Origin of the sequence: Halopseudomonas sp., assembly GCF_047631575.1 — a bacterium.
Taxonomy (GTDB): domain Bacteria; phylum Pseudomonadota; class Gammaproteobacteria; order Pseudomonadales; family Pseudomonadaceae; genus Halopseudomonas.
Genome location: NZ_JBLIAB010000001.1, coordinates 1 through 114,565 on the forward strand (window position 1 = coordinate 1; position 114,565 = coordinate 114,565).

The 114,565-nt window shown below is 56.4% G+C and carries 108 protein-coding genes, 1 tRNA gene and 1 pseudogene (1 of these 110 cut by a window edge); 41 read left to right on the forward strand and 69 right to left on the reverse strand.

Annotation, left to right across the window (positions count from 1 at the left end; all coding sequences use genetic code 11):
* Positions 1–83 precede the first annotated feature (83 nt).
* From ACJAXR_RS00005 to alkB, 8 genes are all read left to right on the forward strand, one after another.
* Positions 84–2,228, forward strand: a complete 2,145-nt coding sequence (locus ACJAXR_RS00005) for an FAD-dependent oxidoreductase (RefSeq protein ID WP_415056202.1) — start codon at positions 84–86, stop codon at positions 2,226–2,228.
* Entirely contained in the window at positions 2,229–2,951 is a 723-nt protein-coding gene (locus tag ACJAXR_RS00010; RefSeq protein WP_415056203.1) for a TIGR04283 family arsenosugar biosynthesis glycosyltransferase, read from the forward strand.
* A gap of 7 nt (positions 2,952–2,958) precedes the next feature.
* Positions 2,959–3,576: a TIGR04282 family arsenosugar biosynthesis glycosyltransferase gene (locus ACJAXR_RS00015; RefSeq protein ID WP_415056204.1), complete on the forward strand. Its 618-nt coding sequence runs from the start codon at positions 2,959–2,961 to the stop codon at positions 3,574–3,576.
* Between the two features lie 168 nt (positions 3,577–3,744).
* A complete protein-coding gene (locus tag ACJAXR_RS00020; RefSeq protein WP_415056205.1) occupies positions 3,745–4,941 on the forward strand; it encodes an acyl-CoA dehydrogenase family protein in 1,197 nt (398 codons plus the stop codon).
* 75 nt (positions 4,942–5,016) lie between these two features.
* Positions 5,017–6,066 (forward strand): phosphotransferase, encoded by a 1,050-nt coding sequence (locus ACJAXR_RS00025; RefSeq protein ID WP_415056206.1) that lies wholly within the window; start codon positions 5,017–5,019, stop codon positions 6,064–6,066.
* A gap of 89 nt (positions 6,067–6,155) precedes the next feature.
* Positions 6,156–6,995 carry a 5'/3'-nucleotidase SurE gene (surE, locus tag ACJAXR_RS00030; protein ID WP_415056207.1) on the forward strand — a complete coding sequence of 280 codons (840 nt, stop codon included), beginning with the start codon at positions 6,156–6,158 and terminating at the stop codon, positions 6,993–6,995.
* A gap of 63 nt (positions 6,996–7,058) precedes the next feature.
* Positions 7,059–7,847 carry an SDR family NAD(P)-dependent oxidoreductase gene (locus ACJAXR_RS00035; protein ID WP_415056208.1) on the forward strand — a complete coding sequence of 263 codons (789 nt, stop codon included), beginning with the start codon at positions 7,059–7,061 and terminating at the stop codon, positions 7,845–7,847.
* A 92-nt stretch (positions 7,848–7,939) separates the two neighbouring features.
* Positions 7,940–8,596, forward strand: coding sequence for a DNA oxidative demethylase AlkB (gene alkB / locus ACJAXR_RS00040; RefSeq protein WP_415056209.1), 657 nt, complete (start codon positions 7,940–7,942; stop codon positions 8,594–8,596).
* Positions 8,597–8,806: 210 nt separating this feature from the next.
* Here the strand turns inward: alkB and ACJAXR_RS00045 are convergent, their stop codons facing one another.
* Positions 8,807–9,991 (reverse strand): acetyl-CoA C-acyltransferase, encoded by a 1,185-nt coding sequence (locus ACJAXR_RS00045; protein WP_415056210.1) that lies wholly within the window; start codon positions 9,989–9,991, stop codon positions 8,807–8,809.
* Between the two features lie 66 nt (positions 9,992–10,057).
* Positions 10,058–11,395 (reverse strand): spinster family MFS transporter, encoded by a 1,338-nt coding sequence (locus tag ACJAXR_RS00050; RefSeq protein WP_415056211.1) that lies wholly within the window; start codon positions 11,393–11,395, stop codon positions 10,058–10,060.
* Positions 11,396–11,555: 160 nt separating this feature from the next.
* On the opposite strand from ACJAXR_RS00050, the gene ACJAXR_RS00055 reads away from it, so the two are divergent.
* Positions 11,556–12,650 carry an FAD-dependent oxidoreductase gene (locus ACJAXR_RS00055; RefSeq protein ID WP_415056212.1) on the forward strand — a complete coding sequence of 365 codons (1,095 nt, stop codon included), beginning with the start codon at positions 11,556–11,558 and terminating at the stop codon, positions 12,648–12,650.
* A 32-nt stretch (positions 12,651–12,682) separates the two neighbouring features.
* Here ACJAXR_RS00055 and ACJAXR_RS00060 read toward each other — a convergent pair whose 3' ends face one another.
* The 5 genes from ACJAXR_RS00060 to smc all read right to left on the reverse strand — a co-directional run bounded on the left by ACJAXR_RS00060 (position 12,683) and on the right by smc (position 22,725).
* Complete coding sequence (locus ACJAXR_RS00060) at positions 12,683–13,618, reverse strand: tRNA dihydrouridine synthase (RefSeq protein ID WP_415056939.1); 936 nt, start codon at positions 13,616–13,618, stop codon at positions 12,683–12,685.
* Positions 13,619–13,649: 31 nt separating this feature from the next.
* Entirely contained in the window at positions 13,650–15,680 is a 2,031-nt protein-coding gene (locus ACJAXR_RS00065) for an ATP-binding protein (protein WP_415056213.1), read from the reverse strand.
* The gene (ligA, locus tag ACJAXR_RS00070) at positions 15,677–18,064 is read right to left on the reverse strand and encodes an NAD-dependent DNA ligase LigA (RefSeq protein ID WP_415056214.1); all 2,388 of its coding nucleotides are present in this window, start codon (positions 18,062–18,064) and stop codon (positions 15,677–15,679) included. The genes ACJAXR_RS00065 and ligA overlap by 4 nt, the downstream gene beginning before the upstream one ends.
* 158 nt (positions 18,065–18,222) lie before the next feature.
* Positions 18,223–19,125, reverse strand: a complete 903-nt coding sequence (gene zipA / locus ACJAXR_RS00075; RefSeq protein ID WP_415056215.1) for a cell division protein ZipA — start codon at positions 19,123–19,125, stop codon at positions 18,223–18,225.
* A 93-nt stretch (positions 19,126–19,218) separates the two neighbouring features.
* Positions 19,219–22,725, reverse strand: coding sequence for a chromosome segregation protein SMC (gene smc / locus ACJAXR_RS00080; protein ID WP_415056216.1), 3,507 nt, complete (start codon positions 22,723–22,725; stop codon positions 19,219–19,221).
* A gap of 207 nt (positions 22,726–22,932) precedes the next feature.
* Between smc and ACJAXR_RS00085 the strand changes: the two genes are divergently transcribed.
* Positions 22,933–24,246: an MFS transporter gene (locus tag ACJAXR_RS00085; protein WP_415056217.1), complete on the forward strand. Its 1,314-nt coding sequence runs from the start codon at positions 22,933–22,935 to the stop codon at positions 24,244–24,246.
* Positions 24,247–24,304: 58 nt separating this feature from the next.
* On the opposite strand, the gene ccmI is transcribed toward ACJAXR_RS00085, so the two are convergent.
* Genes ccmI through ccmA form a run of 9 tightly spaced genes read right to left on the reverse strand, consistent with a single transcriptional unit; the run spans position 24,305 to position 31,183 of the window.
* Complete coding sequence (ccmI, locus tag ACJAXR_RS00090; RefSeq protein WP_415056218.1) at positions 24,305–25,507, reverse strand: c-type cytochrome biogenesis protein CcmI; 1,203 nt, start codon at positions 25,505–25,507, stop codon at positions 24,305–24,307.
* Positions 25,500–25,976 (reverse strand): cytochrome c-type biogenesis protein, encoded by a 477-nt coding sequence (locus tag ACJAXR_RS00095; protein ID WP_415056219.1) that lies wholly within the window; start codon positions 25,974–25,976, stop codon positions 25,500–25,502. The genes ccmI and ACJAXR_RS00095 overlap by 8 nt, the downstream gene beginning before the upstream one ends.
* A complete protein-coding gene (locus ACJAXR_RS00100; protein WP_415056220.1) occupies positions 25,973–26,512 on the reverse strand; it encodes a DsbE family thiol:disulfide interchange protein in 540 nt (179 codons plus the stop codon). The genes ACJAXR_RS00095 and ACJAXR_RS00100 overlap by 4 nt, the downstream gene beginning before the upstream one ends.
* A complete protein-coding gene (locus ACJAXR_RS00105) occupies positions 26,512–28,479 on the reverse strand; it encodes a heme lyase CcmF/NrfE family subunit (RefSeq protein ID WP_415056221.1) in 1,968 nt (655 codons plus the stop codon). The genes ACJAXR_RS00100 and ACJAXR_RS00105 overlap by 1 nt, the downstream gene beginning before the upstream one ends.
* A gap of 9 nt (positions 28,480–28,488) precedes the next feature.
* Positions 28,489–28,950 (reverse strand): cytochrome c maturation protein CcmE, encoded by a 462-nt coding sequence (ccmE, locus tag ACJAXR_RS00110; RefSeq protein ID WP_415056222.1) that lies wholly within the window; start codon positions 28,948–28,950, stop codon positions 28,489–28,491.
* Entirely contained in the window at positions 28,950–29,117 is a 168-nt protein-coding gene (ccmD, locus tag ACJAXR_RS00115) for a heme exporter protein CcmD (protein WP_415056223.1), read from the reverse strand. Before ccmD ends, ccmE begins: the two co-directional genes overlap by 1 nt.
* The gene (locus ACJAXR_RS00120; protein ID WP_415056224.1) at positions 29,114–29,857 is read right to left on the reverse strand and encodes a heme ABC transporter permease; all 744 of its coding nucleotides are present in this window, start codon (positions 29,855–29,857) and stop codon (positions 29,114–29,116) included. Before ACJAXR_RS00120 ends, ccmD begins: the two co-directional genes overlap by 4 nt.
* A gap of 19 nt (positions 29,858–29,876) precedes the next feature.
* A complete protein-coding gene (gene ccmB, locus ACJAXR_RS00125) occupies positions 29,877–30,548 on the reverse strand; it encodes a heme exporter protein CcmB (RefSeq protein ID WP_415056225.1) in 672 nt (223 codons plus the stop codon).
* Positions 30,548–31,183, reverse strand: a complete 636-nt coding sequence (ccmA, locus tag ACJAXR_RS00130) for a cytochrome c biogenesis heme-transporting ATPase CcmA (protein ID WP_415056226.1) — start codon at positions 31,181–31,183, stop codon at positions 30,548–30,550. The genes ccmB and ccmA overlap by 1 nt, the downstream gene beginning before the upstream one ends.
* 264 nt (positions 31,184–31,447) lie before the next feature.
* Here ccmA and ACJAXR_RS00135 point away from each other — a divergent pair, with 264 nt between their 5' ends.
* A complete protein-coding gene (locus ACJAXR_RS00135) occupies positions 31,448–33,043 on the forward strand; it encodes a flagellar hook-length control protein FliK (protein ID WP_415056227.1) in 1,596 nt (531 codons plus the stop codon).
* Complete coding sequence (locus ACJAXR_RS00140; protein WP_415056228.1) at positions 33,043–33,330, forward strand: EscU/YscU/HrcU family type III secretion system export apparatus switch protein; 288 nt, start codon at positions 33,043–33,045, stop codon at positions 33,328–33,330. The genes ACJAXR_RS00135 and ACJAXR_RS00140 overlap by 1 nt, the downstream gene beginning before the upstream one ends.
* Positions 33,331–33,339: 9 nt before the next feature.
* Here ACJAXR_RS00140 and ACJAXR_RS00145 read toward each other — a convergent pair whose 3' ends face one another.
* The 14 genes from ACJAXR_RS00145 to flhA form a co-directional block, all read right to left on the reverse strand.
* The gene (locus ACJAXR_RS00145) at positions 33,340–33,747 is read right to left on the reverse strand and encodes a DUF2802 domain-containing protein (RefSeq protein WP_415056229.1); all 408 of its coding nucleotides are present in this window, start codon (positions 33,745–33,747) and stop codon (positions 33,340–33,342) included.
* A gap of 5 nt (positions 33,748–33,752) precedes the next feature.
* Positions 33,753–34,232: a chemotaxis protein CheW gene (locus ACJAXR_RS00150; protein WP_415056230.1), complete on the reverse strand. Its 480-nt coding sequence runs from the start codon at positions 34,230–34,232 to the stop codon at positions 33,753–33,755.
* A gap of 95 nt (positions 34,233–34,327) precedes the next feature.
* On the reverse strand, positions 34,328–35,113 hold the full coding sequence (locus ACJAXR_RS00155) for a CheW domain-containing protein (protein WP_415056231.1): 786 nt from the start codon (positions 35,111–35,113) through the stop codon (positions 34,328–34,330).
* Positions 35,114–35,211: 98 nt separating this feature from the next.
* The gene (locus tag ACJAXR_RS00160) at positions 35,212–36,006 is read right to left on the reverse strand and encodes a ParA family protein (RefSeq protein ID WP_415056232.1); all 795 of its coding nucleotides are present in this window, start codon (positions 36,004–36,006) and stop codon (positions 35,212–35,214) included.
* Positions 36,007–36,062: 56 nt separating this feature from the next.
* Positions 36,063–36,914 carry a flagellar motor protein MotD gene (gene motD / locus ACJAXR_RS00165; protein ID WP_415056233.1) on the reverse strand — a complete coding sequence of 284 codons (852 nt, stop codon included), beginning with the start codon at positions 36,912–36,914 and terminating at the stop codon, positions 36,063–36,065.
* A gap of 20 nt (positions 36,915–36,934) precedes the next feature.
* Positions 36,935–37,675: a flagellar motor protein gene (locus tag ACJAXR_RS00170; protein ID WP_415056234.1), complete on the reverse strand. Its 741-nt coding sequence runs from the start codon at positions 37,673–37,675 to the stop codon at positions 36,935–36,937.
* Positions 37,675–38,775 carry a protein-glutamate methylesterase/protein-glutamine glutaminase gene (locus tag ACJAXR_RS00175; RefSeq protein WP_415056235.1) on the reverse strand — a complete coding sequence of 367 codons (1,101 nt, stop codon included), beginning with the start codon at positions 38,773–38,775 and terminating at the stop codon, positions 37,675–37,677. The genes ACJAXR_RS00170 and ACJAXR_RS00175 overlap by 1 nt, the downstream gene beginning before the upstream one ends.
* Before the next feature lie 79 nt (positions 38,776–38,854).
* Complete coding sequence (locus ACJAXR_RS00180; protein WP_415056237.1) at positions 38,855–41,113, reverse strand: chemotaxis protein CheW; 2,259 nt, start codon at positions 41,111–41,113, stop codon at positions 38,855–38,857.
* A 27-nt stretch (positions 41,114–41,140) separates the two neighbouring features.
* Entirely contained in the window at positions 41,141–41,935 is a 795-nt protein-coding gene (locus tag ACJAXR_RS00185) for a protein phosphatase CheZ (RefSeq protein WP_415056238.1), read from the reverse strand.
* A 17-nt stretch (positions 41,936–41,952) separates the two neighbouring features.
* Positions 41,953–42,330, reverse strand: a complete 378-nt coding sequence (locus ACJAXR_RS00190) for a chemotaxis response regulator CheY (RefSeq protein ID WP_415056239.1) — start codon at positions 42,328–42,330, stop codon at positions 41,953–41,955.
* A 154-nt stretch (positions 42,331–42,484) separates the two neighbouring features.
* Positions 42,485–43,213, reverse strand: a complete 729-nt coding sequence (locus tag ACJAXR_RS00195) for an RNA polymerase sigma factor FliA (protein ID WP_415056940.1) — start codon at positions 43,211–43,213, stop codon at positions 42,485–42,487.
* 5 nt (positions 43,214–43,218) lie between these two features.
* Positions 43,219–44,046: a flagellar synthesis regulator FleN gene (fleN, locus tag ACJAXR_RS00200; protein ID WP_415056240.1), complete on the reverse strand. Its 828-nt coding sequence runs from the start codon at positions 44,044–44,046 to the stop codon at positions 43,219–43,221.
* Positions 44,047–44,076: 30 nt separating this feature from the next.
* The gene (gene flhF / locus ACJAXR_RS00205; RefSeq protein WP_415056241.1) at positions 44,077–45,441 is read right to left on the reverse strand and encodes a flagellar biosynthesis protein FlhF; all 1,365 of its coding nucleotides are present in this window, start codon (positions 45,439–45,441) and stop codon (positions 44,077–44,079) included.
* A 72-nt stretch (positions 45,442–45,513) separates the two neighbouring features.
* On the reverse strand, positions 45,514–47,616 hold the full coding sequence (gene flhA, locus ACJAXR_RS00210; RefSeq protein ID WP_415056941.1) for a flagellar biosynthesis protein FlhA: 2,103 nt from the start codon (positions 47,614–47,616) through the stop codon (positions 45,514–45,516).
* Positions 47,617–47,845: 229 nt separating this feature from the next.
* Here flhA and ACJAXR_RS00215 point away from each other — a divergent pair, with 229 nt between their 5' ends.
* Together ACJAXR_RS00215 and ACJAXR_RS00220 are read left to right on the forward strand one after the other, a co-directional pair.
* Positions 47,846–50,242, forward strand: a complete 2,397-nt coding sequence (locus tag ACJAXR_RS00215; RefSeq protein ID WP_415056242.1) for an EAL domain-containing protein — start codon at positions 47,846–47,848, stop codon at positions 50,240–50,242.
* An 81-nt stretch (positions 50,243–50,323) separates the two neighbouring features.
* Positions 50,324–51,628, forward strand: a complete 1,305-nt coding sequence (locus tag ACJAXR_RS00220) for a tetratricopeptide repeat protein (protein WP_415056243.1) — start codon at positions 50,324–50,326, stop codon at positions 51,626–51,628.
* 168 nt (positions 51,629–51,796) lie between these two features.
* Here ACJAXR_RS00220 and ACJAXR_RS00225 read toward each other — a convergent pair whose 3' ends face one another.
* The 4 genes from ACJAXR_RS00225 to ACJAXR_RS00240 are packed head-to-tail and all read right to left on the reverse strand — an operon-like array spanning position 51,797 to position 56,099.
* The gene (locus ACJAXR_RS00225) at positions 51,797–52,273 is read right to left on the reverse strand and encodes a group I truncated hemoglobin (RefSeq protein ID WP_415056244.1); all 477 of its coding nucleotides are present in this window, start codon (positions 52,271–52,273) and stop codon (positions 51,797–51,799) included.
* A gap of 7 nt (positions 52,274–52,280) precedes the next feature.
* Complete coding sequence (locus ACJAXR_RS00230; protein ID WP_415056942.1) at positions 52,281–53,129, reverse strand: DUF3034 family protein; 849 nt, start codon at positions 53,127–53,129, stop codon at positions 52,281–52,283.
* A gap of 5 nt (positions 53,130–53,134) precedes the next feature.
* Complete coding sequence (locus ACJAXR_RS00235) at positions 53,135–55,447, reverse strand: putative bifunctional diguanylate cyclase/phosphodiesterase (protein WP_415056245.1); 2,313 nt, start codon at positions 55,445–55,447, stop codon at positions 53,135–53,137.
* On the reverse strand, positions 55,437–56,099 hold the full coding sequence (locus ACJAXR_RS00240) for a methylamine utilization protein (RefSeq protein ID WP_415056246.1): 663 nt from the start codon (positions 56,097–56,099) through the stop codon (positions 55,437–55,439). The genes ACJAXR_RS00235 and ACJAXR_RS00240 overlap by 11 nt, the downstream gene beginning before the upstream one ends.
* A 128-nt stretch (positions 56,100–56,227) precedes the next feature.
* Here ACJAXR_RS00240 and ACJAXR_RS00245 point away from each other — a divergent pair, with 128 nt between their 5' ends.
* From ACJAXR_RS00245 to ACJAXR_RS00265, 5 genes are all read left to right on the forward strand, one after another.
* Complete coding sequence (locus tag ACJAXR_RS00245; RefSeq protein ID WP_415056247.1) at positions 56,228–57,229, forward strand: LLM class flavin-dependent oxidoreductase; 1,002 nt, start codon at positions 56,228–56,230, stop codon at positions 57,227–57,229.
* Positions 57,230–57,297: 68 nt separating this feature from the next.
* A tRNA-Gly gene (locus tag ACJAXR_RS00250) sits at positions 57,298–57,371 on the forward strand.
* 202 nt (positions 57,372–57,573) lie between these two features.
* A complete protein-coding gene (locus ACJAXR_RS00255; protein WP_415056248.1) occupies positions 57,574–58,854 on the forward strand; it encodes a diguanylate cyclase in 1,281 nt (426 codons plus the stop codon).
* A complete protein-coding gene (locus ACJAXR_RS00260) occupies positions 58,841–59,686 on the forward strand; it encodes a substrate-binding periplasmic protein (protein ID WP_415056249.1) in 846 nt (281 codons plus the stop codon). Before ACJAXR_RS00255 ends, ACJAXR_RS00260 begins: the two co-directional genes overlap by 14 nt.
* Positions 59,687–59,704: 18 nt before the next feature.
* A complete protein-coding gene (locus ACJAXR_RS00265) occupies positions 59,705–60,394 on the forward strand; it encodes a spermidine synthase (RefSeq protein WP_415056250.1) in 690 nt (229 codons plus the stop codon).
* A gap of 8 nt (positions 60,395–60,402) precedes the next feature.
* Here the strand turns inward: ACJAXR_RS00265 and ACJAXR_RS00270 are convergent, their stop codons facing one another.
* Positions 60,403–60,807, reverse strand: coding sequence for a GFA family protein (locus ACJAXR_RS00270; RefSeq protein WP_415056251.1), 405 nt, complete (start codon positions 60,805–60,807; stop codon positions 60,403–60,405).
* Between the two features lie 50 nt (positions 60,808–60,857).
* Entirely contained in the window at positions 60,858–62,240 is a 1,383-nt protein-coding gene (gene hemN, locus ACJAXR_RS00275; RefSeq protein ID WP_415056252.1) for an oxygen-independent coproporphyrinogen III oxidase, read from the reverse strand.
* Positions 62,241–62,583: 343 nt separating this feature from the next.
* Between hemN and ACJAXR_RS00280 the strand changes: the two genes are divergently transcribed.
* Positions 62,584–62,898 carry a c-type cytochrome gene (locus tag ACJAXR_RS00280; protein WP_415056253.1) on the forward strand — a complete coding sequence of 105 codons (315 nt, stop codon included), beginning with the start codon at positions 62,584–62,586 and terminating at the stop codon, positions 62,896–62,898.
* Positions 62,899–62,965: 67 nt separating this feature from the next.
* Here the strand turns inward: ACJAXR_RS00280 and moaA are convergent, their stop codons facing one another.
* The 4 genes from moaA to moaC form a co-directional block, all read right to left on the reverse strand.
* Complete coding sequence (gene moaA, locus ACJAXR_RS00285; RefSeq protein WP_415056254.1) at positions 62,966–63,961, reverse strand: GTP 3',8-cyclase MoaA; 996 nt, start codon at positions 63,959–63,961, stop codon at positions 62,966–62,968.
* Between the two features lie 187 nt (positions 63,962–64,148).
* Positions 64,149–64,625 carry a molybdopterin synthase catalytic subunit MoaE gene (moaE, locus tag ACJAXR_RS00290; RefSeq protein WP_415056255.1) on the reverse strand — a complete coding sequence of 159 codons (477 nt, stop codon included), beginning with the start codon at positions 64,623–64,625 and terminating at the stop codon, positions 64,149–64,151.
* A 1-nt stretch (position 64,626) separates the two neighbouring features.
* Positions 64,627–64,875, reverse strand: coding sequence for a MoaD/ThiS family protein (locus ACJAXR_RS00295; protein ID WP_415056256.1), 249 nt, complete (start codon positions 64,873–64,875; stop codon positions 64,627–64,629).
* Positions 64,872–65,348 (reverse strand): cyclic pyranopterin monophosphate synthase MoaC, encoded by a 477-nt coding sequence (moaC, locus tag ACJAXR_RS00300; RefSeq protein WP_415056257.1) that lies wholly within the window; start codon positions 65,346–65,348, stop codon positions 64,872–64,874. Before moaC ends, ACJAXR_RS00295 begins: the two co-directional genes overlap by 4 nt.
* Positions 65,349–65,599: 251 nt before the next feature.
* Here moaC and ahpC point away from each other — a divergent pair, with 251 nt between their 5' ends.
* Positions 65,600–66,163 carry an alkyl hydroperoxide reductase subunit C gene (gene ahpC / locus ACJAXR_RS00305; RefSeq protein ID WP_415056258.1) on the forward strand — a complete coding sequence of 188 codons (564 nt, stop codon included), beginning with the start codon at positions 65,600–65,602 and terminating at the stop codon, positions 66,161–66,163.
* A gap of 101 nt (positions 66,164–66,264) precedes the next feature.
* A complete protein-coding gene (ahpF, locus tag ACJAXR_RS00310; protein ID WP_415056259.1) occupies positions 66,265–67,860 on the forward strand; it encodes an alkyl hydroperoxide reductase subunit F in 1,596 nt (531 codons plus the stop codon).
* 78 nt (positions 67,861–67,938) lie between these two features.
* On the opposite strand, the gene ACJAXR_RS00315 is transcribed toward ahpF, so the two are convergent.
* From ACJAXR_RS00315 to purU, 5 genes are all read right to left on the reverse strand, one after another.
* The gene (locus ACJAXR_RS00315) at positions 67,939–69,564 is read right to left on the reverse strand and encodes a methyl-accepting chemotaxis protein (protein ID WP_415056260.1); all 1,626 of its coding nucleotides are present in this window, start codon (positions 69,562–69,564) and stop codon (positions 67,939–67,941) included.
* Between the two features lie 103 nt (positions 69,565–69,667).
* The gene (locus ACJAXR_RS00320) at positions 69,668–70,957 is read right to left on the reverse strand and encodes an HD-GYP domain-containing protein (RefSeq protein ID WP_415056261.1); all 1,290 of its coding nucleotides are present in this window, start codon (positions 70,955–70,957) and stop codon (positions 69,668–69,670) included.
* A gap of 104 nt (positions 70,958–71,061) precedes the next feature.
* Complete coding sequence (locus ACJAXR_RS00325) at positions 71,062–71,238, reverse strand: hypothetical protein (RefSeq protein ID WP_415056262.1); 177 nt, start codon at positions 71,236–71,238, stop codon at positions 71,062–71,064.
* Positions 71,235–71,651, reverse strand: coding sequence for a CBS domain-containing protein (locus tag ACJAXR_RS00330; protein ID WP_415056263.1), 417 nt, complete (start codon positions 71,649–71,651; stop codon positions 71,235–71,237). Before ACJAXR_RS00330 ends, ACJAXR_RS00325 begins: the two co-directional genes overlap by 4 nt.
* A 52-nt stretch (positions 71,652–71,703) precedes the next feature.
* The gene (purU, locus tag ACJAXR_RS00335) at positions 71,704–72,555 is read right to left on the reverse strand and encodes a formyltetrahydrofolate deformylase (protein ID WP_415056264.1); all 852 of its coding nucleotides are present in this window, start codon (positions 72,553–72,555) and stop codon (positions 71,704–71,706) included.
* Positions 72,556–72,815: 260 nt separating this feature from the next.
* Here purU and mvaT point away from each other — a divergent pair, with 260 nt between their 5' ends.
* Complete coding sequence (gene mvaT, locus ACJAXR_RS00340) at positions 72,816–73,187, forward strand: histone-like nucleoid-structuring protein MvaT (protein ID WP_415056265.1); 372 nt, start codon at positions 72,816–72,818, stop codon at positions 73,185–73,187.
* A gap of 95 nt (positions 73,188–73,282) precedes the next feature.
* Here mvaT and sbcB read toward each other — a convergent pair whose 3' ends face one another.
* The 4 genes from sbcB to ACJAXR_RS00360 all read right to left on the reverse strand — a co-directional run bounded on the left by sbcB (position 73,283) and on the right by ACJAXR_RS00360 (position 76,063).
* Complete coding sequence (sbcB, locus tag ACJAXR_RS00345) at positions 73,283–74,731, reverse strand: exodeoxyribonuclease I (protein WP_415056266.1); 1,449 nt, start codon at positions 74,729–74,731, stop codon at positions 73,283–73,285.
* 50 nt (positions 74,732–74,781) lie between these two features.
* Positions 74,782–75,168 (reverse strand): PilZ domain-containing protein, encoded by a 387-nt coding sequence (locus ACJAXR_RS00350; RefSeq protein ID WP_415056267.1) that lies wholly within the window; start codon positions 75,166–75,168, stop codon positions 74,782–74,784.
* A 1-nt stretch (position 75,169) separates the two neighbouring features.
* Positions 75,170–75,595 carry a DUF4124 domain-containing protein gene (locus tag ACJAXR_RS00355; protein ID WP_415056268.1) on the reverse strand — a complete coding sequence of 142 codons (426 nt, stop codon included), beginning with the start codon at positions 75,593–75,595 and terminating at the stop codon, positions 75,170–75,172.
* Between the two features lie 105 nt (positions 75,596–75,700).
* The gene (locus tag ACJAXR_RS00360; protein WP_415056269.1) at positions 75,701–76,063 is read right to left on the reverse strand and encodes a hypothetical protein; all 363 of its coding nucleotides are present in this window, start codon (positions 76,061–76,063) and stop codon (positions 75,701–75,703) included.
* A 192-nt stretch (positions 76,064–76,255) separates the two neighbouring features.
* Between ACJAXR_RS00360 and ACJAXR_RS00365 the strand changes: the two genes are divergently transcribed.
* Positions 76,256–77,194: a universal stress protein gene (locus ACJAXR_RS00365; protein ID WP_415056270.1), complete on the forward strand. Its 939-nt coding sequence runs from the start codon at positions 76,256–76,258 to the stop codon at positions 77,192–77,194.
* Positions 77,195–77,247: 53 nt separating this feature from the next.
* On the opposite strand, the gene ACJAXR_RS00370 is transcribed toward ACJAXR_RS00365, so the two are convergent.
* From ACJAXR_RS00370 to edd, 3 genes are read right to left on the reverse strand one after another with little or no spacing between them, the layout of a single operon-like run.
* On the reverse strand, positions 77,248–77,889 hold the full coding sequence (locus ACJAXR_RS00370) for a bifunctional 4-hydroxy-2-oxoglutarate aldolase/2-dehydro-3-deoxy-phosphogluconate aldolase (protein WP_415056271.1): 642 nt from the start codon (positions 77,887–77,889) through the stop codon (positions 77,248–77,250).
* A 10-nt stretch (positions 77,890–77,899) separates the two neighbouring features.
* Positions 77,900–78,601 (reverse strand): 6-phosphogluconolactonase, encoded by a 702-nt coding sequence (gene pgl / locus ACJAXR_RS00375; protein WP_415056272.1) that lies wholly within the window; start codon positions 78,599–78,601, stop codon positions 77,900–77,902.
* A gap of 2 nt (positions 78,602–78,603) precedes the next feature.
* The gene (edd, locus tag ACJAXR_RS00380; protein ID WP_415056273.1) at positions 78,604–80,439 is read right to left on the reverse strand and encodes a phosphogluconate dehydratase; all 1,836 of its coding nucleotides are present in this window, start codon (positions 80,437–80,439) and stop codon (positions 78,604–78,606) included.
* A gap of 130 nt (positions 80,440–80,569) precedes the next feature.
* Here edd and pyk point away from each other — a divergent pair, with 130 nt between their 5' ends.
* Positions 80,570–82,021, forward strand: coding sequence for a pyruvate kinase (gene pyk, locus ACJAXR_RS00385; RefSeq protein ID WP_415056274.1), 1,452 nt, complete (start codon positions 80,570–80,572; stop codon positions 82,019–82,021).
* Between the two features lie 123 nt (positions 82,022–82,144).
* Here pyk and ACJAXR_RS00390 read toward each other — a convergent pair whose 3' ends face one another.
* Positions 82,145–83,665: a fumarate hydratase gene (locus tag ACJAXR_RS00390; protein WP_415056275.1), complete on the reverse strand. Its 1,521-nt coding sequence runs from the start codon at positions 83,663–83,665 to the stop codon at positions 82,145–82,147.
* Positions 83,666–83,959: 294 nt separating this feature from the next.
* Here ACJAXR_RS00390 and ACJAXR_RS00395 point away from each other — a divergent pair, with 294 nt between their 5' ends.
* The 3 genes from ACJAXR_RS00395 to ACJAXR_RS00405 are packed head-to-tail and all read left to right on the forward strand — an operon-like array spanning position 83,960 to position 86,059.
* Entirely contained in the window at positions 83,960–84,334 is a 375-nt protein-coding gene (locus ACJAXR_RS00395) for a hypothetical protein (RefSeq protein ID WP_415056276.1), read from the forward strand.
* On the forward strand, positions 84,327–85,259 hold the full coding sequence (locus ACJAXR_RS00400; RefSeq protein ID WP_415056277.1) for an iron-sulfur-binding ferredoxin reductase: 933 nt from the start codon (positions 84,327–84,329) through the stop codon (positions 85,257–85,259). The genes ACJAXR_RS00395 and ACJAXR_RS00400 overlap by 8 nt, the downstream gene beginning before the upstream one ends.
* Before the next feature lie 35 nt (positions 85,260–85,294).
* Positions 85,295–86,059, forward strand: a complete 765-nt coding sequence (locus ACJAXR_RS00405; RefSeq protein ID WP_415056278.1) for an enoyl-CoA hydratase — start codon at positions 85,295–85,297, stop codon at positions 86,057–86,059.
* Between the two features lie 56 nt (positions 86,060–86,115).
* Here the strand turns inward: ACJAXR_RS00405 and ACJAXR_RS00410 are convergent, their stop codons facing one another.
* Positions 86,116–87,276 (reverse strand): phospholipase D-like domain-containing protein, encoded by a 1,161-nt coding sequence (locus tag ACJAXR_RS00410; RefSeq protein ID WP_415056279.1) that lies wholly within the window; start codon positions 87,274–87,276, stop codon positions 86,116–86,118.
* A 248-nt stretch (positions 87,277–87,524) separates the two neighbouring features.
* Here ACJAXR_RS00410 and ACJAXR_RS00415 point away from each other — a divergent pair, with 248 nt between their 5' ends.
* Together ACJAXR_RS00415 and ACJAXR_RS00420 are read left to right on the forward strand one after the other, a co-directional pair.
* Entirely contained in the window at positions 87,525–88,295 is a 771-nt protein-coding gene (locus ACJAXR_RS00415; protein ID WP_415056280.1) for a GNAT family N-acetyltransferase, read from the forward strand.
* A gap of 2 nt (positions 88,296–88,297) precedes the next feature.
* Entirely contained in the window at positions 88,298–89,158 is an 861-nt protein-coding gene (locus ACJAXR_RS00420) for a lysophospholipid acyltransferase family protein (RefSeq protein ID WP_415056281.1), read from the forward strand.
* 11 nt (positions 89,159–89,169) lie between these two features.
* Here ACJAXR_RS00420 and ACJAXR_RS00425 read toward each other — a convergent pair.
* Both ACJAXR_RS00425 and ACJAXR_RS00430 read right to left on the reverse strand, forming a co-directional pair.
* Positions 89,170–89,664, reverse strand: a pseudogene (locus ACJAXR_RS00425) (ACP phosphodiesterase); the annotation flags it as partial.
* Complete coding sequence (locus tag ACJAXR_RS00430) at positions 89,664–90,602, reverse strand: ATPase (protein ID WP_415056282.1); 939 nt, start codon at positions 90,600–90,602, stop codon at positions 89,664–89,666. The gene ACJAXR_RS00430 and the pseudogene ACJAXR_RS00425, both read right to left, overlap by 1 nt.
* 219 nt (positions 90,603–90,821) lie before the next feature.
* Between ACJAXR_RS00430 and ACJAXR_RS00435 the strand changes: the two genes are divergently transcribed.
* Positions 90,822–91,193 (forward strand): hypothetical protein, encoded by a 372-nt coding sequence (locus ACJAXR_RS00435; protein ID WP_415056283.1) that lies wholly within the window; start codon positions 90,822–90,824, stop codon positions 91,191–91,193.
* Here ACJAXR_RS00435 and ACJAXR_RS00440 read toward each other — a convergent pair.
* The gene (locus ACJAXR_RS00440; RefSeq protein WP_415056284.1) at positions 91,152–92,180 is read right to left on the reverse strand and encodes an NAD-dependent epimerase/dehydratase family protein; all 1,029 of its coding nucleotides are present in this window, start codon (positions 92,178–92,180) and stop codon (positions 91,152–91,154) included. The two genes, ACJAXR_RS00435 and ACJAXR_RS00440, sit on opposite strands and share 42 nt — an antisense overlap.
* A gap of 135 nt (positions 92,181–92,315) precedes the next feature.
* On the opposite strand from ACJAXR_RS00440, the gene ACJAXR_RS00445 reads away from it, so the two are divergent.
* Positions 92,316–93,374, forward strand: a complete 1,059-nt coding sequence (locus ACJAXR_RS00445) for a saccharopine dehydrogenase family protein (RefSeq protein ID WP_415056285.1) — start codon at positions 92,316–92,318, stop codon at positions 93,372–93,374.
* On the opposite strand, the gene ACJAXR_RS00450 is transcribed toward ACJAXR_RS00445, so the two are convergent.
* Positions 93,345–94,247, reverse strand: a complete 903-nt coding sequence (locus tag ACJAXR_RS00450; protein WP_415056286.1) for a LysR family transcriptional regulator ArgP — start codon at positions 94,245–94,247, stop codon at positions 93,345–93,347. The genes ACJAXR_RS00445 and ACJAXR_RS00450 overlap by 30 nt on opposite strands.
* A gap of 87 nt (positions 94,248–94,334) precedes the next feature.
* Here ACJAXR_RS00450 and ACJAXR_RS00455 point away from each other — a divergent pair, with 87 nt between their 5' ends.
* From ACJAXR_RS00455 to ACJAXR_RS00465, 3 genes are all read left to right on the forward strand, one after another.
* Positions 94,335–94,937 carry a LysE/ArgO family amino acid transporter gene (locus ACJAXR_RS00455; protein ID WP_415056287.1) on the forward strand — a complete coding sequence of 201 codons (603 nt, stop codon included), beginning with the start codon at positions 94,335–94,337 and terminating at the stop codon, positions 94,935–94,937.
* 220 nt (positions 94,938–95,157) lie between these two features.
* The gene (gene sodB / locus ACJAXR_RS00460) at positions 95,158–95,739 is read left to right on the forward strand and encodes a superoxide dismutase [Fe] (protein WP_415056288.1); all 582 of its coding nucleotides are present in this window, start codon (positions 95,158–95,160) and stop codon (positions 95,737–95,739) included.
* A gap of 200 nt (positions 95,740–95,939) precedes the next feature.
* Positions 95,940–98,006, forward strand: coding sequence for a putative bifunctional diguanylate cyclase/phosphodiesterase (locus ACJAXR_RS00465; protein WP_415056289.1), 2,067 nt, complete (start codon positions 95,940–95,942; stop codon positions 98,004–98,006).
* A gap of 11 nt (positions 98,007–98,017) precedes the next feature.
* Here ACJAXR_RS00465 and ACJAXR_RS00470 read toward each other — a convergent pair whose 3' ends face one another.
* The 11 genes from ACJAXR_RS00470 to ACJAXR_RS00520 form a co-directional block, all read right to left on the reverse strand.
* On the reverse strand, positions 98,018–98,944 hold the full coding sequence (locus ACJAXR_RS00470; RefSeq protein WP_415056290.1) for a GIDE domain-containing protein: 927 nt from the start codon (positions 98,942–98,944) through the stop codon (positions 98,018–98,020).
* A complete protein-coding gene (locus ACJAXR_RS00475) occupies positions 98,941–99,522 on the reverse strand; it encodes a LemA family protein (RefSeq protein ID WP_415056291.1) in 582 nt (193 codons plus the stop codon). The genes ACJAXR_RS00470 and ACJAXR_RS00475 overlap by 4 nt, the downstream gene beginning before the upstream one ends.
* Before the next feature lie 194 nt (positions 99,523–99,716).
* A complete protein-coding gene (gene rpoS / locus ACJAXR_RS00480; RefSeq protein WP_415056292.1) occupies positions 99,717–100,703 on the reverse strand; it encodes an RNA polymerase sigma factor RpoS in 987 nt (328 codons plus the stop codon).
* Between the two features lie 122 nt (positions 100,704–100,825).
* Positions 100,826–101,647 carry a peptidoglycan DD-metalloendopeptidase family protein gene (locus ACJAXR_RS00485; protein WP_415056293.1) on the reverse strand — a complete coding sequence of 274 codons (822 nt, stop codon included), beginning with the start codon at positions 101,645–101,647 and terminating at the stop codon, positions 100,826–100,828.
* Between the two features lie 49 nt (positions 101,648–101,696).
* Positions 101,697–102,578 (reverse strand): DUF368 domain-containing protein, encoded by an 882-nt coding sequence (locus tag ACJAXR_RS00490; protein ID WP_415056294.1) that lies wholly within the window; start codon positions 102,576–102,578, stop codon positions 101,697–101,699.
* A 53-nt stretch (positions 102,579–102,631) separates the two neighbouring features.
* Complete coding sequence (locus ACJAXR_RS00495; RefSeq protein ID WP_415056295.1) at positions 102,632–103,306, reverse strand: protein-L-isoaspartate(D-aspartate) O-methyltransferase; 675 nt, start codon at positions 103,304–103,306, stop codon at positions 102,632–102,634.
* Complete coding sequence (gene surE / locus ACJAXR_RS00500; protein ID WP_415056296.1) at positions 103,307–104,056, reverse strand: 5'/3'-nucleotidase SurE; 750 nt, start codon at positions 104,054–104,056, stop codon at positions 103,307–103,309.
* On the reverse strand, positions 104,056–105,132 hold the full coding sequence (truD, locus tag ACJAXR_RS00505) for a tRNA pseudouridine(13) synthase TruD (protein ID WP_415056297.1): 1,077 nt from the start codon (positions 105,130–105,132) through the stop codon (positions 104,056–104,058). Before truD ends, surE (ACJAXR_RS00500) begins: the two co-directional genes overlap by 1 nt.
* Positions 105,129–105,602 carry a 2-C-methyl-D-erythritol 2,4-cyclodiphosphate synthase gene (gene ispF / locus ACJAXR_RS00510; protein ID WP_415056298.1) on the reverse strand — a complete coding sequence of 158 codons (474 nt, stop codon included), beginning with the start codon at positions 105,600–105,602 and terminating at the stop codon, positions 105,129–105,131. Before ispF ends, truD begins: the two co-directional genes overlap by 4 nt.
* A 61-nt stretch (positions 105,603–105,663) precedes the next feature.
* On the reverse strand, positions 105,664–106,515 hold the full coding sequence (fghA, locus tag ACJAXR_RS00515) for an S-formylglutathione hydrolase (protein WP_415056299.1): 852 nt from the start codon (positions 106,513–106,515) through the stop codon (positions 105,664–105,666).
* Positions 106,516–106,540: 25 nt separating this feature from the next.
* On the reverse strand, positions 106,541–107,653 hold the full coding sequence (locus ACJAXR_RS00520; protein WP_415056300.1) for an S-(hydroxymethyl)glutathione dehydrogenase/class III alcohol dehydrogenase: 1,113 nt from the start codon (positions 107,651–107,653) through the stop codon (positions 106,541–106,543).
* 113 nt (positions 107,654–107,766) lie between these two features.
* On the opposite strand from ACJAXR_RS00520, the gene ACJAXR_RS00525 reads away from it, so the two are divergent.
* The 6 genes from ACJAXR_RS00525 to ACJAXR_RS00550 all read left to right on the forward strand — a co-directional run.
* Positions 107,767–108,672, forward strand: a complete 906-nt coding sequence (locus ACJAXR_RS00525) for a LysR substrate-binding domain-containing protein (protein WP_415056301.1) — start codon at positions 107,767–107,769, stop codon at positions 108,670–108,672.
* Between the two features lie 111 nt (positions 108,673–108,783).
* Entirely contained in the window at positions 108,784–109,464 is a 681-nt protein-coding gene (locus ACJAXR_RS00530; protein WP_415056302.1) for a VOC family protein, read from the forward strand.
* A gap of 247 nt (positions 109,465–109,711) precedes the next feature.
* Complete coding sequence (locus ACJAXR_RS00535) at positions 109,712–109,990, forward strand: hypothetical protein (protein ID WP_415056303.1); 279 nt, start codon at positions 109,712–109,714, stop codon at positions 109,988–109,990.
* Between the two features lie 92 nt (positions 109,991–110,082).
* Positions 110,083–111,291 (forward strand): efflux RND transporter periplasmic adaptor subunit, encoded by a 1,209-nt coding sequence (locus tag ACJAXR_RS00540; protein ID WP_415056304.1) that lies wholly within the window; start codon positions 110,083–110,085, stop codon positions 111,289–111,291.
* A gap of 2 nt (positions 111,292–111,293) precedes the next feature.
* Positions 111,294–113,264 carry a MacB family efflux pump subunit gene (locus ACJAXR_RS00545; RefSeq protein ID WP_415056305.1) on the forward strand — a complete coding sequence of 657 codons (1,971 nt, stop codon included), beginning with the start codon at positions 111,294–111,296 and terminating at the stop codon, positions 113,262–113,264.
* Positions 113,254–114,565: the 5' portion of an efflux transporter outer membrane subunit gene (locus ACJAXR_RS00550; protein ID WP_415056306.1), read on the forward strand. It continues 71 nt past the right edge of the window; the window shows 1,312 of its 1,383 coding nt (coding positions 1–1,312); its start codon is at positions 113,254–113,256; the stop codon falls past the right edge of the window. The genes ACJAXR_RS00545 and ACJAXR_RS00550 overlap by 11 nt, the downstream gene beginning before the upstream one ends.

Below are 114,565 nucleotides of genomic sequence, written 5' to 3' on the forward strand. Positions count from 1 at the left end.
AACCGCCAGCGCTACGAACGTCTGACCGAACTCTATCTGCGCTGAGTTCAGTCACCTTTTTTACCGTCAGGAGTACTCGCACCATGAAAGCCGGCAAGATCATTGTTCTACTCGTCATCGCCGCGTTGGTCGCGAGTTTCTTCGTGTTCGACCTCAATCAGTTCTTCAGTCTTGAGGGGATCAAGGCCCAGCAGCAGGCGCTGAACGCACAGGTCAGCGCCAACCCCTGGCTGGCCGGAGGCTTTTTCTTTGGTCTCTACATACTGGTAACGGCCCTGTCTTTACCCGGCGCGGCCCTGTTAACACTCCTCGGCGGCGCCCTGTTCGGACTGGGCTGGGGCTTGCTGATCGTGTCCTTTGCATCCACGCTGGGCGCCACTCTGGCGATGCTGATCAGCCGCTTTTTGCTGCGCGACTGGGTGCAGGCGCGTTTCGGTAGCAGGCTCAAGGCAATCAATGAGGGGGTCGAACGCGAGGGCGCCTTCTACCTGTTTGCCTTGCGTCTGGTGCCCGCATTTCCGTTTTTTCTGATCAACCTGGCGATGGGCCTGACACGCATCAAGGCCAGCACGTATTGGTGGGTGAGCCAGATTGGCATGCTGCCTGGCACTCTGGTGTACGTGAATGCCGGCCGCCAGCTGGCGGAATTGGAATCCCTTGGCGGCATCCTCTCACCTGACTTGCTCGGCGCCTTTGTGCTGCTCGGTCTGTTCCCGCTGATCGCCCGCAAGGGTCTGGATATGGTCAAGGCACGCCGCGTATACAAGGGCTGGAACAAACCTGCGCATTTTGATCGCAATCTGGTGGTCATCGGTGCCGGCAGTGGCGGCCTGGTGAGCGCCTATATTGCAGCGGCAGTGAAAGCTAACGTCAGTCTGATCGAAAAACATGCCATGGGCGGCGACTGCCTGAACACCGGCTGCGTGCCGTCAAAGGCCTTGATTCGGTCGGCAAAGCTGGCTGCCGAGATCAATCGCGCCCACGCGTTGGGCTACAACGAGGCCAGTGCCAGCGTAAACTTTACCCGGGTGATGGATCGCATCCAGCGGGTAGTTGGCGACATCGAGCCCCACGATTCCGTCGAACGCTATACCGAGCTGGGAGTGGAAGTACACAAGGGCGCTGCGACTATTACCTCGCCCTGGGAAGTCGAAGTGAACGGCCAAACACTGACCACCCGTAACATTATCATCGCCGCCGGCGCCCGCCCCTTCATGCCGCCCATTCCAGGGCTGGACAAGGCCAATGCGTATAATTCCGATACCCTCTGGGGCCTGCGCGAACAACCCAAGCGGCTGCTGATTCTGGGTGGCGGCCCCATTGGCTGCGAGCTGGCACAGGCATTCCAGCGCCTCGGCAGCCAGGTTATTCAGGTAGAGCGTGGTGTTAGGTTGCTCTCCAAGGAAGACCCCGACGCAGCCGAACTGATCATGAATACCTTGCGCGCGGAGGGCGTGGACCTGCGCCTGCAACATGACGCAGAGCGGTTCGAGCAGTTGGACGGTCAAGAACAGTTGATAACCCGCAATCTGGAGACCGACGAAGAAGTCATCATCCCGTTCGACGCGGTACTGGTCGCCGTCGGCCGCAAAGCCAATACCGATGGTTACGGTATCGAGACACTGGAACTGGTCAAACGCGGCAACGGCACCCTGGAAACCAATGAGTATCTGGCCACCCGTTACCCCAACATCTATGCCGTAGGCGATGTGACCGGGCCCTATCAGTTCACCCACGTATCCGCGCACCAGGCCTGGTATGCGGCAGTCAACGCGCTGTTCGGCACCTTCAAACGCTTCAAGGTGGATTATCGGGTGATACCGCGGGTGACTTTCACCGATCCGGAAGTCGCCAGCGTCGGCTTGACCGAGCAGGATGCAAAAGACACTGAGGTGAAGTACGAGGTCACCCGCTACAACATCGATGATCTGGACCGCGCCATTGCCGATCAGGTTGCCGAAGGATATGTGAAAGTACTCACAGTACCGGGCAAGGATACAATCCTGGGCGTGACCATTGTCGCCGCGCACGGCGGCGAACTGCTAGCCGAATACGTACTGGCGATGAAGCACAAGCTGGGCCTGAACAAGATTCTGGGCACCATCCACACCTACCCGACCATGAGCGAAGCGAACAAGTTTGCAGCAGGCGAATGGAAGCGTGCCCACCAGCCGGAAAAGTTGCTGCAATGGGTGGCACGCTTTCACCGCTGGCGCCTGGGACGCTAAATGCCCTGGCTGTCGGTGGTCATACCCGTCCGCAATGAAGCCGCGGGTATTGTGCAAGTATTGATGCCGCTGCAAGCGCTGCGCGACGAGTTGGAAATCATTCTGGTGGATGGGGGCAGCACAGAAGGCACCCTGGAACTGGCCGGACCGCTGGCAGATCACGCAATCACTTCCCTGCCCGGACGCGCCAGGCAGATGAATGCAGGAGCGGCGCAGGCGGGTGGTGAGGTGTTGCTTTTTTTGCATGCGGATACGCTGCTGCCTGCGGGGTTTGTGGGGATGATAAGAAAGGTGATGGAGCCCCGCGCTCGCGGGGATAATGACCTCCCCACCCAACACCAATGGGGCCGGTTTAACGTTGAGCTAGCACCCTCATCACCCGCCCTCAAACTAATCGCATGGATGATGAACCACCGCTCTCGCTTGACCGGCATCTGCACAGGCGATCAGGCGATTTTCGTGCGGCGTGACCTGTTTCACCAACTGGGCGGTTACGCTGATATAGCGTTGATGGAAGATATTGAATTCACCAGCCGACTTAATCGCACAGGTCCTGCAGCCTGCATTCGCCAGCCTCTGACCACCTCCAGCCGGCGCTGGCAACAAAACGGTGTGCTCCGAACCATGGCGTTCATGTGGTGGCTGCGTCTGCAGTATTGGTTGGGCGTATCACCTGCTCGGTTGGCGAAAAAGTATTACCCTGCACGTTCGAACACCCACTGAGTTTGCCATGACCGCAACCGTTTTCCGGCCACTGATCATCTTCGCCAAGGCCCCTGTTGCGGGCACGGTGAAAACGCGTCTGATCCCAGCACTGGGTCCAGAGGGTGCTTGCGAACTCTATAGCAAGCTGCTGCGCCATACGCTTGAAAACACCCGCAACTGGCCGGGCGAGCGCTATCTGTATTGTGCACCGGATACCGAGCATCCCTTTATGCGGGCGCTGGCTGATGATCACCAACTGATTCTTCGCACGCAAAAGGGCATGGATCTTGGCGAGCGTATGGCCAAGGCGCTGGCCGATTACCCAGGCGGTGCGTTGCTGATCGGTACTGACTGTCCGCTGCTCGGTTGCCAGCACCTGATCGACGCCAACCATGCTTTGGATACTCAGGATACAGCGATCATCCCCAGCGAAGACGGCGGCTATGTGTTAATTGCTCAGCGCGCGCCCCATCCTGCTCCTTTTACTGCAATGGCCTGGAGCCATGAAAACGTGCTCACCGACACCCAGCTACGACTGGCGAATGCCGGTCTGACACTCTGGCTCGGGCCCACTTTGTGGGATCTCGATGAGCCGGCTGACCTGCCTCGCTTCACTGAGTTACTTCATCCCGAGTCATTCTGAGCTGATAGTACCCCAGCGTTATCATCACACCTGTTTATGCGCATCCATTCCAATCCGGGGACATAGTTTCACTTGCTGATCCGTGACTATATGGTCGAGCGATGAAGAAGTGCTCCACTGCCTTCAACAGCCCAACCATCTTCGCACCCGACCAGACAAGGATTGACCATGTTTGAACTGAGCCCCCGTGTCCAGGATTTGAAACAACAGATCGAAAGCTTCATGGATGAGCATATCTACCCTAATGAAAAGCTGTTTTACGAGCAGGTAAAACAGAACAAGTGGGGCGCTCCACCCATCCTCGGAGAGCTCAAGGCCAAGGCAAGAAGCCAGGGTCTATGGAACCTGTTTCTGCCCCACAGCGAACGTGGCGCCGGCCTGAACAATGAAGAATACGGTCACCTGTGCGAGATAATGGGCCGCTCCTCTATCGCCCCAGAGGTGTTCAATTGCAGCGCGCCGGACACCGGCAACATGGAGACCATTGAACGCTACGGCAACGAAGAGCAAAAAGAGCAGTGGCTGAAGCCGTTGCTGGCCGGCGAGATTCGTTCGTGCTTCTCGATGACCGAACCCGACGTGGCCTCCTCCGACGCGACCAACATTCAGTGCGAAATTCGCCGCGAAGGCGATGAGTACGTGATCAACGGCACCAAGTGGTGGTCTTCCGGCGCCATGGCCGACAGCTGCAAGATCGCGATCGTAATGGGCAAAAGCAATCCCGAGGCGCCCAAGCACCTGCAACAAAGCATGATCCTGGTGCCACTGAACGCGCCCGGTGTGACTATCGTGCGCGATCTGCACGTGTTCGGCTACGACCACGCGCCCCACGGTCACGCCGAAATCAAGTATGAGAACGTACGGGTGCCCGTCTCCAGTATGTTGCTGGGCGAAGGCCGTGGTTTCGAGATTGCCCAGGGTCGTCTCGGGCCAGGCCGGATTCACCATTGCATGCGCAGCATCGGTGTTGCCGAACGCGCACTGGAAGCCATGTGCCGCCGCGCTGCCGATCGTGTTGCCTTTGGTAAGCCGCTGTACAAGCATGGCAGCACCTCGGAAAACATTGCCAAGTCCCGTTGCGAAATCGACCAGGCCCGTCTGCTGACCATTATGGCCGCACGCAGCATGGATCAGTTCGGCAACAAGGTAGCGCGTCAACAGATCGCGATGATCAAGGCTGTCGCGCCGACCATGCTATGCAACGTACTCGATCGCGCTATCCAGGTGCACGGCGCGGCCGGCGTATGCCAGGATACTTTCCTCGCCTCCGCTTACGCCAAAGCTCGCACATTGCGCCTGGCCGACGGCCCGGACGAAGTCCACCTGGGCACAATAGCCAAGCTGGAAATGAGCCGATATTTGTAAGGCTGTGAGTTCTAGGCCTGAAGATCAAAATACCGCTACTCTTCATCAACGATTCCAATAACAGGTTCCCTGCAGATGAGCGAAGCTATCCTGATTGACGTATTACCCGCACACCAGTTCGACCAAGATCGCCTCACCCAATACCTCACCGGTCGCCTGCCTGGCGCGGACGCGGGCATGAACGTCAAGCAATTCCAGGGCGGACAGTCCAATCCGACCTATCTGCTGGAAATCGGCGGCAAACGCTACGTACTGCGCAAGAAACCACCGGGCAAGTTGCTGCCCTCGGCGCACATGGTCGAACGCGAGTTTCAGGTAATCAACGCACTGGGTGCCACTGACGTGCCCGTGCCGAAGGCGGAACTCCTGTGTGAAGACCCTGACATCATCGGTACCGCGTTTTACATCATGGAATACGTGGAAGGCCGCGTACACACTCAGCCGCTGCTTGAGGCGGTCGACAAGAGCCAGCGCGAGCCAATCTACCACTCGATGATCGAGACCATGGCCAAGCTGCACAACGTGGACTGGAAAGCCGTCGGCCTGGAGAGCTACGGCAAGGCTGAGGGTTATATTCCGCGGCAGATCAAGCGCTGGAGCGGTCAATTTGAAGCCAGCCGCACGGGTGAGATGCCCGCGATGGACAAGCTGATGGCCTGGTTGCCGGACAACATGCCGGACAAGGACGAGACGACTATCGCCCATGGCGACTTCCGCGTTGGCAACCTGATCCTGCATCCCACGGAGCCCAGGGTTGTGTCTATTCTTGACTGGGAACTGGCCACCCTGGGCCACCCCCTATCTGATCTGGCCTACTGCTGCCTGCCCTACCACCTGCCGGCTGGCATGGACGGGGTCAAGGGTATGCTCGGAGAAGATCTGAAGAGCATGGGTCTACCCGAAGAGCAACAGGTACTGGATTGGTATTGCCAATACACCGGCCGCAACGAAATCCCGAATTGGAATTTCTTTGTTGCCTTCTCCCTGTTCCGCCTCGCGGCCATTGTGCAGGGCGTTTACCACCGCGCGCTGCAAGGCAACGCCAGTAATGCCGACGCGCTGGAAGTCGGTAAGCGCGCCGGCCTGCTCGCCGAGCGCGGCTGGGAAATATCCCAGGGTCGGTAGGAGCCGCGGCCCCGCGGCGAAGGGTCCAGTTAAGCACTCGGCAACGCCCAGACAGCAGATATTCGATTCACTCAACAACGGGAAACCCCATGTCCAAACCGATCAAACGCGTATTACTGACCAACGACGATGGTTGGCGCGAGCCAGGTCTGAAGGTGATGGAAGAGATCGCCCACCAGATCGCCGAGGAAGTCTGGATCATCTCGCCGGACCTGGACCAGAGCGGCGTGTCCATGTCCATCACCCTGCACTCCCCGTTGCGGGTGCACCATATGGGTGAACGGCGATTGAGTGTCAGTGGCACCCCGAGTGACTGCGTTCTGCTGGCCGTCGGCGAACTGATGCCGGAGCCGCCCGATCTGGTGCTGTCGGGCGTTAACGCCGGCGCCAACATCAGCGATTCGGTAGCCTACTCCGGCACTATAGGCGGCGCACTCACTGCGACGCTGATGGGCATCCCGGCGATTGCTCTGTCTCTGGCGTATCACAAGGGTGATGAGATGCATTGGGATAGCGTCCGTCAGTTTGGTCCGGGCGTAGTCCAGCAGTTGCTCGAAAAAGGTTGGCCCGACGATTGCGCCATGAACGTCAACTTTCCAGCCTGCCCGGCTGATCAGGTCACTGGCGTGGCAACCTGCCGAGCGCGTGCCGGCAGCATCGGAGGCATCAATATCGAATCCCGCCGTGATACCCGCGACATACCTTACTTCTGGCTCGGCTTTGAGCGCCAGACCGAGCGCATCACCGGGCTGGACACGGATGTCGGTGCACTGCGCGCTAACCGCATCAGCATATCGCCGCTGCGCTTCGAGCGGGAAATCGCCAGTTGGCAGATAGACGCCGAGGCCATGTCGAGCAAGCTAGGCATCAAGCCACGCAGCGAAACAGCGGCTGACAGCAAAGACAACGAGCCGAGTATCGACCATTAACTCAAAAAAACGTAAACCCGCCAAGGTAGGCTTGCCACGTGCAGCCCATAACAGGAGAACACCATGCAACGATTCGAGAACAAGGTAGTGCTGATCACCGGTGCCGGCAGCGGCATCGGCCGGGCCACGGCCATCCGTATGGCCACTGAGGGTGCGCGCCTGATGCTGGTTGATCGCAGCGAAGAAGGGCTGCAGCACACCCGTGACCAGCTGCCTGCTGGCGCTGAAGTACTGTTGCGTATGCTGGACGTGTCCGACGAAGCGGCGGTTGAGCTTTGCGTTGCTGAAACAATCAGCCATTACGGTCAACTTGATGTGCTGTGCAATAACGCAGGTATTGCCGGGGGCGACTACGGCACGGTGCAGGACCAGAATCTGGAAACCTGGCAGCAGATCATCAGCGTGAATCTATATGGCGTTATGCTGTTTACCAAATATGCGTCTCGCCAGATGGAAAAGCAGGGCAAGGGTGCGATTGTGAATACCGCATCGGTGGCCGGCATTCGCTCAGGCGCGGGCGGCAATGCGTATAGCGCCTCCAAAGCGGCCGTGATCAATTTCACCATGACCAGCGCCTGCGATCTGGGCAGCCACAATATTCGCGTCAATGCGGTTTGTCCGGGTCTGATCGAAACAGGCATGACCAAGCCGGTGTTTGATTATGCCCGCGCCAATGACAAGGAACAAAAGCTGGGCGCACGTTGCGAGTTACGTCGCTATGGCCGACCCGAAGAGCTTGCCGGAGCCATCGCGTTTCTCGCCAGTGACGATGCCAGCTATGTCACCGGTCAGGCCCTGGCAGTAGATGGCGGCAATACCGCATCGCTGAATTTGCCCGGCATGAAGGTCTGATAGACCGAGCCGGCTTCTTCGCGCAGGGGCCGGCGCTCCTGCCGCGATTCGGGGTAATATCTGTATAGAACCTCGCAATTTGGAGCCACCAAATGTCCCCCACTGACGATCTCTTTGCCGAAAGCCTTCCTGCTGCACCCAAGCCCATTGCCGACGGCGCCTGGTTACTGCGCGGGTTCGTGCTGAGCGAAGCGGAGCAGTTAATCAACGCCATTCAACAGGTCGCCAGCCAGGCACCCTTCCGGCACCAGACCACCCCCGGCGGGCATGTCATGTCAGCCGCCATGAGCAGTTGCGGTGATCTGGGGTGGGTAACAGATCGGCAGGGCTACCGTTACAGTTCAACCGATCCACTGACAGACCGTCCGTGGCCAGCAATGCCAGCACTGCTACGACAGATAGCCATGGAAGCCGCTGCAGCCGGCGGCTACGAGCACTTTGAACCGGACGCCTGCCTGATCAACCGCTATACCACAGGGGCACGGATGGGGCTGCACCAGGACAAGGATGAAGACGACATGGCCGCACCCATCGTCTCTGTATCCCTGGGTGCATCGATTCGCTTCTTGTTTGGCGGTACAGCCAGGACCGACAAGGCCGCAGGCTGGAAACTTGAGCACGGCGACGTTGTTGTCTGGGGCGGCGCGAGCCGTTTGTTCTTCCACGGTGTTGCCCCCCTGGGGAAACGCGCTGAGCACCCTACGACGGGGCCTATGCGATACAACCTGACATTCCGCAAGGTCCGATAACAGGTGGTTTTGTTGATGTTGCATTAAGTCAAAATGGGTTCCCGCGTGCGCGGGGATCCATTATCGGGATTGAGACAGCGGGTTTGTGCATTGTGTTTGCGGCTTTCGCGTGCGCGGGAATGACGAGCGATGAAGAGACGTCCGAGAGCTATCAAAAAACCCGGGAATGCGTGAGCAGACCCGGGTTTGTTTGTAGCCAATCGCTCAGCGTTACAGGACTTCGAACAGACCTGCAGCACCCTGGCCGCCGCCGATGCACATGGTGACGACCACGTACTTGGCGCCGCGGCGCTTGCCTTCGATCAGTATGTGACCAGTCTGACGCGATCCGGTGACGCCGTAGGGGTGGCCGATGGAGATGGAGCCGCCGTTGACGTTGAGCTTTTCCATCGGGATGCCCAGCTTGTCGCGGCAGTAGACAACCTGGGAGGCAAAGGCTTCGTTAAGTTCCCACAGGTCGATATCATCCATGGTCAGACCGTTGCGCTTGAGCAGTTGCGGTATGGCGAAGACCGGGCCAATACCCATCTCGTCGGGCTCGCAACCGGCGACACTGAAGCCGCGGAAGATACCGATAGGCTCGACGTTCTGCTGTTCTGCGGCGGTACTGTTCATGACGACGCAAACGGACGCGCCGTCAGACAGCTGGCTGGCGTTACCGGCGGTGATGAAGTGTTCTGGACCGCGGATAGGCTGCAGACCCTGAAGGCCTTCGAGGGTGGTGCTTGGGCGGTTGCACTCGTCCTTGACCAGGTTGACTTCCTTCTCGCTGACTTCGCCAGTTTCCTTGTCTTTGACCAGCATCTTGACCAGATACGGCACGATCTCGTCGTCAAACTTGCCGCTTTCCTGGCCTGCCGCAGTACGCTGCTGACTGATCAGGGAGTACTCGTCCTGGGATTCACGGCTGACGTTGTAGCGTGAAGCGACGATGTCAGCGGTTTCGATCATGGACATGTACAGATCAGGCTTGTTGTTCTTGATCCACTCGTTAGTGCCGTGGAACATATTCAGTTTTTCGTTCTGGCACAGGCTGATGGACTCGACACCGCCGGCGACGATGGCGGGGATCTTTTCGCTGACAACGCGCTGGGCGGCGATCGCGATGGACTGTAAACCGGAACTACAGAAACGGTTGATCGACATACCGGCGGTGGTCACCGGCAGGCCAGCACGGATAGCCGCCAGCCGCGCCATGTTCTTGCCCTGAGCACCTTCGTGGAACGTTGCGCCGAGGATGCAATCTTCGACCAGAGACGGATCAATGCCCGCGCGCTTGACGGCATGTTCGATGACATAGCCAGCCATGTCGACACTGTGGGTGTTATTCAGTGCGCCGCGGTAGGACTTGCCCAGTGCGGTACGCGCGGTAGATACGATAACTGCGTCAGTCATGATGAAGCTCCTGTTTCAAAATCATCAAAATAAAGCGCCCGGCCTGACCGGGCGATCATTGCTGTATCAACTTTCTATAGGCTGCCTTGCGCCCCACTGCTCGAGCGTCAACCGGCTTTCTCGATAGGGTTTGAGACCCATCCACAACAACACGATGGCAGCGGATGTCGCCACGCTGGCCACGATGAACAGAGAATAGCGTATCGCCATGTCATCGCCAAAGCCGTAATCGGTCACCAGGGCCACGGCAGTTGGGCCAATGCCCAGGCCAATCAGGGTGACGACGAACAGATAGATCGCCGAGGCCTGACCGCGCATGGCATTGGGCATGACTTCCTGTATCGCTGCCGGCGCAACGCCAAAGGGCATCGCTATGGTAAATACGTTGAAAACCATCAGTGCCCAGACCATGTTCAGATCGCCGAGCAGAAAGACCACATTGCACGGCAAGGTGAGCACCGCTGCGAGCAGACCGACGCGCATATTGGCGTCCTTGTGGCCCTTGCGTGCCCAGAAATCTGCCAGGCGTCCACCGAAGACAATACCCAAAGAGCCGGCCACCGCGACGATGGAACCATAGATAATGCCTACCTCGCCCGCGGTCAGACCGTGGGTACGAATGAAGAAGGTGGGTATCCAGGCCGATGCGCCGTAGGAAGCGAATGACAGAAAGGCAAAGCCGACGTTATGGCAGATGACCGTCTTGCGGATACTCAACAGGTAAGCGCCAACATCCTTGACCGGAACGCTGATGCCGGCGCCAATACCCTTGCGCACCGGCTCCTTGAGCGCCAGCAGGACGAAGCAGAAGGCAATGCCAGCGCCACCGATGATCAGAAAAATCATCTGCCAGGGCCGGATAGTGCCCAGCAGTGGCAAGACCGTGTCGCCCTGATTGGAAGCAAAGGTGACCACGATGCCGCCAAGCAGAAACGCGATGCCGGCGCCCAGGTAGATACCCATGGAGTAAACACTGATGGCCGTGGCGCGTTTTTCTGGCGGGAAGCTATCGGCCATGATGGAATAGGCAGCGGGCGACAGGGCGGCTTCGCCGGCACCGACACCGATGCGGAAAATCACGAAGTGCCAATATTGATTAGCCAGACCGCAGGCGGCAGTCATCAGACTCCATACGAATACCCCGGCACCGATCAAACCTTTGCGGTTTTTTGTGTCGGCGATGCGCCCCAGCGGGATACCGCAGACGACGTAGAAAATTGCAAATGACAGACCCATCAACAGGCTCATCTGGGTGTCGGAAATATTCAGATCAGCACGAATAGGTCCCACCAACAGGTTCAGAATCTGACGATCGATAAAGGACAGGATGTAACACAAGAGCAAAATAAGGACGGTAGCCCAGGCGCGACCTGAGGTGGGATAAAGGCTATTGTTATTAGGCACACTCACTCCGTTAAAGCTAGGAAACTGCAGAAAAGAGATTATCAGGTCCGCAGAGCGAAAGGCGATTTCGATTATAGCTATCATCCACGAAGATGCGTCTGCATCAACCCGGGCTATCGCGATGCTGCAAAAGCCCATTTTTTATAACCATTGGACAACCATGACCCCCTCTCGACACGCCCTTATCCTCGCTGGCGCTGGCCATGCTCACCTAGTCGCCATGCGCCGCTGGATAGACGATGGCTTCCGCCCCCCAGCAGGCACGCTATTGCTCAGCCCTACCTCGCGGGCATGGTATTCGGGGATGATGCCCGGCCTGATCGCCGGCCGCTTCAGTGAAGACGAGTGCGCGATCGATCTGGCGCCCCTTTGTAAGGCCTGTGGCGTTGATCTGATGATTGGCGAAATTGCCCAACTGGATGCGGATAACCGCACAATGACACTGGCCGACGGCCGTGGCCTGCAGTATGACTACCTCTCGCTGAACGTGGGCTCTGTCCCGCCTCAACCGGAGTTGAAAGACGCCTGTGTGCAGGTTGTTCCGGCAAAGCCCTTTGCCGGATTCACCGCGCACTGGCACGCATGGCGTGATCAAAGCGAACCGATGCAACTGGCGGTGCTGGGCGGTGGCGCAGCAGCCTTCGAGCTCGCGTTGGCCTTGCAAAAGAGTTTGCCCCGGGCGCAGCTGTCATTGATCTGTGGAGGTGAGTTGCTAAGCGGCTACGCACCAGACCTGGCTAGACGCGCACAACACTTTTTGAACAGACGGGGAATCGAGTTACGCGCTAATACTCGAATTGATCGCGTTGCTGACGGCTGGCTGATGAGCAAGGAACAACGGGTACAAACGGCCGACGCGCTGGTCATTGCCACCGGTGCGTCGCCCCAGCCATGGCAGATCGACTCGGGTCTGGCGTGTGATGCAGCGGGATTCATTCGGGTAGCCGGGACGCTTCGCAGTGAAAGCCACCCAGAGGTACTGGCGAGCGGAGACTGTGCCAGCCAGCCTGGCACACCTCACTCAGGCGTGTATGCGGTCCGCCAGGGGGCGGTGCTGAGCGAGAGTATACCGGCGCTGCTTGCGGGAACCCCGTTAGTGGCATATCAGCCCCAGCCTCGCTCGCTGGTGCTGCTGGCCACGGCCGATGGCGGCGCCCTGCTGAGCTATGATCGCTGGAGCGCCGGCGGACGCCTTTTTGGTATGTGGAAAGACCATCTGGACCTGAGCTTTATGCGCCGTCATAGGCTGGACTGATCAGCCAAAGGAGCGGGAGAGCAGTAACGCGATTATGCCGCGACTGATTCCCCTTGCAGCCGAAGACTGATCGGATCCGGACTGGTCTCGCGACGCAATTGATCGAACAGCGTCTGGGCCTGGGGGTAACTGCGAGTCAACAGCGACAACCATTGCTTGATTCGCCCCGGCGAGTGTCTGTCGATCATGCGGCCGCGGGTCTGAATGAAGAAGTCCGCAAGCCAGGGCTGCAGGTCTTGCCAACTCATCGGATTGAGCGCGGTGCCCGCCTGATGACGACGAATCTGTCGGGCCAGGTCAGGACGCACCACCAGTCCGCGGCCGATCATAACCGCCGTGCAGCCGCTGAGCTCACGAATGCGTTGGTAATCGTCCAGCGTCCAGACTTCGCCGTTGGCAATCACCGGAACCGCAACCGTCTCACGAATGCGCTCTATCCACTCCCAGTGAGCCGGTGGCTTGTAGCCGTCCATTTTCGTCCGCGCATGCACGGCAATTTCTGCCGCGCCTGATTCGGCCAAGGCCCGGGCGCAATCCAGGGTCAGACTGGTATCGCTATAGCCTAGGCGCATTTTAGCGGTGACCGGAATATGCGCTGGTGTAGCGGCGCGCACGGCGGCCACGATCTGTGCGAGCACATCGGGCTCGCGCAGCAGACTGGCGCCACCACCATGGCGATTCACCGTCTTGGCTGGGCAACCGAAATTCAGATCCACTGCCGGCGCACCCCACTCTGCCATTTGCGCGGCATTGACCCCCAACCAATACGGATCCGAACCAAGCAATTGCGGGTGAACCGGCACGCCTGCAGGGGTTTTCCAGCCGTGATGCATCTCCGGTATGAAGCGCTCCACAGTGGACATGTTGAGCGCCGTATCGGTCACACGGATGAACTCACTGACACAGCGATCGATACCACCAATGCGGGTAAGAATATCGCGCATGGGCGGATCAACCAGACCTTCCATCGGCGCCAGTACAATACCGGGCGCAAGACCATTAAACACCTGCAGTAGCCTCGCACATCGGAAATTCTACCCAGAAACAACTGCCACGGCTCAGGCCGGGCTGAAAGCCAATATGCCCGTTCATTTGTTCTGTCAGCTCCTTGCTGATCGCCAAACCCAATCCCGTGCCGGCCTGCTGACGGTTGTCACCAGCATCTGCCTGGGCAAACCGCTCAAAAATATGCGAATAAAAGCTTGATGGTATCCCGGGGCCCTGGTCGCTCACAGTAATGCGGACACTCGCTGCCGATGGCGCCATATCAATTTCAACCCGACCATTCACCGGTGAGAATTTGATGGCATTACTGAGCAAATTGGTCAAAACCTGCTGGAAACGTGATGCGTCGACATGGATATAGGCCTCGCCGGCCAGAGCAATCACAAGCCCGACCTGTTGCTGATCGGCCATACCCTGCACGTTCGCCACGGTGGCGCGGATCAGCTCGGCAACCGAATGACGCGCAGGGTACAAGGTCATACGACCGGCCATCAACTTTTCCACATCCAATAAATCGTTAACCAGTTGCGCCAACCGCTGACTGTTGCTGTAAGCAATCCCCAGCATGGGCTGCAACGTATCTGGCACGGGCCCCACAACGCCCGATTTCACAAGACTGATAGCGCCACTGATCGCAGTCAAGGGCGTGCGTAATTCGTGACTGACGGTAGAAATGAACTGATTTTTCAGTGTTTCGTTGCGCAGTCTCTCTGATATGTCCTCAGCGATACCCAAGTAACCTTGAATCTCTCCAGCAGGACTTTTGATCATGCTGAGAACGACCTGCACCGGTATCACATGTCCATCACGGCACTTGTAGTGCATCAACAGGACTTCTTCGATGCCCTGTTGCGCACGCAGCGTAAACACCTCATCACCTTTCAACGGGCGGCCTAGCTCTGTGGCCATCTGGTGCGCGCGCTTGCGCACCTCCTCGGCCAGCAAAAAACAACCCGGCCGTTGTTTACCTACGATCTCCTGCGCCTGATACCCCAACATGCGCTCGGCACCCTTGTTGAACACCGTGATGATGCCTTCGGCATCCGTTGCAATAATCGCGAAGGAGCTTGCAGCGTAGAACACAGAGTCCATGAGGTCGTGACTCTGGCGCAACTCGGCCGTGCGCACCTTGACCTGCGAATCAAGCTGGTCAAGCAAATTGCGTTGCCATATTAGTCGCAACAGCAGGCCAAGCATTATGGCTACAAACAAGACAAACAGCGTCGCAAAAGCACGGTACCAACCCAACCGTATTGGCGAGTAGGCCGGTGAGTTCACCGCCATTTGCCATTGTGCGCCCGGCACCCGTACCGGCAACAGCGCCAAAGGTTGCTCAAAATTCTCCGGGATACCGAAAAATACTTTGCCGGGCACACCGTCCTCGCCCATATGGCGGAGCGCCAGCACTGGAGCCAACTCGCCTGATGTCGAAAGCAACAGATCAAATAGGCTGTCAGCATCGATAACCGTGCTGAGCAGACCCCAATAGGTATCATTGATAAAAATCGGTGAGCGGTAAATCAGCCCCTGCCCCCCCTGAACCAATTCGAGGGGACCACTCATACGTCCCTCCCCAGTGGCCATTATTTGCTGTATGGCCGGCCACTGCTCAGGCATATCAGGATAGTTCAGACCGATAGCTGCCTCATTGCCAACCACCGGGAAAACCCAGGCAATTCGGTTATCGGGCGCAATGCCAATATTGCGAAAATGACGACCACGCTTAAACACCAGTGCGAGGATTTTCTGTATCTCAGTCGAATCCAGATTCCCTTCACGGGCCACGATATAGAATTCGACGCTGGTCGCCAAAAAAGCTTCATTATTGACTTCTGACTCCAGGAGCACGCGTAAACGATTACCGAGCTCCAGGGTTGCCCGTTGATCTTGCTGGACGAAGGTATCGCGATAGGCGCGCAGACCATATGCTGCGGGTAACAGCAGGCAGACAAACAGGACAGCTACTACCAGCCAGAAAAACCATACTCGTGGGGCCCGATGCTGCGCCATGGCCTCTGGTGTCATGGCGTGATTCCGTGACGCGACAACAGATCCAGCAGGCCTTGTTCATCCAGCACCAACACATTGAGCTGCTCCGCCTTCGCCAGCTTGCTTCCCGCGCCAGGCCCGGCTACCACACAATGGGTTTTTGCCGACACGCTACCGGCCACTTTAGCTCCCAGGCTTTCCAGATAATCCTTGGCGACATCCCGGGAAAAGGTTTCCAGGGCGCCGGTGAGCACCCAGGTCTGGCCATCCAGCGGCATCCCTGCGCTTTTCTCGGCACGCGGGCTATCCCAGTGCATACCGAAGGCCTTGAGCTGCTGCTCGATCTTCAGCACACGCTCGCGGTTCTCGGCATCGGCAATATAGTCGCGCAGCCCTGTCTGGGCCTTTTCGCTGAAGCGCTCTACCCTTTTCAATTCGAGCCAGTCGGCGGTCATGATGGTATCCAGGCTCTTGAAAAAGGTAGCCAGCCGCTGCGCCCCGGTTTTTGCGACACCGGGTATCTCCAGACGGGTAACAAATTCTGCAAGACTGACGCTGGCGGCCAGCTCCGGGTTGAGGTCACCTTCCTCCTGCAATACAAGTCCGCGCTGCAATAACTGGCCGATGACCATCTTATTGTGCGCGTCAGCAAAGAACGCGTGAATTTCATGAGCGACTTCGGCGCCTACGTCCGGCAGGTACACCAGCACCTCCGGCAAAGCCTCACTAATACGCTCCAGGGATCCCAGCGAACGAGCCAATAACTTGGCCGTTTCCTCGCCGACATCGGGTATACCCAGCGCATAAATAAACCGCGCCAAGGTGGGTTGCTTGCTGTCCTGAATGGCGCCAAGCAGGTTTTGCGTGGATATATCCGCAAACCCTTCCAGCGCCAACACCTGCTGGTAGATCAACAGATACAGATCGGCAGGCGAGCTGACGAGACCGGTATCAACCAGTTGCTCGACAATCTTCTCACCCAGCCCATCGATATCCAGTGCACGGCGGGAGACAAAATGGATGATCGCCTGTTTGAGCTGTGCCTGACAGGTCAGCCGACCGACGCAACGATAGACCGCACCCTCGCTGATGGTTTCCCGGCCTCTGCCGCGCTTGACCAGCTGCGTGCGCTCCACATCCGCGCCGCACACTGGGCAGTGCTGAGGAATTACCACAGCGCGCGCGTCGGCCGGACGACGATCGGCCACCACCTGCATGACCTGAGGGATCACATCGCCAGCACGGCGAATGATGACACTATCGCCAATCATCAGTCCCAACCGCGCGACCTCATCCATATTGTGCAAACTGGCGTTGGATACGGTGACACCGGCGACCTGAACCGGGCGCAAGCGCGCAACCGGCGTCACTGCTCCGGTGCGACCCACCTGGAATTCGACATCAAGCAGTTCGGTGATCTCTTCCATCGCCGGGAATTTATGCGCAATCGCCCAGCGCGGTTCGCGGGCGCGAAAACCCAACTCGCGCTGATAGGCCAACTGGTTGACCTTGAATACAACGCCGTCAATCTCGTAACCCAGACGGGCCCGGCGTTCGCCGATATCCCGGTAGTAGGCGAGGCACTCATCCACTCCTGCGGCGAGCTTAAGTTCCGGACTGATACTCAGACCCCATTCACGGAGCTGGTGCAGAATGTCGACCTGAGTGTCTGGCAGATCGCCATTTACTTGCCCTATGCCGTAACAGCAGAACTCCAGCGGACGTGTGCGCGTAATACTGGGATCGAGTTGCCGCAAGGAGCCGGCCGCAGCATTGCGCGGGTTGGCAAAGGTTTTGGTACCCGCTTCCCGGGCACGCTCATTCAGAGCCTCAAAGCCAGCCTTGTTGATAAAAACCTCACCGCGGATCTCGAGCACGACGGGCCAGCCTTCCCCGCGCAGCTTCAGCGGGACATTACGGATGGTGCGTACGTTGCTGGAGATGTCCTCGCCGGTACTGCCATCACCGCGTGTGGCACCGCGCACCAATTGACCATTCTCATAGAGCAGACTGACCGCCAGACCGTCCAGCTTTGGTTCGCAGCAGTACGCCACCTGTGCATCATCGCCAACACCGCCGCCAAACAAATCCCCTGCGGGCAAATCCAGCCCTTCACGTACACGCCGATCGAAGTCACGCATGCTGTGCTCGTCGAAGGCGTTACCCAGGCTGAGCATAGGTACGTCGTGGTTAACCGTTCCGAACGCGGACAAGGCCGATCCACCCACTCGCTGGGTTGGCGAATCCGCGGTGATCAGATCCGGCTGGGCCTCTTCGATAACTCTAAGCTCGTTGAACAGCCGATCGTATTCCGCATCGGGAACCGAGGGTTCATCGAGCACGTAATAGCGGTGATTGTGCAGGTCAATCTGTTCGCGCAATTCAATAACGCGGGCAGCCGGGCTTTGGGTTTGAGTCATGGCGAGTATCGGTTTGAGGTCTGGTGACGATTGTACCCAATGCCGACGAGGCCGTCAGGGGTTGCGTGTTTAAGGATGATGGGGTTAGTGGCCGAGCCTTCAGCGGAGGGGTCGGACCCTTCGCGGCGGGGCCGCCGCGAAGATCTAAAACCGGGCCTTCAACGGCGCTGGGTGTAGTGCTTGCGCTCAAACTCGGCAATACGCTGGCGGTAATGTTCGATGGTCTGGGCAGTCAGGACGCTGCGTTGTTCATCCTTGAGGTCGCCGCCAAGCTCATGGGACAGCTTGCGGGCAGCTGCAATCATTAGATCCAGGGCCTGTTTGGGGTGACGTGGGCCTGGTAGGCCCATGAAAAAGCTGACAGCGCGGACCCGATCATTATCCATCTCATCCAGATCAAACACCCCTGGCTTGAGCGCATTAGCCATGGAAAAAAGCACATCGCCGTTACCGCTCATGCTCTCGTGACGATGGAAAATATCCATGTCACCGTGGCGGAGACCGCTTTCCAGAATGCTTTGCAGCAGGGCTGAGCCGGCGAAACCTTCTTCGTCGCGCGCAATTACGTTAATCACCAGTACTTCCTGAACCTGAGCGGGAACTGCAACGGGCTCTTTGTCCGACACGTTTCGGGCCTGGGCGCCGCCGATGTCCTTTTTATCGCCAGGCGCCTTGGGTTTGCGTGCAGACTTATCCTGGGGCTGATTACCGGCCACAGGGTCGAGCAGAACGGGTACTGGATCGTCGAGATCCAGGCCCACCTGTTCAGGCTGGCGCCTGGTATGCGCATCGCGGATGTCGGCAGCTTCTGGGAGAATGGGCATATCATCGCCAAAATCGGGCTCTTCACGCTCCTGTCTTTCACGCTCTTCGCGGCCAAGTATACGTGGAGGCCCCAGCAATTCGTTGCTGTCTTCCTCTTCCGGCAAATCCTGGAGATTGCGTTCAAGCTTGAAGCGGATCCGTGATCGGCCGCCCATGCGGCGCCACCCATCAAACAGAATACCTGCGATTACCAGTAGGCCAATAATGATAAGCCACTCACGCAAACCGAAATCCATGAATATCCTGATCCTGTCTACAAATTCTGAACTGACGTCAACCGTCTGGCTGACACATGTTAACCGTTGACACTAGCATGCCCGGGCACAACTTTATAGCGTCGCCAGAGCGGCTGCTTCTTCAACATCAACTGTGACAAGCCGAGAACAACCGGGTTCATGCATTGTTACCCCGAGCAGTTGATCGGCCATCTCCATCGCTATCTTGTTATGCGTAATGTAAATGAATTGCACTCTCTTCGACATCTCTTTAACAAGTCGGGCATAACGCCCGACGTTCGCGTCATCCAGCGGCGCATCCACTTCGTCGAGCATACAGAACGGCGCGGGATTGAGCTGAAAAATGGAAAATACCAGGGCGATGGCAGTCAGTGCTTTTTCGCCACCCGACAAAAGATGGATGGTGCTGTTCTTCTTGCCGGGCGGACGCGCCATGATGGTGACGCCGGTATCAAGAAGGTCGTCACCAGTCAGCTCAAGATAGGCATGACCACCACCGAATACCTTGGGAAATAACGATTGCAGCCCATGGTTGATCTTGTCAAAGGTCTCCTTGAAACGACTGCGGGTTTCCCGATCAATTTTACGGATAACCTGTTCAAGGGTATTGAGTGCTTCTTCGAGGTCGGCATTTTGTGCGTCGAGGTAGCGTTTACGCTCAGACTGCTGTTGGTATTCGTCGATAGCCGCCAGGTTGATTGTGCCCAGCCGCTGAATACGTGCGTCCAATTGCGCCAGCTGCTGCTCCCAGACCGCTTCGGTGGCATCACCGGGCAGTAATTGGAGTACCGCCTTTAGCTCGTAGCCTGCTTCGAGTAACTGCTCCTGCATACCCTGACCCCGGGTTTGCAGGTCGCGGGCGATCAAACGCTGTTCGTCCAGTTGGGTGCGCAATACCTGCGCCTGTTGCTCGGCCTGGACGCGGCGTCGATCCTGATCGCGCATTTGCTGGTCGACGGCCTCTAGCGCCTGGCGCGCATTGCCGAGCTCCTGCTCTGCCTGCACGCGTTGCTCCAGCAGGGTCTCCAGCTCGATGCGTTGATCGTCCCCGGGGGCCTGGCTGTCTTCCAGTGTCATGCGCAGCTGTTCGCGACGCTCGCCCAGGCGTTCAACCTGAACGCCCAGACGCTCCAGTCCCTGGCTGGTGGAATCGTGCTGGGCGCGCAGTGACTGTACTCGCAGCTCCAGCTGATGCATGCGGTCCTTGTGCTGACGCGCTTGCTGGCGCGCCTGATCGAGTTTCTCGCGGACCTGATCGCGCTGGCGCAACAGTTCCTCGCGCTGACCCGCATCGGCTGCCATGTGATCTAGGGCGGCCTGCAAGGTCATGCGCGCCTCGCCAATCTGCTCCTGCTCTTCAATGCGCTGAGCGCGGATATCCTCCAGGTCATCAGTGATGCGCTGGCGCCGCGCATTGACCTGCTCCAGGCGGACCTGACGCGCCGACCACTGGGCCTTGAGATCACCCTGCTCACGGCTTTGGCTAGCCAGACCCTGCTGCAAACCATCGCGCTGTTGCTCGAGTTGGCGAATCCTTTCACGCAGTTCATCGACCCGCAGGGTGTCCTGTTCGAGACGCTGTTCCAGCTCTTCCACGCTCAACAGCAGGCCGTCGATTTCCTGCTGACGGGCAAGGACACCGGACTGGCTCTCTTCACCGCGCTGATAGCGCAGCCAGTTGCGACCCAACCAGTGGCCATCTGGGGTAATGATGGACTGATAATCGCCGAGCTCGTTACGACTGGCCAACGCGCTTTCCAAGGTATCTGCGATCTGTATGTTGCCAAGCCAGGGGGACAGGTCGAGCGTGCAATGCACCTTGGCCAGCAACAACTCGCCACCCACAGTTTTCAGATCGTTAGCTGGCTGACCAGCCTCGATCAAACGCAAACTTCCGTTATCGAAGCTGCCCAGGCGCTCGGCCATGCTGTCCAGATTATCCAGACTGACGGCCTGCAGGTCATCGGCCAGCACGGTCTCCACCGCCCGTTCCCAGCCACTGTCGACCTGCAGTTGCCCAGCCAGTTGCGGCAAGCCTTGCATACCCTGCTCGCCTAACCATTGCTGCACGCCTTGCCCCTGATCAAGGGCGGCCTGCTGCAGCGCTTCAAGAGAGGCCAGCCGGCCGTTCTGGCGCTGAATCTCTCCACGACGGATATCGCGCTCCTGGTGCAGGGCATGCAGGGTTTCGCGTTCCTGCTGAAGCATGTCGCTCAGATCTGTCAGCTGTTGTTGTTCGGTTTCGCTGCGCAGCTCCATCTCGGCCAACTGTTCGGTCAACTCCGCCAGCTCTTCGTCCAGCGGGCCGGAACTCAAACCACTACTTTCATCTTCAAGCCGCTGGATTCGCTCGCTGAGACGCTCTATCGCCTGTTCCAGATGACGAATACGCGATTGTTCGACCTCAGCCTGTTGCCGCGGCGCAGCGGCCTGCTGGTTGAACTGGTCCCATGCACTCTGCCAGGTCTGCATGGCTTCTTCGGCGGTATGCAGTTGCTCAGCGGTATCTTCGTCGGCCGCGCCGGCCATCTCCATCTCGGGCTCGACCTCGGCAAGCTCGTTGCGCAGATCGGCAAGCAGGGCCTGATCCTGACTGAGGTGGCTTTGCGCCTCCTGCCAGGCCAGCTCGGTTTCGTCGATATCATCGTACAGCTGGCGCTGGCGATCACGATTGAACTGCAAGACCTGTTCAATACGGCTGATATCTGCGCCCACACTGTAATAACGTGCCTGTACCTGATTGAAAGCTTCGGTCAGGTCCGCATGCTGGTCACGCTGTTTTTCCACTTCACTATCGGCATTGCGCTGCTCGGCGACCAGCGCTTCCATCGCTATCTCTAACTCGCGCACCCGATGTTCGCGCTCTCCCGTCTGTGCATCCAGTGCCTGCCAGCGTAAAGCCTGTAATTGAGCCTTGAGCTGGCGCTCCTCGGCCTTGTATTCCTTGTATTTTTCCGCTGACTGAGCCTGGCGCTGCAAATGCGCAAGCTGGCGCTCAAGCTCTTCACGCAGGTCGGTCAGGCGCGCGAGATTATCGTGGGTACGACGAATCCGGTTCTCGGTTTCGCGGCGACGCTCCTTGTACTTGGAGATGCCCGCGGCCTCTTCGATGAACAGCCGCAGTTCGTCGGGCTTGGCTTCGATCAGCTTGGAGATCATGCCCTGCTCGATGATCGAATAGCTGCGCGGGCCCAGACCGGTGCCTAAAAAAATATCGGTAATGTCGCGGCGTCGACACTTGGTGCCGTTGAGATAGTACTGATTCTGCGCCTCGCGGGTTACTCGGCGGCGAATGGATATCTCGTTGTAGCTGGCGTATTCACCCTTGAGCGAGCCGTCGCTGTTGTCGAAAATCAGCTCGATAGTGGCCTGCCCAACGGGCTTGCGGCTGTTAGAGCCGTTGAAGATGACATCGGTCATCGACTCCCCGCGCAAGTTCTTGGCCGAACTTTCGCCCATCACCCAGCGTACCGCATCGATGATATTGGATTTGCCACAGCCATTCGGCCCGACCACAGCGCCCATATTGGTCGGGAAGAATACCGTGGTCGGGTCCACGAAGGACTTGAAACCCGCCAGCTTGATGCATTTCAGTCGCATTCGATTGCCTGTCACAGGCTACAACAGGGATCGCGCAAGCTTAGCCGCGATGAATGTGTGCCAAATAAAACCGCATTTTTACCTGCTATGTACCCCAATGAGAAGCCCCTGCACGGAAATACCCTGTTACTGATCACGATTCGACCACTGGCCAAGCTTAAACGGGTGCGGCAAAATCCCTTTTCACTATTGAAATTGGATCTAGCCATGGCGTTGCAACCGGATATGGACCGACTTTACGACCAGCTGGTCGAGGAGGAGGATACGCGAGTGTGCAAGGACATCCCCGACGCGGCCTGCAGCAATGTGCCAACGAACTTCTTCCGTCAGGTAGCCGCGATTGTGCTGACCGGGCTGGGCGATACGCTGGCCAATCCCAAAACCACACTGGCCTGGCTGCTGGGCATTGTCGGCGCACCGACGGCTATGGTTGCTTGGCTGGTACCTATCCGTGATTCGGGCTCGATGCTGCCGCAACTCTTCATTGCTACCTATATACGCCAACAGCCCCTGCGCAAGCCTTTGTGGGTCATCGGCAGTCTGGCGCAGGCGGCCGCGTTGCTGGCGATGGGAGCCGCGGCATGGCTGACCGAAGGCTGGTTGGCCGGCCTGTTGATCCTAGGCTGTCTGGCGCTGTTCAGTCTGGCCCGCAGCGTCTGTTCGGTCGCAATCAAGGACGTGATGGGCAAGACGATACCCAAGACCCGGCGCGGCCGAATGCATGGGATGGCCTCTACTGTGGCAGGTACTCTGGCACTGGTATTCGGTGTGTATCTGATGCTGCGCCCGCCTGCGGATGACAACGTGCTGTTCTACGCGTTGCTGCTGGTTGGCTCGTCGATGCTCTGGATCGTCGCTGCCATTATCTATCAACATGTCGAGGAAACCCCGGGAGCCACCGAAGGCGGAGGCAGTGCGATCCGTGAGGCGCTGAGCCGGATTAGTCTGATGCGTGATGATTTGCCTTTCAGGCGCTTCGTATTGACCCGCGCGCTGCTGCTCTGTTCTGCCTTATCAGCGCCGTATTATGTTGTATTGGGCCAGGAGGTTGAGTCTTCCTTGAGCATGCTCGGTGCATTTCTGGTAGCCAATGGGCTGGCGAACAGCCTGAGCTCCATGTTTTGGGGCCGCATGGCTGACCTGTCGAGCCGCCAGGTGCTGACGCGCGCGGGCCTGCTGGCCAGCCTGCTGGCTCCGGTAGTAGTTGGACTTTACTGGTGGGGCAGCTTGCCTGCGTCGGCACAGCCGTGGCTGTTTCCTGCGGCATTCTTTGTGCTGGGGATCGCCCATAGCGGGATCCGCGTAGGCCGCAAAACCTATGTCCTGGACATGGCCGGCGGCAACAAACGGACGGACTATGTGGCCGTAAGCAATAGCATCATCGGTCTGTTATTGCTGAGTGCGGGATTTCTTGGCCTGCTGACAACGCTGATCGGCCCGGACGGCATGCTTCTGCTATTGTCGGGGCTTGGACTCTGTGGTGCTCTGCTATCGCTAAAACTGAAGGAGGTTCAATCCTGAACCCCCTTCAGCCCTTTGACGCGGATGCCTGCCACCTTGGCGACGACTTTGTCGACTGTCAGGGGGCTGGCTGATCTACCACCAGGGTTACCCTGTCGGGCGCACCCACGATCACTGTATCGATCCGACCCTGATGGCTGCCCTGCAGCGCATCGCCTGTCGGTGAAAGCCGAGCAGTAAGTTGCAGAGCCTGTCCTTCGAGCAATCGAACATCCGGCAACATGGCGTCGCTTGAACTCAGCGCTATATCGACTGGCAGTTCATTGATACTGAACCGTCTGGCAACCAATGGCATCGGCGGTCCCTGCGGATCACGCGCAAAGAGAAATACCACCGCCTCGGGACCCATGGTATCTGCAATCCCTTCGCCCAACTCTAGGCGCACGCGAATAACGGCGCCATCGTCCGCTATCGCTTCAGAGGCCTGAGTATCGGCAATACCCAAACGCTCACGGGCACGTTGAATACCACCCTGAATGGCTTGAGCTCCCGCGCTCTGCGGTGGCGTTACGACCAACAGACGCTCCCAAAAACTGATCGCTCCCGGGTAGTCGCCGCTTTCAAAGGCCGCGATACCCAGCAGGCCCAGTGCGGTGGGCTCATTGGGGTCGAGCTCTAGCGATTTATCCAGCGCGGCCACAGCCGCGCTGTCGAGCTTATTGTCGTTGGCAAAGAAACGCGCCTGAGCCAGCTGCGCCAGGACATCCGGGCGATCACCCAAACGTTCCAGGCTTTCGCCAAAGGCCTGCGCGGCGTCCGTGGGTCGCTGGGCAGACAGATAGCCCCGACCGAGCATATACCAGGCTTCGCCGCTCTCGGGCTGAACCTGGGTGATGCGCTCCATCCGCGAGATCATCTGCTCCAGATTGTCGGGTTGACCGCTTACCTGCATCTCGCGATATAGCGCCACACCACCGGGATTACCCCAGGTGAGGTACAACGCAGCAACCACCACGGGTAAAACGCCTGCGGCGCCCACCAGCAGCCAGGGCGCCCCGCGGCGGCGCTGACGACGCTCCGGCAGATCCGTATCCGCCAACAGCAGGCGGCTGGCCTCTTCGAGGGTGGAGTCCCGCTGCGCGGAACTAATCTCGCCCGTCACGACCTGCGCGTCCAGTTCTTTGATGCGCTCCTCGTAGAGCGCGATATTCAGCGCGGTACGATCAACCGTCTTATGCTGGTGGCGACGCCATAATGGCCAGAGAATAGCGAGCATTCCCAGCCCGACCAGCACGATACTCGATAACCAGAAATCAATCATTGCGGGGCTTCTTCTCCAGCAGGGCTTTCAGGCGTTGTTGCTCTTCGGGGCTGAGATGTTCCTCACCAGCGGTTTTAAATACCTTCTGTCGGCGGCGCAACATGACCACAAGAACCAACAGACCAGTAACCAGAAAAACCGCCGGTGCGAACCATAACACCGCCGTTTGAGCAGTCAATGCGGGGCGATAGCGAACAAACTCGCCATAGCGATCAACCATGAAATCGACCACTTCCTCGTTGCTGCGCCCTTCCTGCAGCATCCGGTAGATTTCCCGACGCAAGTCGTTGGCAATGGGCGCATTGGAATCGGCAATATTCTGGTTCTGACACTTGGGACAGCGCAGTTCGGTGCTCAGGTAGTAAAAGCGGGCACGCTGCTCCTCACTGGAGAACTCATAGGTATCAATCGCCGCCAGCGCGGAAAAACTTGCGAATATCAGAGCAATAACGCCAAGGAACCGGATCATGGTTGCGCCTCATCGACAAGAGCCTGGTAGCGTGCGGCCAGATCACTTTCCCATACGCGCTCATCGATCACGCCAATAAACTTGTAGCGAATGACGCCCTGGGCATCGACAAAAAAGGTCTCCGGTGCCCCGTAGACTCCTAGATCCAAACCAAGCAGCCCCTTTGGATCGCTGATATTTAACTGGTAGGGGTTATGCAGGTCGCGCAGCCATGTTCGGGCAGACTCGGTGTCATCCTTGTAGTTGACGCCGTGAATGACCACGCCATCAGCCGCCAGCTTGTTAAGTACCGGATGTTCAACCCGACAGGCGACGCACCAGGTTGCCCAGACATTGACCAGTGACGGTTGGCCGAGCAGATCCTGCTCGGTCACCACCGACTCACCCGCCTGCACTGAGGGCAATGAGAACGCCGGAAACTGCTTACCTACCAGCACCGAGGGCAGATCCTTGTTATCGAGATACAGCCCCTTGAACAAAAACCCAAGCATCAACAAGAACAGGACCAGTGGCAGTAACAGGAGTCCACGTCTCATTAAGTTGCCTCCTTGGCCGACAGCACCGATTTGTCCTTGGTAGCCTTCAATCGATAGCGCTTATCGGTTGCCGCAAGCAAGCCGCCAAAGGTCATAAACAATGCACCTCCCCATATCCAGCGGACAAAGGGCTTGATATGCACACGCATCGCCCAGGCTTCACCCTCTAACGGCTCGCCCATCGCCACAAACAGGTCACGGGTGAAACCAGCATGAATATCTGCCTCGGTCATGATCTGATTCTGCACGGTATACAGCCGCTTGTCGGGCCTGAGAGTGGTGATTTCGCGGCCATCGCGAAAGACCACAACGGTGGCTCGATCGGCCTGCCAGTTCGAGCCCTCATAGTGCTCAGTGCCTTCGAACACAAAACGATACCCGCCCAGTTCCACATCATCGCCGGGGGCCATCCGCAGGTCGCGCTGAGTATCGAATAGACTGGCGCCAATCACGCCGACTGCACACACAGCCATGCCAATATGCGCCAGTGTCATACCCCAGTAACTGCGGGGCAATGCCGCCAGTCCACGGGACAATCCTTTATTACGCGTCTTGTAAAAAATATCGCGCAGGCTGACTCCGACCACCCAGAAGACCAGCAACAACATACTGCCGACCGCCAAGTGGTGATCACCAATCCAGATGGCCAGGCCAACAGCGCCGATCGCCGAGAAGAGCAACACCCATTTCAGCTGATTGAACAGCCAAAGCGTGGGGGTGTCCTTCCAACGGCTAACCATCCCGACTCCCATGGCGGCAAGCAATAGCGCCATCAAGGGTACAAACAGCGCGTTGAAGTACGGAGGGCCGACCGATACCAGGGTGCCACTGACCGCTTCCAGCACCAGCGGGTAGAGTGTGCCCAGCAGGATCATAAGTGCTGACACCACCAGGATGACGTTATTGATCAGCAGAAAGGTTTCCCGCGACCAGAGGGCGAAACCGATTTGGCTCTTCACTACGGGTGCTCGCAAGGCATACAACACCAACGAGCCGCCGGTAACCAACAACAGGAAGGCAAGAATGAACACGCCACGCTCGGGGTCGGTGGCGAAAGCATGTACCGATGTCAGCACACCTGAGCGGACCAGGAAAGTCCCAAGCAAACTCAACGAGAAAGTGGCAATGGCCAAGAGCACGGTCCAGCTCTTGAAAACACCACGCTTCTCGGTAACGGCCAACGAGTGAATAAGTGCTGTGCCGACCAGCCAGGGCATAAATGATGCATTTTCTACCGGATCCCAGAACCACCAGCCACCCCAGCCGAGCTCGTAATAGGCCCACCAGGAACCCAGTGCGATACCCAGAGTCAGGAACGCCCAGGCAATAATGGTCCAGGGTCGTGACCAACGCGCCCAGGCAGCGTCCAAACGGCCACCCAGCAATGCTGCTATAGCAAAGGCAAAAGCAACCGAAAAACCCACATAGCCCATATAGAGCATGGGTGGGTGTACGATCAGACCAAAGTCCTGCAGTAGCGGATTCAGATCATTACCATCAGCAGGATAAAACGGCAGTTGGCGGTCAAAGGGGTTGGAGGTCATCAACATGAACAGCAAAAAACCGACTGCAATCATGCCCATGACAGCCAGCACTCGGCTGAGCATCTCTGGCGGCAGATCCCGGGAAAAAATAGCGACAGCAAAGGTCCAGATTGACAGGATCAAGGCCCAGAGCAGCAGCGAACCTTCGTGGCCGCCCCATACGGCGCTGACGCGGTAGTACCAGGGCAATGCCGAGTTAGAGTTGAGCGCTACGTAAGTGACGCTAAAATCATTGGCGACGAATGCCTGTACCAGACAGAGAAAGGCAAAGAGAACGAACAGACATTGGCCGATTGCCGCCGGCTGGGCAAATCCCATTGCCAGAGTATCACCACGCCATGCGCCATACAGCGGCACCGTCGCCTGCAACAACGCCAGTATCAGTGCGATGATCAGGGCTAATTGGCCTAGCTCGGGAATCATGTTATCTCCTCAATAACCGGACGCCGTTTCGGCGTCCCGTTTCATTTGATTGACCTTTTCCATCGCCATGGCCACTTCCGGCGGCATGTATTCTTCATCGTGTTTGGCCAGCACCTCGTCGGCTACCAACAGGCGATCTTCATTGAGCCGCCCGAGGGCAACGATACCTTGCCCCTCTCGAAACAGGTCCGGAAGAATACCGCTGTAGGAAATCAGGACCTGTCTGGCGCCATCAGTGACTGCAAATTGGGTGTCCAGGCTGTCCTTCGAGCGTTTGACACTGCCCTCCACCACCATGCCGCCGGCACGAATACGTGCATCCGTTGGCGCTTCACCGCCGGCAATCTGACTGGGGGTGTAAAACAGGTTGATATTCTGCTGCAGAGCGCTCAACGCCAGACCGACAGCAACGCCGACCCCCAGCACTACCAGCACGATCAAAATCAGACGTTTCCTGCGCTGGGGATGCATCACACCTCCTCCCGGCGCCGGCGCCGTGCGTGCAAGCTGACCAGACGTTGGCGTGCCAGCCAGGGCTGCAGCACGTTGAGCGCCAACACAACGAATGTGATCGCATAGGCGGACCAGACATAGGCTCCGTGGCCATCCATGGCAAAAAAATCGGGCAGGCTGTTCATCGGACTTTCTCCAGGGCATCGCGCACCCAACGAGTATTATGTTCACGACGCAAGACTTCCAGGCGCATGCGCATCAATAAACTGACAGTGAACAGGGCGTAAAAGCCCAGCACCATGAGCAACAGAGGAAACCACATCTCTACCGGCATTGCCGGCTTTTCGGTGAGCTTAAATGTCGCAGGCTGATGCAGCGTGTTCCACCAGTCCACCGAGTACTTGATGATCGGGATATTGACCAGACCCACGATCGCCAGCACGGCGGTGGCCTTGGCCGAGGTATCGCGGTTACTGATCGCCTGACTCAACGCAATAATGCCAAAATACAGGAACAACAAGATCAACATGGAGGTAAGCCGTGCATCCCAGACCCAGTAGGTGCCCCAGGTTGGCTTGCCCCAGATGGCGCCGGTTACAAGCGCTATAAACGTCATCCAAGCACCGATAGGGGCAGCGCAGCGAAGCGCGACATCTGCCAGCTTCATGCGCCAAACCAGGGTGACGATACCGGCTACCGCCAGCATCATGTAGCAGGACTGCGCCACAAATGCCGCGGGCACGTGGATGTAAATAATCCGAAAACTATTACCCTGTTGGTAGTCCTGCGGCGCAAAGACCAACCCCCAGACAGTGCCTACCGTCAACAATATAAAGCTGGCGACAGCAATCCAAGGCAGCCAGCGGCCACTAATATTGTAAAACGATTTGGGCGAACCCAGCTTGTGGAAGAAAGTCCAGTTCATAGCATGTCATCCCCGCCAATCATTCACTTACCCCGATGCGCAGCCCTGCGGCAATTGCCACTGGCGACAGACTCAGCGCCAGCACCGCCAGGCAACCCAGCCATAATGCATAGCCCGCCACCGGCAAGCCCTGAAGCGCTGCCTCGACCGCACCGGTACCCAGAATCAGTACTGGAATGTACAGGGGAAGGATCAGCAGAGCCAGCAACACACCGCCACTTTTCAAGCCAACGGTCAGCGCCGCGCCGACCGCGCCGAGCAGGCTGAGTACCGGGGTCCCAAGCAACAAGCTCAGAACCAGTGCCGGCAACACCTTGGCAGGCAGCGACAGCATCAATCCGAACAAGGGCGACAGTACGACCAGTGCCAGCCCGCAAACCATCCAATGGTGCAACACCTTGACCAGCACCATGAGCGATAATGGGTGGGGTGAGAGCACCCACTGCTCCAGTGATCCGTCTTCATAATCGCTGCGAAACAGCCCATCGAGGGACAGCAATGTGGCCAATAGGGCCGCCACCCAGATCACTCCCGGCGCCATCGTGCGGAGCATGCTCGGCTCAGGGCCCACTGCCAGTGGAAACAAACTGATCACGATGGCAAAAAACACCAGCGGGTTGAGCAGCTGGCCAGGGCGGCGCCATGCGAGGCGCCATTCACGACAAAACAACAACCAGATAATCTGCAGCATCAGGTCACCTGCCCCAGATCCAGAGAGCGCAGACCGGACAGGTGATCCAGACTATGGTGGGTAGTCAGAACAACAATGCCTCCGCTGGCAGCATGGGCCATAACGTGCGCTTCAAGTGTCGCTACGCCGCCGCGATCAATAGCAGTAAAGGGTTCGTCGAGAATCCACACCGGATGAGCTTCCAGATACAACCTGGCTAGAGCCACACGGCGCTGCTGTCCAGCGGAGAGATGATCGCAGGGGACATCCTCGAACCCGCGCAACCCCACCTTCTGCAATGCCTGCCAGATCAACTCGCGGGATACCGGCTTGCTCAACGCACAGAGCCAGCTGAGATTTTCTTCGGCGCTCAATGCACCCTTCACCGCAGGCGCATGACCGATGTAGAGCCGACTTTGACGCCAAGAATCTCGGCCAGTGCCGGCAAAGACAGAAACTTCGCCGTAGCGGATATCGCCGGCGGCCGCTGGCAACAGACCTGCAAGTATCCGTAACAGGCTGGTTTTACCCGAACCGTTTGGCCCGGCCACCTGCAGCACATCACCAGGCTCAAGACGTAGCGACAGGTCCTCAAACAGCTCACGCTGGTCGCGTTCGCAGGCCAATTGCCGAATGTCTACAGGCTGTGATTTCACCAGATCTCCACACTGTGTTCCCAGTCTTGCCGCACAGTATTCATGTTTGTCAGGCCAGGGCCGCTATACTTGGTTTAGACTCAAACGGCAAACAGGTCAAGCTGTCGCAAGGCTTGAACATTATACATACAGCCCCCCTGACGGGCCCCATGATTTACATCAATATGTGACCCCATGGCATCTGACTTTAGACTACCTCCAAATCTCGCCGCGCCCTCTGTTACGGGGGCTGCAGCCAAGCCTCAGGATCCAGCGGCCTTAGCTTTGAAGCTGCTGCGGCCTATTGACGCATTGCTGTTGCCGCCGGGGCAGACTCGCCCCGCCGAAGTCGTCAGCAGCACAATCAATGGCAATCAGTTCAATCTGATTCTGCGCCTGGCCCAACAGCAAGCCAGCCCCGCGACCCCGCGGACAGAGATTGCTGCCAGTAGCCCGCGAGCAGTCGCTAATGGCACTCAGATGCTGATCCAGGCGGTCAGCCAGTCGCAACTCATGGCCATATTGCAACCCAACGGCAAGCCAGCGGCTGGGATTGTAGAGACCCTCGCCCGCCTTAACCCCGGTCAGTTTCCTGCGGGCATGACAGTACAGGCTCGCGTCATCAGTCAGCAAGCCCTTGATCAAGGTCGTTTCGCCATTCTGGTCAAGGTTCTGCAAGGCGCCAACAGCGGCATCAACCTGAGCTTGACCAGCGACAAGCCACTCGAGCCTGGCAGCCTGCTGACAGCGCGAGTTGGCACTCAAGGGGAGCTCAGGGTGCCTGACCCGGGTCGCCAGTTATTACAGCAGGCACTGTCCCAGGGACTGCGCGACACCTTGCAAAGCCAGGGCTCAGCCGAGCCACTAATGAATCGCCTGCAACAATTGACCGTCGGCACGGCCCTTCCCGGCGAAGCAGGTAGCGTTAAGCTCACTGCGCAGGTGGATAGTGCTGTGCGCCAGGTCCTTCAGCAGCTTGCGACACCGGCCCAGCTGATGACTCCCAAAGGCGTGGAACAGGCGGTGCAGCGCAGCGGTCTTTTTATGGAACCTAACCTGACTCAGCTCGCCAGCCTGCTCAAGACAGATCCTAGCGGAACGGTGCCGGCCGGTGCTCGCGGCGATGCCGCAGCCACACCCGCCGGGAATGCTCCCCTGCCCCAGCCGGTACTGGCCAAACTGCTCTCCGCGTTGGCGGCCCTGCCAGTCAATCCCGGCGAGCGGCCTCTGCCCGGCGCGGACCTGAAGGCGGCACTGATCAATCTGTTGATCAATGTGCAACAACAATTGCCACCGGCTGCGCTCAAGGCCGTGACTATGCCACCCGCGCCCTGGGCCCAGGGCGTGGGTGGCTTCCCACTGCCAGCCAGGGCTACGCGCGCGCTCGCCGAAACGGCGGACCTGGGCTCACTACTGCGCTTGACCGCCGCACTGCTATCACGCATTCAACATCATCAGCTACAGAGCCTGGGTCAGTCACACAGTTTTAGCGACGGCAGTACACAGACCACTTGGCAACTTGAAATCCCCCTGCGCGACGGCCAGCAGTTCAATCATGTGCAGGTCCGTATTCAACGGGATGATGAGGCACCCAGAAAAAAGGGTGCCGAGCAGGCACCCTTCTGGGAAGTGCGCCTGGCCTTCTCACTGGATCACCTGGGCTCGATACAGGCGATCGCCCAATTGAACAAGGGCCGGGTGAACACCCAGTTCTGGGCGGAGCAACCCACAACCTTGTCGCTCCTCAATATTGAAATCAGACTGCTGCGCGATCGATTGCTGGCCAAAGGGTTAGAGGTGGGCGAAATCAGCTGTCATCAGGGTTCACCACCGCAGCCCAATCAGCCACTGCAGCAACGCTGGATCGATGAGGTGACATGATGAGCAACAATCGCGAAGCGATCGCCCTGGTCTACGACGGCGATAAGTCACCCACCCTCACTGCGAAAGGCGAAGGTGATCTGGCTGAGCAGATCATTCAGCTGGCAATGGAGTACGAGGTACCCATTTACGAAAATGCCGAACTCGCCAAAGTGCTGGCCCGGCTGGAGCTCGGCGATCAGATACCCGAGGCCTTGTACCGCACCATTGCTGAAATCATTGCTTTTGCCTGGTATTTGAAAGGCAAGACGCCGGAAGGCTTTGTGCCCCCTGATGAGTCACTCTGACCTGCCGACTCAGGGCTTGCGCGCCTCATGCAATCGAGCGACCAGCTCGGCTTCGGCTTTGGACAGGCCGCAGGATTGCGTTAGATCTTCGACACTCGCACCGAGACTGACCAGCCGTGCTGCCTGATTGTAAGGCAGTGATTGGGGATCGTGCTGTTCGATACGCTGCTGCTTGTCTTCCATGCGTTTAAACAGATCGCGCAGGGCAACCAGATCCTCACCCATGCGAATACTACCCTGCTGGAACGTACTCACATCGTTCTTGAGCTGTTGCAGGCGCTGGACCTGAAGCTCATCGAGTGCCTTCAGCTGACGCGCTATGCGTCGGTTGGCCATATACAACGCGAGCAACGCGGCGACCAGGGCGCCAAGGCCCAGTCCCAGGAACAGCATCAGCAGGGCACCGGTATCAATCATGCCGCTCAGAATCCCTGCAACTCAGCCCACTCGTCTTCGCTCATCATCTTTTCCAGATCAACCAGGATGAGCAGTTCGTTGTTCTTGTTGCACACGCCCTGAATGAATTTGGCTGATTCGTCGGTTCCCACATTGGGCGCTGTTTCGATCTCGGACTGACGCAGATAGACCACCTCGGCTACGCTGTCGACCAGAATGCCGACCACCTGTTTGTCGGCTTCAATAATAACAATACGCGTGTTATCGGTAATCGGTGCCGGTGTCAGGCCAAAACGCTGGCGGGTGTCGATAACCGTCACTACATTGCCGCGCAGATTAATGATACCCAGCACGTAGGAAGGCGCACCAGGGACCGGGGCGATCTCGGTATGGCGCAGCACTTCTTGGACCTGCATCACGTTGATACCGTAGCTTTCGTTATCAAGGCGAAAGGTCACCCATTGCAGGATCGGATCTTCAGCGCCCTTTGAACTGTTATTTTGCATTATCTCGGTTCCCGATCTTCAAATTTGCCAATCCCGCCAAGCGGCAGCGGAACGCCGGTTTTACTGCAATAGTCCCATCATACTCCATGGCAGGGCTACACCAATGCCCTGCCCCCTTGCTTGTGCTGTCCCTGATCCGCCGCTATCAATCCAGCCAGCGCCGATACGTCAAGCAATGCACACATCTGATCGATCACCGTGCCGGCCAGCCACGGCCGCTTGCCCTGCTGGGAGCGCCATTTGACCTGATCAGGCTTCAACTTGATCGATCGACTGACGCCGTGAACCGCCAGACCCCAATCATAGCCTTCAACCGAGATGACAAAACGCAGCCCCTCCTGTAGGGCATCGGTGTAGCGTTCGGGCATAACCCAGCGCGCGGTATCCAGGACTTTCAGATTGCCGCCGACCGTCGGCAGTATGCCGAGAAACCAGTCAGGCTGACCGAAAAGCGGAGTGATTTCCGCGTCCAGAGCATGAATTGTACCCAGGGATACCAAAGGCACTGCCAGGGTCAAGCCAGCCACGTCAAACAACAGAGCTTCAAATGGCTGCTCGCGCCAGGCGGCCTGGACCCTCGTGTGCGGCACCGGCGTATTAACTACCGCTGGAGCCTGCTCGACCTCAAGCGCAATTTCAGCAGGAGCCTGGACCCGATTTTTGACCTCCGGCCGGCTGCGGCGCTCCACGAATGACTCGGCTACGGTTGTCTGGGCGATTGCAGCGGCCGCCTCTGGCACGTCGGTAGCAACCGGTGCGGATGCAACCGGTTCCTGCTCGGCAAGCAACAGCTCACTGGAGGCATCCTGCAGCAAGGCATCCAGATAGTTCTGGATCGTCTGTTGCGGGATATATTGTTGAACGGGTAAAGGTTTGTTCATGGATTACTTGTCAGGTTGCGAAAACTTGGCTTGCCCGGCAAAGCAGGGTTATATCCCTTTATCGGCCAGGCTTTGCTGAGCATTAACTGCGATTGCACTCAGGCCACCTTGTCGCGACGGGGTAACGATTGCGCCAGCAGATAGCGAAGCAGCGCGCGATAGGCCAGAACTCCACGGGCATTGTTGTCGACACGAGAGGGTACCAGTCCAGCCAGGCTGGCATCACGCAACTTGGTGTCGATCGGAATGTAGGCCTGCCATAGATGATCAGCGTAATCGTGGCGCAATGAGCGCAGCGTGCTCAAGGATGCCTGGGTACGACGATCGAACAGCGTAGGTACGATGGTATAGGGTAGTGCTTGCTTGCGCGAGCGGTTGACCATATCCAGCGTGTGCACCATGCGTTCCAGCCCCTTGAGAGCGAGGAACTCGGTTTGCACCGGGATCACCAGTTGTTCGCAGGCAGCCAGAGCGTTGATCATCGACACGCCAAGCAACGGAGGGCTGTCGATCAGAACAAATTGATAGTCGTCCCACAACTGGGTGAGTGCCCGCGACAGCACCAGACCAAAACCGCCCTGCATAGCCGACTGACGCTCCAACGTGGCCAACGAGGTGCTGGATGGCATCAACTTGATATTCTCGTGAGAGGTCTCCAGCAGCAACGCCGCCGCAAGGCCTTCGGGCACCTGGCCCTTGTGCTGAAACAGATTGAATACGCTGCTGGTCAGGCTGTCGGGATCATGACCGAAATAGCTGGTCATCGACCCATGCGGATCCAGATCGACCACCAGAACACGCTGCCCCTGATCGGCCAGCAATCCAGCCAGGGCTACCACAGTGGTGGTCTTACCCACGCCGCCCTTCTGATTGGATACAGCCCAGACTTTCATGCCCTTCCTCCGACAACAGATTGACGCGCGAAGCACGTCACGATAAACCAGCAAATCTACAAAGCAGGAGTCGTGCCAGAACCGCTTGGGGCCGCTTGCGGCGCCCCCGACTCGATCCGCGCTTCACGCATTGTATCGACTTCCCTTGCCTCCTCTGTTGCGAATGCTTCTTGACGGCTATCGGTGAAACGTGACACCAGTAAAACCACCCTACGATTCGCACGACGCCCGGCAGCCGTCGTGTTATCAGCCACCGGGCGGTACTGACCATAACCTACGGCAGCCAGCCGACCCGGGTCGACACCGTTGTTATCGAGCATGCGCACGACACTCGCAGCGCGGGCGGCAGACAGCTCCCAATTGGTTGGATAGGCTCGCGAACGAATTGGAATATTGTCGGTGAATCCCTCGACATGGATGGGATTCTCGTAGGGCGCCAGAATTTTGGCTATACGCTCGATCAAGGTAAAGGCCGCGTCCAGCGGCAACGCATCACCGCTAGGAAATAACATGCCCGAGTTCAGCTCGATCTCGATCCATAGTTCGTTCCCGCGAACCTCCAGATCCCCTGCCTGAATCATATCGCCAAAAGCCGCCCGCATGGCATTGGCAATATCTTCCAACGCCTCACCCCCAGCTCCTGCCGCATCGTTACCATCGGTACCGGGTGCCTCGCTGACAGCGATGCCGCGAGGTATGTTATCGCCCACCTGAATTGGATCGATGGTGCGTTGGGGCTGATTGAATGCGCCAACCAGGGTATCGGACAGGACCTTGTACTTGCCTTCATTGACCGATGAAATGGAATACATGACGACAAAAAAAGCAAACAGCAGCGTAATGAAGTCGGCATAGGAGACCAGCCATCGCTCATGGTTTTCGTGCTCTTCCTGACGTCTGCGGCGCATGGTCGGCTCCTGCGATTGAGCTAGTCGAGAAAACCTTCCAGTTTCATCTCGATGGAGCGCGGATTCTCGCCTTCGGCGATCGAAAGCAGACCTTCAAGCAACATCTCGCGATACCTCGATTGCTGGAGGACAACCGACTTGAGCTTGTTAGCGACCGGCAGCAGAAACAGGTTGGCAAGCGCGACCCCATATATGGTCGCAACGAAGGCAACCGCGATACCGGTGCCCAGCATGGAAGGGTCTGCCAGATTACCCATGACGTGAATCAACCCCATGACCGCGCCAATGATGCCGATGGTCGGGGAATATCCGCCCATACTCTCATACACCTTGGCAGCCATCAGATCATGACCTTCACGGGTTAGCAGATCGACCTCGAGAATACTGCGCAGCGCTTCCGGTTCGCTGCCATCAACCAACAATTGCAGCCCCTTGCGGGCAAAGATATCCGGCTCAAGCTCGGCAATCTGCTCGAGGCCGAGCAACCCTTCCTTGCGCGCAATGGTGCTCCAACCGATCACTTGATTGATACCCTCCTGCAGCCGATTACTTGGGGGCAGGAAAATCCAGCGAGAAATAACCAGTGCGCGCTTGAATACATTCAACGGCGTCTGAATAAAGACTGCGCCCAGGGTGCCACCAAATACGATCAGGGCCGCTGGCCCGTTAACAAGAGCTGCAGCATGACCGCCTTCGAGGTAGTTACCGCCAAGTATTGCGACGAACGCAAGAATAACCCCTATGATGCTGAGAATATCCATCAGCTGAGCTCCGCCAGATACCGGCCAATATCATCCAGACTATAAATACCATCGGCCAGATCGGCCTTGGCTATAGCCATGGGCATGCCATAGATCACACAACTGGCCTCATCCTGCGCCCAGACATCGCTACCCGCCTGTTTAAGCATCCGCGCCCCTTCGCGCCCATCTGCCCCCATGCCGGTGAGAACCACGGCAAGCACTTTGTCGCGAAATGCCTTGGCGGCTGAACCAAAAGTCACGTCCACACAGGGTTTGAAATTGAGCCGATCATCGCCGGGCAAGATCCGCACGATGCCACGGCCGTCAAGCATCATCTGTTTGCCACCCGGAGCCAGCAACGCGACGCCGGGGCGCAAGGTGTCACCATCTTCGGCCTCTTTAACGCTGATGCGGCATAACTTGTCGAGCCGTTCGGCAAAGGCCTTGGTAAATGCGGCCGGCATGTGCTGAATCAATAGCAGCGGAGCGGGAAAGCTGGCCGGCAATTGGGCCAGCACTTTTTGCAGTGCAACCGGCCCTCCGGTTGAGGTACCGATAGCGACTAGTTGGTAGTGTTTTTTGCGAGGCGGCGGACTATTGCGACTGGGGGCAGCCGCTGGGCGAGATACCGCCGGATCGCTGGGACGCAGGGCCGGTCGCAAGCTGCCTGCAGATGTTGCAGGCGGAGCACTGACAGTGCTGAGCCCCAGGGATCGTCGATTAGTGCGCGCCAGGGTATGCACGCGCTCACACAAGAGCTGACGAACCTTGTCAGGATTACGCGATATGTCTTCAAAATTCTTTGGCAGGTAATCTGCGGCACCGGCGTCAAGTGCGTCCAGGCTGACCCGCGCACCCTCGTAGGTGAGCGATGAGAACATCAGCACCGCAGTGGGACAGCGCTGCATAATTTCGCGAACCGCCGTGATACCGTCCATCACCGGCATCTCGTAATCCATGGTAATCACATCGGGACGCAGCGCCAACGCCTGATCCACCGCTTCACGACCGTTAGAAGCAGTGCCCACTACCTGAATCTGTTTATCACCCGCCAGAATTTCCGTGAGTCGCCGACGGAAGAATCCGGAGTCGTCCACCACCAACACCTTGACTACCATAAGCTATCTGCTCTCCTGAAACGTGTCTGACACAGCGCACCGAGACGGCATATCTGTATCCATATAATGGCGGCAGCTGTCAGGAGCGACGTGCGTAACGCTTGAGCAAGCTGGGTATATCCAGGATCAGAGCGATGCGGCCGTCGCCGGTAATAGTCGCTCCGGACATACCGGGAGTACCTTGCAACATCCGTCCCAGAGGCTTTATCACGACCTCTTCCTGACCGACCAGCTGATCCACTACAAAACCAACACGTTGAGTACCAACCGAAACGATCACGACACTGGCAGCCGACCGGTCGGATGTGTCCTCGACGCGCGGCATCAGCCAGCGCTTCAGGAAGAACAACGGTAGCGCCTTTTCGCGCACTATGATGACTTCCTGACCGTCAACGACGTTGGTACGTGACAGATCAAGATTATAGATTTCATTGACGCTGACCAGCGGTAATGCAAAAGCCTGATCGGCCAGCATTACCATCAGGGTCGGCATAATCGCCAGAGTCAGAGGAACCTTGATGGCGATAACCGTGCCTTGCCCCTTGACCGAGGTAATACCAATCGTGCCGTTCAGCTGAGAAATCTTGGTCTTGACCACATCCATGCCAACACCGCGGCCAGACACGTCGGATATTTCGGTCTTGGTAGAGAAGCCTGGCGCCAGAATCAGGTCAAAGCACTCGCTTTCTGTGAGGCGATCAGCCACTTCCTTTTCCATCATGCCTTTCTCGACCGCCTTGGCGCGCAATACCTCTGCATCCATTCCGCGACCGTCATCAGTAATCGTCAGCAGGATGTGATCACCTTCCTGCTCAGCCGCCAACACTACCTTACCGGTACGCGGCTTGCCTGCCGCCTCACGCTCAGCAGGCAGCTCAATGCCATGATCCACCGAGTTGCGCACCAGGTGGACCAAGGGATCGGCCAGGGCCTCGACCAGATTCTTGTCCAGATCGGTCTCTTCGCCAATCATGTCCAGGTTGATTTCTTTCTTCAAGCTGCGAGCAAGATCCCGGACTACACGGGGGAAGCGGCCGAATACTTTTTTGATTGGCTGCATTCGAGTCTTCATCACCGAAGACTGAAGATCAGCGGTGACCACATCAAGATTGCCAACAGCCTTGTTCAATTCCTCGTCGCCACTGCTCAATCCCAGGCGCACCAGGCGGTTACGCACCAGCACAAGCTCGCCGACCATATTCATGATCTCATCCAGCCTGGCAGTATCCACCCGCACCGTGGTTTCGACTGTCGGGTTGTCTGCTGCGGCTACCGTGCCCTTGTCCTTGGGTACTAATGGAATCGACGGAGGCATAGGCGGCACAGCGTTACTGCTCGCCTTACTGGCGGCTGATGAAGTGGATTTAACTGCAGGCTTGTTGCCAGGCGCGGGCGGAACAGACGCAGCAGCATGCGCAGGCGGGATCACAACTGACTCCTTGCCGGGTGCCTTGCCACCGCCGTGGAGTTGATCCAGCAGTGCTTCGAACTCATCGTCGCTGATGTGATCCGGAGCCTCAGGCACAAGAGCGGGTACAGCAGTAACGGCCGGGCTACCTGCTGTAGTCAGCCCGGGCGCAGCGCCCTTGCCATGGAGCTCGTCAAGAAGGGCTTCGAATTCATCATCATTGATGTCGTTTCCCGAGCCCGCTAGAGGCGTGGCACTGGAAGGAACAGCAGTCGGCGCGGTGATTAGAGTCTGCGCACTGGCAGCGGCGGAAGCACCCTTGCCATGCAACTGATCTAGCAGCGCTTCGAACTCATCATCGGTTATTTCGTCGCTTGCAGCCGGGGCAGCCGCAGGTGGTTCCGCGGTAACCGGACCGTGCAACGCATCCAGTAGCTGTTCGAATTCGTCGTCAGTAATATCGCCTTCGGCTACTGAGGGATCGGGCGTCTGGAAAGCAGGTGTTGCAGTCGCTGCTGGCTGCTCCGCCTGAGCAACGGAAGCCGGCATGGCCAACTGTGACAGCGCTTCGAGCAATGCCGGGGCGGCGGGAGTGGGTGGCAATCGCTCTCTGACTTCATTAAACATGGTGTTGACACTGTCCAGGGCCTGAAGCACCACATCCATGAGCTCGGAGTCGACCTTACGCTCGCCCTTGCGCAGGATATCGAAAACGTTCTCGGCAATATGACAGCAGCCCACCAGCGCATCGAGCTGCAGGAAGCCAGCGCCACCCTTGACGGTATGAAAGCCACGAAAAATAGCATTGAGCAGATTGGTATCGTCAGGCCGATTTTCCAGCTCAACAAGCTGTTCGGACAGCAACTCGAGGATCTCTCCAGCTTCAACCAGAAAGTCCTGGAGGATCTCTTCATCCGCATCAAAGCTCATGCATCCACTCCCGGGTCGCGCTTATTTTTAGAAGCCTAAACTGGATAGAAGATCATCGACTTCATCCTGCCCTGAGACAACATCTCCCTTTTTATCGGCATGAATCTGCGGACCTTCACCCCTGGAAGATACTTTTTTTGCTTCAGGGATGTCTTTCTTGTGCTCTATACCAACCATCCGGTCAACCTGGCCGGCCATGCGGACCAGATTAAGCAAACTTTCTTCGACGTCATGAACCAGGGTAATCACCTGCTTAATAACCTGCCCGGTGAGATCCTGATAGTCCTGAGCCATAACAATTTCGTTCAGCTGGCCGCTCACTTCCGCGGTAGAGGATTCCGTTTTCTGCAAGAACTCGCCGACGCGCTTATACAGATCACGGAACTCACCCGCAGCCATCTCGCGGCGCTGCAGCCGGTCCCAATCGCCGCGCAGTGCAGCGGCCTCCTGACCTATATTGGCAACGATAGGAGCACTACTGTCGACCAGATCCATGGTGCGATTGGCAGCTTTGTCGGTTAGCTTTACGACATAGTCGAGCCGGTCCGATGCATCGGATATACGAGTGGTATCGGCGTCATCTTCCAAAGCATGGGTGGTGTCGAGCTGAAAATTGACAATCGAATTATGCAGCGCACGCGTGAGCAGACCCACTTCATGATACAGCCCGCGATCACGAGCTTGATTGATTGCCTGGATGACCAATATAGCTTCGCCGAACTGTCCCTGCTCAAGGTAGTCGACCAGTTGTTTCGCGTTATCCTTCAAGGAGTGTTCGAATTCATGAGCGGTCGCCTGGCCGGGATCCTTACTTAACGCCATAACCTGTACCCCGGTTGTTATTTTGCCTGAACTCGCTCGAAGATCTTTTCGATTTTTTCCTTCAGTGCCAGAGCGGTAAAGGGCTTAACAACGTAGCCGTTCACACCGGCTTGGGCAGCTTCGATAATCTGGTCGCGCTTTGCTTCAGCTGTTACCATCAACACCGGCAGATGCTTGAGGCGCTCATCAGCACGCACCGCGCGCAACAGATCGATCCCGCTCATCCCGGGCATATTCCAGTCAGTTACCAGGAAGTCGAAGCTACCGCTCTGGAGCATGGGCAGCGCTGAGGTGCCGTCATCCGCCTCAGCCGTGTTGGTAAAGCCCAGGTCACGCAGCAGATTCTTGATAATACGTCTCATCGTTGAAAAATCATCAACAATGAGAATTTTCATATTCTTATCCAAGTCGACCTCCGTACACACCAGGAAGAGTGCAATGTCGCACCCCGTTAAGCTACTGGCCAAATAAGCCTTTCACATTTTATTGACGCCAGTGTAACCGGAGTCAGTGCAAAGTGTGGGCATTCTCCGGATGTTGGATGCAAAATCAATCATTTCGCCATCCAGTCAAGCGTGCCCGCAGGCGCGCAGCGCACTGGCTATGCAATTGGCTGACCCGCGATTCGCTAACACCCAGTACCGCGCCAATCTCTTTTAGATTCAATTCTTCATCGTAGTAAAGCGAAAGCAATAAACGCTCGCGTTCAGGTAAGGTATCGATCGCCTCGACCAGTGCAGTGCGGAAACGCTCATCCTCGAGCCCACCAAAAGGTTCTTCATCGCCGTGGGCATCGGCACGCGTGCCAGACTCAAGCAAGTCGTCAAAACTGAACAGTTTGCTGCCTGCGGTGTCGTTGAGGATGCCGTAGTAGTCCTCAAGACTCATTTCCAGTTCAGCAGCGATTTCCTGATCCTTGGCGTCACGGCCCAGTCGTGATTCGACTGCACGAACGGCATCACTGACCATGCGTGTATTGCGATGCACCGAGCGGGGCGCCCAATCGCCTTTGCGGACCTCATCGAGCATAGCCCCACGAATACGGATACCCGCATAGGTTTCAAAGCTTGCGCCCTTGGAGTTATCAAATTTGCCTGAAGCTTCCAACAAACCGATCATGCCCGCCTGGATTAAATCTTCAACCTGAACACTGGCGGGCAATCGCCCCAGCAGGTGGTAAGCAATACGCTTGACCAAGGGCGCGTACTGTTCGACCAGACGATCCTGGACGCCGACGGAACCCTGTGCGCGTGTATACATGCTTACCCCACCTGCCATTGATGTCATAGGCCTGTTCCAGTTTGCTGAACAAGACGTTCGACAAAGAATTCGAGATGCCCGCGCGGATTGGCCGGCAATGGCCAGGCATCGACCTTCTGAGCGATCCCGCGGATAGCCAGGGATGCCTTGCTGCGTGGAAAAGCGTCGAATACCGCACGCTGCTTTTGCACCGCCTTGCGTACATTCTCATCATAGGGCACTGCACCCACATACTGGAGTGCTACGTCGAGAAAGCGATCGGTTACCTTAGTCAACTTCCCAAAAACGATTCGGCCTTCCTGAGGGGTGTGGACCATATTGGCGAGAATCCGGAACCGCGTCATGCCGTGATCGCGATTGAGCAGCTTGATAAGTGCGTAGGCATCGGTAATCGAGGTGGGTTCATCGCAAACCACCACCAGCACTTCCTGCGCCGCCCGAACAAAACTGACAACGGAGTCGCCAATACCGGCAGCGGTGTCGACGATCAGCACATCGATGTTGTCGCCGATATCACTGAACGCCTGAATAAGCCCTGCATGCTGCTGGGGATTGAGGTTGACCATACCGGCAGCACCAGAGGCTGCTGGAACAATCCGGATGCCGCCCGGGCCATCGAGCAGAATATCGCGCAACTCACAGGTCCCCTCGAGGACGTCAGCCAGCGTGGCCTTGGGCCTGAGCCCTAGAAGGACATCGACGTTGGCCAGACCAAGGTCGGCGTCGAGCAGAACGACGCGGCGCCCCATGTCAGCGAGCGCGAGGCCTAGGTTGACCGACACATTGGTCTTGCCTATACCACCCTTGCCGCCGGTAACCGCAATAACCTGAACCGGATGTTTGCTGCCCATCTGCGTTGATTACCTTGTTATAAAATAGGGTTAGCTTGCCCGCTGAGTATGAAGTATACCGGCAAACACATCTGCCATGGCTTGATCAGCGGGCGCTTCGTTACCAGCCAGGCTAACGGCACGACTAACCAGTTGATGGCCGACTGCCTTGGCAATATCGTCCGGGATACGCTGGCCATCTGCCAAATAGGCTACCGGTAAACCCTGCTGCATGGCCAGACCCAATGCTTCGCCAAGCGTTGCCGCCTCGTCCACCTTGGTCAGCACGCAGCCGCTGAGGCCGCATACCTTGTAGGTATGATAAGCCGCCTTGAGCACCTGATACTGGCTGGTAGCTGCTAACACCAGCAAGGTGCTGACGCGGTGACCTAGTGCCGCCAGCTGATTGAGCTGACCTTGCAGGTGGGGATCCTGGGCCTGCAGGCCGGCGCTGTCCACCAATACCAGGCGCTTACCAGAAAACTCCTGAAGCACGTCCGCCAGGCTGTTTTGTTCGTCAACTACGCGTACAGGCACATTGAGAATACGCCCCAGGGTACGCAGTTGTTCGTGGGCACCAATACGATAGGTGTCCATGGTGACCAGCGCCACATGCTGGCTGCCATGTTTAAGCACATAACGCGCCGCCAGCTTGCCAAGGGTGGTGGTCTTGCCTGCACCCGTCGGGCCGACCAGCGCGATAACGCCGCCCTGATCGATGAGTTCTTCGCGCATAACCGGGATACTGTGCGCCAGATGCGCCAGCAGCATACGCCAGGCCTGACGTGTATTGGTTTCGTTGGCGACCAGCTGGAGCAGTTTCTGACTGAGCTCTGCAGGCAAGCCTAACTGAGTCAGTCGACGCCAAAGACTGGCCTGCTGTGGCCGCTGCTGGTTGACCTGACCCCAGGCCATGCTCCCGAGCTGGGCTTCAAGCATTTCGCGCAGACCCGCGATCTCGTCACGCATGGCGCTTAACCCGGAATAATTCTCCACCTCTGAATGTTTTTCTTTTGGAGCTGAAGGCCTGGCTTGCCGCGCCTCCGGAGCCGGCTCGGCAATTTCGTTATTAAGCCGATCGAGCAGATCGCGGGCGACCGGCGAGCCATCACGCACCGCCTGACGCATAGTCTCGCCGAATAGCTGGCGGTTGACGCTAGGTTGATCCGCTGTTCGGTCGCCGGCTTCCAGTTGGGCGCGCGCACTGACGATGCGCTCCTGGGTCTTCTTCAACTCCTGGCTCAGACCGGGTGTAGGTGGTGTCAGACGCGGCGCCTCGTAATCCACTGCGGCAGTAAGCTCTACGCCACCCACAACACGACGATTACCGATGATGGAGGCGTCAGCGCCCAGTTCCTCGCGTACCAGCTTCATCGCCTGACGCATATCAGCAGCAAAGAACCTTTTTACTTTCATGGCTGACCCACCCTTCTATTCGTTTCAATTAGCATTGGTCGTTCTGGCGCTTAACTTCTAGCTTTGAACTTTTTAGCTCTGGCCCACTGTGGCAACGATGGTCACCTGCTTGCTGTCCGGTATTTCCTGGTAGGACAGTACAAAGGCACCAGGTGCTGCATAGCGGACAAACTTGGCCATCATTCCGCGAACCGGCCCCGCTACCAGCAATATCGCCGGCTTACCTTGTACTTCCTGCCGTTGCACCGCGTCGGCCAGTGAACGCTGGAGCTTTTCGGCCATACCCGGTTCGAGCATGATGCCGTCATCTCCACCTTGACCGGCCTTCTGTAGACTCTGAAGCAATATCTGTTCCAACCTTGGCTCCAGGGTGATCACAGGTAGCTCGGAGTCAAGCCCTACAATGCTTTGCACGATTGAGCGAGAGAGTGCGATACGAACAACGCTGATCAGCGCGCCAGGATCTTGACTCTTGCCCGGCTGGTTGGCGATAGCCTCGGCAATGGTGCGGATATCCCGAACCGGCACCTGTTCCTGCAACAGACCCTGCAATACCTTGAGCAAGCCAGACAGGGAGATAATGCCGGGTACCAGCTCCTCCGCCAGCTTTGGCGAAGCCTTGGCCAGCACCTGAAGCAATTGCTGCACCTCTTCGTGACCCAGCAATTCATGGGCGTGTTTGTGCAGAATCTGGTTTAGGTGGGTAGCCACTACCGTGCTGGCATCAACCACGGTATAGCCCAACGATTGCGCCTGATCCTTCTGCATCGGCTCGATCCAGACCGCATCAAGTCCAAAGGCTGGATCCTTGCCGGCCAATCCCTTCAGCTCGCCAAACACCTGACCCGGGTTGATGGCCAGCTCACGATCGGGATACACCTCCGCCTCAGCCACGCCAACGCCCATGAGTGTTACCCGATAGGCATTGGGCGCTAGATCCAGATTGTCGCGAATATGCACGGAGGGCATGAGAAAACCCATATCCTGAGAGAGCTTCTTGCGTACACCCTTGATGCGCGCCAGCAATTGCCCACCCTGATTACGGTCAACCAGGGGTATCAAGCGGTAACCCACTTCCAGGCCGACCATGTCCACTGGGGTTACATCATCCCAACCCAGCTCGCGGGTTTCGGGGCGCGCCAGAGCAGGGACTTCAGTTTCCTTGCGCTCAACTTCTTCAGCTTCGACCGTTTTCAGACGCTGACGATTGGCAATAAAGTAGGCACCACCAGCCGCTAGCAAACCCAGACTCAGAAAAGAAAAATGCGGCATACCAGGAATCAGACCCATAACGATCATGATGGCAGCCGCAATCGCCAGCGCTTTGGGCGAGGTGAACATTTGCCGGTTAACCTGCGACCCCATGTCTTCGGATGTCGAGACTCGGGTCACCATGATGGCCGCAGCGGTGGAGAGCAACAGCGAGGGGATCTGCGCCACTAGGCCGTCACCGATGGTCAGCAGCACGTAGATACGCCCGGCATCACCAAAACTGAGATCATGCTGAACCATACCGATCGCCAGCCCACCGATGATATTGATGAACAGGATCATCAAACCAGCGATCGCGTCACCCCGGACAAATTTGCTGGCACCGTCCATCGAGCCGTAGAAGTCAGCCTCTTGTCCCACCTCCTGACGGCGCAATTTAGCCTGTTCCTGATCGATGATGCCGGCGTTGAGATCGGCATCAATCGCCATTTGCTTGCCGGGCATCGCATCCAGGGTGAAGCGCGCGCTGACTTCGGAAATACGTCCGGCACCCTTGGTCACTACCACAAAGTTGATAATCATCAGAATAGCGAAAACCACCAGACCGACAACGTAGTTGCCACCGATGACAACTTCACCGAACGCTTGAATCACCTTGCCTGCGGCGTCCCCGCCTTCGTGACCGTAAAGCAATACGACGCGGGTGGACGCCACGTTCAGCGCCAGACGCAACAAGGTAGCGACCAGCAGAATCGTCGGGAATACAGCGAAATCCAATGGTCGCAGGGCATAGGCACCCACCAGCAGAACAACCAGAGCCAGGGCTATATTGAAGGTGAAGAGCACATCGAGAAGAAAGGGCGGCACGGGCAGCATCATCATGCCCAGCATTACCAGCAGCAGTATGGGCACCCCCAGACTGCCATGGCGCAGCCCGGCAAGGTTGCTGCGCACGTTACCCATTATTTCAGTTTGATTGACTGCCATGCGGTGCACATTCCCGATCAATTATTTGACGCTCTTGGCGGCTTGTCAGGACCCTACGCAAGTTCCGTTCCAGCATGTGGTTTTTTATCAGTTAATTGAACTCGATCCGGCATCCGTGCAGTGATTCGCTGCTATGCTTGGAACTTCCCACAATGTGCGATGTGGGGCTCGCGTCAATCTGCAGCTCTCGCACCAAGGCCGAAACATGAAGACAATGATGCAGCTTCCCGGCAGCATGCCAACTCAGCGCCTGATAATGGTGGCTCTGAGCCTGCTTGTGATCCTCTTTATTATCGGCATGTTGCTGATGTCGCAACTGAATCTGGATTTCTCCCAAAAAGCCATGTCGGACCTGCGTGAACGGCAGATAACCGATACCTTTCACGCCAATCTTGATCGTATCAACGCACACCATCAGAAGATGGAACAGAATACCGTTGGCCTGGCGCGTACGGGCGAACTGTTCCAAAGACTGCGCCTGCGTGACAATATCGACGCCGTGCAACTGCAGACAATGCTGCGGCAAGCACTCGAAGACTTTCCGGAAGCTGACGGCAGCGGGATTTGGTACGAACCGGGCGCTTTTGCCCCCGAGCCGGTCGGCGTTATCGCTCATCGTCAAGGATCAGAAATTCGCACCGCCCGAGCCAATGCCGAATTTGTTGACCGTGAGTGGTATCGGACCCTTATCGAGAGCCCCGGGGGCAATACGCAGCCAGGTCAGGCACGAGACTTCCACTGGACAGCGGCCTACTTCAAGCGGCGGATTGATGACGTTGTAGTGACCCTGACCACGACTATGAGTGATACCTCAGGGCGTCGTATTGGACTGGTATCCACCGACTGGCGGGCTGACGACATTATCCGTCTGATCAGCCGCGTAGAGGTCACCCCTGGCACCTTCTCCTTTCTACTGGATAGCGAAAACCGCAATCTTTCAAGCCTCTCCCAAGCGGAAGATGTAGAACGCGCGCAGCAGTTGATAGAGGCAATAAGCACTGCACGTCTTCAGCAGAACCCGCCCGTGGCAACATCTGGGGGGATAGCCGCAGCCATCGCGCCCATGCAACGAGAACCTCTTGTTGTGGCGGGTGAACGTTTCGCGCTTTTCCATGCCAGAACGCAAGCAGGCATGGTGTTTGGTATCGGGGTACCTCAGGCGGAAATTGACGCGGTGCTAACACCCATGCGCGCAAGTAACCTGCGCATTGTCGCTTTAATCGGCAGCATAGTGATCTTGCTCTCAGCGTTGATCCTGTTCATGGTTGCCGGCACCTTGCGCCAGCTGCGCAACCTTTACACCGACCCGCTCACTCAGTTGCCCAACCGTGAACGCCTGCTGGTCGATACACACGGGCATCAGTGTGCCTCGCTGATTCTGTTGAATATCGACGACTTCAAGGAAATAAACGATTTCTATGGCCACCAGTGTGGCGATCACGTCATCACCACCCTGTCAGCACGGTTATTGGAATATCTGCAGCAGCAGCCAAGAGAGCGCAGCGGCCAACTATACCGCATGCCAGGAGACGAACTGGCGATATGGCGGCCGGACCAGGATGACCTAACTGAACTCACAGGGCTGGCTGAACATCTGCTTGAATTCGTCGGTGCCGTGCATATTCAGTGGGATGAGCATGATATTACCTTGCACGCCAGCATGGGACTAGCCAGCACCCAGTTACCGGGTGACGACCGGTTAGCACCGGAGAACCTTCTGACTTCAGCCAATATTGCGCTGAAACATGCTCGCCTGGCACAGGTCAGCTTTCGTCACTATGATCCCGCCGACCGCGTCAGGGAGAACTACCAACATAACCTTATATGGGCGAACAAACTGAAGGCTGCTCTGGAGGAGAATCGGATAGTGCCTTTTTTCCAGCCAATCATGAATGTTGCTACCGGGAAAATAGAAAAATTTGAATGCCTGGCGCGCATGCTTGATGAGCGAGGCGAACCGGTCAGCCCAGCTCTATTCCTGCCGGTAGCGCGCAAGATTCGGCTTTATCGTTTCATCACCAGGCAGATGATTGACCAAAGTCTACGGTGGTTCGCCAACAACCAATATGAGTTCTCGCTCAACCTGTCCTGCGAGGACCTGCTTGATCCGGAGTTGCATGAATTCGTCATCCAGCGCTTGCAGGATCGCAGTCTGGCCGAGCGCATGATTTTCGAGATACTCGAATCCGAGAGTATCGAGAATTACGAGCCAGTCCGTCTATTTATCGATCGCGTCAAGGCACTGGGTTGCCGCATTGCAATCGATGATTTTGGCACCGGCTACTCCAACTTTGAGCACCTGATGCGCCTGAACGTCGACCTGATTAAAATCGATGGCAACCTGATACGTCAGCTCGATTCCGACGCCAATGCCTTAACCCTGACTCGTGGCATTGTGCAGTTTGCCCGGGACCTGCGTCTGCAAACAGTTGCCGAGTTCGTGCATAGTCCAGCGGTGCTTGCTCAGGTACGGCTCCTGGGAATCGACTATGCACAAGGCGCCTGCATCGGCATGCCGGCCAATGCGCTGATCACCCAGATCGTGCTGGCCGAGACGGCCGCTGACCCACAGGAAGATGCGAGCCCGAAGCCACACGTATAAGATTGATTGGACGCCCTACCCAACCCGGCTATGCTTCAGTTTTATATGGTGGTGTTTCGCCTTGCCCGTACAGGAGACTTCATGCATGCATTTCCGGCCATCCTGATCGCGGGCCTGCTTGCGATTGCGCTGAGCGGCTGCAGCAACTTGCCAGACCGCGAACAGATGTGGTCACGCTCAAGCACGCTTTTCAGTCAGTCGGCCGAGGTATTGAATACGCAACGCAAACGCTTGGCGAATTTTGCTGGCAGTCTGGTCGGCAGCAAGGATGAAGAAGTCCGTGACAAGGAGATTCAAGCGCTCTTTGCGCAACCCTACATTGATCCCCTGACGCGTTATATCGAGCAGCATGCCGACGATGATCGATTCGCCGCACAACTCGCACGGGTTGCTGCCGAACGGGGTCGACGCTGCGAAGACATCGGTGTCAATTATTCAGAGCGTGCAGCCAGCCGTGAGAACCTCAATCGCATGCGTCGTGGCTATGTGTACTCATGCCCAAGCGAAGTTCAGGTTTTCTCCGCCCGTGTCGACAGCAGCCACAGCTCCGAGGGCTCAACCCCCTCATCCGTCGAAGATGAAATAGTCGTCACGCCTGCTGAGGACGCCTTCGGCACTGCAGAAGTGAAGGGCAGCAGCGCATCGAATACCGAGCTGGATGAGGCCTTGAGCAGGCGCCAGCGCAGTGACTGTTATTTGCTGTTTACCATCCGAAACAACACTCAGGCGCGGGGAGCCTGCCTGCCAATGGCAACACGTGGTGACGCCAAGGCGCAACACCACATGGCGCAGCTGGCGCTGATGCGCAACGAAGAGAATGCCGCCGCCGACTGGGCAAAACGCTCTGCTGCGCAGAAACATGCACCGGGGCAAATGACGCTTGCCCAGCTATACCAGGACGGTAGAGGCGTTACAAAAGACCCCATCCGCGCCCACAGACTGATGAAAAGTGCTGCAGATCAGGGCCTAGCCGAAGCCGCCTATCACGCTGGCATGGATTACCAGTCGGGCGATGGGGTTAGCGTTGATAGACGCAAGGCCGCGCAATACCTGGAACAAGCTGCTGGCAACGGTCACATCCCTTCATTTCTTGCGCTTGCCACTTTGTACGAAACAGCTCAGCCTGAGCGCGCGAGGTATTGGCTTGACCAGGCCGCTCGCAAGGGCTCCGCGCGTGCGCAGTACCTGCTGGGCGAAAGTTATGCCCGTGGCACTCACGGTGCAATAGATAATGAAGAAGCCTACGTGTGGTTCAGCCTGGCACTGCTCAATGGCTATACCGACGCCAGCGCAGGTATCGATCAGCAGGAAAAAATGTTGACTGCCAATCAGCTCGGCTCGGCACAGTCGCGCGTGCAAGATGGGATTAACGGCCGGTGGGACTGAAACATCTGACGCGTGGAAGCTATTATGGCAATGAAGTCTGCACGAGAAGCGCGAGTTGACAATCGCATTTATGAGCTCAATCTGATCACTACCCTGGCCGTCGACAAGCCGGCACCAAGAATGACCTTGCTGACTAAAACCCGAAAATAATCGGGGCGAAAGCCATTCTCAGCGATAAATAATTGCGCCCCGCATAACTGCTAGCCTGGACAATAATCGATTCTGAGCTGTGACCGGCACCTGCTCATCGTCCATGGCGACGATTAACCCCTCCACCAGCGCGTTAAAATCCGCTTCGGTAATCTCCATTCTAGCGTGGCTGTCTTCCATGCTGTCGCCGGTGTATTCGCAGGGACCGCCGCTCTCCAGGCATATCTGTTCGACCAGCTTCTGGTATAAACGGTCGATATCGGCATCAACAAAATGATCGACGATGCGGTCGTCATTCGCAATATTGATCAGCAGTCCTTCCACTATCCGGCCGATGCCGGGCTTGCCGCCCAGCGCCAGATAAAGACTGTCGTCTAACGGTTGGGCCGCACTCGGCTGAACCGCACTCAGTTGGGCAGAAGGCGGCTGGACGCCAGATTGCGCTGCGCACCCATACAACATGACCGCCAGCACACACGGGAATACATAGCGCATGGGCACCTCAGTAGCTCAGCTGCAGGGATAGATACAGACCGGATTGATCGTCAAGGGTAGCAATCTCACCGAGATCAGACCACGCCGCAATCATGGCCACGCGTTTGGATGGGAAATAGCCAACAAACACGTCCTTCCAGTCGCTTTCACCGGAGAAAGACAGGTTGTCTGGTTTTTGCCGGTATTCCATCCCAACGATCCATCGTGGATTAAGAAATACAGCCAGACTGCCCTCCTTCAGCACGCTGTGGCTGTTACGTCGATCGCCACCAAATCCCAGCAATCCTGTCTCATTGGCACGACTATAACGCAGTGTGCCGGTGGCCAGCAGGTTATAGCCCAATGCTGCACCTAGATACAGCCGGCTGGCGGCCAGATAGGCTTCGGTATCGGCATCCCGGCGGGCACCCACTGCGTCAGGTATGAAGAAGTTAGTCTGACGTTTGTGTTGCAGACCGAGTGCAACCTGGGGCAATCGGTCATAGACCAGATCGCCGAAAAGACGGAACTTGGCAGAAAAAATATCTTGATTGAGGCTGCTTTCAGGCAGTCCCGCTGCTTTGGCCAATGCATCAATATTCAGACGCTGGCGTGCAAAGGACAATTCGACACGGTTTGCGTAACTAACACTGACACCGGTGGCATCCAGACGGTAATCCCTAGTATCAACCCGCGTGGCGAAGACGTCACCGCCCCACTGCTCACGTGTGCCGTACCCAGCCATCACCGCCCAGGGAATGATGCCACCGCCAGCAGCGCCTTCGATCGTGCTGGCGCCACCGGTGGCCAGTAGACGGCTACCGGGGTCGGCACAGACAAGCAAGGGCAAAGAGGTCATCAAGATCACCCACAACATCTTGCTCATGAGTGTTCTAACTTTTTATAGGTTGTGCGGTTGGCCTGCAGCCAAGTCTCGAGATCCAGTGCAGCAATCGGCCGGCTGATAAAATAACCTTGGGCCGTATCGCAACCGAGGGCGCGCAACCATTCCAGGCTCACCGCGTTCTCAACGCCTTCGGCTATGACCTTGAGACCCATGTTGTGGGCAAGCTCAATGGTTGATCTAACGATTACAGCGTCGTCGCTCCCCTCGGTCAACTCTAAAACGAATGACTTATCGATCTTTAGATCCTGTACCGGCAGGCTCTTGAGCATCGCCAGGGATGAGTAGCCCGTACCGTAGTCATCCACTGCCAGACTGATACCCATATCGCGCAGACGGTGCAGGCTGCGTAGGCTACGCGCGGGGTTGATCATCAGGGCGCTCTCGGTGACCTCCACTGCCAAGCTCACCGGATTAATATTGTGGGCCTGAAGTACTGCGGCTACCTGATCGGCAAAACCCTCGTTATCCAGATCCAACGCGGACACATTTATAGCCACTTGCAGCTCGACACCCTTGTCCGTCCAGATACGCATCTGCGATGCGACCGCTTCGAGAATCCACTGTGTCAACTTGTGAATACTGCCGGTTTGCTCGGCGAGCAAAATAAACTCATCCGGACTGATGAAGCCCAACTCGGAATGATGCCAGCGTATCAGAGCCTCGACTTGCCTGACTTCGCCGCTAGCCAGGTCGAGCTTGGGCTGATACACCACCGACAGCTCGCGCAGCTGCGGCGCAAAATGAATGTCGTGAATCAGACGTAAACGGCGCATGTAGTCCTGATCACGCTGGGCTTGGTATATGGCAATACGCGCGAGACCCGGGCGAGCGTCTGCTGCGGCGATGGCCACCTGCCGCAGCAATTCATCTGGATCTTCGCTGTGTTGAGGCCACGCGACTATACCGGCGAGCCACACCAGATTAAATTCCAGCTCATTTATCACCATTCGCTCCGAGAGAGCGGAGATTAGATTGTCAGCAGTGATCGTGGACTGATCCGCATCCACGCCGCTGAGGATCAGCAAGAATCCCTGGCCGGGGTGGTACGCCAGCATCGAGCTGTCCGGCACTTTGGACCAGATTCGGTCAGCCGAAGCCTGAATAACGAGGGAGGAGAATGCCTGGCCATGAGCCTTGAGTAGATCATCAGATTCAGCAAGATCGAACGCAACCAATACACCTGAGCCTCCGCGAGCGATAATCTCGGTTAGTTCATCGCGTATTTTTGTCCAATTGCCCAGGCCGGTCAGTGGGTCATGGTAAATATTGTGAGCTATCTGCCGCTCACGCAAAGCAATCTCCTGACGCATATCATCAATGCTCTCTGCCAGAAGGCCGAGTTCATCGCTTCGCTTTAACAGAGCCGGGCGGGAGTAATCGCCCTGACCGATACGCCGCGCGGCTTCGGCAAGCAGACTGACAGGACGCGAGAGGCTGCTAGCCATCACGAAGGCCGCCAGCGATGACAGCGCCAATGCAATCAAGGTAATGAACAAAAGCTTGCGCTCAAGACGAGAGGATATTGCGATAACCTCCGCCATAGGACTCAAAAGCTGAGTCTTGATGCTGAACCCCTGTTGCTCCAGCAACGTGATCTGTGTGGCCAGAAAGACGTGCTGATTCAAAGTAAGCGAAGACGAAGCAGGCGCCTCCAGACCAATCACTCCCTGCGGCAGCTGCAGCGTGCCGACGCGATCAACCACCCCACCCGCCTGGCCCGTATCAAAAGTGACCTCCAGACCAGTCAAGCGTTTCATTGATTTGGCCAGCTCTACATCCAGTCGAAAAGCCATCACTACTTGACCCACCAGGAGCGGCGCCATAACGTCGGCATCGACGATCAGATAGGGCTGATCATCGATCAATGCCACAAACACATTATCGTCGAGCCGCTGGATTGCGCTAATCAAGGAGAAGGAACGGCCTTCGGTCACTGCGGAGGAAACCCGGGTGATGCCTTCAGCGTCAAAAAACCAAGCCTCATCAGCGTCGATCCGACGCGCTTGGTTAACCAACGCTGAGCGAATAGTCGGCAGATCACCCGAGGCAACTGCCTCACGAAAGCCAAAATCGGCCGCCAGTATCTGAGTTGCTGCCTCTAGCCCTTTCCCTCGCAGCTCCAACAGACGAATGAACACATCGCCGCCGACTTGCAGCTGCTGGCGCGCCTGACGCTCTGCGGAACTATCAGTAGCACTGTGAACTGCGACAAAAAAAGCACCTAGCACCAGCGCTAACAAACCCACCAGCAGCAAAATCATTCGCGTACGCAGATGCTTAATCCGCATGTTTTTCAGCCGCCTTGTTGAACCGCATCTGCAGCGTTGAAAGGGACTTATCAGCTGCCACTTCGGCCAGCTCTCCGACTGCGAGGTCAAGCCTTTGCAGTGCATGCAGATCAATGTTACCCAGACTCACGGGTGCGCTGTCGCCCAGACTGGGATGCCACCAGGACACGGACCTTTCACCCGGCGACAAATGATTCAGATCAAGACTGCCGTCCGCATCACTTATCGCATACCAGGGGCTATCGGTTACAAGAATGTAACCAATCATTGTATCGTGAATATTACAACCAAGAACTACCAGACCCGACTGGTCAAAGGTGACAGATCGTGAGCCTGTACTCTCGAGGAGTGGCAGATCGAAGGACTTGGTCGCAGAGAAAGAGTAGACATGATGACGCACATCATCGCTATTGGAGAATTCAACATCAGTTCCCGTCGGCACCACCAGCACACTCGGTTGAAACTGACGATCCATTTGGTCGATCAGAGGGAGTACCACTGGACGCTGAACAACGTCGTCGACCTTGACGACCGCATCGGATAGCAAATTGCCTCGCTGGTCATATATTGGCAACGTCGCGGCGACAGCGCACATGCTGATCGATACCAATAGCAGGCCGCCAGCTACAATAGGAAATCGCAGATAATACATAACAAGACTCCGTAAACGCGGATCAGCAGCATGCTGTGTATTAAGAGTCAGACGGGGCCGTTCCGGTATGCGCCAACTCTGATAAAAGTTAGCATACCGTCATTACCTAATGATGTGCAGGACTACATATGTCTAATAACAGCATTCCCCTATCAGTGTTGGACCTGTGTCCAATACCCCAAGGCGCAACACCCGCTCAAGCCCTGGCCAATGCACGCAGCTTGGCGCAGCACGCCGAAGGCCTTGGGTACCGCCGCTATTGGGTTGCAGAGCATCACAACATGACCGGGATCGCCAGTGCGGCCACCTCAGTGGTGATGGGTTACCTCGCCGCAGGCACCTCGACTATTCGTATTGGATCGGGCGGTATCATGTTGCCCAATCACGCGCCGCTACAAATCGCCGAACAATTCGGCACTCTGGAGTCACTTTATCCGGACAGAATTGATTTAGGCCTAGGTCGCGCGCCGGGTACCGATCAAGCTACCGCTCAGGCCCTGCGCCATGGGCGGGGCGATGGCTCGGACTTCCCACAGATGCTTGACGAGTTACGACGTCTTTTTGCCGATCCGCAACCCGGCCAGCGTTTGCGAGCGGTGCCTGGTGCAGGGCTGAATGTGCCGATCTGGCTGCTTGGATCAAGCACCTTCAGCGCACAGCTTTCTGCCCAACTGGGTCTGCCGTTTGCCTTCGCCGGCCAGTTCTCGCCGGATTTCATGTTCAGCGCACTGCGTACCTACCGGGACCATTTTCAGCCCTCAGAGACCCTGCAGGAACCGCATATCATGCTCGGCATCAACGCCTATGTAGCGCAGAGCAAAGAGCAGGCTGCCATGCGCGCCACATCTCATCAGCAGGCTTTTCTAAACCTGATACGCGGTCGACCAGGGCCTCTGCCACCACCCGTAGAGGATATGGAAGCCCTATGGCAATCACATGAAAAGCACACAGTGCTTTCAACCCTGGCCGGCACCCTGATTGGCGATGAAGATACCGTCAGTCAACAATTGGCCGATCTGCTCGAGCGCACAGGCGCCAACGAACTGATTGTCAGCAGCTCGATTTTCGATCAGGAGGCGCGCAGGGACAGCTACCGGCGCATGATGGACGTCGCCCGACGGGTAGGTTGAAGGAGACTCGAAAATAACTGCTGAAGTTGTTTGCCGAACAACCGGCAACTGCTTAGAATGCGCAGCACGCGGGTGTAGCTCAATGGCAGAGCAGAAGCTTCCCAAGCTTACGACGAGGGTTCGATTCCCTTCACCCGCTCCAATTCGATATCGCTATACGCATTGATTTTTCTGTATGGAAATACCTTCCATGCGGAGCCTTTTCTTGCGTGTGGCATTCGGGGTTCGGGGAGCGCTATTATCACTAGCAGACTTAATAGTGAATTAACAAAGTCTATATCATTAAGCATGAAGCTAATTGCAAATCAGCTCCAACATAAAGCTTATCGAGAAGAGACTTTTTAATGCTTCCACGTTTTCTGCGCTCTAACAATCTTTCCAAAAAAATGTTGCGCGTCATCTTTTCCATCTATCTGATCGTAACGTGCCTGATCACCAGCATGCAATTTCTCACCGAATACCTGAAAACAAAAAACTCAATCATCAGCGAACTAAAACAACTCGAAGAGACCATTCGCAAGCCAATCTCAACCAGCCTGTGGCAATACAATTACATTCAGTTGGACGCTTTGGTCACTGGACTGGTGCACATGACCATTATCGAGGGCATCGACATTATCGATAAGGATGCCAATACCATCGTTTCGAAGCAATCCTACACCCCAGCCTCAAAACCGTTATCACTATTCCATACGCAATATGACGCGTACTGGACCCTGCATGGGGAACGGATATTTCTTGGTTCCATTAAGCTTTACTCCTCATCGGAAGTTGTTTTGGATCGTGTGCTGTTCGGATTTTTCTTGATTGCCCTGACAGCAATTATAAAACTGTCCATTCTATTCTGGCTCTTTGTCTGGGCTTTCGATAGATATCTAGCAAGCCCCTTAAAAGAATTGATGCTCCAGGTTAACGAGGTTCAGTCAAGCCAAGCCATCACTAAGCGAATCAACCTCAAAAATACAGACAATAATGAACTCGGTCAGCTACAGGACCATATGAACACAATGCTCTCCGCCATGCAGGCGGATCGGCGACGATTGCTGGAAGATGAGCAAAGCAAACGTAACTCGCTTGAAAGTGCCGTTACAAAGCGAACAGAAGCACTACAAATTCTAAATGAAAGGCTCAAGGACCTTGCTACGCGGGACTCAATGACTGGCATATTGAACCGGGGAAGTTTTTTCGAAAGGTCTCAACATCTGCTCGTTCTATCTCAACGACAAAAGTCGACTGTATCCTTTATATTGATGGACCTAGATCATTTTAAAGTCATTAACGACACCTATGGCCATTTCGCTGGCGACAGAGTACTCATTCACTTCACGCATACTATTCAGAGTTTATTGAGACAATCTGACCTCATCGGACGAGTAGGAGGAGAAGAATTTGCACTCTTTCTTCCTGACACAACCCCTGACGACGCCTTTCAACTTGCCGAAATAATAAGAACGACTATCTGCAACGCTATCTTGAACATTGATGGCAAAACCGTTACTTACACTGTGAGCCTCGGTATTGAATCATCTCATTCCAATGACGATTCAATTGATACACTGTTCAAACGGGCAGACGCCAAACTCTATGGTGCAAAGAATAAAGGCCGTAATCGTGTTGAAAGATAAAATAATGCATCGCTCTCTATTCATTACAATTTTTTTCGCAGGAATAAGTCTGGCTAATGTCAGTTATGCCGACACATTAAAGGTATGTTACGACCAGTGGGCCCCGATGACGATATTTCCATCTGAGGAGTCTGCTGAGCGCGGCGTGGTAATAGATATGCTCGATGAAATATATACTTCTCAAAACTATGAACTGGAGTACTTCGAAGTGCCGCTGGCAAGAGGCCTGGATATGGTGGCAAATGGTCTATGCGATATGTTGCCAGAGTACATTGTTTCTAAAAGCGCAGAAAAAGACTTTGTTTATGCCAATGAAAAAACCTTCGCATACACAACAGCATTTATTGTCAGAATAGACGATCCTTGGCGCTATGACGGTATCGAATCCCTAAAGGGAAAACACGTCGCAACCGGACCTGGCTGGGATTACAGCGCAGCGAGTATTGATTATCAAAATTATATTGATGATCCAAAAAACGCCAGCCTGGTGGACGTTATCGCAGGTTACGATGATGTGGTGGAACGTATCTTTCACATGATTAGTGAAAAAAGGATCGATTTATATGCAGATAACGATCTCGTCCTGCAGCATGTTTTAAATCAGACGAATCTGCACGATACCCTCAAGGTCGTACGTCCGGGCCTGGATAGAAAGCTGATTGAGATACCTATCTTCTCAAAAATGATTCCGACAGCAAAAAGACAAGAACTTATTCGGATCTGGGATGAAGGACGGTTGTCCATGAAGGGCGAAAAGGAAAAAAAACTCTTTGAAAGGTACCAGGTAGGATTCGCAGAATCATTGTCTTGCCGGTATCCTGCCTGCCGATGAAACTGCTGCGGATAGCCCATGAAACGCTTTGTTCTGCTCGATACCACTCCCCTGCCCGATGGCGGCGCCCTGTGCCTTTTTGAGTACGGCGAAGATTTTGTCATCAAGCTGGAGGGCGGCAAAGGCGGACAGTTGATGAATACCCGTACCCACGGCTCCGAAGATGCGTTGGGCGAAATACCTTGCCGTCGTATCGCCTCGCGCTCGCACCCACGGGTCTTGATTGGCGGTTTAGGCATGGGCTTTACCCTGTCATCGGCGCTAAAAAACCTGGGCAATCAAGCCGAGGTCGTCGTCGCGGAGCTGCTGCCGGGCGTCATCGAATGGAATCGTGGACCGTTGGGAGTCAAGGCGGGTAATCCCCTACTGGATCCACGTACACAGATAATCTGTGCCGATGTTGCCGAGTTACTTAAGAAAGAGCCCGGCAGCTTCGATGCAATTATGCTGGATATCGATAATGGCCCCGAAGGTCTGACCCAGTCCGCCAATAGCTGGCTCTACAGTGTCGTAGGTCTGGGTGCCTGCGCTCGGGCACTGCGCAAGGGCGGTATTCTGGCCGTATGGTCAGCCAGCGCTGATCAGCGCTTCAGTAACGACCTGCGCAAAGCCGGCTTTGATGCCGAGGAAGTGAAGGTATATGCCCACGGCAACCGCGGCACCAAACACACGATCTGGATAGCCCAGTTGGCATCCGGATTGCGCTGAACTGGGCGTCAGCCTGGGTAGCCCGGCGGCCATTCTTCACAGCGTGGTAGGTCTTCACCATAGCTTAGCCAGGGCACTTCATGACTGGTCCAGATATGCGCCGAGGGACGCACGCCGGGATCATCATCCAATGTAGCCAGACGCAGGACCATGTACGGCACGCCAACTTTCTCCGCCACCAATTGGGAGCCGCACCGGCTGCAAAAATGCCGTACCTTACCTGGGGAAGACTCGTAATGGGCAAGCAAGGCCTCGCCCTGAACCCAGCGAAAGTGCTCTTTCTTGACGCCGCAGCCCGTATTGAACGCGGCAGCATGTGCCTTGCGACAGGTATGGCAGGAGCAGTGACGTACAGGGGTATCGAGGCTATCAACCTGATAGACGATGGCACTGCATAGACAACTTCCTTGCATGGTTCAGGCCTCTTTTATTCTTTGAAGCCTGAAGCATAGCAGCTGTCCGATCAGATGATCCGTGAATAACGCTGATGATTATCCGTTGCCTGGTAGGCGTCAAATACCATACATATAGACCTGACCAGCAATCTGCCGACCGGCATTATCCGGATACTGCGGTCAGTGAGCTGGATCAATCCGTCACTCCGCATCTGGTTGAGCACTGGCAGGCTTGCGGCAAAATAATCATGGAAAACAATACCAAATCGCTTTTCAATGTCGGCGAAGTCCAGTGTAAAGTGACATATCAGCTGCCCGATGATCGCGCGTCTCAGGCGATCGTCAGCATGGCATTTCAGGCCCCGCCGGGTGGCTAGTTTGTTACCGTCGAGGCTGTGCTGATAGACCTTGATATCACTGCTGTTCTGACTGAACAGATCGCCAATTTGACTGATGGACGACACGCCCAGCCCAATCAGGTCGCAGTGGCCATGGGTGGTATATCCCTGAAAGTTACGCTGTAGATCGGCATTTTCCTGCGCATTACTCAAGCTGTCATCGGGTAGCGCAAAATGGTCCATACCAATGTAGCGATAGCCCGCCTTGACCAGCTGGTTGATGGTATTTTCCAGCATGCTCAGCTTGTCCTGCGGACTTGGCAGGTCCGCCACCTGTATGCGTCGCTGCGGCAGAAAGCGCTCAGGCAGATGGGCGTAATTGAATACCGACAACCGATCCGGCTTTAGTGCAATGATCGCATCTAATGTCTTGGCGAAACTGACCGGTGTTTGTTTGGGCAGGCCGTAAATGAGATCAATATTGATCGATCGGTATTGCAGGGCTCTAGCTGCATCCATAACAGCCTGGGTTTGCTCCAGCGTCTGCAGGCGATTCACTGCGCGCTGCACCTCGGGTTCCAGATCCTGAACCCCGAAACTCACCCGGTTGAAGCCGATCTCTCGCAGCAGCCCCATGGTCGACCAGTCGGCTTCACGGGGATCAATTTCAATACTGTAATCGCCAAGATCATCCTCGCGCAGACTGAAATGCGCACGTAATGTGTTCATTAATGCACGTAACTGATCGTGGGCCAGAAAGGTCGGCGTACCACCACCAAAATGCAGTTGCTGAATCTGCTGATTGTCTCCGACGTGCTGGCTAACAAGCTCTATTTCACGAAACAGACTTTGCAGATAGGGTTCGGCGCGACTACGATCCTTGGTGATCACTTTATTGCAGGCACAGTAGTAACAAATATTGGCGCAGAACGGGATGTGCACGTAAAGCGACAGCGGCCGCTCTTCCTGGCGACTGATGTCGAGCGCGCTAAGCAGGTCAGAAGGTTCCACACCATCGTGAAACTGGACTGCGGTCGGGTAAGATGTATAACGCGGACCGGGATTGTCGTAACGACGTATCAGCTCCGCGTTCCAGCAGATGGGGTTGAACATGAGCACGCTCCGCAGTTGAATCTTCAATGCCATGCAGGCTAAACCCAGTTTGCTGAATCCACTTTGATACAGGTCAATTTTTGATCAACTCGAAGATCAGACCCCTTACGAACACCATATGAAGTAGTCTCCAAGGATACTGTGGTCTATCGAGTCCAAGCTGGGCGTTCAACGCAAAGTAGATTATCTGATGACATGCACGGATTTGGCTGGCACCCACCTAACCGCAATTCGGGTTGTGGCTACCCAGACACGAATTGCGAACAATTTGACCTTTCCAAATACGAAATTAATGGTATTACTGTACTCGATAAACCCGGTAAGTAACTGATGAGGTATTTCTATGTTAAAATTTCTATTTGCATCTGCCGTCCTGACTCTAGCCATGACTGGTATGGCTCAGGCTGCTGGTGATGCTGCGGCCGGCGCGGGCAAGGCAACGGTATGCTCGGCATGCCATGGCAAGGATGGCATTGCCCTGGTGCCGATTTATCCCAATCTGAGAGGACAAAACGCGGCGTATCTTGAGGGAGCACTGAAAGCCTACCGTGGCGGACAGCGCGCTGGTGGCAATGCTGCCATCATGTCGCCTATGGCAATGAACCTGAGCGACGCAGACATAGCCGATCTAGCTGCCTACTACAGCTCACTCAAGTAACAGGCACAACGCACAGACCCACTAATCTGTGCACACCACCGCAAACGCGGTGGTGTTTTTTATCCTGTTATCCCCCCGTCGCATTCATGAAACGCACGATCTGGACCTCACCATCAGATGAGAAGTCGTGGTGTGCGGGTTTACTTTGAAGAGACTTGCGCAACGCCACCAGCAGTGGCGCGTCAATGGTTGGATGACGGCGCACCAGAGCACGCATATCAATGGAATTCTCCTGCCCCAGACATAACAGCAATCGCCCTTCAGCGGTCATGCGAACCCGGTTGCAGCTCGCGCAGAAGTTGTGTGAATGCGGGGATATAAAACCGATACGACTCTCGTGATATCCATCAACCCGAACATAGCGCGCTGGACCACCGGAACTTTCAGCGCTGTCCAGCAACTGATAGCACTGACTGATCACCTCGCGCACTTCGGCGCTGGAACAGAAGGACTCACCCCGTGAGCGGCCGACGTTACCCAAGGGCATCTCCTCGATGAAGGTGATATCCAGGTCACGCTGCAGCGCATAATCCACCAGCGCCGGCACTTCATCCCTGTTGCGCCCCTTCATCACTACTACATTGAGCTTGATACGTTCAAAGCCGGCTTCACACGCCGCATCGATCCCGTCGAGCACCTGTTGCAGTTCACCTGTTCTGGTGATGGCCTTGAATTTAGCCGGGTCAAGACTGTCGAGACTGATATTCAGACGCTTGACGCCGGCGTCTGCCAGCGGACGTGCCAGCTTGACGAGTTGCGAGCCGTTGGTGGTCATCACCAGTTCACGCAGGCCGTGCAAAGCGCTGATGCCTTCGCACAGTTCAACGATGCCGCGGCGAACCAGCGGCTCGCCGCCAGTAAGTCGTATCTTCTTGACCCCCTGACTCACAAACAAAGCCGCCAAACGCTGGATTTCTTCCAACGTCAGCACTTGCTGGCGAGGCAGAAATATCATGTCTTCGGCCATACAATAAACGCAGCGAAAGTCGCAACGATCAGTCACCGACACACGCAGGTAATCTATCCGTCGACCCAGACCGTCTATCAGTTGTGTGTCGGCCATGGCCTTTTCTCCTATTGCAGCAGCGGAGATCCGCCTCCGCGCATGACGACCCCCTCGATACCCGTTTCAGCTATCAGAGTCCCGACGCACTGTACCACGGCCTTTTACCAAACTTGCTCAGACAATATGGCCCTGCGAGGGCCAAGTTAAAGTACCGAATCTACTGAAAGTGACTTGATCGGTCCAACTAACCTCCCTGGCCTCGGCCGGGCACGCCCTGCCATTTGTCCAGCTCTGCGCTATCCTGATTTCGCGCATCAACCCACCGGGGACCGGACCCGGTGTCTTCCTTCTTCCAGAACGGCGCACGGGTTTTCAGATAGTCGATAATGAAATGACTCGCTTCGAATGCAGCAGCCCGGTGGGCAGAGCTGACACCTACAAAGACGATCGGCTCGCCAGGCTCCAGTCGGCCCACCCGATGCAACACGTCGATGCCAAGCAGAAGCCAACGCTCGTTGGCTTCGTCAACGATGAGCTGCAAGGCCTTCTCAGTCATCCCTGGGTAGTGCTCCAGCAGCATGCCTGCCACTTCCTCCCCATCATTGAAATCGCGCACATAACCGACAAAGCTGACCACCGCACCGACGCCCGTTTGCGCTCCGTGCAAACGGTTGAGCATGGCACCGGGATCAAAGGTTTCGGTCTGTACCCGGATGCTCACATCAGCCTCCGGTAACCGGTGGGAAAAAAGCTATCTCGTCACCATCGTTCAGGGGGGTCTCGAGGCTGCACATTTCCTGATTGCGCGCGCACATCAGCCGCGGCTCGGCAAGCACCCCCCAGCTGCTGCTGCGCGCTAGCAGCCGGTCACGCAAATCAGCAACAGTCTGCAGGTCGTTATCCCAGGGGATTTGCTCGTGATCGGTATCCAACAGTTCCCGGTAGCGGGCGAAGAGTTGCAAGGTAATCACGGGAGATCTCCGGCTTGATAGTGACCGCTCTTACCCCCGGTCTTTTCCAGCAGCCGGGTCGATTCGATCACCATGCCCTTATCGACCGCTTTGCACATGTCATACAGCGTCAGAGCGGCAATGCTCGCTGCGGTTAGGGCTTCCATTTCCACCCCGGTCTGTCCGGCCAGTTTGCAACGTGCACGGATCAGAACCCGATTGGGTTCCTGTGCTGTCAGCTCCACGTGAATACCGGTGAGCAGTAGCGGATGACATAACGGGATTAATTCATGGGTGCGTTTGGCCGCCATGATGCCGGCTATCCGCGCGACGGCGAACACGTCCCCCTTGGGGTGCCCGCCATTTTGGATCAATGCCAGGGTTTCCGGGCGCATGCGCATCCGCGTCTCTGCCACCGCTTCGCGAAAGGTCGCCTCCTTGGCGGTGACGTCAACCATGTTCGCCTGCCCCTGGGCATCTAGATGAGTCAGCATAAAGCGCTCCTGTGTATCGGGTTGCGCCTACTTTAACTCAGCACGAACGCCGGAGCATTACTCCCTCCGGAAGAATTCGAGGCAGCATATAACATTGAAAAATCGAGCATTCACAGCCGCGAAGCTTTGTCTTTCGCGCTATAGGCAAAAGCTATCCAAGGCTTAGCTGAAATTTATTTTTGATATACGGGGCGAAGGTCTATTATCAGCTCGTCTTCATAACCGACCGATTAATCAACTAGGAGTCAACGATGTCCGTTATCAACACTCAGATCAAACCTTTTAAGGCCCAGGCATTCAAGCAGGGCAAGTTTATCGAAGTGACTGAAGCCGATATACAGGGTAAGTGGGCGGTATTCTTTTTCTACCCCGCCGATTTCACTTTTGTCTGCCCGACCGAACTGGGCGATGTGGCCGATTATTACGATGAGTTCCAGAAGATGGGCGTCGAGATTTACTCCGTGTCCACCGACACGCATTTCACGCACAAAGCCTGGCACGATAGCTCCGAAACCATTGGCAAGATCCAATACACCATGATCGGCGATCCGACTGGCACCATCACCCGAAACTTCGACAACATGCGCGAAGAGATGGGTTTGGCCGACCGCGGTACGTTCATCATCGATCCCCAGGGCATCATTCAGGCTGTCGAAGTGACCTCCGAGGGCATCGGCCGCAACGCCGAGGACATGATGCGTAAAGTGAAGGCAGCCCAGTATGTTGCAGCCCACCCCGGCGAAGTCTGCCCGGCCAAGTGGAAAGAAGGCGAAGCCACTTTGGCTCCCTCCCTTGACCTGGTAGGCAAGATCTAAGCACCACTGAATAACCTGGCCTGTCGCGGAGTATTACTCCGGGTTGGCAGGCCAGGTTTTTTTTCGACTTGAATTTGCTATTGAAGAGGACGGACACGCTTATGTTGGATGCCAACCTGAAGAAGCAGCTGGACACGTACCTGCAGAATATTATCACCCCGATTGAGCTCAGCGTGTCTGTAGATGAAAGCCCCAAGGCCAAAGAACTCAATGAACTGGCGACCGAGATCGCCGAGATGTCACCGCATATCAGTCTCAACTGGAACGAGGCCAAACGCACACCGAGCATGAGCATTGCTCAGACAGGGGTGCCAGCGCGCATCAGTTTTGCCGGATTGCCCATGGGGCATGAGTTCACCTCTTTGGTGCTGGCACTGCTGCACAGCGGCGGCCACCCCTCCAAGACCGATCCGGTACTGCTAGAACAGATCCGTCATCTGGATGGCGAGTACCACTTTGAGACGTATATTTCGTTGTCATGCCAGAACTGCCCAGACGTTGTTCAAGCACTCAATCTGATGGCGACGCTCAATCCGAATATCACCCACGTGATGATTGACGGCGCACTGTTTCAGGAAGAAGTCGAGGAGCGCCAGATCATGGCGGTACCCTCCGTCTATTTGAATGGCAAGCCGTTCGGCCAGGGCCGCATGACTCTGCCGGAAATCATCAACAAAGTTGATACCAATGCCAGCAAACGCAAGGCTACCGAACTGACCAAGCAAGAACCCTATGAAATTCTCATTGTTGGTGGCGGTCCTGCAGGTGCAGCAGCAGCAATCTACGCTGCCCGTAAAGGCATTCGTACAGCACTGGTTGCCGAGCGCTTCGGTGGTCAGGTAATGGACACCATGGGTATTGAAAACTTCATTTCGGTGAATTACACCGAAGGCCCCAAGCTGGTATCCAGTCTGGAAGAGCACGTGAAGGAATATGATGTAGACATCTTTACTGAACAGCAGGCCACCAGCCTGACAGAAGGTGATTACGTCACTATCGGCCTGGCAAATGGTGCCACCCTGTCCGGCCGCTCGGTTATTTTGGCAACTGGTGCCCGCTGGAGAGAAATGAACGTACCCGGCGAGCAGGAATACCGTGGCAAGGGTGTGGCGTACTGTCCGCACTGTGACGGCCCTCTATTTAAAGGCAAACGCGTCGCAGTCATCGGCGGCGGTAACTCGGGTATCGAGGCAGCAATCGATCTGGCTGGCATCGTCGAGCACGTCACTGTGCTGGAGTTCGCCGATACCTTGCGCGCCGACGAGGTCCTGCTTCGCAAGGCGCGTTCGATGTCGAATATCGACATTGTAAAGAACGCACAAACAACCGAAGTACGCGGCGACGGCAACAAGGTTGCCGGTCTGACCTACACCGATCGGCAAACTCAGGAGAGCAAACAGGTTGATGTCGCAGGCATTTTTGTACAAATCGGCCTGATCCCCAATACCGAATGGCTCAAGGGTGGACCACTCAAACTGAGCAAACATGGCGAGATTGAAATCGATAATCGGGGCGCCACCTCGATAGCCAACGTCTTCGCCGCCGGTGACGTAACGACGGTGCCGTTCAAGCAGATCATCATCGCTATGGGTGCCGGTTCTACCGCAGCATTGGGGGCCTTTGATCACCTGATACGTACCCCCGCACCGGTCAGTGCCAAGGTTGAAAAAAAGCAGAAGCAGGCAGAAACAGCCTGATAGCCCCAAAGCAGTAACAAAAAAACCACACCCTCTCGAGTGTGGTTTTTTTCTACCTAGCTTTATACCTGGCAGAAATCAGATCTTGAACCGATTGACCAAATCCGTCATCTCTACGGCCAGACGCGAGAGTTCACGGCTGGAGCTGTTAGTCTGCTCGGCGCCCGCTGCTGACTGAGTCGATAGATCGCGGATATTGACCAGATTGCGATCCACTTCACGGGCGACTTGCGCCTGCTCTTCGGCCGCACTGGCAATCACCATATTGCGTTCGTTGATCTGAGAAATTGCAGCGGTAATCTGCTTCAAGGCATCGCCTGCTGCGCTGGCTTGTTGCAGGGTAGATGTCGCCATGGTGCGACTGACATTCATTGCCTCCACCGATTTCTCCGTACCCTGCTGCATGGTACCGATCATGTCTTCGATTTCCTTAGTGGACTGCTGCGTGCGGTGAGCCAGTGCTCGAACCTCATCAGCCACCACCGCAAAACCCCTACCCTGTTCACCGGCACGGGCGGCTTCGATGGCCGCGTTCAGTGCCAGGAGGTTGGTCTGCTCGGCGATCGCACGAATCACGTCCAGCACTCGACTGATATTGTGCACCTTGTGGGCCAGTTCCTGTACTTCAGTCGAGGTCGCTTCGATGGTAGAGGTCAACTTGTCGATACTGGTCACCGTTCGCACGACCTGTTGCTGGCCTTCAGTAGCAATGTCACTGGTGGTCCTGGACTGTTCCGATGTGGACACCGCATTTATTGCGACCTCATCGACCGCGGCGCTCATTTCGTTCACTGCCGTGGCTGCCTGCTGAATTTCATCGTTTTGACGCTGCAAACCGCGGGTAGCATCTTCGGTCACTGCATTCAACTCTTCGGCAGCAGAGGCTAACTGGGTCGAGGAGTTGGCAATTCCCTGAATAGTGCTGCGTAGCTGACTCTGCATTGCGCTCAACGCCCTCAACAACCGCGCAGGCTCGTCCTTGCCAGCTGTTGAGAAGTCGTGGGTGAGGTCACCAGCAGCGACTCGTTCGGTGACTTCAACTGCCTGACGAATCGGCAAAATAATACTGCGGGTCAGTAGCCAGGCAAGAAGGATAGTGAGAAGCGCTGCAACGGCAATACAGGTGATAACCGTTTGCAGTCCGCTGACGTAGCTGACACGGGACTCCTCTTGAGCATCGGCGATGCCATCCCGATTCGCAGCTCCGAGATCCTGCAAACCCAGAACCATAGCATCAGCCAACGGATTGAGCCGGCTATTAACCAATACCGAGGCCTCATCAATCTGACCGCTCAGAGCCAACTGAGCCACCTGTGATTGAACCTCCATATACTGCTGACGAGCGGTCAGATAAACCTCAAAGGTGGTGCGCTTGTTAGACGTAGCCATTAAGTCGGTAAAATTGGATTCAGCTTTTTTCAGTCCATCCAATAGGGCGGCGATCTGGCTAGCGAGTGCCTGGCGAGCCGCAACAGTGTCTTCGAGAAGCATCCGCAGAGTAAAAATACGAATACGCAACAGATCCTGACCAAACAATGAAACAGCCTGAGTACTAGGTATCCAGACCGTCTCCACGCTCTTGGCCTGGTCGCGCATATCACCCATTTCACGCATCGAAAGCGTGCCCAGAAGCACCACTAACAAAGCGATCAGCGCAAACCCACCCGCCAGCCTTGCAGCGATTGAGACATTTCTTAGATTCATGCAGATGCATCCTGTTGTGTGGAGTGCGCTGGAGGCCAGCGTCTAGAAGGTCTAACGGCAGAGCGGAGGAAATCTTGATTGTAGCTAAGAAAATAATTCCAAATCAGCCAGCGATTCCAAGGTCTGTCCAGAGTCGATCCAGCCCTGTAAGACCCCAGGACTCGGGCTCCTCACGACTAGTGATTACATCGGAGTCACTGATTGACAGATCCAGGGTTTCCAGCGGCAACCACTGGCGCATGTCAATGCTATAAAACACCCGTAGCCGTGGCTTGAGCAATGCACCGACGTTCTGTTCGATGACCAGAGCCAGCCTATTGGATGCCAGGCGAACCAGCGAACCAACCGGATAAATACCCAAAGTACGCACGAACAACTGAAAAAGACCGGGATCGAAATGACCTTCCCACTTTGCCATTCGGCTCAGCGATATCGAGGGGTCCCAGCCACTATGGTATGGACGGTTGGACGTAACCGCGTCATAGACATCACATATCGCGGCCATGCGTGCCAAGAGGCTATTTTGCTCACCAACCAGATTACCCGGATAACCCGAACCATCCATGCGCTCATGATGATGCAAGCATGCATCTAGGACCTCAGCGGGCATATCAGCAAAGGCAGACAGCAGATCAGCACCGGCCTGCGGATGACCACGCATGACTTCAAACTCGGCGGCCGTTAGCTTGCCCGGCTTGTTGAGTATGTGGTCAGGCATCGCCACTTTACCCAGGTCGTGGAGCAGGCCTGCCATGCCAGCTACCCTGATAGTCTCCTCGTCACATCCATAACTGCGCGCCAGCCCCAGCATCAGGGCCGCCACGGCTAGCGAATGCAAATAGGTATACTCGTCGCGGCGTTTTATTCGCAACAGACTCAACAATGCGTGGGCATTACGCATCAGGGAATCGGACATTTCAGAGACCAACAGCTGCAGACCTGCGCTTTCAAGAGCGCGGCCCATACGCACATCCGTAAACATTTTGATTACATCACGTTTACCACGCGCAATGAGATACTGAGCCCGATCAATTTCTTCACTAAGAGAGCAATGGATATCATCAGTCGTTTGGAGGGAAAGCAACAGATCGTTATTAGTGGGGAGCGATTCGATCTGCGGTGTTTGACTGGTTAATTCCAGGTCAGATGCATGAACTGTGGAGGTATTTTCGCCGAGCATATCGAGGCTGGTCGTCTGCACATGAGTAACGTCAACACCGCGATCCAAGTCGATGATGATCTCACGAACGCCGCTCTCGCGAATTTTTCGCAGCACCTTCTCGTCAGCAATAAAAAGCTGCTTGCTCCAGAAGGGATGATTAATCCAGGACCCGCAAAATTGATGCACAAACATCCGGGTTACTGCCTTGTCGACAGAGATTTTCTTGAGCATGGTTAAAACCGAACTCCTGAACCCGTGAAGGTACTGCATCAACAACTAGCTGGCAGGACCGATAGTTCTTAACAAAAACCAAGAAACATTATATCAAAGAGCCATCAATCGGCGTCATATTCCTGCGCAAAATCGACACCCGATTGCTCGTTGAGCGCTTGAGGATCGAAACGTGCAAGGCAGCCACCTCCGATGACTGGGGGCAACCCAGCAGCAGCATGATCAAGCGGATTCTGCTGCTCAGTACTATCGTCCTCGAAGTAAGAGGCCTCTATCTTCATACTTTCGGCGCTCCGTTATCATTGAAGTGCTTGACTGCTCGCAGAATATCCCGGCGACTGATCTGGCCAACCAGCCTGCCGTCGTCTAGTACAGGAAAGCGCCGCCGACCGGATTGCACAAAACGTTCTGCAACGGAAATAATGTCAGCGTCCAGATCAATGGTTTCAACCAGGCGTGTCATCACATCGCTCACTTTGATCGAGGCTTCCTCGAAATAGGAGCCGGTCAGAGTGCCCTTAAGACAGTCACCCTCGGACAGGATACCCACCAGCCGTTTGCGCTCATCCACTACTGGAGCTCCAGAAATGCGGTGCTGAAGCAGCGTGTCGATCGCTTTGGCCAGATCCGTGTCGGGGGTCAAGCAAACCAGATCGGCCGTCATGTATTCATACACTTTCACAATCTTCAGCATAAACCCTCCTTAGTTCGCGTTAATTAAACGCCACGGTCCGGACTGACCGGCATTAGCCAAAAACGACTGTCTTGTTGTCGTGGACCAGCACCCTGTCTTCCAAGTGATAGCGCAAACCCCGTGAAAGCACCATTTTTTCCACATCTTTTCCCAGTCTAACCATGTCATCGGCATTATGTCGGTGGGTGATGCGCACCACATCCTGCTCAATGATCGGACCAGCATCGAGTTCGTCTGTGACATAGTGACAGGTTGCGCCGATCAACTTTACACCCCGCTGGGCGGCCTGATGATAAGGCCGCGCACCGACAAACGAAGGCAAGAAACTGTGATGTATGTTGATTACCCTATTCGCATATCGCTGGCATAGATCGGGAGGCAGTATCTGCATATAGCGCGCAAGGACGATGCAATCGACCTGCTGATCGTCGACCAAACTAGCAATCCGTTCAAATGCAGGTGTCTTGTTTTGACTGTCCACCGGAACATGGTAGAAAGGTATGCCATGCCATTCCACCATACTGCGTAAGTCATCATGATTGGATATGACACTGGTAATATCGCAATCCAGTTCGTCGCTATGCCAGCGGTACAATAAGTCAGCAAGACAATGGGACTCACGACTAGCCATCAATACAACTTTCTTGCGCACACCCGAGTCGCTGACATGCCAGTCCATTGCAAACTCACGCGCAATCGGCGCAAAGGCTGTGCGCAAACCGTCCAGATCGAACGGCAATGAGTCAGCCCGGATCTCATGACGCATGAAAAACCAGCCAGAGAGATTATCCGAGTGATGATTGGCTTCCGTGATCCAACCATTGTAAGTTGCCAGCACGTTGCTGACTTTCGCGACTATCCCGACCCGGTCGGGACAGGCAATGACCAAACGGTAGGTGCGCATCAGTTGACTCCCGCAGCCGACCAACAGGCCCGCCGAAAAAAGGCCTATTCTACCTTTTCCTTTGCACAATAGTAGCGTTAAAACGAAGCAGTTTTGCATCCATCAATGTTCGGAAAAAACCAAAGTTACATTAATTAACAAGCATAAAGTTTGATCGTCGATATTGCGCAATCAATACGGATCAGTCTTCGATTGTATTAACTTGGTACCTGCCCTATTATCAACCCGTTAAAATTAAACACTCACCGGAGTAGGCATTTATGTCAGCACTACAGGAATTCCGTACGCTGCAACAAACCATTCGCGAACTTACAGAGCGGATGAACTCATTGTCGAACGACACAAAACTGAAACAAGAAATCGAGTTCGAAGAGAAGTTGCGCACTTTGATGGCTGAATACAACAAGTCACTGAAAGATGTTGTCGTCATTCTTGATCCCGACAGCAAGCTGTCCAATGCCAAAACGACCAAGACTGGCGCAACCAAACGCGCTCGCAAAGTCAAGCAATACAAGAATCCGCAAACCGGTGAGATGATTGAAACCAAAGGTGGCAATCACAAGGAATTGAAGGCCTGGAAAGAAAAATACGGATCTGACACGGTCGAGTCTTGGGTTACTATTCTAGGTTGATATATCGACCTTAATAGCCGTGACCCTTACCTACATGACTTTTTCATAAAACCCCAGCCATTCCGGGGTTTTTATGTCTCGCTTGCCTCTCGCAGCTAAACCAATGGCATGCCCAGCTTGGCGGCTTGCTCCAGCACATACTTTCGCCAGCTCTGCAGTAGTTCCGCCGGGGTTCCTTGCTGCCCGACCAGCGCCTGATCAAGGGCCTGCATAAAGCTATCAATGGTAAGTGATGCGCCGGGCACCTCACCGGCCAATCGCTTTCGACAATAGTCTTGCCATTGTTCGGCCTCTACCGAGGTCAAACTTTCAGGGAAATTGCGTGCCCGATACCGTGGCAGCATGTCGACCAGCCGCTGGTCACGCAGCGGCCACTGCGTGGCGGCCAGCATCCCGCCATCGGCTTCTCTGATCATTCCCAGCAACTTGCGATCGGCGTCGCTGATAAAGCCCGCGTACAACTGTGACTCCGCATCGTCAGATGCCGCTGCGCCACTGTCTTCAGGCTGGTAGATCGTCTGCAGTTTGTGTTGCCCCTCCGCTCGCCATTGGGCAAGGCGCTCACCGTTACGAATCAGCTCGGGCATATTGAGTCCCAGCCGGTTGATATCCTGACCACGCAGGACTTTGACATCAGCCAGGAACGGACACTTGTTGATATGCACGAGCTTCAGACCCGGGCGAACTTGACCCTCAGCCATGTCTTCGCTGCGTTGATACAGGCGCTGGCGCAGATCTTCAGCGCTGAGATTAATGAGTACGTCAGGATCGCTCGCCAGATCATAGACAATCAAAGCATTGCGGTTCTGCGGATGCCAGGCCAGGGGTAGCACCAATGCGAGGCCCTGACGCTCACGCCCGAACTTACCGGAGACATGCACCAACGGTCGCATCTGTTGAAAGTCGACGAGGGCAGACACATGGTGTTTGCTGCGCATATCAAGTAAATAGTCGAAGAGTCGGGGTTGCGCAGCGCGCAACAGCCGCGCCATGGCTATGGTGGCACGGACATCGGCAAGGGCATCGTGAGCCTGACCATGATCTATACCGTTGGCTGTGGTCATGAGCTCCAGTCGTAGACTGGTATGGCCATCCTGTTGCGGCCAAACGATACCATCGGGCCTCAGCGCGTGGGCGGCTCGCAGAGCATCCAGCAAATCCCAGCGACTGTTGCCACCTTGCCACTCCCGCGCATAAGGATCATGGAAATTACGATACAACGTGAAGCGAGCCATCTCATCGTCGTAGCGCAGATTATTGTAGCCAACACTGCAGGTACCGGGCACGGCCATCTGCTCATGCAGGAGATGGATGAACTGAGCTTCAGGCAGGCCGGCCATCGCTCGCTGCGGACCTATCCCCGTAATGAGACACGCCATCGGATGAGGTAGCACATCGTCTGGCAGGCGGCAGTCAATGCACAGGGGTTCGCCGATTTCGTTAAGATCCTCGTCAGTGCGAACCCCGGCAACCTGCAACGGACGGTCTCGACGGGGGTCGATACCCGTCGCTTCGAAATCGTACCAGTAAAAGGTTTTGCTCATGCCCGGCCCCCGTAAAGATTCAAAACCGCAGGGTAACCCAATGCTGCAATTCAGGCATCAACAGGGTGGGCAAAGCTGAAATAACATCTGAGGCTGCGCGCCAGGTCGAAGAAACCCAGTCGATTATGCACAATGCTGAATCCGCTATCAAAATGACCGGAAGTTTTTTCTGGTCTGCACCAGTGGCTCAATACAGTGAAGTCCAGCTGCTCAAATTCACTGTCAACGCCGGGTAGCTTGATTTGCAATTCGTAAATACTATCAAGCATCACCGGCAGATCACTGATGAGCATCATGCCATCGCGGGATATGTTACCGAGATAACCCATGGGCCTGCCCGAATGCCGATTGAAAACCTGCAGGTAACTGGCAAGCTGCTGACGCTCTATACGTCGTTGTTCGTGTCGAGTTCCGCGATCTTGTTGCTCGTGTAGCATCTCAGCAACGCTCTCTGATCAGTGCCTGTAGCTGCATTTTCTGTTCCTCGACGCGATCGGGCTTAACCTCAACCTTTTTACCGCTGGCGTCCTCTTCATACCAGTACATGCGCTTGTCAAAACGTGCCAATTCATTGTTGAGCCGGTCACAGTTCGCTTGCAGCCGAGCTTGCTCTTCAGACTTTTGCTGCTGTTTCATAGCGCGCTCTTCGCTGCGAACCTGCTGCAGACGATGCATGTTGGCTTCGCGCTCGCGCACCTGGTCATCTCGTTCGAGTATCTGAGGACTTACTTCTACCCGCTCTGCACCCTGCCGGGGTTGCTCACCAAAATGAACCCGCCCCTGAGCATCTGTCCAGCGATAGATCTCGGCGTACGCCGATAACGATAGAAACGCGCACATGACCAATAATGTGATGATCCGCATATCTCATCCATAATAGTAGGCCGCGGCGCAGAAGGCGGCAGGAAACCGGACAATAGCTAAGCCCCCGACAATTATACAGCTCGCTGTATAGCAGAGATCAGCGCCTCAAGGGGTGAGTTTAAGCGCCGGATCGTAGTGCCCAAGCAAGCGCAACGTCTCAAGCCGCGCAACGGCACGATAACTGTATTCACTTTGCGGGTAATGTCGTTGCAGGTAACGGTAGATTTGCGCGGCATCGAGATATAAGGCCTGGCGTTCCAGACACAAACCCCGCAGCAGAGACACTTCAGGCTGATCCTGATACGCCCGGAAACGGCTGCGACGCTCGGCACTGGACAAGTGGAGCATAACCGCTCCGCAGTCATCCCGTTGATAGGCCTGATAGGCCTGGTTGATATCGGCATCATGGCCCTGGGAAGCACAACCGGCCAGCGCAGTAATCACGGTTACAAGTAGGAGTCGTTTCATATCGATGCCAAATCAAATAGATAAAGTGTTGTCGGCACCACGTCCGGTTTCTTGACCCTTTTAACCTTCTGCGGGTTTAAATTTATCTACCTCACTATTCCTTGACGTCGATCATTGTCGGTATGCGCTCTATGCTCTAATTTGAGGCTGAAGCAGCGCCAACCCTAAGATTCACAGAACAGGAGCGAGCATATGAATATCCAACACATGCTGGTCGTGATCGACCCCAACAGCGAAGATGACCAGCCTGATCTTCGTCGAGCCGAAAACCTGGTTGCGCACTTTTCGGGGGCGCGAATCACTCTGTTCCTATGCGATTACAATGCGGCTCTGGATGGGGGCATCCTGTTCGATAGCAAAGGGCTGGAGCAGGCTCGCGAATCTCTGATCGCACACCACTCCCAGCGTCTAGAAAAAATGGCCAGACCGTTGCGCCAACAGGGCGTATCTGTCGATATACAGGCCGTGTGGGGCAAGCGGCTCGACCGTCATGTCCTGCGTGCAGTCCAAGAACATAAACCCGATCTTGTACTCAAGACCACTCACCACCGCAGCGCGCTCAAACGACTGCTATTAACCAATAGCGATTGGCAGTTGATTCGCCACTGCGAAGCCCCCCTATGGCTGGTCAAGCGTGCTGACGGCGAAATGACTGACATCTGCGCCAGCGTTGACCCCCTGCACGAAGCGGACAAGCCTGCTGCGCTAGATTTAAAGCTCATTGCGATAGCACGCTCGTTATCCGAGAGTGTAAAAAGCCGTATGCACATTGCTCATTGCTATAATCCGCTGCCGCGCACCCTGGCATTCGATGCGAGTATCGTCGTCGACTATGACAGTTATGCTTCGGAGATTCGCAAGAGACACGGAGAAGCGCTGGAGACGCTAGCGAACGAAAACGACATCGCCCCCTCGTCAAGACATCTACTGACGGGGTATCCGGAAGAGGCAATTCCAGAATTTATCGAGAAGCAGGGTATTAGCTTGCTAGTGATGGGCGCCATATCGCGCTCACGCATAGACACTGCTCTGCTTGGCCATACCGCCGAACGCCTGCTGGATGACTGCCCCTGTGATGTTCTGGTCATCAAGCCCGAGGGCTTTGTCGATCCAAGCAAACCAACCGATTGAGGCCTGCCGACTCATACCCGCTCTGGAAAGCGCGTGGTTTGATCGCCACGCGGTCACATCAACGATACTGACTCCTGACTGAGACGGCGAATCGCGACCCAGTCGCGGGCGCGGATCAGCGCAGGGGGCGCCATCCAAGTGCCGCCCACGCACATGACATTAGGCAGCGCCAGATAGTCTCCCGCGCTTTCCAAGGTAATACCGCCAGTGGGACAAAATCGAACATCAGCAAAGGGACCGGAAAAGGCCTTGAGCAGCGATACACCGCCACAGGCCTGTGCTGGAAATAGCTTGAATCTGCGGTAACCCAGTTGATACCCCGAGAGCACGTCTGATGCGGTAGCAACCCCTGGCAACAGGGGTATAGCACTATTCAGACCACACTGCAGCAAGGTATCGGTACATCCAGGGGTAACCACAAACTGCGCACCCGCATCCTGCACCGCTTGAAATTGCTCTTTATTCAGCACGGTGCCTGCACCCACGCATAGCGTGGGTCGCTCCCGGCTCAGCAGTTCGATCGCCGGCACACCCAGCGCAGTGCGCAAAGTAATCTCGATCGTCTCGATACCCCCGTCGGCAAGGGCATCCGCCAGTGGCAGTACGTCACTCAGATCATCAATACTGATCACCGGCAGCAAGCAAGAGCGGGCAAATAATCTGTCCAGCACACGTGTTTTTTCAGCCAGGCTCATAGGATTTCTGTCAGCCTCCAGGGCTGTAAAATAAGTGCAACGGCGGCGCCAAAAAGGCCGCCACCGGCATCAGCGTAGTGCTCGCGGAGAACGCTTCGCACAGCGTCAGATATTTATCTTTTCCAGATATCGCCAGGACTTGCAAGCGCCCTGTGCGCAAAGCAGCGCCGGTCAGTGTCATACGCCATACTCCGTCTGGTGCACGAACCGACGCGCAGAGAATTGGACTCTGGGTATTCAAGAGTTCTTCCAGACCGTCCTGCCCGCTGAACATCGAAGCGCAATGGCCATCAGTACCCATGCCCAGCACCACTATGTCCAGTGGCAGCCATGCTGCAAGCGCCAGCGAAGCGATCTGAGCATCACTCTGCGGCGTATCGCCACGAAATAATGGTAGCCAGTTTGCGCTTGCAAGGGCCTTGGGTAAGCACCTCTGTATCAGTCCTGCGTTGCTGCCGATGTCGGCTTCGACAACCCAGCGCTCGTCGACCAGGGTAATAGCGACCCGGCTCCAGTCCAGCGCCTGTTCATCCAGGCAGCGTAAAAACGCTTCGGGGCTACGCCCACCGGATAACGCTATATATGCGCTGCCGCGCTCCCCTATGGCCTTGCGCAATTGCTCCCCGACAAACTCCGCCTGCCGGAGCGCCAGGATCTGGGGATTATCGACGGCCAGGACCGGCAGCCCCCTTTCAGCGGCGAGCTCTTGCATGTTCACTGGCCGGATACGCCATCGGATTCCTGCAAGCTGACCGTAAAGCAACTGCCACCCTGCTCAGCCGAACTGGCCGCACCACGCATGAAGGCAAATAGCTCACGTCCCCAGCCACGTCGCACCGGCTCCGCGTGCACTACCGGCTCGCGAGCCAACCAGACGCTCGGCGCAACCGCCACTTCCAGCCGACCCAGATCCGCATCCAGGCTGACCATATCGCCATCGCGCAACCGGGCCAGGGGCCCTCCGGCGGCGGCTTCAGGGCACACATGTATCGCTGCCGGCACCTTGCCGGACGCCCCCGACATGCGACCATCGGTCACCAGTGCTACTTTGAAACCGCGATCCTGTAGCAAGCCCAGGTACGGTGTCAGCTTGTGCAGCTCCGGCATTCCGTTTGCCGCCGGCCCCTGAAAACGCACCACCGCCACCAGATCACGCTCCAGCTCACCCGCCTGAAACGCATCCACCAACGCCTCTTGAGTATGAAATATGCGGCAGGGAGCGCTGACCTTGCGATGTTCACTGGCCACCGCAGACACTTTGATCACGCTACGACCCAGTCCGCCGTCGAGCAATCGCAGCCCGCCATCGGCAGAGAAAGGTTGGCGCCAGCCACGTAATATCTCCGTATCCAGACTGGTCATCGGGCCGGCTCGCCAAATGAGCTTGCCGTGCTCTAGCAACGGTTCGCGGGTGTAACGCGACAGGCCATGGCCGACAACTGTTTCAACATCCTCGTGGAGGAGCCCCGCATCCAGGAGCTGAGAGAAGAGGAATGCCGTACCGCCTGCTGCCTGAAACTGATTGATATCCGCTTTGCCGTTGGGATAGATGCGCGCCAGAGTGGGCACTAACTCGGACAAGGCGGACATGTCTTCCCAGCGAAGCTGCAGACCGGCGCACTGACCGATCGCCACAAGATGTAAAGTCAGATTGGTCGAGCCACCCGTCGCCAGCAACAGCACCAAGGCATTAATCAGCGATTTCTCGTCCAGAATCGATGCGAGACTTCCCTGCCCTTCCCTGGCCAGCAAGGCGGCCCGCTCTGCGGCGAACACGGTCAAAGAGTCACGCAGTGGTGTACCCGGATGCACGAATGAAGCGCCCGGTAATTGCAATCCCATGGCCTCAAGCAGAATCTGATTGGTATTGGCCGTGCCATAGAACGTACAGGTGCCTGGCCCATGATAGGAGCCACTTTCGACATCCAGAAGCTCTTCGCGACTGGCCGCCCCCTCGGCGAAGCGTTGTCTGACCGCCGCTTTTTCGGCGTTCGGGATGCCCGTGGTCATTGGACCAGCCGGCACGAACAGTACGGGCAGATGCCCAAAACGTAATGCGCCCATCAACAATCCTGGCACAATCTTGTCACAGACCCCCAGACATAGCGCCGCATCGAACATGTTGTGCGACAGCGCAATCGCCGTGCCCATGGCGATAACGTCCCGGCTGGCCAACGACAGCTCCATACCCGGCTCGCCCTGGGTAACACCATCGCACATGGCCGGCACCCCGCCCGCTACCTGCCCGGTCGCGCCATAGGCACGCAATGCCAGACGGATCTGTTCAGGGAACACTTCATAGGGCTGATGGGCCGAGAGCATGTCATTGTAGGCTGTGACCATCGCCACATTGACCTCGTCCATCATGCGCAAGCGATCCTTGTCGGTCGGACCACAGGCCGCCATACCATGCGCAAGATTGCCGCAGGACAGCTTGCGACGGCCGCGCGGTAATGCTGCGGCCTCGGCCATCTGGCGCAAGTAGGCCTGGCGAGTGGCGTGGCTACGCTGACGCAATCGTTCGGTTACTTCAAGCACACCCGGGTGCATGGCATCTCCCCCTGGATAAACCCTCGTAGCGCCTCTGAGCCGCCACGTCAGCCTGTCATGGTACGCGCATATGTTCTATTGTAGTGACCCAATAGAAACCATAGACCATCGCTTTTTATAGGGATAGACCATGACCCTGCGCCGCACCAAAATCGTCGCCACACTGGGACCTGCCAGCAGCAGCCGCGAGTGCATAGCCGCATTGATCGATGCCGGCATGAATGTAGCCCGTATGAACTTTTCCCACGGCACCGCTGACGAATACCGCGCAAGGGCTCGATTGGTGCGTGAAATCGCCAAGGAAAAGGACGTTCATGTCGCCCTTCTCGGCGACCTGCAAGGTCCGAAAATTCGTATAGCGCGGTTCACCGACGGCAAAATCATGCTCGAACAGGGCGACCACTTCCGCCTCTCCACCAGTCACTCGCTCGATGACGGCAACACTGACGTGGTCGGCATCGACTATCCGGATCTGATCAAGGATTGCCGCGCCGGCGACGAGTTGCTCCTGGATGACGGCCGCGTGGTTTTACGCGTCGACAGCGTCGGCAAAGACGAAGTGCGCTGTACCGTCACGATCGGCGGCCCATTATCCAATCACAAGGGCATCAATCGACGCGGCGGTGGACTCTCGGCAGCTGCCCTGACTGAAAAAGATCGTGTGGATATCACTATCGCAGCAGAGCTGGGCATGGAGTACGTAGCCGTCTCCTTCCCCCGCGATGCGGCCGACATGAATCTCGCCCGTAAGCTGCTCAAGGACTCCGAATCCCAGGCCTGGCTGATCGCCAAAATTGAACGCGCCGAGGCCGTCGCTGACGAAGCAGCGCTGGACGGCCTGATCGACGCCAGCGACGCAGTCATGGTCGCCCGCGGCGACCTGGGCGTGGAGATTGGCGATGCAGAACTGGTTGGCATACAGAAACTGATCATCAGCCACGCGCGCAAGAAAAACAAAGCTGTCATCACTGCCACCCAGATGATGGAATCGATGATCAACAGCCCAATGCCGACACGGGCCGAAGTATCGGACGTCGCCAACGCCGCACTCGATTACACCGACGCGGTCATGCTCTCAGCGGAAACCGCCGCTGGCTCCTACCCCGTCGAAGCCGTACAGGCAATGGACAGGGTCTGTCGCGGCGCCGAAAAGCACCCTACCAGCCAGCACTCCGGCCACCGTATGGGTCAGCAGTTCGAGCGCTGCGACGAGACCATCGCATTGGCTGCCATGTACGCGGGCAACCACTTTCCAGGGGTCACTGCCGTCATCACGCTGACCGAAAGCGGTTATGCCCCCCTGATAATGTCGCGCATACGCTCGCACCTGCCCATATTTGCACTTTCGCCCAACACTGACACGCTTGGCCGCGTTGCTCTACTGCGAGGCGTCCAAGGCATCACCTTCAACCCCGCCGATATGCCGTCTACTGACGTCAATCAACGGGCCGTGAGCCGACTGTTGGAACTCGGCCATGTGCAACACGGCGACTGGGTCATCCTAACCAAAGGCGACGCCTACAACTCCCGAGGCGGCACCAACTCCATGAAGTTACTCAAGGTAGGTGAGTCGTTAGTTTAAAACAGACCATCTTAATGCCGATGCCAGTTAAGCGCACAGTCTGGCACACTCTGAAACAACGCCCACAAAAAAGCCCCGACTCTAATCAGGAGCCGGGGCCATATGCACAACCAGACCGCTAAATCAGATCTCGACGGCCAGGCTGTCCGCAATCTTCTTCTGCCAAATGGCCGGCCCGGTAATATGCACCGACTCACCGTTGGTATCGACTGCCACGGTCACCGGCATATCTTTCACATCAAACTCGTAAATTGCCTCCATACCCATTTCCGGAAACGCCAGCACCTCCGCCTTCTTGATCGCCTGAGCCACCAGATAGGCTGCACCGCCAACGGCCATCAGATAGACCGCCTTGTAATCCTTGATCGCCTCGATCGCAATCGGACCGCGCTCGGACTTACCGATCATGCCCAGCAACCCAGTCTGATCCAGAATCTGGCGAGTAAACTTGTCCATACGGGTAGCCGTAGTCGGACCCGCCGGACCCACCACCTCGTCACGAACCGGGTCCACCGGACCCACGTAGTAAATGAAGCGCCCCTTCAAATCGACCGGCAACTCCTCACCTTTGTTCAGCATCTCGACCATACGCTTGTGCGCCGCATCACGGCCCGTCAGCATCTTGCCCGACAACAGAACCGTCTCACCGGTCTTCCAGTCGAGCACGTCTGCCGGCGTCAGCGTATCCAGATTGACCCGGCGCACGCCGCTGCCCACCTCCCAGGTAATGTCCGGGTAAGCATCCATCGGTGGCGGCGCCAACACAGCAGGGCCGCTGCCATCGAGCACAAAATGCGCATGGCGGGTCGCCGCGCAGTTAGGAATCATGCACACCGGCAGACTAGCCGCATGGGTCGGGTAATCCATGATCTTGATATCCAGCACCGTGGTCAAACCACCCAAACCCTGAGCACCGATACCCAGCGCATTGACCTTGTCCATGATCTCCAGACGCAGCTCCTCGACCCGATTCTGCGGACCGCGTTTGCGCAGCTCATGGATGTCGATCGAATCCATCAGGGATTCCTTGGCCAACACTGCCGCCTTCTCCGCAGTACCACCAATACCGATACCCAGCATGCCCGGCGGACACCAGCCCGCACCCATGGTCGGAACGGTTTTCACTACCCAGTCAACGATCGAATCCGACGGATTGAGCATAACCATCTTCGACTTGTTCTCAGACCCACCACCCTTGGCTGCCACATGGAACTCCACGCTGTCGCCGGGAACCACCTGGTAGTGAATGACCGCAGGGGTATTGTCCTTGGTATTGGTCCGCTTGCCGGCTGGATCAGCCAGGATCGACGCGCGCAGAACGTTCTCAGGCAAATTATAGGCCTGACGCACGCCCTGGTTGATCATGTCATCCAGACCCATGGTGGCATCGTCCCAACGCACGTTCATACCGACCTTGACGAACACCGTCACGATGCCTGTGTCCTGACAAATGGGGCGATGGCCGGTAGCGCACATGCGCGAATTGATCAAAATCTGCGCCATCGCATCGCGGGCTGCCGGAGATTCCTCGCGCAAGTAAGCCTCATGCACGGCCTGAATAAAATCTACCGGGTGATAATAGGAGATGTACTGCAATGCATCAGCTACGCTCTGGATCAGGTCATTCTGCTTGATTGCGGCCATGCTGGGCTGGCTCCTCTGCTAGGCGAATGGCAATACGCCAGGATGATAAACACCCTGAACTGCGCTGCCTGGTTCAATGTCGTCCACGGATAACCTCGCTATTATGGCTATCCGTAACTACCGTGGCTAATCGGGTGGGAAATTATACCCGAGCCAGCGCACAGGCGTAATCTTCAGCAACTGCTTCTTGCAAAGAGCCTCCAGTCTTTTCAAATACACAAGTCAGGAATAGAGTATGGTTGACTACAATGTGCCATTACACAAGGATCCTTAAACAGGGACGGCGTAAGAAATATGGACAGTACTGTTGCCAAATTCCAGGCTTTACGTTTGCAGCGTATCTACTTATTAGCGCAACTGAACTACGCCATTACCTACGTGGTAATTGGTGCAGCTTGCATGGTTGGGCAGTACAACGCCAGCGGCGTCATATCTGCAAGCCACGTGATGCTCGGAGTCACCCTGCAGGCAATTATCTTTGGCATGATCAAGAGCGGCATCAATAGTACGACAGGCGAAAAACTACACTGCACGCCGTCAGCGGGTCTGAATCTGGTCGGTTTTGACGAAAACCTGGAAGACCGTCTGAAGCAGGCTGACGAGGCGCTGTACCGAGCCAAGGAAACCGGCCGCAATCGTTGCGAAGTATTCGAAGGGGCTTATGCCTGAACTACAGGTAGGCGCGGTAAAGATACACACCGCAGCCGGTGAAAATATGCTTGATGCCCTGCTTGCTGCCGGGCAAAAGATCCCCTGGTCGTGCCGGGCAGGACACTGTCAAACCTGCATCGTGCAGGCATTGTCAGGGCAGCCGCCGCCTCAGGCGGAGGTAGGGCTGAGTTCCGATCAACGCCAAGCTGGCTGGCTTCTCGCCTGTCAATGCCCGGTCCAGCAGGATATGCAGCTGAAACTGCATGACCCAGCAGTAGATGGCATCGCCGCCAGAATAGTTGAATTACACCCCGTGACCGATCAGATCCTGGTGTTATGCCTCAAGCCAGAGCGTCCTATGCGCTTTCAGCCTGGCCAGCATGTAGTGTTATGGCTGGATTCCGAATTGGCCCGCCCCTACTCGATCGCCAGCCAACCGGGCGACCCCCTGCTGACCTTTCACCTGCGGCTCCACCAGAATGGCGCCTTCTCCGACAGAATCCAGCGGCTCGCGGCGGGCCATATTGTGTATCTTGGCGCTGCCGGCGGCCACATGCACTATGACCCCGATTGGCAGGATAAGCCTCTGCTTCTGTTGGCAGCCGGGACCGGGCTCGCGCCGCTACAGGCCATTGCCAGGCACGCACTCGAATCCGGCCATCAAGCGCCGATCGAATTACGCCACTGGCATGACGAACCAGTCTGCTATTTGCAGCAACCACTGCAGGAACTAGCTGCCAGTCATCCGCAGCTTACTCTGCGCCTGCAACCGAGGACCGAACTGGCGGCAGATTTGACACAACTGCGTCTTGCCTCCCGCTCTACACTGGCGCTAGTCTGCGGGCCACCAACGTTTGTCGAGCAACTGCGCAAGCCGTTATACATGGCGGGTCTTCCAGGCCGCCAGATAATCGATGAAGCTTTTCTCAGCCGTCGGGCATAACACGTCCCGACTGATCCAATGTGCCGGAGCCTGTAATGAGTGAACACCTGCTGATCGACCGAAGTGAAGCCGTACTGACATTGAGCATGCATCGACCAGACAAGAAAAATGCCCTGACGCGTGACATGTACAGCGCCATGGCTAAAGCAATTAATGCAGCGCAATCCGATGACAGCCTGCGCGCGGTTATTATTCAGGGCGACGAAAACTGTTTTACCAGCGGTAACGACGTTGCTGATTTCATCGATGTGCCACCCTCCGGACCCAACAGTCCAGTGTATGAGTTTCTCAAGGCTATCTGTCATGCGGAAAAACCCCTGATCGCCGCCGTCAACGGTCCCGCGGTCGGGGTGGGTACCACGATGCTGTTGCATTGCGACCTGGTGTACGTTGCCGAGGATGCGAAGTTGAGAATGCCTTTCGTCAACCTGGGTCTGTGCCCGGAGGCAGGATCGAGCTTCCTGCTGCCGCGTTTGTTGGGACACCTGCGCGCTGCCGAATTACTCTTATTGGGTGAAACCATTAGCGGGCAACGTGCCGCCGACATTGGCCTGGCCAATCATGCCTTACCCAAAGGCGCTGCGGTGCATCAAGCCGCACGCACTGCCGCTTTGCGGATCGCTGAATTACCACCAAATTCCGTCCGACTAAGCAAAGCGTTATTGAAGCAGGGTCTCAGCCTGACCACCGAGGAAGTCATGGATCGTGAGGGCGAATACTTTGGTCAGCTCCTCAAGGGACCTGAGGCAAAGGAAGCTTTGACCGCCTTTATGCAAAAGCGCAAACCGGTTTTTGCCTGAGAGTTTTGACGACCGATGCCCCGACAGAGCTGAAAGGCTCTTCGGAGTACCGCCGTTCAACGCTTGATGTGAAACCACATAGTGACCCAGCGATTGATCTGACCCCACATACGAATTTTCAGTCTGTGCCAGCGCGGCAGGCGCCTCCAGGCCTCCAGGGTCCATTCGTGACTGGCAGAGAAATCCTTCTCGAATGTCTCTCTGACGCTATCGGCCAGGCCCACGTCGATCCCATGCTGGTTAGCCTCAAGATTCCAGTGCAGAGACCAGTGGTCGAAGTTGCATGACCCCAGAGAGGTCCAGTCATCAACCAGAGCAGATTTAAGATGAAGAAAGCGCGGTTGATATTCAAAAATCCGAATACCTGCCTTCAGTAGTCGGCTGTAATAACGCTGACCGGCATATCGCACTGGCGGATGATCCATGATCTGACCGCAGAGCAGTAGCCGCACGTCAACGCCGCGGCGCGCAGCCCCTTGCAATGCACGTCGTATCCGCCAGGCAGGAAGAAAATACGGCGTCGCCAGCCATACGTGTTTCTCCGCTGCGCGGATCTGAACAAGCAGCCCATGCAAAATATCATTGCTGTAGCGGGAATCCATATGCGTCACCCGCGCCCAGCCGTGCTTACCATCGGGCGCAGGGGGTGGTCTGATGCGGCGCAGACTCGGTAAAGGTCGGCCTGGACGGGGGCCATCCGTCTGTTTCCATTGATGCTCGAATAGCGCCAGCCAGTCGACGACAGCCAGGCCGGTCACAGCAAGCATCTGATCGTGCCACAGGGTCTGGCCGTGTTCGTCGGGCAAGCAGAATTCATCCGACAGCCCAAATCCACCGGTCATTGCCAGATGATTATCGAAGATCAGGATCTTGCGATGGTCCCGGTGAAAATTCCACAGGCCACGCATCAACCGCAGTGGATTATAGATACGCAGCTCAATACCCCCATCGCGCAGCTGCTCTCGCTCCTGGGCGACAAACTCCCGCGAACCGATATCATCCAACAGACAGCGCACCCTGACCCCACGGCCTACGGCCGCTGAGAGCGCTTGAATAAGGATGGCGGTAGCCTGCCCCGTTTCAACCAGGTACATCTCGATATCGATACTGGTCTGCGCCTGGGCTATTGCATCCAATACCTTTGGGAAGAAATTTTCGCCATCTACCGTCAACTCAAACCCGTTGTTCGCCCGCCAGGGATAGATCGATACTGTCATATCCCGCCTCAAATCATGGAATTCGGTAATCATCCTGATCCCGCAGGTCAGGACCGCATTGCATCTAGCTGATCCAGTCCGAGAATGCATCAATCATAGCAGGCCAGACGAAAGGGCGACCGTGCTGAAGCTTCATCTTCTAGATAAAGGCTGTCACGTAATCGCCACCTGGCCGTAACACCTCTGACACTCCGTCGCCATAGTCTCGATCTGGAAACAACCAGAGCCTGACCCGATGGAGGTGCCTGATGTCCAATACCGCGTACGCCACCGAAGCAACCCCAACCCCAAATCACCTTAGCGTTGAGATGGTGCAAGACGCCACAACGCTGCAGGCCGCGCAGACCCTTCGCTACAGTGTATTCAGTGAAGAGTGCGGAGCGAAACTGGAAAACGCCGGAACAGGCCTGGACCAGGACATATTCGATCTGCATTGTGAACATCTGATTGTGCGTGACCTGCGCAGTGGTGAAGTGGTTGCCACAACACGCCTGCTTGACAGTCAGGGAGCGACGGAAGCGGGTGGATTCTATAGTGAAGGCGAATTTCAACTGGTCGGCCTGCCGCAATTACGTGGCCGCATTCTAGAAATCGGCCGGACCTGCGTGCATGCGCATTACCGCAATGGAGCGACTATTTCGGTGCTTTGGGCGGGTCTGGCACAACTGATGAACGAACGCCATTACGACTATTTGATGGGCTGCGCCAGTGTCAGCATGGCAGACGGCGGCGTTCAGGCGCAGGCAGTCATGCAGCGGCTGCGCGGGCGCTACCTATGTCGTGAATGGCTCAACGCAATACCCCGCCTGCCATTACCGCAAATGGACTTGCCAGCCAATGTCACAGCTCAATTGCCGCCCCTATTAAAGGCCTACATGCGCCTGGGCGCAAAGATCTGCGGCGAGCCTTGCTGGGATCCGCAGTTCAATGTAGCCGATGTATTCATCCTTCTGCGTCGGGAACAACTTTGCCCTCGTTATGCACGTCACTTCAAAGCTGTTGCGCCGGAGGGGAGATAATGATGAGTACTGCGATACCGACTTGCCGGCGACTGTGGCGCACCCCGTTGATTATTCTCTGGCTCGGAGTCGGCGCTGTTATGACCGCAGCAGTAGCTATTGGCACAGGGCTGGCTGCCGAAAAAACTCGTCACTACCGACCTCGACTGACACGCTTTTGGATGCGCGGACTGATTGCCATTCTTCCCCTACGCATTCACTGCCACGGCAAGCCCACCGAGCAAACCAGCCTGTTGGTCAGCAACCATATCTCCTGGCTGGATATTGTCGTTATTGGTGCCCAGGCGCCGGTCCACTTTCTGTCGAAGGCTGAGGTTCGCCAGTGGCCCATTGTGGGGTGGCTCGCTAACGCCGCCGGGACACTGTTCATTCAGCGTGGTCAGGCAACCGGCCAGTCCCTGCACGAACAACTCTGCAACGCATTACAGCAAGGCGACAATGTGGTTATTTTCGCCGAAGGTACCACCACTGAAGGCGACCACATCAGACCTTTCCATGGCCGACTGCTTGGCTGCGCAATTGAAACCTCAGCACCGGTGCAGCCGGTCGCTCTGGCATACCGGCAAGGGGGAAAGAGGGACGTGATAGCCCCTTTCGTCAATGACGACGAATTTTCCAGCCATCTGCTGCGGCTGCTCGGCAGCCCGCCTATCGACGTTGAAATACATTTTCTACCGCTTGTGCACTGTCAAAATCTCAGCCGCAATCAATTGGCGCGGGAAGTCCGCAGCGCAGTCGTTCAGACGCTGGGCGTTACCAATGAGGGCTCTGCGCGGAGACCCGCAAGCGTCAGGTCCTGCGAACGTGAAAACGCCATTACCTGCGGCATGAATGCGAGAAAATCCGCTTCAAATCCGGCGTAGTCCCGTTCCAGCTCGCCAGCGGAGCCAGGCAAGGGATTACTGCGACGCAAACGCAGGGCAATATTATCCAGTGCCTGGTGCAGATTAGGCAGGCGTGCGTAGCTGGTTAACCAATCATGCTCGGCCATGCGGCTTATTACCGGCCAAGCGTTGGCCGGTATCACGTCACGCTGCTTAAGCAACAAGGCGTACATGCCGCGAGTAAATTCTTCAATGGACTGATCGGCAAACAACTCCCAGTGCCGCGCCAACAGATGATCATAAAACATGTCAATCATGATGCCAGCATAACGACGGCGTTCGGGAGAGACTCGGGTCTTGCTCACGGTTATCAGCGGATGGGCGTCGGTAAAGCTGTCTATACGTCGGTGCAACCAGATGCCTTCGCGTACGCCTTGAGGTAGTTCGAGCTTTGCCACCGGCCCGCGAACAAAATCACCCAACACACTGCCCAGCGCCTGCTGTGGATCCTGCGGGCCGAGAAACAGATGCGCGAGGAAGTTCATCAGGACCCTGCAAGCTGCTGCTGCAGGTTGGCGATCTGCGACTTCAGCGTGACTATGGTGCGATTGACCTGCGCACGAAAAGCATCAATTGATCGTAACGTTTCCTCAGCGTAGTTCTGACGTTCCTCCATCTCGGTCCTTAATATCAGAAGTTCCTGCTCGAGGTTGACCCCGCCCCCCGCTTGCGCCAACGCTGTGACCTCACGGGTCAGTCCGGCGATTGTCTGATTCTGTGCAGCCAGTCGCTCTTCCAGTTCGCCCATTTGTGCCACCCTCTTGTTCAGATTGGCCAAATCACCTACCAGACCCTGAAGTCGCGCTGTATTGTCGGTGGCCGCTGCCTCCGCGGCTGTAATCCTGCCCGCTTGGGCTGTAACCAGCTCGGCGATCTCAAGGGTTTGCGTCGTCAGGGTCTGCTGATCAGCCTGCTGCGCCGCCAGCTGGACGCTAAAATCTTCTCTGGCCGAGCTGGCTGCGCTGATTGCATTATTTTGAAGCGTAAGCCGTTTATCCAGTTCTTCCAGCTGTACCTGAATGGCATCGAGTCGCGACTGTCGCGCGGCTTCCGCTACCGACAGCGTAGATTCAGTGGCGCTTACCTTCCCGGTTATATCCTGAATTCGCCCTGCTGCCTCTTCACTGATGCGCGCGAAACTGTTTTGCGTGGCAATCAACTGCTGCTGCAGGCGGGACTGTTGCTGATGGCTCCAGTAGCCGAAACCCACCAATGCCAGCGTCAGTGCGCCACATAGCGCCCACAATGCGCCGTTGCCCGATTCGCGGGCTTCCAGGCGCATCGGGGTATGAATACCGCTATCGCGTCCCCGCAAGCCCTCATGACCGGCATCGCGCGTCGACAGGGAGTCAGGCTCGTCAGTTGCCCGGATACCCGACAGTCCGCTGCCCGTCAGATTGTCGTCCGGATTACGTCCTTTCATCTCTTAGCCTCTTATGGAAATATCTTGAAAGCAACCTGATAACCCTGCGCCAGAGCGGTGCGACCTGCTCCACAAAGATGCGTATTGAACGCCCTTGACTGAATTAGAGAGCACTATCGGCGTTGCAGGCCCGATGATTTCGGTCCCTCGTCATATTGGTACATATTCTGCTTGTTTCATGCCTGCTTGGCCAGAATTCCGGTATTGGCCGGAATCATCATGCAAGGGGGCAGCATGCTTACTGAAGCGCAATTCAACCGATCGACGCTCGAATGCATGACCATACTGCGGCGTCGCTTGAAACAAGAGCTGGGTATAACCGTCCGCCTTAGCCAAGAGGGGGCAGCAACCGAGATGATAAGACTCAGCGCGACCAGCACTCAGGAAGATCTGCGCGAACTGGGCCAACGACTTTCAGGCATGGTGGCAGAAGAGCCTGAGCGCCCGCTAGAGGTGGCGTTTGGACAGGGCGCCATTGCCGCAAGACAAAGGCACATGCAAGTATCTGTGCCTCCTGAGTCAGCGCAGGCGCATGTACCAAAAGGACCTTCAGCCGTGCGGATCTACCGCGGGCAAGTAGTCCGCTACTGAAGGCATGCCTGCCTGCCACCACGTTGCAAAATGCTCAATGCCCTGTTCTACCGATACTTCTGGCTGATACCCAAGTTCACGACGTGCTGCGCTGATATCCAGATTGAAATCGCGCGCCATCACGGCCATACCCAAGCGAAGCATCGCCGGTTCGGGCCGGCCTGCAGTGAAGCGCGCCTTTAGCTCTGCCAGCGCTGCCATTCCATACGCCACTGGGTAGGCTATGTGCCTGTCCAGCTGCGGCAGCGCCAAACGCGCCAGCAGCCGGTTAAATTGCGGCCAGAAGGCAACCGGCGCACCATTGCTAATATTATAGGCCTGCCCAAGAGCAGAATCAGGCGCCAGCAAGGCAAACTGCATGGCCAGGTTGAGATTCTCGATCGGTGTCAGGTCAACTCGATTAGTACCAGTGCCTATGATGCGCAAACGTCCACTCTGATGAGCACGCAACAACCGCGGAAAAATGGATGTATCTCCGGCTCCAATGACAAACCTTGGCCGCAGGGCGATGACCTCCAGTCCGCTCCGGCCAGCTGCAAACACCTTTTGATCAGCGAGGTACTTGGTCGCGCCGTAGTGGTCGAAGAATCGTGAGGGAAGGAAGTCTTCTGTGACATCACGGTGGCTTTTGCCATCAAAGTAAATCGAAGGTGAAGACAGGTGTACGACGCGGCGGGTCCCCGCCGACTTTGCCGCTGCAAGCACGTTTTCAGTCACCTGAACATTCGCATTGTAAAAATGCTGGTAGCTACCCCAGGTGCCCACCGCGCCAGCACAGTGCACGATTGCTTCGCAGCTCTTGCTGGCACTGTGCGCGAAGTCGATATCCAACAAATCGCCACTCAGACATTCGGCACCTCTATCGCTGAGCCATCGCATGGCATCGGCCTTGCGACCGCAGCAGCGAACCGTATGCCCCTGAGCCAGCGCATGAGCAGCAAACCGGCCACCGATAAAACCGCTGGCCCCTGTGATCAGAATGCGCATCGAGCAATCCTTCGTTTTGTTATTGTCAGTCCATCATACACGTGCGGTCGAGCTACTGGCGCCAGGCTTCGCCAGCCGTTACCCTTAGCTTTAAGGCTCCGCTCCGGATAACGGATACTCATACAGGAATTGACTATGCAGCAATGGATGATTTATGGCGCAAACGGTTACACCGGACAGCTGATAGCGCACGAGGCAAAAGCCCAGGGACTTACGCCGATACTCGCCGGACGTAATCGTGAGGCGATCGCGGCCCTCGCAAGCGAACTGGGTTTTGAACATCGGATTTTCGATCTACGTGACGAAGCAGCCACCCGTGACGGGCTGGAGGGTATCCGCGCTGTAGCGCATTGCGCCGGGCCCTTCTCAGCCACCAGCCAACCGATGATCAATGCCTGTATGGTCACCCATTGCCACTATCTGGATATTACTGGAGAGATAGACGTATTTGTTGCGGCGCAAAAGCGTCACCATGATGCTGTCGCTGCCAATATCGTCATCTGTCCAGGCGTTGGCTTTGACGTCATTCCTACTGATTGCATAGCCGCGACTCTTAAGTCCGAACTGCCGGATGCGGATCATTTGGCTCTGGGTTTCGATAGCCGCAGTGGATTCTCTCCCGGCACCGCAAAGACCTCGGTAGAAAGCTTGAAGATGGGCGGCAAAGTACGCGAAAAAGACAAGATTCGCACCGTCCCGCTGGCCTTTCAGAGCCGAGATATTGATTTCGGCAATGGTAGCAAGTTTGCCGTCACCATTCCCTGGGGTGACATCGCTACAGCCTGGTATACCACCGGTATAGACAACATAGCGGTATTCATCCCCATGGCGCCGAGCGCAGCCGCGCGACTGCGCAAGCTGGATGCTATCCGTCCGCTGCTGGCCCTAGCGCCGGTGCAAGCCTTGCTCAAGCGTATCGCCGGCAAACGTGTCAAAGGTCCCGACAGCGAGCAACGTGAAAAAGCGCGGACGTACGTGTGGGGCGAAGCGCAAAACCGGGCAGGCAAGAAAGTGACAGCGCGGATCGAAACGGCCAATGGCTACGACGTCACAGTTCACGGGGTATTGATGGCGGTCAAACATGTGCTGGAGGCGGAAAACGCCCCAGGCTATTTCACACCGTCCAGGCTGATGGGTGCCCAATGCGTTGAAAGGCTGCCCGGGTCAGGTGCAATGACCATCAGTCAGCAATAACGATCCCTCACGGGCAAGGCACCCCGTCAATGCCTCGAGCAACCGCCCACCGTGGCGCCAGTAGTGCCAATAAAGCGGCACGTCCACGGATTGGCCCGGGACGATTTCCCTCAGTTCGCCGCTACGCAATTGAGGCCGGATCTGCAGCTCCGGCACCATGCCCCAACCCATCCCGGCAGACAGCATGCGGACAAACCCTTCCGATGAGGGGCATAAATGGTGGCGGAACTCTCCGGAGTAACCGCAATCACGCAAAAAGCGATGCTGCAGTTGGTCGTCCGGGCCAAAAACCACCGCAGGCAGATGCTCCCAAGGCATACGACCTCCTCTGTTCCGGTTAGCCGCATCCACCAGCAGATGCGGACTCGCTACCGCCACGTAACGCATACTGCCCAGCAGCAGCGCGCGAGCACCGGCAACCGGTTCCGCAACAGCGCATACGCAACCGGCTACATCACCGGAGCGCATGCGCCGCAAAACTACGTCCTGGTCTTCAGTCAGGAGGTCCATCAGCACGTCCTCCTGCGTGCAAAATGCAGTCACAGCTGGGGCCCACCAGGTGGCGAGGCTGTCTGCGTTGAGTGCTATACGTAATCGTGTTGGTCCATTGTCCCCTCCGACCATCGGCAGATCCTGCTGGAGGTCGCGCTCCAGCAACCTGACCTGTTGCGCGTGATTGAGCAACCGCTGACCGGCCGGGGTAGCAGTGGGTGGCGAATTGCGCAACAGAACGGGGGCGCCAACTCGGCTTTCGAGGAGTTTCACCCGCTGGGACACTGCTGACTGTGATAAGCCCAATATCATTGCCGCCCGATCAAAACCCCCTTGCTCCACGACGGCCGCAAGCGCCATAAGCAATTTATAATCTAGCATTAGTCTTCCTTATATAAGATTAGTAATACTTGTTTTTCTTATATCAAGCGGCGCTCCACAATGCATTTTCATTTTTGGAGCGCGCCCATGCTATTTATTGAAGGTTATCTGAACGGACTGTTTATTAGCGCGGGGCTGATCATTGCCATTGGCGCCCAGAACGCATTCATACTGGGCCAAAGCCTCAAACGTGAGCACCACTTCAGTGCCGCGCTGGTATGCATGGCGTGTGACGCGGTCCTGATTGTCGGAGGCATCTTTGGCCTGGCAGTGCTCCTCGAAGATTCGCCGCTTGGCATGCAAGTGGCGCGCTGGGGCGGTGTCGCTTTCCTGGTCGGGTACGCCTGCCTCGCCTTGCGACGGGCAATTACGCCCCACGTATTACAAGCATCGACACAACCAGCACGCTCTCGCAGGTCGGTCCTGTTGACTACCCTTGCTGTGACTTTGCTCAATCCCCACGTCTATATCGATACGGTCGTATTAATTGGTGCCATCGGTGCGCAACAGGAGTTTCCTCCCATATTTGCCATCGGAGCTGTCAGCGCTTCGGTGCTCTGGTTCTTCAGTCTGGCCCTGGCAGGTTCCCGGCTCGCCCCCTGGCTCGCCAGGCCTACCACTTGGCGGATCATCGACGGCGTAGTCGCAATCATGATGCTGGGTGTTGCCTGGGGTCTTGCCAGCCCCTGAATAGAGGGTTCAATAGGCGATACCCACACGGACGGTGCGTGGATGCCACGGTTTTCAGATGCTATAGTAAATTATCCGTACTGTTAACAGACGGGCAACGTCCGAGTACAAGAGACGTCATCAGGCTTGCTACGATCCGTCAGCCTGCCAGCAAGACACTGGATTCGTATTCTAGGGACTTCTTTTTCCGTACCTTGATACCTGTAAATGGAGATAAATCATGGCTTTTGAATTACCAGCACTGCCCTATGAGAAAACCGCGCTTGAGCCGCACATTTCTGCTGAAACGCTCGAATTTCACTACGGCAAACACCACAATACCTACGTCGGCAAGCTGAATGATCTGGTCAAGGGCACCGACTTTGCTGGAAAGGATCTGGAAGAGATCATCAAGACATCCAGTGGCGGTGTATTTAACAACGCTGCCCAGGTATGGAACCATACCTTTTATTGGGAATGCTTGAGCCCCAAGGGCGGCGGCGAACCTACCGGCGAACTGGCCGAGGCCATCAACAAGTCTTTCGGCTCCGTTGAAAAGTTCAAGGAAGAGTTTACCAACACCGCAATCGGCACCTTCGGTTCCGGTTGGGCTTGGTTGGTAAAAAAAGCTGACGGCTCTCTGGGTCTGGCGAGCACCATCGGTGCCGGCAATCCTATCACCTCAGGTGACAAGCCACTGCTGACATGTGACGTCTGGGAGCATGCCTACTACATCGATTATCGCAACGCGCGTCCGAAGTACGTAGAAGCATTCTGGAAGCTGGTCAATTGGGACTTCGTAGCAAAAAATTTCGCGTCTTAAATTAATTGCCGCTGCATCCTCACACCCCGCATTCTGCGGGGTGTTTCTGCTACCAAAAAATGGCGCCGACCCTTTGACGCACCTATTCTCAATAGCGATACTGGCTCTTGAAAAGGGCTGCAATAGACGGTTATAAGTACTTTCAGCGCTCTATTAGCCATTGTGTTTATCGTTCAACCATCAAGTCTGGAATACATTAGTTGAAACTGGAGCGTCGACACAGCCTTTCGATAAAGCTTTTGCGCCTCGTACTTCTGTGGGCGTTGCTGGTCGGCCTGGTATTGAGTTTCGCCCAGATTCTCTATGATCTGGAAAAAGAACGCAGCCTCATCGATTCCACCGCCAAACAGATTCTTGCCATGTCACGTGATCCGGCAACACAGGCTGTCTATAGCCTGGACCGGGAAATGGCATTGCAGGTAGTTGAGGGTTTATTCGAGCATGACGCCGTGCGTTTCGCCTCGATAGGTCACCCTGACGAAACCGCTTTGGCCAGCCGAGAGCGTCCACTGATCGATTACGCCTATCGGCCATTGACCGACTGGCTGTTCGGCACCGATCAGCGCTACAGCATCGAGCTGAACGGCCGAAACCCCCACAACGAGTACTATGGCGATCTTCGTCTTACACTCGACTCAGCCCCTTACGGACAGGAATTCATTAACCGGTCACTGATTATTCTAGTCTCCGGTATGCTGCGCGCACTGGCGATGGCACTGGTACTTTTTTTGATCTACCACATTCTGCTGACACGGCCGCTGGCGCGCATTATTGGCTATATTTCCGACATCAACCCCGACCAGCCAGGCAGGATGCATATCCCCATGCTGCCGGGGCAGGAAAAGAACGAGCTGGGTATCTGGATTCTCAAGGCGAACGAGCTGCTCGACTCAATCGAACGCAATACACACCAGCGCCGTGAAGCCGAAGCCAATCTGCTGCATATGTCGCAACACGACATCCTGACAGGCCTGCCCAATCGCAGCATGCTCCAGGAACAGCTCAGCCGCATCCTCGCCGACGCGGGTCGTCGTCAACGGGGAGTCGCCATCCTCTGCTGCGGCCTAGACGACTTCAAAGAGGTCAATGAACAATTCAGTTACCATTCAGGGGATAGCCTGCTGATCGCTGTAGCAGACCGACTACGCGCCAATAGCGGTCGACTGGGCAGCATAGCGCGCCTGGGCGGCGATCAATTCGCGCTGATCCAGACCGGTATCAACGAGCCCTATGAAGCTGCCGAGTTGGCACAGTCCATTCTCGACGATCTGGCGCAGCCATTGCAGCTTGGCGAGCACAGCATCAGCCTGCGCGCTACCATCGGCATCACCCTGTTCCCCGACGATGGCGATGATGCGGAAAAACTACTGCAGAAAGCCGAACAGACCATGATGCTGGCCAAGGCCCGCTCACGTAATCGCTACCAGTTCTATATCGCCAGCCTCGACAGCGAGATGCGGGTGCGTCGCGAACTGGACAAGGATCTACGTGGAGCTCTTCAACGCAACGAGTTCTATCTGGTATACCAGCCGCAGATCAGTTACCACACCCACGAGGTTGTCGGTGTCGAAGCCTTGTTACGCTGGCAACATCCTGAACGCGGCCTGGTACCGCCGGATCTGTTCATCCCGCTGGCAGAACAGAATGGTTGTATCAACGATATTGGAGAGTGGGTACTGGATCAATCCTGCCGTCAACTGCGTGAATGGCATGATAGTGGCTTAGAGCAACTGCGCATGGCGGTCAATCTGTCCACGGTGCAATTGCACCATGGCGGCATTGCCAAACTTGTCACCAACCTCATGCAACGCTATCACTTGCCTGCCTACAGTCTCGAGCTTGAAGTAACCGAAACCGGTCTTATGGAAGATATTTCCGCGGCGGCAGGTCATCTCAATAGCTTGAAAAAGGCGGGCGTGCTGATCGCAATCGATGATTTTGGTACCGGATATTCGTCGCTCAGTTACCTGCGCGGCCTACCACTGGACAAGATCAAGATCGACAAGAGCTTTGTTCTCGACGTACTGGACGATGAAGACGACGCCACCATCGTTCGCGCCATCATCCAGCTAGGACGCAGCCTAAACATGCAGGTGATCGCCGAGGGCGTAGAGAACGCCGCGCAGGAAGCCTACATCGTTTCACTTGGCTGCAACGAAGGTCAGGGGTATTACTACAGCAAGCCATTGACGGCGAGCGCCTTCCACAAATGGCAGTCCAGTTACTCCGCCAGTGATACTCGCAAACGAACTTCTAAGATCAGCTGAAGGGACCTCTTTCAGCCGGCCAAGGCGAGCCATAACCAGCCCGTCACAACCCCCGCGACGATCAGCCCGAACAGACTCCAGCCTGACTGCCGACGCAGCTTGCTGCTCAAGCCGTCCTGATGATGGCTGGACAGAATAAATGGCAGACCTCGATGGGGCGCTTTTCCCAGTCCATGGACCGCCGGTGCCGAGGCTTGGGCTGATACCTGTCGTCCTGCTTCCTGGTCTGCGGCATGGCGCACCTTGTCCCACTCATCCATGTCCAGCTTGCCATCCTGGTTACTATCGAAACGTGCCAGCAAGTCAGCATAATCCGCTTTCCACTGGCCAATCACCTGGCGGGCAACAGCTTGCTGATCTGATACGTCTCGACCACCACCATGGCTCTGGAACCAGCCTAAAGCATAGAGCAGCTGGTTTTCTTCCAGCCACTCCTCGGTATATCGGTATCGTTTGCCTATGAGACCCGCCAGGATACCCGTACGCAAAGCGTGTCCGGCAGGCCAGCGACGATGACCCTCCCAGCGGCGAACCTGGCTCGGATACACTTCAGCGCCTTCAGGTGCAATCCAACAGGTACCGGTCTTGTCACGCAGCATAAACGGGCGTTCTGAAACGCCCTGCTCCACCACGTGCCACCGGCTGTACTTGCCGCTGCGGCGGTATTCCTCAACTCGAAACCGATACCAGAGACAATCGATTTCTGCTAACGGCGAGATCAACGGTGTGTGTCCAACCGCGTCCAGCAGCCCTTGCAATTCAACCAGACCCTGAGCCGCCGAACGGATCCGTGAGGTCGGCGTATCTTCAATCCACCGCGCCCGGCGCAGGCGTGTGAGCATCCGGTAAAGGAAAGCAAGGGTAACACCGGTGATCATCGCCAGCACCAGCAAGTAGTAGCCCATAGAAAGGACTAGTACCCCGTGCACATCAATCATGAAAACAACATGCGCATATCGACGTCAGCCATATCAGCTTCGGCAAACTGAAGCAGATCCGACCGACTAAAGCTGAATATCCGGGCGATCAGCACATCAGGAAACTGCTCGATGCGCACATTATTGATATTCACTGCTTCGTTATACAACTCGCGACGATCGGCGATACCGCTTTCCAAACCGCTAATACGGGTCTGTAAATACACGAAGGATTCGCTGGCTTTAAGATCCGGATAGTTTTCCGCCAGTGCAAACAACTGACCGAGACCAGACCGCAGAGCAGTTTCAGCACGGCCAAGCCCGTTTACGTCAGATTGCTCCCGAGCCTGGGCCACGGCATTACGAGCTTGCACCACCTGCTCCAGCGTTTGCTGCTCGTGCTGCATATATCGACGACAGGTCTCTACCAGCTTTGGCAACTCGTCGTGACGCTGACGCATCATCACATCGATGTTCGACCATGCCTTGCTGACAGCGTGTTTGATACTGACTAGCTGGTTATACAACAACGCTGCATACAACAGGGTAACGATAGCAACAGCGATTATCGCCAGGGTGAGCGGGCTGGTCAGATCCATCAGTATTCCTCCATATCCTGGGCGTTGACGCCCAGACTTGTTATAACCCAACCGGGCAAATGATCGATACCCTCTCTACTGCATAGAGCATATTCAATAGAGCTCTGTCAGCAGATGAGTTTTATCGGCAATAAAAAACCCGAGCACATGACCCGGGTTTGATGGAACTGATCAGCATCAGCCCAAGTAGCTATTCATTGAAAGATCGATTCTCCGCTTAGTCCATGCTGCTCGAGAATCTCCCGCAAACGCTTGAGTGCTTCCACCTGGATCTGCCGCACACGCTCGCGGGTCAAACCAATTTCCCGGCCTACCTCTTCCAGCGTACTGCTCTCGTGGCCACGCAACCCAAAGCGCCGGGTAACGACTTCACGCTGTTTCTCACTCAACTCCGAGAGCCAGCGATCAATACTGGTATTCAAATCATCGTCCTGCAGAAGATCGCAAGGGTCTGTTGCATTATCGTCGGTCAAGGTGTCGAGCAACGTCTTGTCCGAGTCGGGCCCGAATGACATATCGATGGACGCCACCCGTTCGTTGAGTCCGAGCATCCGTTTGACGTCCTCGACCGGCTTGTCGAGCAACTCCGATATTTCTTCCGGCGACGGCTCATGATCAAGCTTCCGGGTCAGCTCCCGCGCCGCTCGAAGATAGACATTAAGTTCCTTTACCACATGGATCGGCAGGCGAATGGTACGAGTCTGATTCATGATGGCCCGTTCGATGGCTTGCCTTATCCACCAAGTAGCGTAAGTCGAAAAACGAAATCCACGCTCAGGATCAAATTTCTCCACTGCCCTGATCAGACCCAGATTGCCTTCCTCGATCAGATCAAGCAGCGTCAGCCCCCGGTTAACATATCGTCGGGCAATTTTTACTACCAGCCGAAGATTACTCTCGATCATCCGCTTGCGGCCCGCAGGATCACCTTTTTGCGCAAGGCGCGCGAAATGGACTTCTTCTTCGGGGGTAAGCAACGGCGAAAAACCGATTTCATTCAAATAGAGCTGGGTAGCATCGAGCTGCTTGGTAAATTCGAAGGCATTCTCTCGCTTGTGAGTGCGCGGGGTAACAGGAGCGCGGCTGATGGCAGGCTGGTCCGCCGTGCTTGCCGTATTTTCGAGCGTCGCGACATCCTCGTCGAGAGTCTGGTCGCCATCCTTATTATTATTTAACGCCATACTTACATGCCCCATTTCGGTTCGAATCACCTGCGGTGGGCGCGTAGCCACTAGTGCATTACGCCTCTAATAGTATCCGACAAGCAATTCGATCTAATGTTCTACTGCTCTCACCGCTCAATTCACAATTTGGGTAAATAGGTCAGCGGATCAACAGGTTGCCCTTTACGCCGTATTTCAAAATGCAGTTTGACCCGGTCCGTGCCCGTACTGCCCATCTCAGCGATATTCTGCCCCAACTTTACCCGCTCACCTTCTTTTACCAAGAGTCGGCTGTTATGGGCATAGGCGCTGAGATAGGTCTCATCGTGTTTGATGATTATCATTTCGCCATAACCAAGCAGACCACGGCCTGCGTACACTACCGCTCCTTCGGCAGCCGCTTTAATAGGCTGCCCCTGTTGCCCGGCAATATCAATCCCTTTATTCAAACTGCCGTTCGACTGAAAGCGCGAAATCAATGGCCCTTGTACCGGCCAATTCCAGCCCGACACACTGGCCGGCAAATTAACCTGGGGCGCGATTGGCGCGGGTGATGCTCGCGGTGGCGAAGGAGTCTGCCTGGAAATAGATGGCTCAGTCGTTCTAGGGGCACTCGATACTGTAGGGCGGGACGCAGCCGCAGGCGGCGTGCTGGCTCGGAAAGTACCGCGCGGTCGCAGACTGATTTGTTGGCCGGGGTAAATGGTATAGGGTTCGCGGAGATTATTTGCCTGGGCTAGTGTTTTCCAGTCCCAACCGTAACGGAAAGCAATCTGATACAAGGTTTCGCCGCGCTGAACGCGGTGCATGCCCGACGTAACCGATTGCACCTGTTTGCCGCCGCGACCACGGTCGTCGATGGGCACCACGCCCGTTGGTCCGGCACAGGCGGTCAGGAGTAGCGCGAGCAGCAGCAAACCCAGTTGTTTTAATCCGAGCACAGCAGATCTCACGTCAGACACATACGGCCCCTGGCCTGTTTGAATAACGGATGTAGTGCGTGACCTATCATCAATTTGACCGGCGCCCCAACCACTCCAATGCCAATACTAATACCACGGCGAACAACATCAATGCCAATCCGGCCTGCCAATACGACGGCGTACCAACAATAGATTCGTATTGGCTCGGCCAGAGGTTTGTTTGCTGGAGGGGCACAGACTCTCCGTGACTATTCTCTCTCCAGGTAGTAGTAAGCTTCCACGGCCAAACCATATTCAGCGACCCAATCAGCAAACCCGTCAAAAATGCCAGAGTGATATGTCGTACGTGACTCAGCAGCCAACCGAGAAGTCTTGAAAAGCTCAGAAGACCCGCTATACAGCCAAGCGCGAAAATGCCCAGCAACGCCACATCAAAGTTTTTCACAGCGCCAAGCACGGTGGTGTACAAACCAAGCAGCAAAAGAATGAAACTGCCGGAGATGCCCGGCAGAATCATTGCGCATATCGCGATAGAGCCTGCCAGAAACACCATGATCGGCGTGGCAGGCCATTGCAAAGGTGCAGCGACCGTTATCAGATAGGCAAATACAGCGCCGCCGATCAATGCCGCAATACTACTGGCGTTCCATCGTCCAATCTGTTGGCCAACCAGCCAAATGGAGACGACAATCAGGCCAAAGAAAAAGGACCAGATCATTTCCGCCCTGGCCTCCAGCAGATAACTGATCAGCCTCGCCAGACTAGCGATACTGGTCAGTATCCCTGACAACAGGACCAGCAGAAAGGTGCCATCAATTGAGGTCCAGGTCTCGCGCCAGCGACCCTGACATAACCAGACCAGCTTGTTTGGCGTGCACGCCGAGATGGCTGCCAGCAGCCGATCATAGATCCCGCTGATAAAAGCGATAGTGCCGCCGGAAACCCCAGGCACAACATCAGCGGCGCCCATGGCCAAGCCTTTGCAAAATAGGATACATAGGGAAGAGACGCTGTCCGGCTTACTCAAGATCGTATGGCTCCTGCCAATAAGGGTACAAAATTCACCGGTTCTACCTGCTGACGGATGAACTTGCTCCCCTCACGAATGACCAGGGTGAGATATTGTTCATGCTGTCCTACCGGTATCACCATCCGTCCGCCATCCGCCAACTGATTGAGCAGCTCGACTGGCACCTCGGCTGGCGCTGCAGTGACCAGGATCGCATCGTAGGGGCCATACTGAGGCCAGCCCCAGTTACCGTCTGAATGGCGAAACACCACATTGCGTACATTAATTGCTTTGAGCGCTTCCTTGGCTCTCTCCTGCAGTGGATAGATACGTTCAACGGTAAATACCCGCTCTACGACCTGAGCCAAGACTGCCGTCTGATAGCCTGAGCCTGTACCAATCTCAAGCACCTTGTCCAATGGACCGCCACCGAGCAGTAATTCGGTCATCCGGGCCACTATGTAAGGCTGTGACAAGGTCTGATTGTGACCAATGGGCAGGGCAGTATCTTCATAGGCCCGGTGCGACAACGCCTCATCAACAAAGAGGTGTCGCGGCGTTCGACGCATTGTTTCCAGTACATGCAGATTACGAATGCCTTCCTCGAAAAGGCGCTCCAGTAGACGCTCTCGCGTTCGCTGTGAGGTCATGCCGATGCCGTGACGGTTCAGATCTTCGCGCACTGCCATTCAATCCAACCCCCGGAGCCATTGACCAAGATGGTCAAATACCTCGAAGTGAGTCTTGTCCACGCGCAGCGGCGTCACCGATACATACCCTTGCATGACCGCATGAAAATCCGTTCCTTCTCCGCCGTCTTCAGCGTCGCCAGCTACTGAAATCCAGTAACCCTCCTTGCCCCGCGGGTCAACCCAGCGGACTGGCTTGGCCGCACGCGAGCGATGGCCCAGCCGGGTAAGGCGAATACCCTTGATCTGGTCCAGGGGCATATTGGGGATATTGATATTCAGGATGGTTCTGGGTGGCAAGTCCAGCCGATCATGGGTTTCGACCATGCGTCTGGCGATACTCGCCGCAGTCGCCATATTATCCCCTTGGCGACCCACCAGGGAAAAGGCCATCGCCGTGCGTGACAAGAAACGACCTTCTAAAGCAGCAGCGACGGTACCGGAATATAATACGTCGTCGCCCAGGTTGGCGCCGTGATTGATACCCGCCACCACCATATCGATAGCGTTTTCGTACAAGGCATTGATTCCTAGGTGGACGCAATCAGTAGGCGTGCCATTAAGCCCGATAAAGCCGTTTTCCAGGGTGAACGGCCGCAACGGCCGATCCAGAGTCAATGAGCTACCCGCACCACTGCGATCTTCATGGGGAGCCACGACCACGCATTCGGCGTAATCAGTAAGCGCGCCATGCAGGGCCTTCACGCCCGGAGCCAGCACGCCATCGTCGTTGGCAATCAATATACGCATCAGATTTCGCTTTCCAGTCCGCCGCCCGGCTCGTCATCGAGGATGACGAGCTCACGTAATACCGCTGTTGCAAAACAACCGGTCGGCAAGGTGAATTCAATTTCCAGAATATCCGCTGACGGATAATGCCACGCCAGCGTCCCTATGGGGAGGCGCAAGATACGCCGAGCCTGCTCCAGCCCCGCCCCTTCAAGCCAGAGAGCCAGCGTTGGTTCGCTCTCGATCACTGCCTGTTCCATGTGAGCAACCTCGCCATTCACGGCGAGTTCACCCAGGCCCCACAAAGGCCCGGTAGGGTGCACGTCCATTGCGTCTAGGCGTGGATCGTTGACTGCCAGCCGCTCGGCAGCAAACTGGCTGCGACTGCCGGTAAAGGCCATGCAGTCGCCCGGCAGTACCTGATTCCAGTTGGAATCTGCCACTCTGGTCGCCAGAACCCGATTGAACAGCAGGCTGCGCGCGGTCGAAAGCAAGCGCGAGCGGGTACCGCGCGCCGGAGGCAAAGCTCCCCGCGACGCCCAACTCCGCGCATCGACAAGATTGGATCCACCGCGACCAAAACGCTGGGGGCCAAAATAGTTCGGCACTCCCTGGCTAGCTATCTGCCGCAGCCGTGCTTCCAACTTTGGGCGATCCGCTTGCAAATGATTAAGCTTGATAACAAATCGGTTGGCACTGTGCGCTCCGCGCTGGAGTTTGCGGCTGTGCCTGCGACTGGCAAGACACCGCAGATCAGCGTTCCACAATACGAAAAAATCTGGATCCTCGCGCCCGGGCAACTGCAAGCTGAACCATTGGCTGGTCACCGCCAACCGGTCCTTCATACCTGCATAGCTGACATCGCGCAATTTGAGCCCAGCGACCCGTGCCAGTTGTCTGGCGACTTCTTCTGTATTCAGATTGCGCTTCTCGATCAGCAGCCAGAGGTGCTCGCCTGTTCCACTCAGCTCGATATCCATCACTTCGGTTACTCGGAAGTCTTCCGGCGAAGCCTTCAGTACCGCTCGACCGCAGGGCTCACCCCAGGCCAATGGCCCTAGCAAAGCATAGTCGGCAGGCAACGTAACATCACTCACAAGGGTAACAACAAGGCAACCGCATGAACCGCAATGCCTTCCTCACGGCCGACGAATCCGAGCATCTCGGTCGTCGTCGCCTTGATATTGACCTGATCACGCTTGACTTGCAGATCGCCGGCAATAATCTCCGCCATTGCCGGAATATACGGAGCCATTTTGGGTGCCTGGGCAACAATAGTCGCGTCCATATTACCGACACGCCAACCCTTGCCCTGGACCAGAATCAGAGCATGACGCAACAACTCGCGGCTGTCGGCACCCCGAAACCGCTCATCGGTGTCGGGAAAATGCTGACCGATATCACCCAATCCGGCTGCGCCGAGCAGGGCATCAGTGAGCGCATGCAACAAAACATCGCCGTCGGAGTGCGCGATCAGACCTTGCCGGTGAGCAATACTGACTCCACCCAGAATAATGGAATCGCCTTCGCCAAAACGATGAACGTCATAACCGTGTCCGATGCGCATGTCTGCCTCCCCCCAATTTACCAGGGAGAGATCTTACAGTGTGGCGGGCAAAGCTTGAAGCTCAGGCGCGACCTAGTGCGCGGGCATGATGGCGCAAGTGATCTTCGATGAATGTCGCTATAAAGTAGTAACTGTGGTCGTACCCTGGCTGTCGGCGCAGAGTCAGAGGGTGCCCGGCAGCCGCAGCGGCCGCTTCCAGCGCGTCGGGACGCAACTGGCCAATAAATTCGTCCCCTTCCCCCTGATCTACCAGTAACGGCAAACGCTCACCCGCACCGGCAATCAGTTCACAGGTATCCCACTGCATCCATTGCACGGGATCCTTGCCCAGATAACGCCCAAGAGCCTTCTGCCCCCAGGGCACCTGACTGGGATTAGTGATCGGCGCCAGCGCTGAAACAGATTGATAACGACCGGGATTTTTCAGCGCACACACCAGGGCACCGTGCCCACCCATTGAATGACCGAAAACGCTGCGTTGATCCGACACCGGAAAGTGCGCCTCTATTAGTTTGGGCAGCTCATCCACTACATAGTCGAACATGCGGTAGTGGCGCGCCCAGGGCTCCTCCGTTGCGTTCAGATAAAATCCTGCGCCCAATCCGAAATCGTAGGCTCCATCGGGATCATCAGGCACCCCTTCTCCCCGCGGGCTGGTGTCCGGCGCAACAATGACCAGACCCAGCTCGGCGGCAATGCGCTGAGCGCCGGCTTTCTGCATAAAGTTTTCGTCCGTGCAGGTCAGCCCCGAGAGCCAGTAAACCACAGGCAATGGCTGACCCTGATCGGCCTGAGGCGGCAAATAGACCGCAAATACCATATCGCAGGACAATGCAGTGGAGCGGTGGCGGTAACGCTTGTGCCAACCGCCAAAGCTCTTGTTAGCTGATACCAGCTCGAGTGATTCGTGCATGGGTAACTCCTGTGCAATCGGCTGTTCAGAAATGGATGACCGTACGAATACTCTTGCCCTCGTGCATCAGATCGAATGCCTTGTTGATATCTTCCAGACCCATGGTATGGGTAATAAAGGTATCCAGCGGAATCTCACCACTTTGCGCTTTGGCCACATAACCCGGCAACTCGGTTCTGCCTTTAACACCACCAAACGCACTGCCGCGCCAGACTCGCCCGGTCACTAACTGGAAAGGCCGAGTGCTGATTTCCATACCCGCACCGGCAACACCAATAATCGTCGACTCACCCCAGCCCTTGTGGCAACACTCCAGCGCCGCGCGCATCAACTGCACGTTGCCCACACATTCAAAGGAATAGTCCACACCACCGTCGGTCATGTCGACAATTACTTCCTGAATTGGCTTGTCATGGTCCTTCGGATTGACAAAGTCGGTTGCGCCCAGCTCTCGGGCAATGTCGAACTTGGACGGATTGATATCAATGACGATAATGCGGCTGGCCTTTGCCATGGTGGCGCCGATGATCGCCGCCAGACCGATCCCACCCAGACCGAAGATAGCCACGGTCGCACCCTCTTCCACCTTGGCGGTATTGAGCACTGCACCGATGCCAGTCGTCACACCACAGCCCAGCAGGCAAACCTTTTCCAGCGGCGCGTCCTTGGGGATCTTCGCCAGGGACACTTCTGGCAATACCGTGTATTCGGAAAAGGTCGAACAGCCCATGTAGTGGTAAATCGGCTTGCCCTGGTAGGAGAAACGCGTCGTGCCATCCGGCATCACACCCTTGCCCTGGGTGGCGCGGACGGCCTGGCATAGATTGGTCTTGCCCGATTTGCAAAATTTGCACTCACGGCACTCGGCGGTATAGAGCGGAATAACATGGTCGCCCACTTCAAGTGACGTGACGCCCTCGCCTATCGCCTCGACGATTCCACCGCCCTCGTGACCGAGAATGGCTGGAAAGATACCTTCCGGATCTTCGCCCGACAGGGTAAAGGCATCAGTGTGACAGACACCGCTGGCGACGATGCGCACTAGCACTTCGCCCTTTTGCGGCGGGGCTACATCGACTTCGACAATTTCCAGGGGCTTGCCGGCTTCGAAGGCTACGGCGGCTCGTGACTTGATCATGGCACTCTCCATTGGATAATTAAGATGCAAACAGTGTAGTAGAAACGCCATCCATGGATAATAACCCCGAAAGCAAAACATTATTGCCAACCTGGGATAATAACGGAGCCAATATGAGCGACTGGGACGGACTGGATGAATTCGTATGCGTAGCCGAGCTGGGTCACTTCAGTGGTGCGGCAAAGCAACTGGGCCTGTCCTCGTCCCATGTCAGCCGGCAAATCGCGCGGCTAGAGGACCGACTGCAGACGCGCCTGTTCTACCGCAGTACCCGCCGGGTGAGCCTGACCGAGGCCGGACAGACCTTCCTGCAGCACTGCCAGCGCCTGCAGGACGCCAGAGAGGAGGCGTTGCAAGCGATCGGTGACATGGGTGGTGAGCCCAAAGGCTTGCTACGCATGACCTGTGCCGTGGCGTACGGCGAAGACTTCATCATGCCACTGGTCAATCGTTTCATGCAGCGTTATCCGCAGTTGCGTATTCAAACCACGCTCACCAATCAGACGCTGGATCTGCTGCACGGCAGCTATGATCTGGCCATACGACTGGGACGATTACCCGATTCCAGCATGGTCGCCACCCGAATAGCACCCAGACGCATGTACCTTTGCGCTGCTCCTGCCTATCTCGATCAGCACGGTGCGCCACACAGCCTATCCGAGCTGTCGCGACACAACTGCTTGGTAGGCAGCAGCGAAACCTGGAATTTTCTGCAATCGGGACGGGAAATGACAATGCGAGTACAGGGCAACTGGCGCTGTAACAGCGGCAAAGCAGTGCTGGATGCGGCTCTCCTCGGCTTTGGCCTGTGCCAGTTGCCCGACTATTACGTTCGTGAGCACCTGCGCAGCGGCACATTGCGCTCCTTACTGCATCAGCACCAACCGCCGCATACCGCGGTGTGGGGGCTTTATCCTCAGCAACGGCATCTCTCGCCAAAAGTGCGACAGTTGGTCGAGTGGCTTAAAACAGGACTGGCCGAGCGCAGCGAATATCGTGACGAAGGATGGCTGGAGTAATCTGGCTGCACCGAATCAACCACATCAATCCCTATGGATTCCGACGATGATTGCAGGTCACTTTCCATGGCTCATGGGCTAAAGTCAGCTTTTACAACGGAGCAGCCCAGCATGTCATTTGCCAAGGAATTCTTTGATGTCGGCCTCTTTACCAATCAGGCTGATTCCATACGCGCGTTCTACAACCAGCTAGGACTGACTTTCGACCATACCCTGAAGCTCGGTGGTGGTGTGCTTCAGCACCGCTATCCCGCGGGTGGAGCCGTGCTGAAGATCAATGATGCGCGCGATCCGCTGCCTCGGCACCATGAGCCTGCCCCGCTCATCGAACTGATCATCGCGAGTACAAGCTGCTCGAGCCCTAACACCAAAGTGGATCCGGACGGCACGCGGGTAACGAGCGTACCCGCGGGGCATCAAGGCATCCAGGGACTGGCCCTGCGGCTGCGCGTAAGAAACAGTGCCATCAGCAGCGCCTTCTATACGACCGCCATCGGGATGAGCCTGGTATCACCTGGCGTTCTCTCCTGCGGCCATGGTTTGTTACTACTTGAAGACGCCCCCGAGGCCACACCGGATCAGGCGCCGTTGGCTGCCTTGGGGTTGCGCTACCTGACACTTCAGGTATTTGATTGTGATGCGGCCTACGCCAGCGCACTAAAAGCTGGCGCTACCAGTGGCCGTGCCCCAGTTACGCTTGGGGACACTGCCCGTATTGCGTTTGTGCGCGACCCTGATGGAATATGGATCGAGTTATCGGAACGCGCGTCGGTCACTGGCAAAGCAGTTTAAGTCATACGCGACGTCTAGGCAGGAGCTGTAGAAAAGGAGATCAGATTTTCTTTTTTCCGATCCCTTGTATCAACTGAATCTCCGACTCTATGTCCAATACGACAGCCCTTGGCAGTCCGGATCCCAAGAAGAGCTTAAAGGCGCAATCTTTTGCCTGCCCGCAGGGTATGAAGTCAGCGGCTGGATTCACCGCGCCCGCGATGAACTCAATTTTGTGCGCCCGCGCACCATGGATCAATGCTACGCAATGCTTCAGCTGGGACGCGCAGATGTACTTATCAGCAACCCTGATGAGATTGCCTGGACCGCACAGGGGCCCCACTTCATCCAGCGTAATATCCGTGAACTGCCCGAGCCGGTAGATGATGTCACTCTGCATCTGATCGTGCCTCGGTCGCATCCTCAAGCACAGAGATTGCTGGATGAGTTCAATGCGGGATTGCTCGAGGTGACGGACACAGGCGCCCGTAATCGACTGTTCATCGACCAACCCGACTACCTACGCGAGGCAAGGACAGGCGACTGACACCGTTCTTTACAGAGTCTTTACCTTTCTCCCGCCCGACCTGACGCAGCCGCCTGTAGACTGGCCACAGACACTCGATGCAGGAAAGGTTTATGCAGGCTGGCAAGATTCGTTTTTCCTTCGCGGTGCTTCTGGCATTGATCGCCGCACTGATTACCATCGGCGCATGTGTGTGGTTGTTCTGGCTGAGTCCGCAGAACCGCGCAACCGATTATGTAACAGCCCCGGCTGAACGCGGCGATATTGAAGACAGTATTACCGCACTGGGAACGCTGGGCCCATTGGATTACGTCGATGTCGGCACCCAGGTATCCGGCCAGTTAATGCGTCTGCACGTGGAGCTGGGAGATCGGGTCGAAGAAGGGCAGCTGCTGGCGGAGATAGATCCCACATTGTATCTGGCCCGGGTTGAGGCCAGCACTGCACAGCTGGCCAACCTGCAGGCACAGCTCGCCGACCGTGAAGCTCAGCACACCCTGGCGCGCTTGCAGGCCGAGCGCCAACAGAACCTGATCAAGCTCGACGCCACCAGCCAGGAGTCAGTGGAAAGCGCTGAAGCCACACTGCGCTCAGCAGTTGCCCAGATTGCTGCGGTAAAGGCGCAGATACGCCAGACTGAATCAACCCTGCGGGGCGATCAGGCAGACCTGGATTACACTCGCATCAGCGCCCCCATGGCCGGTACCGTTGTCCAGCAACTGGCCAACCAGGGGCAGACTCTCAACGCCAATCAAACCGCGCCGATCGTGGTGCAGATTGCTGATCTTTCGACGATGACCGTTCGTACTCAGGTATCGGAAGCTGATATCAGCAGACTAGAGGTTGGCATGCCTGCCTATTTCTCAACACTCGGCCGACCTGAGCGACGTTGGGAAGGAAACTTGCGGCAAATTCTCCCGACCCCGGAAGTGATCAACAACGTTGTCCTGTTCAATGCACTCTTCGATGTCAGCAACAGCGACGGCGATCTACTGCCACAGATGAGCGCGCAGGTATTCTTCGTACGCGAGGCCGCGGAAAATGTACTCACCATTCCGGTGGCCGCACTCAACCCGAAGAATTCAGCCGCGCGCGCCAAGACCAGCGAAACCCTAAACATGTCCCGGCCCGGGACGTCCAATCAAGTCCAGGTGCTCAATTCCAATGGCGAAGTAGAGCAGCGAGCAATTCGCATCGGCATGCGAAACCGCGTTATTGCGGAAGTACTCGAGGGTCTGGAAGAAGGCGAGCAGGTCATCACCGGTGGCCTGCCCCACAACGCTGATGGCGGCAGTAGCCGCTCATCCAGGCGGTACATGTAAGCATGACTCAAGCCCTCATCGATCTGCAGGATATCAGCAGAACCTACCGTAACGGCGAGTTATCGACCACGGTACTGCACGACCTTGACCTGCAGATCAACCAAGGTGAATTCGTCGCCATCATGGGCGCATCCGGCTCGGGCAAGTCGACGCTGATGCACCTGCTAGGATGTCTCGACCGTCCCACCACCGGACGCTATATGCTCAAGGGTCAGGACGTCGCCAGCCTGGGACGTGACGATCTGGCGCAACTACGTCGGGAGACATTCGGATTCATTTTCCAGAGCTATCACCTGATCACCTCGGCAAGCGCTACCGAGAATGTCGAAGTACCCGCCATTTATGCCGGTCTACCTCGCCTGGAGCGCCGCGAGCGGGCTGAATCGCTGCTGACTGGACTCGGTCTGGGTGATCGCCTGCTTAACAAGCCCAGCCAACTGTCCGGTGGCCAGCAACAACGCGTCTCTATCGCCCGGGCGTTGATGAACGATGCCCAGATCATTCTTGCCGATGAACCCACGGGTGCGCTGGACAGCCAAAGCGGCAAGGATGTCCTGGCGCTGCTCACCCAACTGCATCAGCAGGGCAAGACGGTCATTATCATTACCCACGATGCCGAAGTCGCCAGCCATGCCCAGCGACTGGTCGAAATGCGCGATGGCCAGATCATCCGCGATACCGCTGCGGCGACCACCACATCCAACGACATCGTTATTACAGCAATCTCTGCAACCCGCCCGCTGCTCGCCGCCGACCATCCGCTTGCCGCGTCCCTAGCGGATGCGGGGGAAGCCATACGTATGGCGCTGCGAGCACTGCGGGCCAATGTCTTTCGTACCGTATTGACCCTACTCGGCATCGTCATTGGCGTGGCCTCGGTCGTGGTGATGCTGGCAGTTGGCAATGGCGCCCGTCAGGAAGTCATTGAGCGCATCAGTTCGCTGGGCACTCATCTGCTGCTGGTTCGGCCGGGCGCACCGAATACGCGCCGCTCACAGGATGGCTCAACTAATACCCTGATGCCCCTCGACGCCGAACTGGCAGGCCAGCTGGACAACGTGATCGCCTCGGTGCCAGAGATGAGCGGCCAAGCCACGTTGCGCGCCGGCAATACCGACTACCAGACGCAGGTAACGGCCACCAGCCCTGAGCTACCGCTGGCACGTGACTGGCCAGTGGCCCGCGGTGTATTTATCGACGCCGAAGACAACCGGCGCTACTCCGCCGTGGCAGTGCTGGGCACTACCGTATCCGATAACTTGTTCGGCGCAGATGTCGATCCGCTGGGCGAATACGTATTGATCAACAATGTGCCCTTTCAGGTAATAGGCTTGATGGCGCCCAAGGGTGCCACGCCCTGGGGCACCGATCAGGATGATGTAGTCTTTGTACCCCTCAACACCGGAAGTCTGCGCCTGATCGGACAGCGCCACCTGAATTCAATCACCATCATGATCGACGACCTTACCCTGTCCCAACTCACCCAGGATGCGGTGCAGCAGACATTGCTCCAGGCCCACGGCGGTGTGGAAGATTTTCAGATCCGTAACATGGCGTCCCTACTCGAAGACGTCGCCGACACCCAGAACACCTTCACTGTGCTGCTCGGCTCAATCGCCGCTATTTCATTACTGGTGGGCGGTATCGGCGTGATGAACATCATGCTGGTCAATGTCACAGAGCGCACCCGGGAGATCGGCATTCGGGTCGCGACCGGCGCGCGCACTCGCCACATCCTTCAGCAGTTCATCGTCGAGGCGCTGGTCGTTTCTGCGATCGGTGGGCTACTTGGCGTGGGTATTGGTCTGGCCTTCGCTGCCGGCCTGCAGGCATTAGGTACAGCGATCCAGTTCACCACCGGGCCGGTCCTGTTGGCTTTTGGTTGTGCCTTTGCCACGGGCCTGATTTTCGGTTACATGCCCGCTCATAAAGCGGCTCATCTCGATCCTGTGGTGGCTCTCAGTGCGGACTAGACACTATCTCTTGCTGCTGCCTGCACTGCTGTTAAGCGCATGCAGCTTGAACACACCGGTACCTGACAGTGCGATCGTCCCCCCTGCCCACTGGAGTACACAGGCAGCAAACGCACAATGGCCAGCGCGAGACTGGTGGCAACAGTACCAAAGTCCGTCACTCGAGGATTTGCTGGCCCAAGCCGAAGCCGGCAATTTGGACCTGGCCAGTGCCGCCAGTCGATTGCGCCAGGCCGACGCCCAGCTTCGGCTGGCTCGCGCTTCGCTGCTACCCCAGGTGAGTACCAGCGCCGATACCAACCGCAACGGAGACACAGACAGCACAGCCTACAGCGCCAGACTGAACACCCGTTACGAACTGGATTTCTGGGGCCGCAATCAGGCGATAACCAACTCGGCCAGAGCCAGTCTGCTAGCCAGCGAATTCGACACACAAACCCTGGCAATCAGTATTCAGGCCAGCGTCGTCAGCAACTGGCTACAGATTCTGGAGAACGCCCAACGGCTTGATCTAGCGCGCAACAGCTTGGCCAATGCCGAGCGGGTGCTGCAGTTGGTTGAGACGCGCTACCGGTTCGGCGCAGCCGACAGCCTGGCTGTCAGCCAGCAACGCACCCTGGTTGCCCAGCTACGCGCAAGACTCCCGGGGTTGGCACAGCAGAGACTACAACTACGTAACAGTCTGGCTCTGCTGCTTGGGCAGACACCCGATACCCCGCTGCCCGAAGCTAGCCGTCTTGCGGACATTGCCATCCCGCTCGTCGGCGCAGGTTTACCCGCCGAACTCATCAATCGTCGCCCGGACATCCTGGCCAGCGAAGCGCGCCTCATCGCAGCCAACGCTGACCTTACAGCGGCACGCGCTGCACTCTTTCCGTCAGTCACCCTGACCGGCCAGTTCGGCGCACAAAGCGCAGCGCTTGCTACCCTGCTGAGCAATCCCGTTACGGGCTGGGCAATCGCCGCTGGTCTGACCCAATCGATCTTCAATGGCGGTGCACTCAGAGCCCAAGTGGCGATATCAAAAGCCCGCCAGGAGGATTTGCTGGTCGATTACCGGCGTACCCTGCTAACCGCCTTGGGCGAAACCGATACCGCGCTCGGCGCCGTGAAAAGAGCACGACAGGCTTATCAGTTTCTCGAGCTAGCTACCACCGAAGCCCGGCGGGCTTTCGATCTGGCCGAGATACGCTATCGGACGGGCTCGAGCGACCTACAATCACTATTGGATACCCAGCGCACCTTATATCAGAGCCAGGATACACTGACCCAGCAACGCGCCGTGTGGCTGCTCGCCAGCG

What these genes read in the sequence shown, in the direction of transcription:
- ACJAXR_RS00350 (WP_415056267.1), bottom strand. Translation starts at nt 75,168, where the DNA reads ATGCTACACGAGCAACAAGATCGCGGAACTCGACACGAACAACGACGT.
- ACJAXR_RS00020 (WP_415056205.1), top strand. Translation starts at nt 3,745, where the DNA reads ATGTTTGAACTGAGCCCCCGTGTCCAGGATTTGAAACAACAGATCGAA.
- ACJAXR_RS00100 (WP_415056220.1), bottom strand. Translation starts at nt 26,512, where the DNA reads ATGAGACGTGGACTCCTGTTACTGCCACTGGTCCTGTTCTTGTTGATG.
- fleN (WP_415056240.1), bottom strand. Translation starts at nt 44,046, where the DNA reads ATGGGCAGCAAACATCCGGTTCAGGTTATTGCGGTTACCGGCGGCAAG.
- ACJAXR_RS00015 (WP_415056204.1), top strand. Translation starts at nt 2,959, where the DNA reads ATGACCGCAACCGTTTTCCGGCCACTGATCATCTTCGCCAAGGCCCCT.
- ACJAXR_RS00445 (WP_415056285.1), top strand. Translation starts at nt 92,316, where the DNA reads ATGCAGCAATGGATGATTTATGGCGCAAACGGTTACACCGGACAGCTG.
- ACJAXR_RS00415 (WP_415056280.1), top strand. Translation starts at nt 87,525, where the DNA reads ATGTCCAATACCGCGTACGCCACCGAAGCAACCCCAACCCCAAATCAC.
- ACJAXR_RS00455 (WP_415056287.1), top strand. Translation starts at nt 94,335, where the DNA reads ATGCTATTTATTGAAGGTTATCTGAACGGACTGTTTATTAGCGCGGGG.
- ccmD (WP_415056223.1), bottom strand. Translation starts at nt 29,117, where the DNA reads ATGAACAGCCTGCCCGATTTTTTTGCCATGGATGGCCACGGAGCCTAT.
- ACJAXR_RS00145 (WP_415056229.1), bottom strand. Translation starts at nt 33,747, where the DNA reads ATGATTGATACCGGTGCCCTGCTGATGCTGTTCCTGGGACTGGGCCTT.
- ACJAXR_RS00215 (WP_415056242.1), top strand. Translation starts at nt 47,846, where the DNA reads ATGAAGACAATGATGCAGCTTCCCGGCAGCATGCCAACTCAGCGCCTG.
- ACJAXR_RS00265 (WP_415056250.1), top strand. Translation starts at nt 59,705, where the DNA reads ATGAAACGCTTTGTTCTGCTCGATACCACTCCCCTGCCCGATGGCGGC.
- ACJAXR_RS00360 (WP_415056269.1), bottom strand. Translation starts at nt 76,063, where the DNA reads ATGAAACGACTCCTACTTGTAACCGTGATTACTGCGCTGGCCGGTTGT.
- purU (WP_415056264.1), bottom strand. Translation starts at nt 72,555, where the DNA reads ATGCGCACCTACCGTTTGGTCATTGCCTGTCCCGACCGGGTCGGGATA.
- ahpF (WP_415056259.1), top strand. Translation starts at nt 66,265, where the DNA reads ATGTTGGATGCCAACCTGAAGAAGCAGCTGGACACGTACCTGCAGAAT.
- moaC (WP_415056257.1), bottom strand. Translation starts at nt 65,348, where the DNA reads ATGCTGACTCATCTAGATGCCCAGGGGCAGGCGAACATGGTTGACGTC.
- ACJAXR_RS00405 (WP_415056278.1), top strand. Translation starts at nt 85,295, where the DNA reads ATGAGTGAACACCTGCTGATCGACCGAAGTGAAGCCGTACTGACATTG.
- ACJAXR_RS00390 (WP_415056275.1), bottom strand. Translation starts at nt 83,665, where the DNA reads ATGGCCGCAATCAAGCAGAATGACCTGATCCAGAGCGTAGCTGATGCA.
- ACJAXR_RS00440 (WP_415056284.1), bottom strand. Translation starts at nt 92,180, where the DNA reads ATGCGCATTCTGATCACAGGGGCCAGCGGTTTTATCGGTGGCCGGTTT.
- flhA (WP_415056941.1), bottom strand. Translation starts at nt 47,616, where the DNA reads ATGGGTAACGTGCGCAGCAACCTTGCCGGGCTGCGCCATGGCAGTCTG.
- ACJAXR_RS00025 (WP_415056206.1), top strand. Translation starts at nt 5,017, where the DNA reads ATGAGCGAAGCTATCCTGATTGACGTATTACCCGCACACCAGTTCGAC.
- ccmI (WP_415056218.1), bottom strand. Translation starts at nt 25,507, where the DNA reads ATGATTGATTTCTGGTTATCGAGTATCGTGCTGGTCGGGCTGGGAATG.
- ACJAXR_RS00240 (WP_415056246.1), bottom strand. Translation starts at nt 56,099, where the DNA reads ATGTATTATCTGCGATTTCCTATTGTAGCTGGCGGCCTGCTATTGGTA.
- ACJAXR_RS00065 (WP_415056213.1), bottom strand. Translation starts at nt 15,680, where the DNA reads ATGACACCAGAGGCCATGGCGCAGCATCGGGCCCCACGAGTATGGTTT.
- ACJAXR_RS00170 (WP_415056234.1), bottom strand. Translation starts at nt 37,675, where the DNA reads ATGGATATTCTCAGCATCATAGGGGTTATTCTTGCGTTCGTCGCAATA.
- pgl (WP_415056272.1), bottom strand. Translation starts at nt 78,601, where the DNA reads ATGCAAGAGCTCGCCGCTGAAAGGGGGCTGCCGGTCCTGGCCGTCGAT.
- ACJAXR_RS00420 (WP_415056281.1), top strand. Translation starts at nt 88,298, where the DNA reads ATGAGTACTGCGATACCGACTTGCCGGCGACTGTGGCGCACCCCGTTG.
- ACJAXR_RS00530 (WP_415056302.1), top strand. Translation starts at nt 108,784, where the DNA reads ATGTCATTTGCCAAGGAATTCTTTGATGTCGGCCTCTTTACCAATCAG.
- ACJAXR_RS00395 (WP_415056276.1), top strand. Translation starts at nt 83,960, where the DNA reads ATGGACAGTACTGTTGCCAAATTCCAGGCTTTACGTTTGCAGCGTATC.
- ACJAXR_RS00535 (WP_415056303.1), top strand. Translation starts at nt 109,712, where the DNA reads ATGCTTCAGCTGGGACGCGCAGATGTACTTATCAGCAACCCTGATGAG.
- ACJAXR_RS00195 (WP_415056940.1), bottom strand. Translation starts at nt 43,213, where the DNA reads ATGGCAGGTGGGGTAAGCATGTATACACGCGCACAGGGTTCCGTCGGC.
- ACJAXR_RS00330 (WP_415056263.1), bottom strand. Translation starts at nt 71,651, where the DNA reads ATGCTGAAGATTGTGAAAGTGTATGAATACATGACGGCCGATCTGGTT.
- ACJAXR_RS00190 (WP_415056239.1), bottom strand. Translation starts at nt 42,330, where the DNA reads ATGAAAATTCTCATTGTTGATGATTTTTCAACGATGAGACGTATTATC.
- ACJAXR_RS00400 (WP_415056277.1), top strand. Translation starts at nt 84,327, where the DNA reads ATGCCTGAACTACAGGTAGGCGCGGTAAAGATACACACCGCAGCCGGT.
- ACJAXR_RS00230 (WP_415056942.1), bottom strand. Translation starts at nt 53,129, where the DNA reads ATGTTGTGGGTGATCTTGATGACCTCTTTGCCCTTGCTTGTCTGTGCC.
- alkB (WP_415056209.1), top strand. Translation starts at nt 7,940, where the DNA reads ATGTCCCCCACTGACGATCTCTTTGCCGAAAGCCTTCCTGCTGCACCC.
- motD (WP_415056233.1), bottom strand. Translation starts at nt 36,914, where the DNA reads ATGCGCCGCAGACGTCAGGAAGAGCACGAAAACCATGAGCGATGGCTG.
- ACJAXR_RS00355 (WP_415056268.1), bottom strand. Translation starts at nt 75,595, where the DNA reads ATGCGGATCATCACATTATTGGTCATGTGCGCGTTTCTATCGTTATCG.
- ACJAXR_RS00085 (WP_415056217.1), top strand. Translation starts at nt 22,933, where the DNA reads ATGGCGTTGCAACCGGATATGGACCGACTTTACGACCAGCTGGTCGAG.
- ACJAXR_RS00255 (WP_415056248.1), top strand. Translation starts at nt 57,574, where the DNA reads ATGCTTCCACGTTTTCTGCGCTCTAACAATCTTTCCAAAAAAATGTTG.
- ACJAXR_RS00155 (WP_415056231.1), bottom strand. Translation starts at nt 35,113, where the DNA reads ATGAACAAACCTTTACCCGTTCAACAATATATCCCGCAACAGACGATC.
- fghA (WP_415056299.1), bottom strand. Translation starts at nt 106,515, where the DNA reads ATGCACGAATCACTCGAGCTGGTATCAGCTAACAAGAGCTTTGGCGGT.
- ccmE (WP_415056222.1), bottom strand. Translation starts at nt 28,950, where the DNA reads ATGCATCCCCAGCGCAGGAAACGTCTGATTTTGATCGTGCTGGTAGTG.
- ACJAXR_RS00225 (WP_415056244.1), bottom strand. Translation starts at nt 52,273, where the DNA reads ATGCGCTATGTATTCCCGTGTGTGCTGGCGGTCATGTTGTATGGGTGC.
- ACJAXR_RS00150 (WP_415056230.1), bottom strand. Translation starts at nt 34,232, where the DNA reads ATGCAAAATAACAGTTCAAAGGGCGCTGAAGATCCGATCCTGCAATGG.
- ccmB (WP_415056225.1), bottom strand. Translation starts at nt 30,548, where the DNA reads ATGCTGCAGATTATCTGGTTGTTGTTTTGTCGTGAATGGCGCCTCGCA.
- ACJAXR_RS00475 (WP_415056291.1), bottom strand. Translation starts at nt 99,522, where the DNA reads ATGGATCTGACCAGCCCGCTCACCCTGGCGATAATCGCTGTTGCTATC.
- ACJAXR_RS00005 (WP_415056202.1), top strand. Translation starts at nt 84, where the DNA reads ATGAAAGCCGGCAAGATCATTGTTCTACTCGTCATCGCCGCGTTGGTC.
- ACJAXR_RS00235 (WP_415056245.1), bottom strand. Translation starts at nt 55,447, where the DNA reads ATGCGGATTAAGCATCTGCGTACGCGAATGATTTTGCTGCTGGTGGGT.
- ACJAXR_RS00545 (WP_415056305.1), top strand. Translation starts at nt 111,294, where the DNA reads ATGACTCAAGCCCTCATCGATCTGCAGGATATCAGCAGAACCTACCGT.
- ACJAXR_RS00175 (WP_415056235.1), bottom strand. Translation starts at nt 38,775, where the DNA reads ATGGTAGTCAAGGTGTTGGTGGTGGACGACTCCGGATTCTTCCGTCGG.
- flhF (WP_415056241.1), bottom strand. Translation starts at nt 45,441, where the DNA reads ATGAAAGTAAAAAGGTTCTTTGCTGCTGATATGCGTCAGGCGATGAAG.
- ACJAXR_RS00525 (WP_415056301.1), top strand. Translation starts at nt 107,767, where the DNA reads ATGAGCGACTGGGACGGACTGGATGAATTCGTATGCGTAGCCGAGCTG.
- ACJAXR_RS00120 (WP_415056224.1), bottom strand. Translation starts at nt 29,857, where the DNA reads ATGAACTGGACTTTCTTCCACAAGCTGGGTTCGCCCAAATCGTTTTAC.
- ACJAXR_RS00140 (WP_415056228.1), top strand. Translation starts at nt 33,043, where the DNA reads ATGAGCAACAATCGCGAAGCGATCGCCCTGGTCTACGACGGCGATAAG.
- ACJAXR_RS00245 (WP_415056247.1), top strand. Translation starts at nt 56,228, where the DNA reads ATGTCTAATAACAGCATTCCCCTATCAGTGTTGGACCTGTGTCCAATA.
- ACJAXR_RS00035 (WP_415056208.1), top strand. Translation starts at nt 7,059, where the DNA reads ATGCAACGATTCGAGAACAAGGTAGTGCTGATCACCGGTGCCGGCAGC.
- ACJAXR_RS00450 (WP_415056286.1), bottom strand. Translation starts at nt 94,247, where the DNA reads ATGCTAGATTATAAATTGCTTATGGCGCTTGCGGCCGTCGTGGAGCAA.
- moaA (WP_415056254.1), bottom strand. Translation starts at nt 63,961, where the DNA reads ATGGCCGACACACAACTGATAGACGGTCTGGGTCGACGGATAGATTAC.
- ACJAXR_RS00060 (WP_415056939.1), bottom strand. Translation starts at nt 13,618, where the DNA reads ATGGAAGGTCTGGTTGATCCGCCCATGCGCGATATTCTTACCCGCATT.
- ACJAXR_RS00180 (WP_415056237.1), bottom strand. Translation starts at nt 41,113, where the DNA reads ATGAGCTTTGATGCGGATGAAGAGATCCTCCAGGACTTTCTGGTTGAA.
- ACJAXR_RS00470 (WP_415056290.1), bottom strand. Translation starts at nt 98,944, where the DNA reads ATGATTGATGTGCACGGGGTACTAGTCCTTTCTATGGGCTACTACTTG.
- ACJAXR_RS00325 (WP_415056262.1), bottom strand. Translation starts at nt 71,238, where the DNA reads ATGAAGATAGAGGCCTCTTACTTCGAGGACGATAGTACTGAGCAGCAG.
- hemN (WP_415056252.1), bottom strand. Translation starts at nt 62,240, where the DNA reads ATGTTCAACCCCATCTGCTGGAACGCGGAGCTGATACGTCGTTACGAC.
- ACJAXR_RS00520 (WP_415056300.1), bottom strand. Translation starts at nt 107,653, where the DNA reads ATGATCAAGTCACGAGCCGCCGTAGCCTTCGAAGCCGGCAAGCCCCTG.
- ligA (WP_415056214.1), bottom strand. Translation starts at nt 18,064, where the DNA reads ATGACTCAAACCCAAAGCCCGGCTGCCCGCGTTATTGAATTGCGCGAA.
- ispF (WP_415056298.1), bottom strand. Translation starts at nt 105,602, where the DNA reads ATGCGCATCGGACACGGTTATGACGTTCATCGTTTTGGCGAAGGCGAT.
- ACJAXR_RS00315 (WP_415056260.1), bottom strand. Translation starts at nt 69,564, where the DNA reads ATGAATCTAAGAAATGTCTCAATCGCTGCAAGGCTGGCGGGTGGGTTT.
- ACJAXR_RS00095 (WP_415056219.1), bottom strand. Translation starts at nt 25,976, where the DNA reads ATGATCCGGTTCCTTGGCGTTATTGCTCTGATATTCGCAAGTTTTTCC.
- ACJAXR_RS00435 (WP_415056283.1), top strand. Translation starts at nt 90,822, where the DNA reads ATGCAAGGGGGCAGCATGCTTACTGAAGCGCAATTCAACCGATCGACG.
- ACJAXR_RS00280 (WP_415056253.1), top strand. Translation starts at nt 62,584, where the DNA reads ATGTTAAAATTTCTATTTGCATCTGCCGTCCTGACTCTAGCCATGACT.
- ACJAXR_RS00540 (WP_415056304.1), top strand. Translation starts at nt 110,083, where the DNA reads ATGCAGGCTGGCAAGATTCGTTTTTCCTTCGCGGTGCTTCTGGCATTG.
- pyk (WP_415056274.1), top strand. Translation starts at nt 80,570, where the DNA reads ATGACCCTGCGCCGCACCAAAATCGTCGCCACACTGGGACCTGCCAGC.
- surE (WP_415056296.1), bottom strand. Translation starts at nt 104,056, where the DNA reads ATGCGTATATTGATTGCCAACGACGATGGCGTGCTGGCTCCGGGCGTG.
- surE (WP_415056207.1), top strand. Translation starts at nt 6,156, where the DNA reads ATGTCCAAACCGATCAAACGCGTATTACTGACCAACGACGATGGTTGG.
- ACJAXR_RS00270 (WP_415056251.1), bottom strand. Translation starts at nt 60,807, where the DNA reads ATGCAAGGAAGTTGTCTATGCAGTGCCATCGTCTATCAGGTTGATAGC.
- ACJAXR_RS00490 (WP_415056294.1), bottom strand. Translation starts at nt 102,578, where the DNA reads ATGGGCGCCGCTGATGTTGTGCCTGGGGTTTCCGGCGGCACTATCGCT.
- ACJAXR_RS00495 (WP_415056295.1), bottom strand. Translation starts at nt 103,306, where the DNA reads ATGGCAGTGCGCGAAGATCTGAACCGTCACGGCATCGGCATGACCTCA.
- sbcB (WP_415056266.1), bottom strand. Translation starts at nt 74,731, where the DNA reads ATGAGCAAAACCTTTTACTGGTACGATTTCGAAGCGACGGGTATCGAC.
- rpoS (WP_415056292.1), bottom strand. Translation starts at nt 100,703, where the DNA reads ATGGCGTTAAATAATAATAAGGATGGCGACCAGACTCTCGACGAGGAT.
- ACJAXR_RS00320 (WP_415056261.1), bottom strand. Translation starts at nt 70,957, where the DNA reads ATGCTCAAGAAAATCTCTGTCGACAAGGCAGTAACCCGGATGTTTGTG.
- edd (WP_415056273.1), bottom strand. Translation starts at nt 80,439, where the DNA reads ATGCACCCGGGTGTGCTTGAAGTAACCGAACGATTGCGTCAGCGTAGC.
- ACJAXR_RS00410 (WP_415056279.1), bottom strand. Translation starts at nt 87,276, where the DNA reads ATGACAGTATCGATCTATCCCTGGCGGGCGAACAACGGGTTTGAGTTG.
- ACJAXR_RS00105 (WP_415056221.1), bottom strand. Translation starts at nt 28,479, where the DNA reads ATGATTCCCGAGCTAGGCCAATTAGCCCTGATCATCGCACTGATACTG.
- ahpC (WP_415056258.1), top strand. Translation starts at nt 65,600, where the DNA reads ATGTCCGTTATCAACACTCAGATCAAACCTTTTAAGGCCCAGGCATTC.
- ACJAXR_RS00430 (WP_415056282.1), bottom strand. Translation starts at nt 90,602, where the DNA reads ATGAAAGGACGTAATCCGGACGACAATCTGACGGGCAGCGGACTGTCG.
- ACJAXR_RS00010 (WP_415056203.1), top strand. Translation starts at nt 2,229, where the DNA reads ATGCCCTGGCTGTCGGTGGTCATACCCGTCCGCAATGAAGCCGCGGGT.
- mvaT (WP_415056265.1), top strand. Translation starts at nt 72,816, where the DNA reads ATGTCAGCACTACAGGAATTCCGTACGCTGCAACAAACCATTCGCGAA.
- ACJAXR_RS00055 (WP_415056212.1), top strand. Translation starts at nt 11,556, where the DNA reads ATGACCCCCTCTCGACACGCCCTTATCCTCGCTGGCGCTGGCCATGCT.
- smc (WP_415056216.1), bottom strand. Translation starts at nt 22,725, where the DNA reads ATGCGACTGAAATGCATCAAGCTGGCGGGTTTCAAGTCCTTCGTGGAC.
- ACJAXR_RS00185 (WP_415056238.1), bottom strand. Translation starts at nt 41,935, where the DNA reads ATGGCGTTAAGTAAGGATCCCGGCCAGGCGACCGCTCATGAATTCGAA.
- sodB (WP_415056288.1), top strand. Translation starts at nt 95,158, where the DNA reads ATGGCTTTTGAATTACCAGCACTGCCCTATGAGAAAACCGCGCTTGAG.
- ACJAXR_RS00365 (WP_415056270.1), top strand. Translation starts at nt 76,256, where the DNA reads ATGAATATCCAACACATGCTGGTCGTGATCGACCCCAACAGCGAAGAT.
- zipA (WP_415056215.1), bottom strand. Translation starts at nt 19,125, where the DNA reads ATGGATTTCGGTTTGCGTGAGTGGCTTATCATTATTGGCCTACTGGTA.
- ACJAXR_RS00220 (WP_415056243.1), top strand. Translation starts at nt 50,324, where the DNA reads ATGCATGCATTTCCGGCCATCCTGATCGCGGGCCTGCTTGCGATTGCG.
- ACJAXR_RS00160 (WP_415056232.1), bottom strand. Translation starts at nt 36,006, where the DNA reads ATGAAAGTCTGGGCTGTATCCAATCAGAAGGGCGGCGTGGGTAAGACC.
- ACJAXR_RS00045 (WP_415056210.1), bottom strand. Translation starts at nt 9,991, where the DNA reads ATGACTGACGCAGTTATCGTATCTACCGCGCGTACCGCACTGGGCAAG.
- ACJAXR_RS00370 (WP_415056271.1), bottom strand. Translation starts at nt 77,889, where the DNA reads ATGAGCCTGGCTGAAAAAACACGTGTGCTGGACAGATTATTTGCCCGC.